The sequence below is a fragment of the Pseudoxanthomonas sp. GW835-FHT14C01 genome, assembly GCF_058793715.1.
On record NZ_JBXAGB010000003.1, the window covers coordinates 360270 to 468821 of the forward strand.

The window sequence follows — 108552 nt, forward strand, 5'->3', positions numbered from 1 at the left end:
AGCGGAAGTACTGATGACGGTTCGGATCCTTGTGTTTTCCAATCGTTTGGAGCCTCCATGTCTCCCGAGATCCATACCGGCGGCTGCCAATGCGGCGCCGTGCGTTTCCGCGTCACCGGTGAGCTGAGGGATGCCTCGATCTGCCACTGCCGCATGTGCCAGAAAGCGTTCGGCGCGTACTACGCGCCGCTGGTCTCCACGCGCGGCGCATTGCTCGAATGGACGCGTGGCGAGCCGAAGCGCTTCCAGTCGTCGAACGTGGTCCAGCGTGGCTTCTGCGCCGACTGCGGCACCCCGCTGACCTACGAGGCGCCGGATGGCGTGGCCGTGGCCGCCGGTGCGTTCGACGATCCGAGCGGTCTGGCGCCGTGGGTCCAGTACGGTATCGAAGGCAAACTGCCGTACGTGGACGCCCTGTCGGCGCTGCCGCAGCGGCGGACCGAAGAAGACGAGGCCGCTGCCGCCTTCCTGGCCGGCGTGGTGTCGTTCCAGCATCCGGACCACGACACGGCGGACTGGCCGCCGCGCTGAGCCGGTGGTCGGTGCGATAATGCCGGCCTTTCCAGGGCGGCCGTACAGCGCATGAGCAAGCAGAACCAGTGGATCGTCGGCGTCAATGCGGTGGCCTCGGCCATCGAGAACGATGCCGACAACGTGCGCGAGGTGCTGGTCGAAGGCGGAAGCAAGAACGCGCGGTTGACCGAGATCGAAGAGAACGCGCGCCGCAAGGGCATCGACGTGCGCCGCGTGACCGGCCAGGCGCTGGACGGCGTGGCGGGTTCGCTGCGCCACCAGGGCGTGGCCGCGCGCTACGCCGCCGCGAAGACCTGGGACGAGGACGAGCTGCAGGGCCTGGTCGAAGCCGCCGACGGCAAGGCATTGCTGCTGGTGCTGGACGGCGTGCAGGACCCGCACAACCTGGGCGCCTGCCTGCGTAGCGCGGCGGCGGCCGGTGTCACCGCGGTGATCATTCCCAAGGACAAGTCGGTCGGCGTCAACGCGACCGTGCGCAAGACCTCGGCCGGCGCCGCCGACCGCATTCCGGTCGTGCAGGTCACCAACCTGTCGCGCTGCCTGCGCGACCTGCAGCAACTCGGCGTGTGGATCTACGGACTGGCCGGCGAAGCGGACGCGTCGCTGTACTCCATCGACCTGCGCGGCAACGTCGCGCTGGCGTTGGGGGGCGAAGCCGACGGCCTGCGCCGCCTGACCCGCGAGCACTGCGACGGGCTGGTGAAGATCCCCATGCCCGGCGACATCGAAAGCCTCAACGTCTCGGTCGCAGCCGGCGTCACGCTGTTCGAGGCCGTCCGCCAGCGCCAGTAATCAGGGAATTCCGCATGAGCATGGAGCGCCGCACGATCCTCCGCCGCCTGGTCGCTTTGTCGCTGATGGCGTGTTCTTTCTCTGCCGCCGCACGCGACGACGTGCGCGTACGCGCGCGCGACCTCGGCGTCGCGCCGGGGATCTTCGCCCCCGGCACCCACAACGCGATCACCGATGTCGCTGGGGTGCGTGTCGGCCAGGTGACGCTGACGGAAGGCGACACCGTGCGCACCGGGGTCACCGCGATCCTGCCGCATCCCGGCAACGTCTACCGTTCGCGCGTGCCGGCGGCGGTGCATGTTGGCAACGGCTACGGCAAGTTCATCGGCAGCACCCAGGTCAATGAACTGGGCGAACTGGAAACCCCCATCCTGCTGACCTGCACGCTGTGCGTGTGGAAAGCCGCCGATGCGATGGCCGACTGGATGCTGGCGCAACCCGACATGCAGCAGGTGCGCTCGCTCAACGTCGTGGTCGGCGAAACCAACGATGGCGGCCTCAACGATATCCGCGCGCGTCCGGTCACGCCGGAGGCCGTGCGCCGCGCACTGGAGTCCGCGAAAGAGGGCGCCGTGCAGGAAGGCAGCGTCGGCGCCGGCACCGGCACGGTGGCGTTCGGCTGGAAGGGCGGCATCGGTACGTCGTCGCGCAAGCTGCCCGAATCGCTGGGCGGCTGGACCGTCGGGGTGCTGGTGCAGAGCAATTTCGGCGGGGTACTGCAGGTATCGGGCGCACCGGTCGGTCGTGAACTGGATCGCTACGCCTTCCAGAAAGCGGTCGCCCTGCAGGCCGATGACCGCCGCGGCCTCGCCGACGACCATGGCGATGGCTCGATCATCGTCATCATCGCCACCGATGCGCCGCTGGCCGACCGCAACCTGCGCCGCGTCGCCTCGCGCGCCATGATGGGTCTCGGTCGCACCGGCAGTTCCGCGTCCAACGGCAGCGGCGACTATATCCTGGCGTTCTCCACGGCGGACTCGGTACGCCGCGCGTTCGACGCACCGCGGCTGGACACATCGGAGCTGGCGAACGAGCAGATGAGCGCGGTGTTCCAGGCCAGCGTGGAAGCGGTCGAGGAAGCGATCTACAACTCGCTCTTCATGGCGACCACGGTGAGCGGCAACGGCGAGACCGTCGAGGCGATTCCGCTGGACCGCGTGCGCGCCATCCTGAAGCAGCACGGCATCGCACCGCCGAAGAAGTAATCCGCCCGGATCAGTGCGCGACGTTGCGGATGAAGCGCAGCGGCGTGTCGCCGTCGTTGCGGTAGGCGTAGTCGCGATCACTGGGAAACACGAAGTAGTCGCCGGCCGCGACGACGTGATCACCCCCCGGCAGCTCGACCACCAGGTTGCCTTCGATCACGAAGAACATCTCGTGCCAGCCGGCCGGATCGGCCGCCGAGGTGTAGCGGTCGCCGGGCATCAGCGTCCACGCCCACAGTTCGACATCGTGCGAGGCGGGTGCGGTGGCCAGCAGCACGCCCTGCGATCCCGGCGTGCGGCCGCTCCATGCCAGCGCGTCGATGCGGTCCAGGCCCGGTGCGCTCGGGGGTTTCACCAGGTCCGCGAACGTCACCTTCAGCGCTTCGGCGATGCGGTCCAGCGTGTTGAGGCTGACGTTGGCATCGCCGGACTCGATCCCGACCAGCATGCGGCGGGAGACGTCCGCCGCGACCGACAAGGCCTGCTGGCTGAGGCCTGCATCTGTCCGCAGGCGACGGATATTCTCGGCAACGTGTTCCAGCACACTCATGGGCAGGGGTTGCGCACTATATTGCGCATCCGGTAAGCTTCGGTCTGCGCAATATAGTGCGCAATCCGTTTCCCCTTCAAGCGCGGCGCGTCGGCGTCGCAGGTCGTGCCGTCATGTCGTCCCCGAATTCCCACGGTCCCCTCGCTTGGCAGCCGATCGCGCTGCTGCTGGTCGCCATGCTCTCCATCCAGGCCGGCGCCTCGATGGCGAAGAGCCTGTTCCCGGAGGTCGGTGCGACGGGCGCGACCGCGCTGCGGCTGGCCCTGGCGACGCTGATGCTGGTGATCGTGTTCCGGCCGTGGCGCGCGCGCGTGAACCGCGAGCAGTGGCCGCTGCTGATGTTCTACGGCGCCGCGCTGGGCCTGATGAACCTGCTTTTCTACAAGTCGCTGGAAACCGTGCCACTGGGCATCGCCGTCGCGCTCGAATTCACCGGGCCGCTGGCGGTGGCCCTGCTGGGGTCGCGCCATCTGCACGATGTGGTGTGGGTGGTGCTGGCGGTGGTCGGGCTGGTGCTGCTGGTGCCGGAGCAGGGCAGCCAGCCGCTTGACCTCGTTGGCGCGGCCTACGCACTCGGCGCGGGCGCGTGCTGGGCGATGTACATCGTGTTCGGCCAGAAGGCAGGCAATGCGCATGGGGCGCAGACCGTCGCCATCGGCAGTTGCGTCGCGGCGGCGGTCGCGGTGCCGTTCGGCGTCGCACATGCCGGCACCGCGCTGCTGGCGCCGGCGCTGTTGCCGGTCGCGTTGGCGGTGGCGCTGCTGTCCACCGCGATTCCCTACAGTCTGGAGATGGTCGCGCTGACGAAGATGCCGACCCGCACCTTCGGCATGCTGATGAGCCTGGAGCCGGCCATCGCCGCACTGTGCGGCCTGCTGTTCCTGCACGAGCGGCTGTCGCTGCTGCAGTGGCTGGCGATCGCCGCGATCATCGTCGCGTCCGCCGGTGCGGCGATGACATCGCGCCCGCTGGTGCAGACGGCCGCCAACGGCGAGGCCTAGGTCAGGCGAGCAAGGCCCGGTAGATCGCCAGGTCGTTGGCGGAGAAGCAGCAGAACGTAACGTCCGCCGGTACCACTGCTGCGGACAGCACCTCGCGAACCGTGTCGACGGCCACGCGCGCGGCGGCATCCGCGGGGTAGCCGAAGATGCCGGTGCTGATGCAGGGAAACGCAATGCTGCGCAGCCCGTGCTTTTCCGCCAGCGCCAGGCTGTTGCGATAGCAGGCAGCGAGCAACGCCGGCTCGCCTTGTTTCCCACCCTGCCAGACCGGGCCGACGGCATGGATCACATGGCGTGCCGGCAGGCGATAGCCCTGCGTGATCTTCGCTTCGCCGGTCCTACAGCCACCGAGGATCCGGCATTCGCGCACCAGCTCCGGACCCGCCGCGCGATGGATCGCGCCATCCACGCCACCGCCGCCGAGCAGCGAACTATTGGCCGCATTGACGATGGCGTCGATGTCGAGCGTGGTGATATCGGCCTGGATCGCCGTCAGTCGCATCGCAGGGTGCCGTTTGTGCGGTCAGCCCAGCGGCTTCGGCCACATGTTCGCGATCTTGCAGAACAGGCGCGCGGTCTGCTCGGCGTCGTAGACGGCCGAATGCGCGTCCTCGGCGTTCCACTCGAAACCGGCGGCCTGCACGGCGCGGGCGAGTACGGTCTGTCCGTAGGCGACGCCGGCCAGGGTCACCGTATCGAAGACGCTGAAGGGATGGAACGGATTGCGTTTGTGCGCCACGCGCGCGACCGCGGCGTTGAGGAAATTGAGGTCGAAGTGCGCGTTGTGGCCGACCAGGATGGCGCGCTGGCAGCCGTGCTTCTTCACCGCCGCGCGCACCGGCGCGAACACATGGTCCAGCGCGTCCTTCTCGTGCTTGGCGAAACGGAACGGATGGTCCAGGTCGATGCCGGTGACTTCCAGCGACTTCGGATCGATCTCGGTGCCGGGGGCGGGATGCAGGTGCACGCTCGATGTCGTGCCGCACACCAGCAGGCCGTTCTCGTCCAGGTCCAGCGGCACCGCCGCCAGTTCCAGCAGGGCGTGCCTGTTCCAGTCGAAGCCGCCGGTCTCCACGTCCACCACCACGGGCAGGTAGCCGCGGAAGCGCTGGGCCATGGGGGTGATGCGGGCGGATGCGGGGGCGTTTTCCATGCGGGAAAGGGTAGCAGAGGGCCGGGACGCTTCCTCGGCTGGAAACCCAACCGGCATCCCCTGTTTGTTGTAGGAGCGACGTGAGTCGCGACCGCCAACCGGCCGTGGCAGTGATAGCCGGGGCAGTCGCGATGCATCAGGTCCTGGGCTGCGGCGATGTCCTTGGTGCCGATGCGTCGCGGTCGCGACTCACGTCGCTCCTACCGGGATCACCGTCCGGGTAGGGTCCCCAGCACGGTGCCCTCATCGCGCATGCGGGCGAGCATCGTGGTGCCCTGCTCGATGAAGGCGGGTACGTCGTCCACGGCCGCCTCCGCGGCGAGCTGACGTAGCGCGTCCGCACCTGAGCGGCCACCTTCACCCAGCATTTCGACCAGCCGATAGACCAGCGCCGAGATAGCGGCGAACCGTACCTGATAGGCGGCGTCGCGACGCACCAGCAAGAGTGTCGGCTCGGTCGGAGGCATATCAGGTTGGAAGTCCGGGCCGATGCGATGCACGGGCCACTGGTAGGCCAGCGACCAGGCGAAGGGCGACAGCACGGGTTCGCCTGCCAGCAGGTCGCCGTCGGCGACATGCGCGGGCACGGCGTCGTCGGCGATCTGCAGGGCGAGCTCGACCCACTCGTAATAGGCCAGTTCGCGCAGCCACGGCGGGAGCGTGTCGTCGTCGCGTGCCTCCAGGTAGCGGATGAACTCGCGTGCGATCTCGGGAAACAACGGCGTGTGGCTGCGATGGGTGGCGTAGAACGCGCGCACGAGTCCGCGCCACGCCTCGTCGCCCAGCGTCCTGCGGATCACCGGGAAGTTGCCGGCCAGCAGTCCTTCGATGTTGTTGAAGAACAGGTCGCGGTAGACAGCAAGGCGACGGTCCTCGATGCCGGGCGGTGCGGGGTGGGCTTGCGGATCCCGCAAGTGGCGCGCCAGCGCGAACTGCTGGTCGTGCAGCGCGTCAGCCATGGGTCGCCAACGTGGTGTTCATGCGAGCCGCCTCCTGCAGAGTGCGGATGCGCTTCAGCTCGTCGGCCAGTTCGGCCAGCGGCGGAAAATTGAAATCGCGCTCCAGCAGGGTGGGGCGCACGCCATGTGTGTCATAGGCCAGCGCGAGCAGCGACCACACGTCGTCCTTCACCGGCGCGCCGTGCGTATCGATCTTCAGGTCGTCGGCTTCGTCGTAATGGCCGGCGATGTGGTAGGACGCGATCCGCGCCGACGGCATCCGCGCGAGGAAGTCGCGTGCGTCATAGCCATGGTTGACCGCATTGACGAACACGTTGTTGACGTCGAGCAGCAGGTCGCAGTCGGCTTCGTCGAGCACCGCCGTGACGAAGTCCGCCTCGGCCATCGCCTGGTACGGTGCGGCGTAGTAGGAGACGTTCTCCACCGCGATGCGCCGCCCCAGCGCATCCTGTGCCTGGCGGATGCGCGCGGCGACGTGGTGTACGGCTTCCTCGATGAACGGGATCGGCATCAGGTCGTACAGGTGGCCGTCGTCGCTGCAGTAACTCAGGTGTTCGCTGTACAGCGCGACATGGTGCTGGTCGAGGAAGCGCCGCGTGCGGGCGAGGAAGGTATCGTCCAGCGGCGCCGTGCCGCCCAGGGAGAGCGACAGTCCGTGGCAGGTCAACGGATGGCGCGAAGACAGGGCCTGCAGGGCTTCGCCGTAACGGCCGCCGACACCGATCCAGTTGTCAGGTGCGCATTCGAGGAAGTCGAAGCTGCCTGCCGGCGCATCCAGCAGTGCATCCAGCAGGGCGCGTCGCAGACCGAGGCCGGCGGTGTCGGGGGAAAGCGTGGTGCTCATGCGCACAGGATACGGATCCCGGCGCGATGCCGGGACCCGTCCGGACGGGCTTACTTGCTGCCGTCGGTCTTCTTGTCGCCGCCGCACTTGCCCTCGCCGCACTTGCCTTCACCGCACTTGCCCTCGGCGCCCTTGGTGCCGGCATGGGCCTTGTGCTCGGCCGCGTCGATGAAGCCGTCCTTGTTGGTGTCGATCTCGGCGAACTTGGCCGCCTTGTCCGGGTGCGCGGCGGCGAACTCGGCCTGCGACACCTTGCCGTCCTTGTCGGTGTCGGCCTTGGCCAGCCCGCACTTGCCTTCGCCGCATTTGCCTTCGGCGGTCTTGGCGGCGTCCTGCGCGGCCAGCAGGTAGCCCTGCGCAAGCGGCTCCATCGCGAAGGCGGACCCGGTCAGGGCGAGACCGCCGGCCAGGGCGATGGCGACAGCGGCGGGCTTGTTCGTCTTGGACATCGTCATGCTCTCCAATGAGGTGCGACGGGGTCGCACGGGAAGTGGCGACAGTGTAGACGCAGGACGTTAGCCGCCCGTATGCAGGGGGCGCCGAATGCATGGGCCCCGCGAAAAGCGGGGCCCATGGGGTGCTGCGGTGCGGAAGAAGAGCCGGGTCAGACCGCCGTGGTGCTGGTCTCGTCGCGCTTGTCGCGCGGCGGCAGCGGCTGTTCGCCATGCACCAGGAACCAGACGTTCTCGGCGATGTTGGTGGCGTGGTCGCCGATGCGCTCGAGGTTCTTCGCCATGAACAGCAGGTGCGTGCACGGCGTGATGTTGCGCGGGTCTTCCATCATGTAGGTCAGCAGCTCGCGGAACAGCGCGGTGTAATGCGCGTCCAGTTCGGCATCGCGCGCGCGGACCTGCACCGCCTGCTCGGCGTCGCTGGTCTGGTAAGCCGCGAGGGCATCGCGTACCTGGCGGGCCGCCAGCCTGCCGAGTGCGCGCAGGCCGGTGATCTGCGGCATCGGCGGCGCCAGGTTCAGCGCGATCGAGCGCTTGGCCACGTTGGCGGCATAGTCGCCGATGCGCTCGATGTCAGCCGGGATGCGCAGGCCGGCGAGGATCACGCGCAGGTCGCGCGCCATCGGGCCGCGCAGCGCCAGCTGCATCAGGTCGTGGCTGACCTGGTGCTCGATGGCGTCGATGGCCTCGTCGTTGGCGATGATGCGCTGGGCGGCCTTGTCGTCGCGGCGTTCCACCACGTCCAGCGCGGCCTCCAGCTGGGCAACGGCCGTCTCGCCCATGCGGACGATGTCGGCCACCACGCGGCGCTGTTCGTCGTCGTAGCTCTTCACGATGTGGTCGTTCGGTTGGGTGTTCATGGAGGCGTGTCCTTAGCCGAAGCGGCCGGTGATGTAGTCTTCGGTCTGCTGCTTGCCGGGGTTGGAGAAGATCGTCGACGTGGCGTCGTGCTCCACCAGCTCGCCCAGGTACATGAAGGCCGTGTAGTCCGACACGCGTGCCGCCTGCTGCATGTTGTGCGTGACGATGGCGATCGTGTACTGGTGTTTCAGTTCTTCGATCAGCTGCTCGATCTTGCTGGTCGAGATGGGGTCCAGCGCCGAGGTCGGCTCGTCCAGCAGGATCACGTCCGGACGCAGCGCCACCGCGCGCGCGATGCACAGGCGCTGCTGCTGGCCGCCGGACAGGCCCAGCGCGCTCTGCTTCAGCTTGTCCTTGGCCTCGTCCCACAGCGCCGCCTGGCGCAGCGCCTGTTCGACGCGCACGTCCATGTCGGCCTTGTTCAGGCGCTCATGGTGGCGGATACCGTAGGCGACGTTCTCGAAGATCGTCATCGGGAACGGCACCGGCTTCTGGAACACCATGCCGACCTTGCTGCGCAGGCGGTTCATCGGGTACTTGGCGTCGAGGATGTTCTCGCCGTCCAGCAGCACCTCGCCCTTGGCATGCAGTTTCGGGTACAGCGAATAGATGCGGTTGAAGACGCGCAGCAGCGTGGACTTGCCGCAGCCGGAGGGACCGATCAGCGCGGTGACGCGCTTCTCCGGAATCTCCAGATTGATGTTCTTCAGCGCGTGGAAATCGCCGTAGTAGAAGTCCAGGCCCTTGGCCGCCAGCTTCACGCTGGCGGGGGCGGACAGGTCGTCATGGCGCGGCGGCGTCACCACGGCAATGCGGGCGGCGTCATTCATGGGTCACCTTGTTTCGAAGAAGGATGGTTCGCGCGACCAGGCTGAGGATCAGCACCATGCCGGTGACGAGGAAGGCGCCGGCCCAGGCCAGCGAGTTCCACGAGTCGTACGGGCTCATCGCGTACTGGAAGATCACCATGGGCAGGTTGGCCATGGACTGGTTGAGGTCGGTACTCCAGAACTGGTTGTTGAAGGCGGTGAACAGCAGCGGCGCGGTTTCGCCGCTGATGCGCGCCAGCGCCAGCAGGATGCCGGTGACGATGCCCGGCAGCGCCGAACGCATCAGCACCTGGGTGGTGACCTTCCACTGCGGCACGCCCAGCGACAGGGCGGCTTCGCGCATCTGCTGCGGCACCAGCCGCAGCATCTCGTCGGTGGTGCGCACGATCACCGGCAGCGCGATGAACGCCAGCGCCACCGCGCCGGCCCACGCCGAGTAGTGCCCCATCTGCGCCACCATCACGGTGTAGATGAAGAGGCCCAGCACGATGGACGGCGCCGACAGCAGGATGTCGTTGACGAAGCGGACGGTCTCGCCCAGCCAGTGCTTGTTGGCGTACTCGGCCAGGTAGGTGCCGGCGGCGATGCCGATCGGCGTGCCCAGCACGATCGCCAGCAGGCTGATCACCACGCTGCCGAACAGCGCGTTCGCCAGGCCGCCCGGTTCGTTCGGCGGCGGGGTCATCTGGGTGAACAGGTCCAGGTTCAGGCTGCCCATGCCCTTGGTGATCGTGGTCCACAGGATCCACACCAGCCACATCAGGCCGAACAGGGCCGCGGCGATCGACAACGTCAGTGCGATGACGTTCTTCGCCTTGCGCCAGGAATAGAGCGACGCGGACATCAGTTGCCCTCCCGCTTGGCGAGCTGGCGCAGCATCAGGCGGGCGATCGCCAGCACGATGAAGGTCAGCACGAACAGGGTGAAGCCGAGCAGCAGCAGCGAGCCCTTGTGCAGCGGATCGGTGGCTTCGGCGAATTCGTTGGCGATGGTCGCGGCGATCGATGTGCCGGGTTCCAGCAGCGCCAGGCTGATCGCGTAGGCGTTGCCGATGACGAAGGTCACCGCCATCGTTTCGCCGAGCGCGCGGCCCAGGCCGAGGAACACGCCGCCGATCACCGCCGAGCGGGTGTACGGCAGCACGATGTCCCAGACCACTTCCCACTTGGTCGAGCCCAGCGCATAGGCCGATTCCTTCAGTCGGCCCGGCACGGTCAGGAAGACCTCGCGCATCACCGACGAGATGAAGGGGATCACCATGATCGCCAGCACCAGGCCGGCAGTCATCATGCCGATGCCCAGCGGCGGGCCCGACAGCAGCGCGCCGACCAGCGGCAGCTGGCCGAGGTGGTCGTTGATCCACGGGTAGACGTGTTCGCTCAGCTGCGGCGCCAGCACGAACAGGCCCCACATGCCGTAGATGATCGAAGGAATGCCGGCCAGCAGTTCGATGGCCATGCCGACCGGACCGCGCATCCAGGCCGGCGCGACTTCGGTCAGGAACACGGCGATGCCGAAGCTCACCGGCACCGCGATCAGCATGGCGATGCCGGCACTGACCAGCGTGCCGAAGATCGGCACCAGCGCGCCGAACTCGCGCGTGCCGACGTTCCAGTCGGTGCTGGTGAAGAAGCCCAGGCCGAACGTCTGCAGGGCCTCGCGACCGCCCCACAGCATGGACAGGGCGGCGGCGATCAGCGAAACGAGGACGAACAGGCCGGCGCCAGTGAGCGTCAGCCGGAACAGCGTGTCGGCGCGCGCGTCTTTCGCGGTGCGAACGTCCGTCAGGGAAGCGGGGAGGGCGGTGGCGTTCATGCGACCCGGGAAGTGGGAGAGGGGCGGTTGGCGCGTGAGGCGCTAGTGCACGGCGAAGCGGTTACCGCGTGATGACAGCGGGCCGCCCGACACGACGGCCCGCGGGTTCAAGCGATGATCAGAGCTTGATCTCGGTGCTCCAGTACTGCTCGATCTGGCCGACCAGTTCCGGTGGCAGCGGCACGTAGTCCAGCTCGTTCGCCTGCGCCTGGCCCTGCTCGTAGGCCCACTTGAAGAACTCCAGCGTGTGCTTGGCCTTCGCCGCGTCCTTGGGCTGCTTGTAGACCAGGATGAAGTTGGTGGCGGTGATCGGCCACGCCTGCCCGCCCGGCGCGTTGGTGATGACCAGATTGAAGTCCTTCGCGTTCGCCCAGTCGGCGCTGGCCGCGGCCGCCGCGAAGCTCTCCGGCGTCGGCTTCACGAACTGGCCGGCCGCGTTCTGCAGCGACGCGTACGACATGGCGTTCTGCTCGGCGTAGGCCAGTTCGACGTAGCCGATCGAGCCCTTCAGCTGGCGCACGTAGGCCGCGACGCCTTCGTTGCCCTTGCCGCCGACGCCGCCCGGCCAGTTGACCGAGGTGCCTTCGCCGACTTTCGCCTTCCAGTCCGCGCTGACCTTGGACAGGTAGTTGACGAAGTTGAAGGTCGTGCCCGAACCATCGGAGCGGTGCACGGTGTTGATCTTGCCGGTGGGCAGGGTGACGCCCGGGTTCAGCGCGACGATGGCCGGGTCGTTCCAGGCGGTGATCTTATGCAGGAAGATGTCGGCCAGCACGGTACCGCTCAGCTTCAGCTGGCCCGGCTGCAGGCCTTCCACGTTGATGACCGGCACCACGCCGCCGATGACCGACGGGAACTGGGCCAGGCCGGCCTGTGCCAGCTCTTCCGACGACAGCGGCTTGTCGGACGAACCGAAGTCGACGGTCGCCGCCTTGATCTGCGCGATGCCGCCACCGGAGCCGATGGACTGATAGTTGATCTTGGCGCCGGTCGCCTTGTTGTAGTCGGTGGACCAGCGGGCCATCAGCGGATAGATGAAGGACGCGCCTGCGCCGGTGAGTTCGGCCGAGATCTTCTGCGCGCCGGCAGTGGCCGGGGCGGCCGCGTCACCGCTCGTGGTGGCGGCCGGGGTGTCGGTCTTGCCGCCACAGGCCGCGACGAAGAAGGCGGTGGCCAGGGCCAGCGTGGCCAGGCGGGCGGTGCGGATGTGCATGGGCTCTCCAGACAGGTCGTGTGTGATCCACGCTATGAAATGATGTTTTTGTTACAGCGTGATGACATCGCCATCTCGCGCTGTCATGCGACGACTGCCGGGCCGGGCGCAAAAAAGTGCCTGTGTCAAGCCCTCAGTGAAAATCGCTGGGGGCTTGAAAGCTTATACAGGACACGGGTTTAGCTCTACTTCGGGCCGCTTTGCGTGGCTGCGACTTTGTGGGCTAGGAGCCACATAAGAGCGTCGCGGTAGAAAGCCGGAGCGTACTGCGTCGGGGGCGATTGCCAGCAGACGGCAGGCTTGCTCGGTCATCATAGCCCAATCGGTCGCAGCGCTCCAGAACGAAGAACGCGCAGCGTGGGCTGCGCGTTCGAGGGTGCGTCGGCAATGCGTCCGTGCATTGTCAGCTCGGCCTCGGCGGTGCGGGCCTGCTCGCGCCTCCCTTCCTGAATCCCCGGTCGCCGGCGATGAACGCCTCCAGCATGTGCGGGATCAGCGTCACGGCATCGACAGTCTCGCCATACGCCTGCGCGTGCAGCGCGGCGTAGCGGTCGAGGTCGGCTTTCAGGCTGGCCGGGCAAGCGAAGGTGAGCTTGATGCTCTCGGTCTTCGGCAGCGGCCCCAGCCGCAGCTTCTTGGTTGTGCTCATCGTGAAGTCCCCCGATTGAAGAACAGCGGTTGGTACGGCCGCAGCACCAGATCCCGATTGACGATGATGCGAACCGGCAGGCCCGGCCGCTCGGTCAAGGTGGGCTGGATGTTGAGGTTGCGCCGGGTCATCTCCTGGCCGACCTGATTGATGCTGTCCTGCGCGCTGTCGCGCCCGGCGATGATGATGCGATCGCCGTCCTGGCGGTTTTCCGGCGCAGCCAGCTCGGCGCCGACGCCCAGCAGCGTGGTCAGCACCGCACCGGCGAAGATGCGATCCCAATGCCAATCGACGCCATCCTCCAGGCCGGCGTAGCCGGCCGGGTCAGTGCCGGCCAGGTTGTCGAGCGTGAGCGATGACGTGTCGGGCAGGATGATCCGGTTCCAGACGACTTGAACGCGGCTCTGCCCGTAGCTGACCTGGCTGTTGTAGCGGCCGAGGATGCGCGAACCTTGCGGAATCAGCAGGAAACGCCCGGTGGCCGTGTCATAGACCGGCTCCGTCACTGTGGCGATCACGTCGCCGGGCAAGTCCGACTTGATGCCCGTGACCAGCGCCCCGGCGACCACCGTTCCGGCCATCACCTGATACGGCGATGCGGGCATTTGCAGGTTGCCGGAATTTCGGGTTTCCGTGGTTCCGGCTTGCTGGAACGCCTCTTTCTGGTCTTGCCTGTTCTGCACGGCCGTCGGGTCGGCGGGCTGGGCCGCCGTCGAAGCCGGCCCGGCCGCCATCGGGTCGAAGGCCGCATTGGCGGCGAAGCCCGGCGCGGCGGCCACCTGCGACTGCGCCACCGGCGCGGCTTGCTGGGTGCCGGTGCGGAAAAATACCGACGATGCAGCCGCTTCCTCGGCCTCCTTCAAGCGGGCCAGGCGTTCCGCCTCGGCCGGGTCGTGACCGGGTGTGGCATAGGCGGCCACGGCCGGCTGCTGCGAATTCACTATGGCCGGCCCAAGGTCGCCCGGCAGCGGCGGCCCCAGCTCGGGCACGTCGGGGGGCAAAGTCGGCGGCAGCTTGGAATAGTCGGCCGGAAGCTGGTCGAGTCCTTCGGAGCGTGAAACGCGATCCACGTTGTATAGCTCGGCCTGCTCGTTGGCTCCGCGTCGCTGCGGTTGCAGCGACCACATCAGCGCACCGAGCACGGCGACCGACAGGCCGCCGGCGAGGATGGCCAGCATGCGCCGGTTCAGCCGTGTGACCGGACGCGGCTGGGCGCGCAGCGCCACCGCTTCGGGTTCGACCTTGCCCGCCTGCGGCACGGCAACGTCGGGAGTGTCGTCCTGGCTCATGGTCAGTTCCTCCGCGTGCCATCCGTGCGCTCGATGCGCACCACGTCGCCACCGTCCCCGCCCAAGCGCAGTTCAGCCGCACCGAACAGTCGATCGACGATGTAGTACGGCGAGCGGAAGCGGTAGTTCACCAGTTGCCCGTCGCCTTGCGCGCCGATCACGAACAGCGGCGGCAGCTCGCCTTGGGCGATGCCCGGCGGGAACTGGATATAGACCTTCTCGCCGTCGTCGAAAGCGCGCAGAGGCTTCCACGGCGGATTGCTGCCGCTGATCGCGTAGCGGAAGCGGATGCGCTCAAGCGACAGGCCGGTATCGACCGGCGCGGTCGCCTGCGCGGCCTGCGCCTGGCGCTGCAAGGCAAGCATCCGATCTCTCGGGTAATCCCAGGAAACCGATGCCATCCAGGCGCGTTCGGTCGAAGTCAGTTCCAGCAGGTACGTCCGGCGGCTGGTGGTGATGACCAGGTTCGTCTTCAACCCGGAACGGATCGGCTTCACCAGCACATTGATGCGCAGTTCGTCGCCGCTGCCGCTGGACGTGTCGCCGACGATCCAGCGCACGGTATCGCCGGCGGCGACCGTCACCAGTTCTTCGCCGGGCTGGAGCGAAATCACGGTCACGCGCCCCGGCGCGGCATAGACCTGATACAGCGCGCCGTCGGTGTACGGCCAGACCTGAATCGCGTTGACGTAGCCCTCGCGCGTGGGCGCAATGCGCGCCTCGGCATTGGCCTTCGATACGCGCACGGTTTCGTCGGTCGGCTCCGGCGCCGGCGGCGCTTCGTCCACCTCGGGCAGCGGTTTCAACTGCGCCGGCATCGGCAGCACCGTTGGCACCTCTACCACTTCGACCGGCTTGGGCGGTTCAGGCAACGGCTGGGCCTGCACGGGTTCATCGAGCGAAATGGTCGGCGGCGGCTTGCCCTGAGTGGCGCAGCCCGCCAGGACAAGAAGCATCAACGGCAAAGCGTAAAAGCGGAAAGGCAGGTTCATGGCTTGGCTCCTTCGGAAGAATCCAGCTCGCGGCTCCACGACAGGCCGTTGACGTAGATGCCCAGCGGGTTGTGGCGCAGACGTTCCTCGGTGCGCGGGGTTTGCAGCACGATGGACACCACGGCCGTCCACCGCTCCAGCCCGGCGGCCGCGCCATTGACGTAGCGGCGCTCCGTCCAGCGCACGTTGAAAGACGTGTCGCTGGCGCGCACGACACTGGTGATCTGCACCGTCACCGACTCGCGGCCGATGCGTGCGAACGGGTCGTTGGTGCGGGCGTGGTCGTTGAGCACGGCCGCGCCCCTGTCTGTGGTGTAGTCGTAGGCGTCCAGCCAGTTCTGCCGCACCACGATGGGGTCGATGGACAGCGATCGAACCAGCGTGATGAAGCGCGCGATGTGGTGCGCCGTCTGCGCGTCGTTGGGCTGGTACGGCGTGGCCGCTTCGCCCACGGCGCGTACCTGGCCGGCGTTGTCCACTTCCACGACATAAGGCGTGACGATGGACTGCGCCGAACGCCAGACCAGGCCGCCAGCCATCAGCAGCGCCAGCACCAGGCAGCCGAAGGCCATCAGCCGCCAGTTCTTCGCCTGCACGCGGGCCGAGCCGATACGCTCGTCCCACACCTGCGCGGCGGATTGGTATGGGGTGGCAGGCTGCGGCGTATCGGCATAGCGCACCTGCGGTCGCTTGAATCGCATGGTCGTCTCTCCTTATGAATCGGAATCGCGCAGGCTCGGGCCTTGCCCTGATCCACCACCATCGCCACCGCGCAGCGTGTGAGCGGTGGTGGTCGCGGCGTGGGTCATCTGCTGGCGGCGGTGCAGGCGCTTGGCCCAGGCCGGTTGCTTCTGCCCGGCGGCGGCCGGGGCATCGCCTTCGGCTGCGCTCCCTTGGGTGGCGGCGCCGCTGGTCGCTGCCGCACCGCCGCCAGAAGCCGGTGCCACGCCGTCGGCGCGGAAAGCGGCGGCTGTCCGGTCTTTGAGCGAACGCGCCCCGGCGGCGGCCTTCTGGCCGGCGGCCTGCGCGCCGGTCTTGGCGACGTTGCCCAGGCCCGCCATCGCGCCTTTGGCCCCGCCACCGGCTGCGGCGGAACCGGCCTGGAACGCCGACCGGGCGCTACCGGCCGTCGAGGCAGCGGCACGCGCACCGCTGCCGGCCAACTTGGCGGCGGCCGGCGCCATACGCGCCCCGGCCATGACCGCACCGCCCACACCAGTCGCGGCGGCGCCAATGGCAACGCCCGTGCCAACAGCGCCGACAGCGGCACCGGCCATCGCGCCCGCGCCAAGCTGCGGCGCACCGGACACGAGGCCCGTGGCGATGCCTGGCCCGAAGATGCCCAGCGCCAGCAGCGCAAGCGAGGCGAGCATCACGACCAGGGCATGGTCGATGGACGGTTCATCCGGCACGGTCTGGAACTCGGCGAACAGGCCCGAACCGATGCCGACGATCACGGCCAGCACCAGTACCTTGACGCCAGACGACACCACGTTGCCGAGCACCTTTTCCGCGAGGAACGAGGTCTTGTTCCAGAGCGCGAACGGCACCAGCACGAAGCCGGCGAGCGTGGTCAGCTTGAACTCGATCAACGTGATGAAAAGCTGCACCGCCAGCACGAAGAAGCAGAGGATCACCACCAGCCAGGCGAGGAACATCACCACGATGGGGTCGAGGTTCACGAACACCTCGGGGAAGCCGGCCATGTCGCCGATCTGCTCCAGAATCGGCGCACCCGCGTCGATGCCGGTCTTCGCCAACCGCCCCGGTTGCAGGAAGTTCTCCATCGTGATGGCCGAGCCGGTGGCCGTCAGGCCCAGGCCGGCGAACGAGCGGAACACGATGCCGGCCAGCCAGTTGAAGTTACCGATGATGTAGGCGAAGGCGCCGACGTAGAGCACCTTGCGCAGCAGCTTGGCGATCACGTCCTCGCCTTGGCCGGTGGCGTGGCTCATCGCCCAATACAGCCCGGCGATGGTCATGTCGATGACGATGAGCGTGGCGGTCAGGAACGCCACTTCGCCTTGCAACAGCCCGAAGCCCGAGTCGATGTAGCGCGAGAACGTGTCGAGGAAGCGGTCGATGATGGTCACGTCGTTCATGGCGCGTCCTCGTATGCAGGCAAGGCCGGTGTTTCGCCGCCATCGGCGGGTTCATCGAAGCTCGGCGGAATGGGCGGCAGATCGGCCAGCGTCCGGTATTCGTCCGGCCCGGTCTGGCCGGCGAAGAAGCGCCGCCGGAACGCTTCGGCGGCAGCGCGGCAGGCTTCCTCGCCCACGGCCTGCCGGTCGGCCGCGCATTGCGCGCGCAGCGCCTTGAGCCGCGCGGGATCGGCGGCCAAGGCATCGGCCAGGTCTTCGGCCTGCTGCTGGCCGCACGCGGTCAGCAGCAGGGCCAGCAGCGAAGCCGACAGAGCGAGGACGCATCGCATGGCTGTCTCCCGTCAGTTGCCGTAGAAGTCCACGCGCTGCGGCGTGTATGGCGTGCCGGTGCCGAGGAAGCGCCGCCGCACTTCGCGGGCGCGCTCGGTGGCCGCCGCCTGCCGCGCCAGTTCCAGCGAGGCCGCACGGTCTTGCGTGATCTGGAGCTGCTGCGCCTGGATGGACTGCTTGGCCTGCAAGGCAAGGAGCTGGTTCGTCGCCTGCATGGCTTGCAGCGCGCCGGTGGCGGACTGGCTCTGGCTGACCAGATCGGCCAGCGCGCTTTCGTCTTGGGTCAGGTTCTGCGACACCTGGGCTTGCATCCGCATGGCGGTGTGCAGGCCGTTCAAGCTGTTCTGCCAGCGTTCGCGGGCGTCCTGCGCCATGCGGTCGCCGCTGACGGTGGCGGCGTACTGCTCGGGATACAGGCGCGCGAACTCCCGATCCATGCTCGTCACGTCGTAGGCCAGCCCCTGCGCCTCGGCGATCAGGCGTTCGGTGGTGGCGAGCGTCGAGCGCAGACGGTTGACGATGTTGAAGTCCAGACGCGCCAGGTTGCGCGCCTGGTTCATTAGCATCTGTGCTTCGTTCTGGAGCTGGTTGATTTGGTTGTTGATCTGCTCAAGCGTGCGAACGGCGGTCAGCGTGTTCTGCACGAAGTTCGATGGATCGAACACAGTGATGGCGGCCGCCGGCTGTGCGAGCATCAGCGAGACAGACAGCGCGGCAGCGAGCGAGGCGGACAGCAAACGGGGCTTGGTCTTCATGGTGGAACCTCCAGTGGTTGGGCGTTGAGGAACGAAGCGGCCGCCGGTGCGGACGGCAGCAGGTCGGCGGCCCAATCAAGGCCGCGATGGCGCAGCCACGCGCCGGCGAAGCCGGGTGCGCCGGCCTGCGTCAGCACGCGGTCGATGTCGCGTTGGTCTTGCGGTGTGGATGCGCCCGCGAACGCGAGCGCGGCCGGCCCCAGGTCGAGGTCGAACAGGCGATTGCCGAGGCGCGATTGGTAGTAGTAGTCGCGCTTGGGCTGCGCGGTGGCGACGATTTCGATTTGCCGGCTGTTGAGGCCGAAGCCCTCGTAGATCGTGCGAATCTGCGGCTCGGTGGCCTGCGGGTTAGGTAAGAAAATCCTGCTCGCGCAGCTTTCGATGATCGCGGGCGCGATGGTCGAATCCTTGATGTCGGCCAGCGACTGCGTGGCGAAGATGACGCTGACGTTCTTTTTCCTGAGCGTCTTGAGCCATTGGCGGATGCGGGCCGCAAAGGACGGCTCATCGAGGAACAGCCACGCCTCATCGAGAATCAGCAGCGTGGGTGCGCCATCGAAACGCTCGTCGAAGCGGGCGAACAGGTAGCGCAGCACCGCTTGCACGGCGGCAGGGCTGTGCATCAGTTCTTCCATCTCGAAGCCCTGCACGTCGCCGAATCCGAGGCGGTCGGCGTCCGCATCCAGCAGTTTTCCGTGCGCACCGCCCAGGACATAAGGCGCGAGTGCCTGGCGCAGCGCGTTCGATTGCAGTAGCACGGAAAGCCCGGTCATCGTGCGCTGTTCCTGCGGCGCACCGGCGAGGCTGCCGAGAGCCGACCAGATGGCCACCTTCTCGTCCGGGCCGACGGTCACGCCCTCATGCAGCAGGCGACCTTCCACCCATTCGGCGGCCCAGGAGCGGTAGCCCTCGTGGTCGATGCGGGCGAGCGGCTGGAACGCGATGCCGCCATCGGCGCCCAGGTCGTAGTGCTCGCCGCCCAGGCCGAGGATGGTGGCGCGCATGGAGCGGCCCATGTCGAAGGCGAAGATCCGCGAGCCGAAGTAGCGGCGGAACTGCAAGGCCAGCGTCGCCAGCAGTACCGATTTGCCCATGCCGGTGGGGCCAGCGACCAGCGTGTGTCCCACGTCGCCGATGTGCGTGACCAGCCGGAACGGCGTCGCGCCATCGGTGCGGGTGACTATCAGCGGTGGGCCGTCGAGGTGGTCGTTCTTCTCCGGCCCGGCCCACACCGCCGACAGCGGCATCATGTGCGCGAGGTTCAGCGTCGAGACGATGGGCTGGCGCACGTTGGCATACGCATTGCCCGGCACCGACGACAGCCACGCATCCACGGCATTGAGCGTTTCGGGGATGGTGACGAAGCCGCGCCCCTGAATCACGCGCTCCACCATGCGCAGCTTTTCGTCGGCCACGGCCGGGTCGGCATCGAGCACCGTCACCGTGGCCGTGAGGTAGCCGAAGGCGACTTGATCGCTGCCCAGCTCCTGCATGGCGGCGTCCGCGTCGGCCGCCTTGTTGCTGGCGTCGGTATCGACCAGCGGGCTTTCCTGCTGGAAGATCGTTTCGCGCAGCAGCGCGATGACGTTCTTCCGCTTCGCAAACCATTGGCGGCGCAGGCGGCCCAGCTCCTTTTCCGCTTCGGCTTTGTCGAGGCAGAGGAACCGCGTACTCCAGCGATAGGCAAAGCCCAGGCGGTTTAGGTCGTCCAGCAAGCCCGGCCAAGTGGAAGTCGGAAAGCCCCGCACCGACACCACGCGCAGGTGCTGGTCGCCCAGCATAGGCGCGAGGCCGCCGACCAGGGCGGAATCGGCCAGCAGCGCGTCGAGGTGGAAAGGCACCTCGGGCACGGCCAGCCGGTAGCGCCGCGTCGAAACCGTGGCGTGCAGATAGGTCAGCGTCGCGGCATCGTCCAGCCAGGCGATCTCCGGCATCACGCCATCGAGCAGGTCAAAGCCCCGATCCGTTTCCGCCACGAAAGCATCGAGCCGACCGCGCCAGTCCACGCCATCGCCCGGCGCGTGCTCGTAGAGCAGCTTGGCCGCACGGGCGCGGGATTCCTCGGGCGGCAGATAGGCCAGCGTCAGGTGATAGGCACTCTCGAAGTGGTTGCCCGATTCCTCGAAGGCGGCGCGGCGTTCCTCGTCCACCAGCCAGGACAGCGGTTCGGGAAAGTCGGAATGCGGATAGTCCGCCGCCGGCTGGCGCTCGGCTTCCACGAACAGCGCCCAGCCTGAACCCAGCCGGCGCAGCGCGTTGTTCAGCCGCGCCGTGGTGGCGATCAACTCGCCCTGCGTGGCGCTGTCGAGGTCGGGGCCACGGAAACGGGCTGTACGCTGAAAGCTGCCGTCCTTGTTCAAGACGACACCCGGCGCGATCAACCCGGCCCAGGGAAGCCAATCGGCCAGCAGCGCGGGCCGCTGGCGGTATTCGGCAAGGTTCAGCATGGCGGCATCCCCCTACACGTCCAGCAACGGCTTGTGCTTGATGTGCCGGGCGAAGACCTGCATGAACTGCGGATCGACACGCGCGCCCCACACGGCCAGCGAGTGGCCGACGATCCAGAGCACGACACCGGGAATCCAGAGTTGCAGGCCCAGCCCGACGGCGGCGGCCAGCGTACCGTTGGCAATCGCCACGGTGCGCGGTGCGCCGCCCATGAGGATCAGCTCGGTCAGCGAGCGATGTAGCGGCACCTCGAAGCCGGCCGCGAAGCTGTCCGGCCCGCTCATACGACCGCCCCGCCAGAGAAGCTGAAGAACGACAGGAAGAACGAGGACGCGGCGAACGCGATGCTCAAACCGAAGACGATCTGGATGAGTTTGCGAAAGCCCCCCGACGTGTCGCCGAAGGCCAGCGCGAGGCCGGTTGCGATGATGATGATGACCGCGACGATGCGTGCCACCGGCCCCTGGATCGACTCCAGAATGGATTGCAGCGGGCCTTCCCACGGCATCGAGGAACCGGCGGCCTGCGCCGTTCCGGCCAGGAACAGCAGCAGCGCGGCCAGCAGCAGCCCTTGCCCCGCAGGGCGGGCCAGGCTGCGCAGCCGCACGAGGCCGGACAGGTGGAGAAGCGGATTTACGGAAAAGCGGAAAGCGTAAGCGTGCATCTGCGTCATGGCAGTTCTCCAGGTTGGTCAAGGGACGGGGAAGGCGCAGCGGCATCGGCTGCGAGAGGCACCGGCATCAGCTCGGGAAACGGTGTTTCCAGCGCGTCCGCCAGGCGGTAGCCCACACCGTCAAATCCGACGACGCGGGCGATGCTTTCGACGCGGCGCTTGCGGCCGCGTCCGGCGATGTGGATGACGACGTTGACCGCCTCGGCGATCAGCGCACGCGGCGGGTTCACCGCGACTTCGAGAATCAACTGTTCGAGGCGCAGCAATGCGCCCAGCGCGGAACCGGAGTGGATGGTGGCAATGCCACCCGGATGGCCGGTGCCCCACACCTTCACCAAGTCCAGGGCTTCGCCGCCGCGCACCTCGCCGACGATCACGCGGTCGGGGCGCAGGCGCATCGTGGCGCGCACCAGTTCGGTCATGGACACGACGCCAGCACGGGTGCGCAGCGGCACATGGTCGCGGGCGGCACATTGCAGCTCTATCGTGTCTTCGAGCACCAGCACGCGGTCGCCAGTGGCGGCGATTTCCGCAAGCAAGGCATTGGCAAGTGTGGTCTTGCCGCTGCTCGTTGCCCCGGCGATCAGGATGTTCTGGCGCTCGCGCACCGCGCGGCGCAGGAACTCGGCCTGCCCGGTGGTCAGGATGCCGTCGGCCACATAACGATCCAGGCCGATGATGCTCACGGCACGCTTGCGCAGCGCGAAGGCCGAGCCAGGCGCAGCCGGCGGCAAGATGCCCTCGAACCGCTCGCCGGTTTCGGGCAGCTCGGCGGTCAGCAGCGGCCGCCCGCGATGCACCTCTGCGCCGACGTGCGCGGCCACCAGGCGAATGATGCGTTCGCCATCGTCTTCGGACAGTTCCACGCCCAGCGGCGTGCGGCCCGACGACAGCCGATCCACCCATAGGGTGCGGTCGGGGTTGAGCATGATTTCCACCACGTCCGGGTCGGCCAGCGCAGCGGCGATGACTGGCCCCATTGCCGTGCGCAGCATCTGGATACGGCGATCCAGCGAAGCCGCGGTGGATGAGCGTTCGGGCGGGGTGTGCGGAACGGAGCTCATAAGGCACGCTCCGCAGTTCGTTCGTGGGCTTCGGCCAGCGCAGTTGCGTCGTCCATCCGCACCGGGTCAGGATGCAGTTCCTCCACCACGTTGCGCACCAGGCTTCGGCCACGCAGCAGGTGGCGGCCAAGTTGCTCCACGAATTGCTCGAAACGCGCCTTGCCCTGGGCGCGGGCCGCATCCTGATGGGCTTCGGGAACCGGCGTGCTGACGGTCAGGAAGTAGCGAATGAACAGCGCCAGCGTTTCGATCTGGATGTTCTGGTCGCGCTCCATGCGCTCGGTCTGCCGCGACAGGCGATCGAGCCGCTTGGCGATGGCCGCCTCGCGCTGATCGGCTGCATCGGGCGATAGCCACGATGCGAGCGCCGCCGCGACGATGGATGACTTGGACACGCCTTTCTTGGCGGCCAGTTCTTCGAGGCGCTTGGCGTGCTCGGGCTGGATGAACAGATTGAGGCGGTACTGGCTCATAGGTCAATTCCGTCGTTGGGGTCGAGGGAAGCCAGCCGGGCCGTGCGCTGCATCGCTGGGTCGAGCTGGCCGGGGAGAGAAGCAAAACCGGGCAGCGTCAGGTCGTCGTCGTCATCGAGCAGCGCCAGGTCGTTGCCGGCGAGCTGCGGTTCGGGGCTGTATTCGGCGACTTCGGATAGCTCCGGCTGGCGGCGCGGGCCGCCGTCGTCGGCGGTGCAGCCCAAGCCTTCGGCGGCGGCACTGGTGGCCACTGCGGGGACAGAGGGGATCGCCAGGCCGCTCCAGTCGTCAGGCCGGGCCGGTGGCACATCGGCGTACTGCCCGGCCGCAAGCGCGGGCGGCGGCAATACGCGGCTCTTGAAATTGGCGTCGGCGTAGTAGCGCAGTTTCTTCGCCTTGATCGGCGCGACGCTGGACACCATCACCACGGCTTCGTCGGTCGGAAGCTGCATGACTTCGCCGGGCGTCAGCAGCGGGCGGGCCGTCTCCTGCCGCGACACCATGAGATGCCCCAGCCACGGCGCGAGCCGATGACCCGCGTAGTTGCGCTGCGCGCGCAGCTCGGTGGCGGTGCCGAGCGTTTCGGATACTCGTTTCGCGGTTCGTTCGTCGTTGGTTGAGAACGTCACTCGGACGTGGCAGTTGTCCAGAATCGAATGGTTCTGGCCGTAGGCTTTGTCGATCTGGTTGAGCGACTGCGCGATGAGGAAGCTGCGGATGCCGTAGCCGGCCATGAAGGCAAGCGCCGTCTCGAAGAAATCGAGCCGACCCAAGGCCGGAAACTCATCGAGCATCAGCAGCAACTTGTGGCGGCGCTTGATGCCGTCAGAACCGTCGAGCGATTCGGTGAGCCGTCGCCCGATCTGGTTGAGGATCAGGCGAATGAGCGGTTTGGTGCGGGAAATGTCCGAGGGCGGCACTACCAGATACAGCGAGACGGGATGCTCGGATGCGATCAGGTCGGCGATGCGCCAGTCGCAGCGCGAGGTGACTTCGGCCACCGTGGGGTCGCGGTACAGACCGAGGAACGACATGGCGGTGCTCAACACGCCCGAACGCTCGTTGTCCGACTTGTTGAGCACTTCGCGGGCAGCGGACGCGACAACCGGGTGCGGTGCATCGGCCAGGTGCTTCGTCGTCATCATCCGGTGCAAGGTCAGCTCGAACGGGCTGGCCGGGTCGGAGAGGAAGTTGGCAACGCCGCGCAGCGTCTTGTCCTTGCCCGCATAGAGCACATGCAGGATGGCTCCGACCAGCAGCGCGTGGCTGGTCTTCTCCCAGTGGTTGCGCTTCTCCAGCGCCCCTTCGGGGTCAACGAGAATGTCCGCGATGTTCTGCACGTCGCGCACTTCATGCGCGCCGCGCCGTACTTCCAGCAGCGGGTTGTAGGCTGCCGACTTTGCATCGGTCGGGTTGAACAGCAGGCAATGTGAGAAACACGAGCGCCAGCCGGCGGTGATCTGCCAGTTCTCGCCTTTAATGTCGTGAATGACGGCGGATGCGGGCCACGAAAGCAGCGTGGGCACCACCAGGCCGACGCCTTTGCCCGAGCGCGTGGGCGCGAAGGTCAGGACGTGTTCCGGGCCTTCGTGGCGCAGGTACTCGTTGCGGTACTTGCCCAGGAACACGCCAGCCGGTTGCGTCAGCCCGGCCTTGCGAACGTCATCCGCTTCGGCCCAGCGTGCCGAGCCGTATGTGGTGACAAGGCGCGATTGCCGGGAGCGCCACACCGACATGGCGATGGCGACCACCACCGCCACCAAGCCGCTACCGCCCGCGATGGCCCCGCCAATATCGAAGACATGCGGCGCGTAGGCATCGAAGAAAAACCACCACTCGAACAGCCGCCAGGGGTGATAGACCGGCGTGCCGAAGAAATCAAACCAGGGCGAGCCAAGGCGTAGTTGATAGCCCAGGGCGGCTGCTGTCCATTGCGTTGCACTCCATACGCCGGCGATCACGATGCCGAAGACGGCGGCGATCTGCCCGAACAGCACGCCCTGAGCTTGCATGACTGACCTCCGATTCCTGCGCTATTCCTCGTTCAAGAGCGGCACAAGGACGTGCCGCATAGCGTGAGAATCGGTGCCGGGTCAGTGCCGGTCAAAGACCGTTATCGGAAGCAAGATGATGCAAAAAGCATCGTTTCAGGCTGCAAAGAAACCAGTAAAAACACCGCAGGCGCGAGCGTGCTGCGGCGTGTTGGCAAAGAAGACAGGATTTTTGCGAAAGACTGCGATCAGAACTTCGGTGGCGTTTCCAATGGCGTGTAGGGTGTCTTGCCGTCGCCATAGAACCGCTTGCGCGTGGCTTCGGCTACCCGGTTGCACAACATGTCGCCAAGCGTCGCGCGGTCGGTTTTGCATTGCTGGCGTAGTTCCTTCAACCGTGCCGGGTCGGCAGCCAGTTCCTCCACGGTCGGTACGTTGGCCTGCTTGGGTGTCTCCGACGGGCCGCAGGCCGTTAGCACGGCGACCACAAGCATAGGTGTTATTCGCTTCATAGCTCGAATTCCTCCTGTGATTCGGACTGAGGTGGCGGCACGGGCCTCCCACCTTCGGGCAAGTCGATCACCTGCACCCGTTCGATGAATCGGGACAACACTTCCGAACGCTCGTCTTCGCGTCGCAACAAGTAGGTTGTCAGCATTGGCGAGCGGCCCGCCAAGGGCCGGGCCACAACGCCAGGTTCCCGGTTGGACACGATATGCGGAGCACCAGCCAGCCCCAGGGCGAAGCCGGCCGATACGACCACCATCATCAAGTCGAATGAGGCAACACGTTCGACGATCAGAGGCTCCCGGTCAGAGCGGCGCAGCACACGTTCAACCTGTCGCGCGTAGCCCTCACATGCTTGCGGGTCGCAGAGAACCAGCGGAAAGTGCAGCACTTCGTCCAGCGGGATGCGTCGGTGCTTGAGCAAATGATGGCGTGCTGGCACCGCCACCATCAGCGGGTCATTCCACACGGCTTCGGCGGCGATACCTTCGCCTACTTCATCCGATTGCGCGAAGCCCACGTCGTACAAGTCGTCTTGCAGCCCCTTGATTTGCTGCGACAAGGGCACCTGAAACAGCCGGATATCGACTTCTGGTTCCTCCTGCCGGCAAAGTGCGAGCAAGGTCGGTAGGCGCGGCGGCGTGATGCCATCGGACAGGGCAATACGCAACTGGCCGTGGAAGCCATTGGCCGCAGCCTTCACGCTGTCGCGGGCCTGCTGCAAGGCAGCGAACACGCGCGGAACATGCTCCAAAAACAGCTTGCCCGCCCGCGTCAGGCGCGTGCTTCGGCTGGTTCGGACAAACAACTGTTCACCCAAGTCTTCCTCCAACTCCTTGATAGTGCGCGACAGCGGTGACTGCTCGATATGCAGTCTCTCAGCCGCGCGGGCGAAGTGGAGTTCTTCAGCGACTGCAATGAAGTAACGCAGATGTCGTAATTGCATGGCCGCTCACGATTTCTTCGATTCTGCATCGCTGCATTTCGGCAGCGCAGCGGGTTTTTCCATCAAGACGAAAACCAAGACAGCGAGCAGCGCCCCGGATAACGGTGCCAGCCAATAGATCCAGTGGTTTTCCCAGTGATGGCTGAACAGCGCAGGCCCAAAACTTCGCGCCGGATTCATGCCTGCGCCTGTGATGTGTCCACCGACCAGTGCCCCCAAGAACACCACCGAACCAATGATCAGTGCACTGGTAGTTCGCAGCACGGTCAAAACCAGGAAAAAAGTCAGAATTGTCTCCACCATGAAACCGTTCGCCAGGCTGACGCCGGTGCCGATTCGGGTGGTGCCCGCTTCGATCCGTTGCCAGAAGAGGGCGAACAAAGTGGCCGACGCCAGACAGGCGCCAATGATTTGCGCGATGTGTAATAGAGCAGGCATCTATACGAACACCTGCCAGTAGCGCAGAGCGAAAGTGTCACCACGGGGTTAAGGTGGGCACTGCTTGACGTCGAAATACCGCCAATGATGCAGGTCACGCTGACCCCAAATGCAAGCGCAACGCCGAGATAACTGACCGCGTCACCTTGCTTGCTCAGTATCGCTGCGCCCGCCCCGATAAAAATCAGCGCGAAAACCCCAATCAATTCGGACAGAAAATATTTCCACTGTGTAGGAAGCATACGAACTCCTCCGTGGACTACCCGTTCTTGTTCAATGCAGCGCCCCTTTTACGCAGCATTCCTATCCTCTTTCGCTTGAAAACGCCGAGATCAGGAAGGCATGATCGGCCGTCCTGATCTCACTTCGTGTTGCACGCAAAATGGGGGCTCCTAGCATCCGCACCCAGCGGGGCCGCAAACGCCCACATCGGCCAGCGTCGGCACTGACTCAATCTGCGGCGTACCACACTGGAAAAGGCCATAGTGTCGGCGGCCGTCGCCAATCACATCGAACAAGATCCGATAACGACTCTTGCTGATCATGTCGGCCGTATTGCGACATACCGGTACCGCCCGACCGGTATCGAAAGCATGGCCGTTGTCCAGCACGAATCGGTCGGGGGCTTCCGGCAGGTTGCCTTTGTAGATGGCAACCTGCCCGTAATCCTCGCAACGGTCTTCCAAATCCATCTTGAACAGGCGCAAGGTGATCGAGTACAACTTGGCGCCCCCGAGCTTTGCTTCGATGGCGGGATTGGCGATGGTCTTCAGGCTCTTGGCGGTAACTCGCACATCAAGGAAGCCGGCAGCCTGTGCCAAACGCACGAAGTCCTCGAAATACAGCGCATCACCGATGCACTCGCCGACGATAAGCGGATCGTCTTTCAACCCAGGGGCTAGCCTGCGGTCCGAGAAGATATCGGCGAAGTAGATTTCGCCGCCAGGCTTGAGCAGTTTGGCCATACCTGCCAGCACATCGGCCTTGGTCATCGACAGGTTGATCACGCAGTTGGAAACGATGACATCTATGCTCTCCGGCGGCAGGTCGAGCTGATCCAGGGCTTCGATATTGCCTTGCAGGAAGCGGACGTTGCTTTCGGTGTGGCCGAAGACCTTGCGGTGGTGCTCCACATAGCTCTGCGCGAAAGCGATCTGTTCGGCTGTGGCGTCCACACCGATGACCTTGCCTCGCTCGCCCACCAGGCTAGACAGCACGAAGCAGTCGCGTCCGCCGCCGCAGCCCAGGTCCATCACGGTTGCGCCCTCCAGCAGCGGGGGGAAGGGCGCACCACAACCGTAGAAGCGCATCTGCACATCGTCGTGTATTTGCGTCAGGATAGCTTTGATGGCGTCTGATGGCGGCTCGTCCGCTGTGCAGACATTGGTCGCCAAATCTTGCTTATCCGTCAAGGTGTCCCCGTAGTAGTGCTGAACTTCCTCGATCCGCCGTTCCAGGGTTGGAGCTTGATTGTTCATGGACTGTCTTCCTTTGAGTTGAAGGGTTTAAGGTCAGTGGGCAGCCATGCGGCCCAACAAGTCGATGCCGACAGGCTCCTGCGCCTGCAACGGAATCATGGCGAAGCGATGGGCATGCTGGCCGCGCGCGTCGGCAATCAGCGGCAGTTCGCGGTTGGCGCGCGTCACCAGGAATGGCGATGCCGGACGGGCGGCAGCCAAGCTGTTGTTGATCACCCTAGCCCAAGGCTCAATCTACGCGCGGAGCATGTCGTGTTGCAGGCTCACCGTTTCCAGCACCGGCGTGGTTTCCACCTTGATAGGTCGATTGGGCTACCGGGCGGCAGGTGGCTGCTGAGTGGCATCATCGTCCTTGACCTCCTCAATGCGCACCGCGCAACATGCGGATTTCTTGGCGACGGGCATTGGGGTCATTTCCGTCTTGGGCACTTCTTCGATGCGCACCGCGCAGCAAGCCGAGTCCTCCTGCTTACCAAACAAACGCGCTATAAAGCCCTTTTTCTCTGACATGGTCTTTCTCCTTCAAATAAACAACAGATTGGCGACGTAACCCACGCTGATGGCGACCGTGAAGATCGTCAGCACGAACACTGCCACCAGTCGGGGCCGGAAGATCGTGTTGAGCAGCGTGACTTCGGGAATGCTGGCACCTGCGCCAGCGATGATCAGCGCCGCTACCGCGCCGATGCTCATGCCTTGGGACTGCAAGGCCATACCAATCGGAATCAGGGTTTCAGCGCGGATGTATAGCGGCACACCGATAGCAGCGGCCACGGGAATTGCGAACGGGTTGTCGGCACCTGCCATAGTGGCGATCCACTCGCCGGGTACCACGCCATAAATTAGCGCGCCAATGCCCGCGCCGATCAGCAGGTAGGGCAAGGAAGTCTTGAACAAAGCAAAGGCCGCGCTGCCAGCTCGGCGCAGGCGCGATTTGAAGTCGGTCGGCCCTGCAATTTCGCTCTCGCCCACCACACGCACCTTCTTTACGTCGCGCTCCAGGCCAAAGAGCTGCCAGACCGCGCCCACTGCCACCGCCAGCACAAAGGACGCGGCGCCATAGAAGACGGTGAACTTCCAGCCGAACAACGTGACCAGTAAGCCCAGGATCACCGGATTGAGGATGGGCGAGGAAACTAGAAAGGACATGGTGGCGCCAAATGGCGCACCGGCGTTGAGCAAGCCGACCGTGACCGGAATGGTCGAGCAGGAGCAAAACGGCGTGACTGCCCCCAGCCCGGCACCGACGATGTTGCCACGCAGGCCTCGCCCGGTCAGCAGGCGTTGCACCGTGCTGGCTGGTACATACTCCTGCATCATCGCCACCATGAAACTGACGACGAAGAACAGCGCGATGAGCTCGGCGCTGATCATGGCGAAGAACTGCAGGGTTTCGGTGAGTGTGTTCAGGTTCATTATATATTCCTGATCAATGCATAGATGGTCAATGTTTATATTCAAAAAAAACCGTCATTGCTGACGGGTGATGTGCGCAGCCACCTCCATCCAAGCATCTACCGCTACCGTGAAGGCTTCGCGGCCCTTGTCGGTCAACGTGTAGACCTTGCGTCCACGGCCCGCAACCGTTTCGGTATGCGCGGTGACATAGCCGCCCTGCTCGAACTCGAGCAACACCGGGTAGATAGTGCCTTCGGTGGGGGCGCAACAACCTTGGGTCGAGCACTCCACTTCACGTGCGATCTCATAGCCGTGCATGGGCCGCTTTTGCAGCACGCTCAGAATGAAGAACTTGGACAGGCTCATCTTGATGATGCCGCTCCAATACAACCGGTCGGTATAGTCCACCGGTGTGCGCTCTACGGTCTTGAGGGAAGTCGTCGATTTATCCATGAACCCAATTATATACCTTGTCCATCAAGGTATCAAGCGGCAACCGAAAAATCCCCTCCTGGGGCGGTGCCTGGCCGGATAGAGGGCGCTCGCATGAGTCTGCGACCACAAGTGAAGCATCACGAGCCACGGCACACATGACAAATTCAGTCTTTAGCCGACAGACGGGCCGCGCTGGCGGCCGAATTCCCAGGAGGCATGCCCGCCGCGGACCGTGGCGGCCAGGGATTGGCCCAGCCGCTGTTCGATGACGGGCTTCCAAGGCACGAGCGTGAAACCCAAGCCGTCGTCCAGCATGGCGAAGCGCCCGCTGGCGAGCATGATGGAGCGCCGATAGATGCCGGCCACGCGCTGCCCGTCGGCCACCGGGCGATGCTCCAGGCCGGTTTCCGCCGCTATGTCCTTGGCGGCCTGCGCCAGCTCCCGATTACGCAGCGTGCCCAGCAGGTTTCGGGCGAGGATGACGCGTTGGCTGCGTCGTTGGGCCAGCCCCTGTTCTTCGAGGAAGTCGGCACGCTGCTGCATGGCCTGCTTGGCGTCGCCGCCAAAGCCCAGGTCGCCCAGCCCACGACCGCTGCTGATCAACTGCTGGTCGAGCCAGGTGGCCCCGATCACGCGGGCCTGCCGCTCGATGGGCAGGTGAGATTTCAGCTCCACCGCCACGCCGCCCAGGCGCTGTGCGTCGTACTGGCGGCCACGCTCGGTCAGGTCGTCCGGCACCTTCCATAGCCCTTCGGCGACGCGCTCCACGATACCGGCTCGGCGCAGGGCTTCCAGCCGCCGGACATGCGACGCGACAACTTCCTGCGGGTCGCGCCCATCCTTGGCACGGCCCTGTTCGATTACCAGGTGGTGATTGGCGCGGTACAGGCCATCGCTCGCCAGCGCGGCGATGTTCTTGTCGGCCGCCCGCACCTCGGCGGAACCACGCACTTCCACCACCGCACCGGCGGGATAGTTCGCCAGCTCGTCGCGGGCGTTCAAGGCGACGTAGTGGGCCTTGCCGTCCACACCGTCGATGACCAGATAGCCGCGGTCGTGCAGCTCGTCGGCCAGCCCCTTGGCGGCGACGCGACCGATGACAGTACGGCCATCCTCGCCCGGCTCGAACACCGCCAGCTCGCGCGGTCGCCCGCTCATGGCACGCTGCATGGTACGGATGATGTCGCCACGCTCGCCCAGGGCACGCAAGGTCTTCTCCGCGTCCGCATGGACAGCCCAGATGCCGGGCTGCGCTTCTTCAGCCAGGCCCAGGCGCTGCAAGCGTTGCAGACGGCCGATCAGCAGCAGGCGCTGGCGTTGCAGCCGGGGTTCGTTGAAACGTTCGATCTGCACCCAGCCATCCTCGCCAGCCTCGCGCTGCAACGTGCGGTCAAGGCTCGTCCACCGCTCCTGTTCCACCTCGCGCTGCAAGGTCTGCTGGATCTCCAGTTCGGTGCGCGGCCCGAGCCATTCCGTCGCCAGCCCTGCGGCGCGATGGCGGAAGCCGTGGGCGATGTAGTCGCCCGCGATGATGAGGTCTTTGCCCGTGTCGTCGCGTCCGCGCACGATCAGGTGAGTGTGCGGGTTATCGGTGTTCCAGTGATCGACCGCCACCCAATCCAGCCGCGTGCCCAGGTCGGCTTCCATGCGGTTCACCAGATGCTGTGTGTAGGTGCGCAAGTCGTCCAGTTCGGCCCCGTCCTCCGGGGAGACGATGAAGCGGAAATGGTGCCGATCGTCGGCGGCCCGCTCCTTGAAGGCGTCGAGGTCGGCCTCGTCGGTCTGCGGCCCGTAGGCCCGGCCCGGTTCGCCATCGCGGCCGGCGCCGTCGCGCTCGATGTAGCGCAGATGCTTGGCGAGCGACTGCGGGCTGGCATTGCGTTGATTGACCAGCAGGGTCTTGATCGTCACGCGCCGAGACATGGGCGTCAGCTTCGCCCCGGCGAAACGCGCCGCCGTATGGCCGCGTCCCAGGCGCGAGCCGGGCCGCTGGCCTGCGCGCTGGCCCTGGCCGCCGGACGCGGCGGAATGGCGCATCGAGGACTTGCCGCCGCTGGCCTTGCCAGCCTGCTTGAGCACCTTGGAAACGAAGCTATGGCCCTGGCCCTTACCCCGATTCTTCGGGGCGCTGGGGCGCACGCGGAAATCGTCGTCGCGGCGGTCGGTCATAGCCGCTCTACCTGCAAGCTCTGGCGTGTCCCGTCGTGCGAAGCACGCGGACATGCCTGCATTGGCGCGACCTTCGCGCCCCACGCGGCACGGCGGCGGAGCCGCTGCGTGCCGCGCCACCCCCATGTGCAGACAGGCTCTCGACGCGGCCTGGTGCCGCGTCCTTTTGTCTTGCCTTCCGCCTTTGCCCCTCGCTGTCGCTCCGGGCGTCGGCGGCCCGGCGGCGCTGCGCTGCTTGCAGCCAGCCCGCCGGCGAACGCGCCAATGGCCGCAGGCCGGGCGCGTTCGAGGCAAGACACCTGCACGCTGGACGGCTGCGCCGGATGTTGCGCGAGGCGCGGCGCGAATGCGCCCGCGCTGCACGCGCGACGACACGGCGGCAGCCACTGGAACGACATGCTCGATGGCACGACGAGAGGCACGGCAACGTGCAGCGAATCGACGGCCATCATGGGCGTGTCTCCAGCCAGACCGGGTGCGTGACGCCGATCACGGCGGATGCGCTGACCGGGCCGAAATAGCGGCTGTCGAACGATGCCGGATTGGTCACGCTCAACAGGAACAGCTCGCCCGGTTCGAGGCGGCGGCAAAGCTGCAAGGATGGCAGCGGCCGGCCCAGCCGGTCGGCAGGCAGCGAGGCGGCCGCAGGCACGCCGTCGATGCGTACCTGCCCGGCGACCATGCAAACGTGTTGCGGCGCGACCGCGCCCACACGTTTGAGCAGCGGAACGCGGGTCGGCAGGTAGCCGCGCTGCGCAGCCAGCATGGCGGCCCTGTCGGGCAGCGGCACCAGCACGATGCTGTCCACGGACAACGGACGTGGCAGCGAGGCGGTGCGCGGGTCGAACGGTTCGATGCGATACCAGCCGACCGCCACGCTGTCGGACGGGTTGTAGGTCAGACGCGGCAGCGGCGACACGAAAGCCGCCCAGGCCAGCGCAGCGAGGCCGACGGCAGCGAAGCCCGCCAGCACGATGCGAACGCGCAGGCGCGAGCGAGGATGCGGCGCGGCTTCGTGCGTGCATGTGGTGTTGGATTGGGTCGTCATGGCAGCGCCTTTCCGGCCAGCCAGGCGGCGTGCCGCTCGGCGGTGTATTCGGGCAGCGCCAGGCGGGCCGCCAGACGGTTGCCCAGCGTGCGCCAGTACGCGGGCGACACGTCGATGGCGGCGATGCCTTGCCCTTCGATGCCGTCGATGCGTTCCAGCACGGCAGGCACCGCGTTTTCGCCTTCGGCGTGCAGCAGCAGGCGTGCGCCCGGCCGCACGCCGGGGATGCGCTGCATGTCGTCCAGCGGCGTGGCGGCTTGCATCACCATGAGTTGCCAGCGGATCGTGCCGTAGTCGTTTGCTTCCCAGCGCACGCGGCAGAACATTGCACGCGGCAGGAACACCGCGCAGCGCCGCCAGCGGTCGAGCCGCAGCGTGCGCGCCGGCTCGCCGAAGCGCAGGTAGAGCTTGAAGCGCGGTTCGATGTAGGCGAGCGATACGCGAGTCAGCGGCACGCTGCCAGCTTGGTCGGCGAGCGTCGAAAGCGAAGGCGGCGGCGCAGCAGCCGGTGCAGCCGTCGCCGCATGAGCGGCAGGCAAGGCGGATCCGTTCATGGCAGGTTCTCCGGGCGCTTGTCGGGAAACTCCCGCTCCAGCAGGCCGCGCAGCAGTTCGGCCACGGTCACGCCCTGGCCGAAGGCGGCGATCTTGATGCGCGCGCGCAGCGCAGGCGTCACGTCGAGCGTCAGGCGTGCGGTGTAGAGGTCGCCTTTGTTGAGTGCATCGGCATCGCCCTGGCGAATCCACGCCTCGGCGTGCGGATTCGCGGGCGGACGTGCGCCGATGCCGACGCGCTTGCTGCGCGGGCTGCTCATGTCGGCCACCGCAGCAGTTCATCGGTGAGCACGGCAATCTCGCGTGCGGCGGCGCTGTCGGGCGCGGTTTCGCGGGCGAGCCGGCCAGCGGCCACGCTGTCGGCGAAGACGATGCGCTGGCGCACTTCGCTGTGCAGCGCCGGCAGCGGCTGTTCGGCCAGCGATTGCCGTGCTTCCCTGCCGATGATGGTGGTACTGACGCGCCGATTGATGACGAAGGCCGCGCGCAGCGCAGGCCGGAACACCTGTGCCTCGCGGATCAGCGCCACCATCTCGGCGCTGGCCCAAAGGTCATACGGGCTGGGCTGCACGGGAATCAGCACGCGCTCGGCCGCCAGCAGCGCGGAACGCGCCAGGGCGGCGATGCGCGGCGGGCCGTCGATGATGATGTGATCGGCGCGGCGGGCCAGCTCCGGCGCTTCCTGATGCAGCGTTTCGCGGGCGAGGCCCACGGCGCTGAACAGCCGTGGCAAGCCCTGCTGGCTTCTGCGCTGCGTCCAGTCCAGCGAAGAACCCTGCGGGTCGGCGTCCAGCAGGATGACGTGCAGCCCGCGCATCGCCAGCTCGCCCGCGATGTGGGTAGCGAGTGTGGTCTTGCCGACGCCGCCTTTCTGGTTGAGAAACGCGAAGATCATGGCGCGGCCCTCCCTGCTGGAAAGCCGGCCTGGCCGTGCCGTTTCGTGGTTGTCCACCGAAACGACGCGTTTCTACTAAAAGTTAGAGATTTATAGTTAGGTAAGTTAGAGGGGTCGCAAACCCGCGCCGTTACTGGCTTTGCGGCGTTTTCGTACTCCTGATAGCACGATAGGCGTACTCCCGATAGCACGATACCCGGCACTCCTGATAGCACGAGGCCGTCCACAGCTTTTCCCGCAGTTATCCCCGTGCCGTGAACGGCACGGGCCGGAAGGTCAGCAGTTCCAGCTTCTCGTCCGGCATCGACTCGATGCCCAGGACGTAGCCGGGCAGCGACTGCCGCGCGACCAGCACGCGCAGGTCGTAGGCGAAGTCCGAGAAGCGCGCCGCGCTGCCGGACTTGCGGTGCAGATGCCGGAAGTCGAATTGCCAGCCGTGTTCCTGCCGCCCGCCGTGCTTGCGCACCAGGCGATACAGCCAGCGTTCGATGCCACCTTTCAAGCGGAAATAGGCCGGGTCGATGGTCAACACCAGGGCGGCATCGAGCACGCCGGCATAGAACCAGTCCGGCAGGATCAGCTCGATGCCCAGCGGCGTGCCGCTGGCGTCGGCCAGCTCGCGCCATTCGTTCACCCACGAAAAGCGGTGCAAGCGCCTCCCGGTGGTTTCGCGGATGGAAGTCGCCACGCTGGTCGATTGCAGCCGGTCGAGCGCGGCTTTCAGGCGCTGGTAGTCGTTCAAGGACGTGCCGCGCCCGATGAAGCGCAGGATTTCGTAGGGCGTGGCGTGTATCCAGCGCGACGGGCGAATGCCTGCGTCGCGCGCCTCCACGATCTGCGAGGCCGCCCAAATCAACACGTCGGCATCCCATATCGTGGCGATGCCGTGCTCGGCCGTGCCTTCCACGCGGATGGTGATGTTCCCGCTGCGGAAGTCGATCGGCGCCGTGCGCCGCGACTTCGCCAGCGAGAAGAACGGAAAGGCCATCAAGTCCTGGCTGTCGCGCGGCGCCATGCCGTCGCCCGGCAGCGCGCGGAACAGGTCGAGCTGTTCCCGCTGCTGCGATCGCTGCCCCGACGGCAGCGATGGGCTGGACATGACGATGGCCACCGGCGAGCCGACGATCAGCGGCCATCACGGTAGTCGCCCGCGTGACGCTCGGCATATTCCGGGTCGGACGTGGCCTCGTAGCTGCGCTGGTCGGCCCAGGCATCGAGGTCGGCCACCGCGTACATGACGCGGCGGCCGAACTTGCGGAACTTCGGGCCGCCGCCGATCACGCGCTGTTTCTCCAGCGTGCGCGGCGACAGACGCAGGTATTCGGCGGCTTCGTCGTTGGTCAGGTAGCGTTGGGGCTGCACGGGCGCAGCGACAGCAGCGGCGGCAGGCCGCAAGGGAGCGGGTCGCATGGGATGTACCTCCATCAAGCCCGGCCACACCACGCGGCCGGATAGAGGCACTTTCAAGAAAGCAAGGCTTCCTGCTCAGGGACGTTTTGCAGGGGATGCAGCGCGTCCCTGTGCAACGGGCGGAAGCTGTGCCAGGCGGCGATAGCCGCCGCGCATCAGCGCATCGCCCCGGTGCACCAGTCGCCGCACGCGGGCGCGCAAGGCGCTATCGGCGTACCAGTCGGCGGCGACAGCATCGACGCCGAACAGCCCTTCGGCCACGTCGCGCAGGGACGCGCCCGCGAGGGTGCCGTCGAGCGCCTGGAGCGTGTTCAACTCCAGCAGCGCAGCGGGTGCCGGCCGCGACCGTGCCGTTCCCGCTGGCGCTGCATCGCCAGCGGCGGCCAGCTTGTCCAGTTCGGCCGCCAGCGCCTGATAGCGTCCGCAGGATGCGGCGCAGGCGCGAATGGCATAGGCGTAAGCCATGCCGTCGGCCAGGCCGGGAGCGATCACCAGCCGCAGGCAGCAGCCCAGCCAGCGTGTCAGCAGCACCAGGCGCTTGCCGTCGTGGATCAGGTGCTTCTGGCCGGGAAGGCACCAGAACGCGAAAGCCACCGCGTCGGGCGGCGGGTCGGCGTCCGGGTAGAGCTGCACTACCGCATCGTGATCGGGGAACCAGGCCGGGTGCGCGTCGCGCGCATCCAGGGCGGGATCTTCCAGCAGGCGCAGTCCCCAGCGCGCGGCGGCCTCTGGCCGGCGGCGGCGGCGCAGCCAGTCGCGGCGGTAGTCGGGGTGGCGACGCAGGTATTCCCACGCCAGCGCGGGGCCGTCGAGGTGCAGCATGTAGAGATACGCGGCGGTCGGATACCAGTGTTCGGCGCTCGGGTCAGCCATGACGCAGCCTCCTGTCATTCAGCAGGAACGTCGCCACGGATTCCGCTGTGCGGGAGCTATCGAGTCGCCATCAAGTCGTCATCGAAATCGGGGTACTCTGTAACTGCGGTGTCAAGACCGATTGGCTCCAGGGCATTGCGGAAATCGTCTGAATGCGACGGTTGCGCGCCACAAAAATGGTGCGCAGCATGGAGCACCGTGCAGCAGCCCGCGCCATAGATCATGACTGTTTGCATCAGAAGCGCACCGCTTCGGTGCAAGAGTGCGGATTCAGACCAATCAGGTCTTGGGTAAGACTGAAATAGTCAGAATGCGCCGTCGTTGGCTGGGACTGCTCAGTCGGTGATCGAACCGTTTTCCTCGGCCAGCCGCAGGTACTCCGACAGCCGCCGCACGGGCTGGAAGTAGCGATCGCGCATCACAGGTTGCTTGTGCGGCCCGACGATGGACGCCAGATCGGACAGCTTCACATGGCCCAGGCCGGGCATGCCTATTCCCAGGTCGATCAGCCCCCATGCCGTATCGCCATCGGCCGGGTCGAGCGCGGCCAGCAGCCAGGTGGCGTGCGCGTCGGGGGTGAACAGTCGCACCGCCGGCATTGGGTCGATGCTTCGGCCAGCGGCGCGTGCCGCGCCGACGGCGAGCAGTTGCGCCCGCTGTTCAGCGGTGACGAGCGGCTGGGTCATGGCCCGAATCCCCACGCATCCGAGGATGCACGGATACGATTTTCCACCGAAGCGCGGAACCGCCGAAGCGGATGCGTGCTTTGGCGGGAAAGCACGAAGGCGCAAGCCATCGAATCCGTACATGCACGGAAACGCGGAAGCGGAATTGCGCAGGCCAGGAAAGACACAGATGCGGTTCCCAGATTCTGTCGGAATCCGCCCATGCGGATTTCTGCAAAGGCACGAATACGGAAATCAACGACACCAAATGCGCACTATAGTTTGTAGCCCTATAGTGCGCAATCGGCTGTCATCTTGGTTTTCTAAGGAAAACCATAGGTGGCGGCGAAAGACTCATTGGCGACAGCAATACGGACGGTCAGGAAAGCGCGCGGCTTGAGCCAGGAAGCGTTCTCCGACGTGTCCAGCCGTACCTACCTGAGTTTGCTGGAGCGCGACCTGAAGAGCCCGACCATGCACAAGCTGACCGAGCTGTGCGAGGTCATGGACGTGCATCCGCTCACGTTGCTGACGCTGGCCTATGCCGGCGACAGCACGCGCAGGGCCGATCAGCTTCTGGCGCAGGTGCGCCAGGAGCTGGAGGCGGTGTTGAAGGAACGCGACACGCCGTAGGCGCGTGCGTGACGTGCTGCGCCAGCAGCACGGCGCCCCGCCGCAATGGACGGGGCGCGGTGGGCGGCCGTCAGGCTGCCTTGGGCTTGCTGCGCGACCAGATCAGGTCGTGCGTGCCGTCCTCGTTCTCGATCAGGCGGGCATAGACCGTCGCCGGGAACGAAGGGTCGTCGATGCTCACGGACAGGTACTCGCGCCCGGCCTCACTGGTCTTCTTCCACGCCGCGCCGATCTCGTGGCCGGCCGCCTGAAGGTGGAAGTCGGGGGCGTTCTCGCTGTCGCCCTTGTCGTTGGGAACCAGCTTGACCTTGACGTTCAGGGTCAGGGTGCGGAGCTGGCCGGTGAAGCCGTCTTTCTCTGCGGTGAAGGTGCCGATGTTAGCCATGATGTTTCTCCTTTCGGGTTGAACAAGGTCGCGCCAGTGCGTCCTTGTTGTGATCCGGCCGGCGGGGGATGGGCTGGCCGCACCGCGCAGCGGTCGCAACACCGTGGAGAACCTGGAAGCGAAAAGAATTTGCCGCGCGAGGAAGCCGCGCAGCGGCGGGGAAATTGTTTTCGCTGGAAGGTTGCGGCCATGAAGCCCAAGGCGTAGCCGTTCCCTCGCCAGGATTCACGACAAGCCAAGGACGCACGGGCCGCCCGCCCCCGAAAGGAGACATGGCCGACTCGGCATCCCCGCGTGACGGCTGCACCGGCTTGCGCCCTGACGCGAACCAGGTCAAAGCCCCGACGACAAGGCCAGAGCGCCCCTGCCGCAGCGCGCGACCACATGCTTGAGGCGTGGTGTGGATGCTCCATAGCGAGGCCGGGTGGCGTGTCGGTGAATCGCCCTTCGTGACGTACAGGCGCGAATCGCCAGCGTCGGGGACGGCACGCTATCGCACAACCTGCCGCAGCAAGCCGGGGCGTAGCCCTACAAGCCCCGCCCATTGCGGCGGGGCGCCATCGAAACCTTGCCCGCGCCAGCGGGCACCGATGGACGTGTCGCGTGCAAGGCACTTGCACGTCCGCCCCGTTGCCGCCTGGACGAAGGCGGCAACGGGGCGATTTTGACTTCGACGTTGGAACCGGGCGCGGCCACCGACGCCCCGGATTTTTGACCACCGGCCCCAAGGCGGAACGGCTTGGGGCCGGTGCTGCTCGTTATTCCTTGGTTTCGACAATCCACCACGCGGCACGCGGCAAGGTGTGGCCGGTAATGGGATGTAGGTCGGTCAGGTCGGCGCGGGCCGTCCAGCCACGCGGCGGACGGTAGCCGCGCACGTCGCCATCGCCGTGCCAGCGGCGGGCGCGTACCGTACCGGGGGCATAGATCGCCGCCATGCGCGGGCGGTCCGTGGTGTTGCGGCTCATGATAGGAATCCTTGGCGTGAAGCGCCCCGGCCGGAACCGGGGCGCTATCTGCGGTGCAGGATCACGCGGCCAGTGCCTCGGCCTGCGGCAGCTCATCCGCCACGGCGGCGACTTCCTCCGGCGCTTCGGCGCCCGCATCCACTGCCACGGCCTGCGCGTCCTGTTGCGGGCTTTCGGTGCGGAAGATGGCGGGCATCCAGCCCGTACCATCGGCCAGCCGTTCCGCTTCGCTGGCAATGTCGGCCTTCTTCAACTTCGCCAGCCGTGCAGCGTGCGACGGTGCGAACTCGCCCACGGCTTCCAGAATCGCGGCCTTCGGCACATGCTGGAAATACCCGTCTGCGGTGGGCTGCCACCATGCGGCCATGTCCAGCCCCACAGCCTGCGCCAGTTCCGCGCCCGGCTGGTGCGCAGTGGCGCGAGGCGTCACCACGTCCACGGTCGCCGCTACGCATACCGCCAGCAGCCGCACCAGTTCGCCTTGCTCCATCGCCAGCAGCGCGACGAACAGTTCGGCGCTGTCCTGCGGCAGCGCTTCGCCCGCGACCTGCTGCAACTCGCGCTGGGCGACGGCGGCGGGCGACTCGGGCCAGTCGGGGGCCATGCCTTCCAGCCGGTCTTGCACTTTCAGGCTCACGCCCAGCGGCAAGTCGTGGCCGTAGTGGTTGTCCTGCAAGACGCTCTGCACCATGCCATGCACCAGCGCGGCCAGCGCGACTTGCGGATGCCGGGCGACTTCGATTTGCAGCGCGGCGGTGCGGTGCGCGCTCAACCGCTGCGCCAGCCGGTCGGACAGGCTCGCGGCCTTGGGCTGCTCGGTGTCCTCGCCTTCGTCGTCGTTCCCGGCCTCGCCTTCCGCGCTGCCGAAACCCTGCCGCAAGCGTTCCAGCGTGCGCAGCGCCTTGGCTTCTGCCTCGCGCAGCAGCCCGCGATGAATCACGGCTTCGCCGCTGCGGTCGAGGGTGACGATGGCGCCGGCCACGGCGCGCACATCCGGGGCGTAGCCCTGCAAGGCTTCCTCCACGGCTTGCAGTTCCCCGGCAACCTGTTCGCGGCGCGGTTCCAGCGCTTCGGTCTTGTCCTCGTCCTCGGCGTCGTAGGCTTCTTCCAGTTCGGTGTCGATCTTGTCGAGGCGGGTTTGCAGCGAGGCGATGCGGCGGGCTTCGCGGGCGCTCGGTTCGCGGCGCTGGCGCGGTGCGTTCTGGAACGCCTGCCGCTCGGCGTAGCTCATGTGCGGCACGGCTTCGACCCACGCCCAACCCTCGGCGCGCACGTCCCCAGCCAGCGCATCCAGCTTGCCGCGCACCAGCGTTTCCAGCAGCGTGGCGTCGGTCAGGTAGGTTCCGGCATCGCCTTCCGCGAACAGGTCGCGGCGGATGCCGCCGCCCGCCGCCGTGTAGGCGTCCAGCCCGGCGAAGCGCACCAGCGGATGCGTGGCGTCGATTTCGCGTTCGGTCAGGCGTTCGCGCAGCGCGGACGCGCCACGCTGCCATTCTGGCGCACCGTAGAACGCGCTTTCCTGCGCGGCGTGGTCGTCGGTGATGGTCAGGGCCATCAACTGTTCCAGGGTGACGGCTCCGGCGCGGTAGTCGGCCAGCAGGCGCGGCGAGACGTTGGCGAGTTTGAGACGGCGCTGCACCACCAGCGGGGTCACGCCGAAGTCGGCGGCAATGTCTTCGATGGGGCGGCCTTCCTTGACCAGTGCGGCGAACGCCTCGAACTGGTCGGCCGGGTGCATCTGCTCGCGCAGCAGGTTTTCCGCGAGGCTGACGGTACGGGCCGAAGCATCGGGCACCAGCAGGCACGCCACTTCGTAGTCGGCAGGGATGCGCTTCTTCTTCGCCAGCAGCTTCAACGCGGTCAGTCGGCGGTCGCCGGCCACCACTTCGTACTGCTCGCCATCGGCGGCGAGGATGACGACGAGATTTTGCAGCAGGCCGATGCGGGCGATGCTCGCGGCCAGTTCGGGAATGGACAGGCGCGGGGTCTTGCGTGCGTTGCGCTTGGAGCGGCGCGGCAGCAACTGCGAGAGTGGAACCAAAATCAGGTTCTTGCTCGGGTCGGCCACTTCCAGCGGCGCGGCAGTTTCGATGGCGCGGGTTTCGGTTTGGGTAACGGCGTTCATGGTGATAACTCCTTGCGGTTAGGGATGCAGCAGCGAGAGAAGCGGCAAGGGCTGCTGCCTGCCCCTGCCGCGTGGGGGTTCAGGCTTTCAACTGGCGCATGCCATCGGCCAGCAGCCAAAGCGCACGGTTGAGGCGGATGTTCTGGTCGATGCCCTGTACCGGGCGGGTTTGCTGGCGGCGTCCGTTGGCGCTGCGCCCGCGCAGGCCGCCTTGGGTCAGGTTCTCTTGCGTGCGGTTGAACACGCTCCACAAGTCCGGGCGGCGGTCATCAAAGCGGCGCGGCATCAGGATTTGCGATTCCGTGATGGGCGCGGGCTTGTCGGGGTCGTCGTACTTGAGGGCCAGCGCGGCGCGGGCGAACACTTCGGATTCGCCATCGTTCAAGGTGATGGCGCGCATGGAATCGCGGGATTCCTGCACGCGGTCGAAGCCGCGCAAGACTTCGTAAGCGCCTTCGATGACGGAACCGGCCACGTCGCCTTTGTGGGGCACGCGCACGTCCGCCACCGTGTCGCCGCAGACAAGGCCATTGCTGCACACGAACCGGAACATTCCGGCCAGCATCTGATAGCTGCTCGTGCCGTCATGCGAGTTCAGCAGCACGATTTCGTTAGCCTCCGCGCCGTTGATCTGGCTGGCGTGGCGCAGGCGCAGCATGTGTTTGGTGTAGTCGCGGCGGTCGTCGTGGCGCACGCGGGTTTGCGCTGCCATGAAGGGTTCAAACCCTTCCTTGCGTAGTTCCGCCAGCACGGCGGCGGTGGGGATATAGGCGTACCGTTCGGAACGGCTTTCGTGCGGCGCGTCCGCGAAGATGGACGGGGCCACACGGCGGATTTGGTCATCGGACAGCGGGTAATCGCTGCGCAGCGACGGGGAACGGGAAGCGAATCGGGATGCGAGTTGCATTGCATTTCTCCTGACGAAAAGGGTTTGCTGTTCAAACCGCACACCGGATTCCTAGATTCGGAGCCCAGCCTTTCGGCTGTTCGGTGCGGTCGGCACGAGGAACCCGGTTGGCCCTGTTGCCACCGTCTTTCCTGAGTTCATCGCCCGCGGCCAAAGGAGCGCGCGGACGGGGGCCGTCAAGGAGACAAGCGCAGGGTTGGTGCGGCCCGCAGGCGCAGCCGAGGACACGGCCCTGCGCGCCTTGACGGCACACGGGAGCGGGCTACGGTCGCGGGTAAGGTGATGAAGTCAGGGGAGACGGCTGGACAAGGCAACGGCCATCCCTTTGTGCTGACCGCACGCAAGCGAAGCGCGCAGGCCCGAAGCTGGAAGCCGGGCCGGAGGCGTCAGGGATGTGGAAGGCTGGCGAATGCCAGTCCCGTCAGGGATGAGCGAATAGCGAACCTGGAGCAGCGCGGTCCGCGAAGCGGAGACGCAGGCGCACACTTTCAGCTATCATTTGTAAGGAAATTTACAAGAAAGTATTTCAAGCCAGCGATTAATTACGACTTCAGTTAAATAACTATCGCAATCCTCAATTCGAGATTTGCTTCATCGAAGCACCAACGACAAATGGAGATAAGTCATGGCGAATAAATGCTTTCTGAGCTTTCACTATAAACAGGATAGTTGGCGCGTGTCGCAAGTTCGGCAAATCGGAGCTATCGAAAAACAGCCTCTACTGGATTCGAACAAATGGGAAGAAATCAAGAAAGCAGGCGATGATGCCATCAAAAAATGGATCGCCGACAACATGAAAGGCAAAGAATGCCTTGTCGTACTTGTGGGCGAGAAGACTGCCAGCCGCCGCTGGGTCAAACACGAGATAAAGAAAGCCTGGAAGGACGGGCTGGGTGTACTCGCCATCCATGTCCACAATCTGAAAGACTCAGACGGAAATCAGTCGTCGAAAGGATCTAATCCGTTTACAGGCCTCACCGTTGATGGAGAAGCTGTCACGGGTAAAGTCTACGATCCGCCATACACCACCAGCACCAATGTGTATGACTACATCAAGTCGAATATTGAAACTTGGGTCAGCGACGCTATAAAGGCACGATGAACCGGCAATATCTGAATTGCATCCTGCGAGGTGTCGTTTGCTGTGGAGGATGCGGGTCACCTACATCCAAATTTGCCTGGGTTTAGTGTAATAGATGGAGTCAAAATGCCACGCAGAACATTCTTTTCTTTTCACTATGAGCCTGATGTATGGCGCGCCTGGAATGTCCGCAACAGTTGGGTTGTGAAGGAATCCGATGAGGAAAGCCGGGGCTTCTTTGACAGCAGCGTGTTTGAGGCATCGAAAAAAGAGAGTGACGATGCACTAAAGACTTTTCTCCTCAAGGGGTTGGAGAATACTTCGGTAACTTGTGTCCTTGCTGGAACCCATACATGGTCACGGCGATGGGTGCGCTACGAAATTGCTCGCAGTGTTATCAAGGGAAACGGCTTGCTAACCGTTTTCATTCACGGTGTCCAGAATAAAGACAAAGCGACATCTACAAAGGGTGCTGATCCATTGGCGCAGATGGGACTTTATAGAACCGATCGCGGCATATATCTCGCCGAGTGGAAGGACGGAAAGTGGGTGGCCTACGCAGATTACACGCTTGCGATTCCTGAGGGTGATCTGTGGTTCACAGCACCAAAAACGAATAGCGTAGTCCAACTGTCAAATCACTGCCTGAGTTACGATTTCATAGGCCAGGATGGCAGGAAAAATATTGGCGGATGGATTGAAACTGCTGCGGGAATGGCTGGCCGATGAGCGAGAACTCAAGCATGAGATCACCCTACCAGCTTATCCTGCTGGGTGCGGTCCATGGGCATGACACTCGCCTCCGCCGTAGCGTTGATCTGGCGCTTCAGGGGCTCGGGATTCCGAGCAACGCAATTACGTTTCTCAGCGATGCCAACGCCTCTAACCGCAGCTTAAAATCGCCGGTGATGGCAGTATTTTTCGGCTCGTCGGAAAGCACTGCCGATACCGCACTTGTGACGGAGTTGATTGATGACTCGATCGTTATCGCTCCGGTCGTTTCGGATTTGTCCCAGGTTCATGCAGAAATTCCGCCGCAGCTCAGACATGTCAATGCTATTGTATTGGGCACCAACGATGAAGGCATCACCCGCCTCGTTACGCTAGTCCTTGAGACATTTAGGCTGTTGCGACGTGAGCGACGACTTTTCATCAGTTACAAACGAACAGGGTCTCAGCCGCTGGCCGATCGGTTGTACGATGCGCTCGATGCTCGTGGCTTTGACGTTTTCATCGACGTGAGGTCAGTGCCTCCAGCCGCAGATTTCCAATCACAACTCTGGCACAGGATGTCGGATTCCGATGTCGTGGTGCTGATCGACACACCTGGCTTCAGAGAAGGTCGTTGGACGGCTGAAGAATTGGCGCGCGCAAACGCGACCAATGTGCAAATCTTGCACCTACTATGGCCGGGGCAAAAGGAAGACCCTGCATCGTCCTTCAGCCACTTCATGAAGCTTAGGCGTCGGGACTTCTTTGGATTTATTCCAATGCGGGGGCGTTGGGCCACGAAGGGATTGGTGACGAGAATTTGCGACGAGGTCGAACGGCTACGCGCACCAGCAATTGCCGCCCGCCACCGATATTTGGTCGATAACTTTTGCGACGCCGCCCGCGACGAGGGACTTGATCCAAGTGTTCAGATTGAAGGCTGGATTTCTCTCAAAACCGAGTCCAATCGAACGCTGGCGATCGTACCGGCAGTGGGAATACCAACCGCTGATCGCATCAACGAAGTGTTCGAAGCCATTACCAACCCCACTGTTGAGACGAGAGAAATATGGGTGATTTACGACAATAGAGGTGTACTGAGAACGTGGCTCTCTCACCTAGATTGGCTTGACTCGTATTTGCCGATCCGGGCCGTGCAAATGTCGAAGGCGCCACAACTTCTGAAGGAGCTCACCGCATGATAGATATATTTCTATCTGCCAGCGTGCCTTTGCCTGATCGCAATCGGGTATTTTTCGACACCGCCGATGTTCTTGCTATACGGGAAGCAATCAAGGCTTTGGTTGAAGTAGTGTTGCCGATTGGACGAATCACGTGCGGCGGCCATCCGGCGATAACGCCGCTATTGGCTCTCTTTTCCCGCGAGGCAAACCTTGACCGCAACAGGGTGGCGATTTACCAAAGTAAGCTTTTTGAGGGTCGATTGCCTCCTGAGCTAGCGGAGTTCGTCGACGTGCATATGGTGCCAGCGGTTGATGGCAACAGAGAAGCCAGTTTGACGGCCATGAGGCAAGCAATGATCGAAAGCCGCCGTTTCAGCGCAGCGGTGTTCGTCGGCGGCATGGAGGGGATCTATGAGGAGCATAAATTGTTCGTCGAACACCATCCCAAAGCTACAGTGCTCCCGCTTTCAACAACAGGGGCCGCCGCCAAAATAATTTATCAACAGGGAGAATATGATCCAATTTTTTCACGCGACCGAACCTATTCCAGCTTATTTCGTCGAAAGCTTCTGCCTGTGGATTAGCCGGGAAATTTTGCAGTAACTGCGTTCAGTAAGCTTGATGGAGCGAATAAAAAAATGGGGCCGCCTGTGCAGCCCCCTCGGTTCACAATAGCCCTCGCTCTGCAAATGAAGTTGTTTCCTGCCCGGCCACAACGACGTGATCCAGTGTGCGCACCTCCACCAGCGTCAGAGCCTCTTTCAGTCGCTGCATCAGTGAAAACCTGGCGAGTTGGATAGAAGGGGCGGTATCCGCTCGCTAAAATGCTGGAGCAATTCGTCAGAACAGCGATCCAGTCTTCATTGGATGTCCATACAGTTCAGAGATTTGCCCTTGAAACTGCGTCTGTCCGCCATAGCTCGGATGCCTCACGCAGATAACAGGCACGCTATCCGTGATTCGATGAGCGGCTGCGGCAGCATCGTTGCCGATGGCGACGATGCGCGAGGGACGAAGCAGAACGATGAGCTGTTGTAGTAGCTCTTCGCCGGCTCGCCTTTCACGGGCGTTGTGTTGCCGGTTGGTGAACGGATCCCCTGATTCATGAGGGTGAAGTGGGAAAACATTCCAGAGAAAGATGCGAGCATCAATGTGCTCTAGCATTCCCCATATAACCGCAGCGGTTCGCTCGGCTACGGCATTGCCGACTGTGGGCCGTTCTGGAGCCAGATCGACATTCCAACGTTTGGCATGTTGGCTCATGTGAACATCGTCAGTCAGGGCCAACCCAGTTCGGCGGCCTCCGCGATACCCCAAATCTCGACCGATCCAAATCGCATCTACAGGCTCCTCTGAAGCGCGACGCAATAATGCGGAAAGTGCGGCGGCGCGGCGGCGGGGCGCGTCTCGACGATCATGAACTTCACAGCGATCAGAATAAGGATTGAAGCAGTCCTCAAATTGCAGCGAGGAAACTGATTCAACAAAGGGGTGGATTTTCATTCTTAAGACTCAAGCGGCATATATTGTAGGGTGCGTTCTTTTCGGTTGCCGATGATCCAGCCGCCTTGATTTTTCTTGATTTGACGGAATACGGAATATCCGTCCATGATGGCTTTTTCCCAAAGCTTTAGCGGGCACTTCTCAACCTCATAGCCACTCACAAACTCTTCAATGGTTTTGAGAATCCCAAGGGAAACCTTTTCTTGATTCTCAAAATAGTTTAATTCCTTGGCTCTAGAGAAAATCCATGCCGTAAGCCCTTCCTCAACGACGATTGCCCGGCCGCTGTCTTGCTCTTCATCATATTTGGACTGGCTCTTTCGCTTGTGCTTGATCAATGCCCGTATTACAGGTGACCAATGCAAGATGGCTGCATATGCAAAATGGAAAACATCATGAAATCGGTAGCCATCTCGGTCAGCGATGTTGTCGGTCAGGGGATCACCTATGAATACGCCATTCCATTGGAGATAGCTTTTGCCGCTACCGCGTTGATTGACTCGGATCTTGAACTCTCTAGGGAGCTGCTCTTCTATTCCAAACTCGCTATCGAAATCAAGGCCAATCAGGTCAACCGCCTGTGGCTCCAAGAATGCACCCCTAGCTTTCCGGAGGTTCCCCCGCGCTACGTCCGAGAACGCCAACTCTGCGGCATGGATTGCATCGAGATAGGCTCGCGCGAAGGTGACCACGTCATTGCGCGCAGGCCCACTTCCCAGCAGAGCTGCGGCCGCCTGCCCCAAGCGTACCAAGGTAATGTCCAACGACGCAGGGGCCGCCACAGGCATGGCGATGTAAGCGAATGCACCTTCGGCTATGTCGCTTGCTGCCCCTATGTTCTTGAAGTTCCCGTGATTCGCCGCCTCGGCAAAGATATCTTCAAGTGGAGCTTGCATGCGCCGGCAGATCGCAGCCAAATACCAAAGCGTATCACCGAATTCTTCTTCCGCCGCCCTTCTGAAACCAGGGTACGCAGATTTTTCCCGGACATGTTTTTTGACAGTAGACATTATTCCACCGACTTCCCCATAAAGCCCTTGAAGGACAGGATTGAAATCGGTTGGACTGAGTACATCCGTAGCTGCAATTTCCGAAGCGTAGTCCGAAAGCAGCAGAGAACCTTCCTTGTGCATCGGTTACCTCCGAAGCGTCAGCCATTCGAATGGAGCGCCCTGATATCCATTCAGCCCAAAGCTACGAACCCATTGCTCTAGGTTCGCAATCAGTTTTGGATCGTCAAAAGTAGTTAGACCTATTCCTGTTTTGCATAGAGACCGGCCTTGCTGGTCTTTTAGCTCTTCCGGGAACTCCGGCCCCTCTCCTCCGAAGTACACGAAGTCATTGCTGATGAGAACCCTGTTTACACCCGTGTCGCGAGTGACGTGATCAGGATTAAGTGAACCATCGGGGCGAGAGTGAAAGGAATCTCGTTGCTGCCAGACGGCCGCTGGTGCGGCTCTGAAGTAGATATTGTCCCCGCAACTTTGCTTCCGACTACCGTTGCGATAGGGCTTTTTAGATTCAAACCGTGGATCTGCCCCATATTCATCAAATGTCATCGTTTCGGTGACTTGCATCGCATAAACCAGATACCCGCCTCGCCGAACACTTCGATCATTGCTGCCACTGCCTACCACCCAATCACCGATGTCAGCGCCCTTGCGGATATTTGGCTTGCAGGTTGCAAGCGTGCAGTATTCGTAAAAGGGATTGGGTGCGAAACCACTGTCGTACCGCACCACGTAGGAGTGGACACGTGCCATCAGCAGGGATGCCTTTTCAGAGGAACCGGATCACAGGCGCCACCGTCGGGTTTTTCCCATGTATCTTTTCCGTTGATCGCATCAATGATTGAGTCACCATTCCAGCCGACCAAGGCATCGGCGTATTCTTTCAGTGCCTCAGGAATGTCGCATTCCTTCTCACCATGCTCCCAGATGCCAACAATACGTTTGCCTTGCTTGGCTGCATATTCGATTTCCCAGGTCACCCAGTCGCTATCTTTCGTCTGGGGTGAGACGTAGCAAATAAATACGCCCGCCCAGTTTATCGCTGGGGCCAGAATCTGCGTCTTGATGTAATGCTCATCCGTGGCGTTGTTGAACTTTCCTGTATGGATGGAGGAGTCCCTTACATCCATCCCTTTCGGAGCCAGCAGATCTTTGAGCTTTTGGAGCCCATGATCGTCCTTATGGACATGGCTGATAAACACGTTCCTTTTCTCTGCCATCTGTCACCTCCATCGACGTTTTGATAGCGTAAAAGATCGTAACTGAAATTAGGTGGTTATGGCAGAAAACGCAGATCAATCAAAGGATCGCCCGGAGCCCCTTGTCGGCGATGATGTTGAGCAGCTTCAGCGCCGGGCCAGCGGGTCGGGTTTCACCTTGCTCCCACTTGCGCACGGTCGAGGCCGAGGTGTGCAGGTGATGCGCGAACACCGGCTGGCTGAATTTCAGCGTCTCCCGTAGGCGCCTAATGTCCTCGGCGCCAAACTCCCGCACTGGCGGCGGGCAGATCGCGTCGAACTCGCGCATCGTCACCTTGCTGATCGCACCCACTTCATGAAGCGTGGCCAGGTCGTCACGCAGGGATTCAATGATCTTGCTCACAATGCACCTCCAATAACACGCCCGACTGCAACGCCTTCGATAACGTTTCCCCGGACAGTTGCAAGAACGCTTTGCCGGCGAATTGCAGCGCCTTCTTCTCGTCCTGCGTGATGTTCGCCTTGTCGTTCTTCGGGAACCCATGCAGGAACACGTAGCGGCTGCCGATCCTGGCCGATACCAGTGTGCGGTAGCCGCCGCTTTTACCACCACCGGGGCGGGCCACCCGCTTCTTGTAGAGGGAGCCGCCCAAGTCCGCGTCGATCAGACCGCTTTCCATCTCCTGAACCGCCTTGCACAACGCGGCATCGGACAGCTTCTCGCCCGACTGCCAGCGTGCAAAGTCCTTGCGCTTGAGGATGACCGTCATTTCGACCTCCAAACTATACCCGAAACGGGCATACTTTTCCAGTCTCCGGTGTAGCACCTAGATAGAAGGGATGGCCCGCCCGATTGTCGTGACGCCGGCACGACAATCGGAGCCGACTGGACGGGATGCCGGCCACCGATCCGCGGGCATCCTTGACCGAAATCAGCAGCGCATAGGCCGACCACGGCAGCGTGAAGACCTTGGCCAGCTCGGCGAGGCCGAATTTCCCAGACACTGTCTCGGAAATTGCGGAACGGGGATAGTCGGCCGCCAAGGCAGCGGGGGGCGCCACCGAAAGCGTCCTCTTGCTCATGCCGTGGCCTCCGCAGGGCGCCGCGCGCCCGTGATGGCCTGCCGCCGACTCGCCACCAGTTCGGCAGCATCCCGCACCGGCTTGTCCTCGGTGTGGACGTAGTGCATGAACATCGCCACGGTCTTGTGGCCCGTCAGCTTCATGCCTACCTTGGTCGGCACTCCCGAATTGGCAATGTCGGTCGTGGAGCGGTGGCGGATGCCGTGCGTGCCGACGTGTGGGACGCCGGCTGCCTTGAGCACCCGGCACCATCCGCCATAGTGCTCGCCAAAGGTCAGGTGCTTGGTCGGGTCGTTGGGCGAAGGCAGGACGTAGGGGCAACCTTCTCGGCGCGGTGCCGTCGAGAACAGTCGATAGGCTTCCGCGCTCATGGGCTTGGAGAGGCCGCCGGTCTTGCTGTCGGGCCAGACCACGCGCCGGTTCTCCAGATCGACCCAATCCCATTCAAGCATGCAGATTTCGGAGCGGCGGCCGGCGAACTCGAATTGCAGGCGAATCGCCAGCGGGATGACGTAGTTCTCCAGTCCTTCCGCCTCCAGCTTCTCCAACTGGCGGAAGATCAGCGCCAGTTCGTCGTCCACGATGAGCCGGGTTTCCTCGCCGGGCGGGTACATCGGGACGTGGCGGCACGGGTTCGTGCCGTCCGGGCGGTAGCCCCACACTTCGGCCAGGTTGAACATCTTGCGCAGCACGCCGAAGGCGTTGTTCGCCTCGGCGGGCTTGTAGGCCAGTTTCTCCATCAGCCCGGCAATGTCGGGCCGCTTCACGTCCTGCACCTTCTTGCGGCCGATCAGCGGGACGATGCAGCGGTCGATGACGGCCTGATAGCCGCGCTGCGTGCTCGGCTTGTTGCGCTTCTTGGAGTAGTCCTCCATGAACTTCTTGCACAGCGCTTCGACCGTGGGCGCCTTGCGCGCCTCGGCCTTGGCGCCGCCGGGGTCGCCGCCTCGGCGAACCTCGGCCAGCCAGTCCTGCGCCATGACGCGGGCCTGCTCCACGGTCAGTTCCCCGAACAGGCCCAGCGAGGGCTTGCGGGGCTGCCCGGAGTTCGTGCGGTACTGGAGCATGAACACCCGACGGCCCTTCGGGGTAATCTTGCAGAGGAAACCCGGCACCACGGTATCCCGTAGTTCGATGTCCTTGGCCTGGGGTTGCGCCGACTCTACGGCGGTCTTGGTGAGCTTGATCTTCGCCATGATGACTCCTTGGAACGACCCGAATTCCAAGAGCCAGATAGGAGCGGCGCGAGGGAAAACCGGGTCAAGTTTCAGAAAGCACCGGCATATGATGGACGCGCGTAAGTCCTTGATAAACCTGCTTCATCGAGCTACGGCGCAGTCCAGCGAAGTACCGGGCTGGAGTCATCGTCAAACAAAAAAAAGGCGGGCCCGAAGGCCCGCCGGTGATGGAGCGCGGGGAGGAACGCTCCATCGGGGCCGGCACGGGGAGAGACCGGGCCGGCGGGACGATCAGTACTTCAGGTTGGCTTTCCAGTAGGTCTCGATCTGCTGGACCAGCGCCGGCGGCAGCGGCACGTAGTCCAGCGACTTGGCCTGGGCGTCGCCGTTGGCGTAGACCCAGCGGAAGAAGTCGCGTGCGTCCTTGTTACCCTTCTTCGGCGCCTTGTACATCAGGATGAAGTTGGTCGCGGTGATCGGCCAGGAGTTGGCGCCCGGGGCGTTGGTCATGACCAGGTAGAAGTCCTTCGACTTGGCCCACTCGGCGCTGGCGGCCGCGGCCGCGAAGCTCTCTTCGCTCGGCTGCACGAACTGGCCGGCGGCATTCTTCAGGCTGGCATAGGCCATCTTGTTCTGCAGCGCATAGGACAGTTCGACGTAGCCGATGCCGCCCTTGATCTGCTTCACGTACGCGGCGACGCCTTCGTTGCCCTTGCCGCCGACGCCGGTCGGCCACTGCACGGTGGTGCCTTCGCCGACCTTGGTCTTCCACTCCGGGCTGACCTTGGACAGGTAATTGACGAAGTTGAAGGTGGTGCCCGAACCGTCCGAGCGACGCACGACAGTGATGCGCTGCGCCGGCAGGGTCACGCCTGGATTCAGGGCGGCAATGGCCGGGTCGTTCCAGGTCTTGATGGTGCCCAGGAAGATGTTGGCCAGGGTCGGGCCGTCCAGCTTCAGCTGGCCCGGCTTCAGGCCGGCCACGTTCAGCACCGGCACCACGCCGCCGATCACCGACGGAAACTGCGCCAGACCGTACTTGGCCAGTTCTTCCGGCTTCAACGGCGCATCGGACGAACCGAAGTCCACCGTGCCGGCCTTGATCTGCGCGATACCGCCGCCCGAACCGATCGACTGGTAGTTGACGCGGTTGTTGCTGGCCTTGGCGTAGTCGGCGGACCACTTGGTCATCACCGGGTACACGAACGACGCGCCGGCGCCGGTCACGTCGGCGGCGAACGCCTGCGCCGAGAAGGCCGAGGCGAGCGCGAGCAGCGCGACGCGGGATTTGATCGAGTTGAGCACGGAAATCTCCTGGGAGAAGGCAGGGTGGATGGACGGGGCATGCCCGTTGGGTGGCCATTCCACGACGTTTGTGTGACAGCCCCGTGTCGGCATTGCGACAGTCGCGTGACGGTGGCGACGCGTTGCCGGTCGCTACCGCGGAGTGCCGGGCGTACGGCCTCCGTGGAAGCGGTGACAGGATCGCCGCCGCCGGTCCGGTCGGGCGTCTTTCAACACATATATAGGTGTCGTCATCCGGGAAATGCGGGCGCAGGCAGGGCATGAAGGCGCGCTGTCACATCACAGTCATGAAACTCACATGTGACTGCAAGATTTCACTCCCATGCTTTAGCGCATCTTTGACGGGCGCTTAATGATTTCCGAAGGTGATCTCGGAAGCGAAGCAGGGCGCCCACGAAGCCTGCGCCCTTACTTCCCATTCCACTCGGAGAGTCACCATGCGTTATTCCCTCCTGGCCGCCGCGCTTGCCGTCGCCATGGGCAGCACCAGCTTCTCGGCGTCCGCCGCCGACTCCCGCGATCAGACGATCGCCGAACTGAAGGCGCAGTTGGAGGCGCTGTCGGCCAAGGTGGCCGAGCTGGAAGAGCGCACCGACGCGCAGTCCGACGTGAACCTGGACACGGCCTCGCAACTGGACAAGCTCACCACCGGTTCGCCGAAAATCGATACCAAGGGCGGTGTCAAGGTGACCTCGGCCGACGGCAAGTTCGAAGCCAGCATCGGTGGCCGCATCCAGTTCGACGCGTATGCGTTCGACCGCGACCTGGCCAGCACCACCGGCACCACCGAATTCCGCCGCGCGCGCCTGACCCTGTCGGGCAAGGCCTACGGCTGGGACTACAAGATGGAGAACGACTTCGGCGCCGGTGGCGGCCTGGACGGCTTCCGCGACGTCTACATCGCCAAGTCCGCGCTCGGCGGCAAGTTCACCATCGGCCACTTCAAGCCGTACCGCGCGATGGAGGAACTGACCAGTTCCAACGAACTGCTGACCATGGAGCGTCCGTTCGCCTCTGCCACCGGCCTGTTCTCCGGGCGCCAGTTCCAGCAGGGCGTGGGTTACCTGCGCGCCGGCGAGAACTACACCGCGGGCCTGAGCGTGTTCAACCTGCGTGGCGCGTCCGGCACGCGCAACGAAGGCATGGGCGCCGCCGGCCGCGTGACGTTCGCGCCGATCAACACCGACAACAGCACGCTGCACTTCGGCGCGTGGTACAGCTTCGAAGACAACAACCTGGGCTCGGCCGACCTGGTCGCCACCTCCAACTACGCCGGCCGTCGCGGTCCGTCGCAGGTCATCGCCACCACCACCGGCGCCAGCCGCAACACCGTCGACGTGATGGCGGTGGAAGCCGCGGGCTCGTTCGGCCCGGCCTTCTTCCAGGCCGAATACGCCGACGCGACCTTCGGTCAGCCGCTGGGTCGCGACCAGGACGTCAAGACGTACTACGTGCAGGGCAGCTTCATGCTCAACGGCGGCCACAAGCCGTACAAGGGCGCCACCGGCGTGTTCGGTTCGCCGAAGGTCGCCGACAAGGGTCTGTGGGAGCTGACCGGCCGTTACGACTACGTCGAGAACGAAACGCTGAACCGCGAGGTCACCAGCTGGATCCTCGGCATGAACTACTACGTCAATCCGAACCTGCGCTTCATGTTCAACTACACCAAGGGCGACAACGAAGTCACCGGCGACGAGACCGCCCAGTACGCGCTGCGTACGCAGTTCGCCTGGTAAGCGCCGCGCGCGGCCGCGTGCCGCTCCGCGTGGACACAAGGCCCGGGATCGTCTCCCGGGCCTTGTCGTTTCCGGAACCCGGGTCCCGACGACCATGACGATTGGCAGGGGTCCGTCGCGCGCCACGCAGAGACACTGAAAGGCGGCCTCGGGACTTGTCCCGGTGGCGCAGGGACGGGGATCCTTTCGGAATCAGGGGGCGTGGTGAAGTATTCGGCGTTCGTGGCAGGTGTTGCGTTGTGGGTGGGAATGTCGATGACGGGGCCGGCGCGGGCCGCCGAACCGGTCGACCTGGACATGGTGGCGAAGATCCGCAGCGAGGCGTTCCACCGCTCGCAGGCGGCCGCCAATCTGAAGGAGCTGACCGAAACCATCGGCCCGCGCCTGACCAATTCGCCCAACTACGCGCAGGCCAGCGCCTGGGCGCGCGGCAAGCTGTCCGGCTGGGGCCTGTCCAATGTCCACGACGAGGTCTACGACCCGGCCTTCGGGCGCGGCTGGGCTTTCCGTGCGTCGCGCGTGGAAATGCTGTCGCCGCGCCAGCAGCCGGTGCATGCGTTGCCGAAGGCCTGGACCCGCGGCACCGATGGTCCGGTCGAGGGCGAGGTGGTACTGGCGTCGTTCAAGACGCTGGAAGACATCGAAAAGCAGCGCGGCAAACTGCGCGGGCGCATCGTGCTGGTGGACGAGGCGCGTGCCAACAAGCCCTCCGAGAACACCGACTTCCGCCGCTACAGCGAGGCGGAGCTGGGCGAACTGCAGACGTTTCCCATGCCGGAGGACGCCGCGCCCGACGCGCAGCAGAAGCGCCTGGACGAGTACCGCAAGCGGACCGAATTGAACAAGGCGTTGAATACCTTCCTCGCCGAGGAAGGCGTGCTGGCCACGCTGTCGATCAGTTCGTGGGACAACGGCATCATCCGCGCGACCGGTGGCGGTGCCCGCAAGGCCGGCGAACCGGTCGGCGTGACCGAGCTGGTGCTGCCGGCCGAGCACTACAACCCGCTCGTTCGCGCCGTGCAGGGCAAACAGCCGGTGCGACTGCGCATCGACGTGGACTCCGCCTTCACCAGCGAACAGGACCTGCCGGCGACCAACACCTTCGCCGAGATCCCGGGCAGTGGCAAGGCGGACGAACTGGTCGTCATCGGTGCGCATCTCGATTCTTGGCATACCGGCACCGGCGCCAGCGACAACGGTGCCGGCGTGGTCGTGATGATGGAGGCCATGCGCATCCTCAAGACCCTCGGCGCCAAGCCGCGGCGCACGATCCGGCTGGCGCTGTGGGGCGGGGAGGAGCAGGGCCTGCACGGCTCGGCGGGGTACGTGGCGAAGCACCTGGCGGACTATCCCGCGCCCACCGATCCCGAACAGAAGGCGCTGCCGCGCGCCTACCAGCGCGGCACCGGCCCGCTGCAGCGCCAGCGCGGCTACGATCGGTTCTCGACCTATTTCAACTTCGACAACGGCACCGGCCGCATCCGCGGCATCTATGCGCAGGAGAACCACGCCGCCGTGCCCATCTTCAAGGCGTGGCTGGAGCCGTTCAACGACATCGGCGCCACCATCGTCACCACCCGCAACACCGGCAGCACCGACCATATCTCCTTCGACCGCGTCGGCCTGCCGGGCTTCCAGTTCGTGCAGGATCCGGCGGATTACTTCACCCACGTCCACCACACGCACCTGGACACCTACGACCACGTGGTGCCGGAAGACCTGAAGCAGGCAGCGGCGATCATCGCCTCGTTCGCCTGGCACGCGGCGACGCGCGAGGAACGGCTTCCCCGCAAGCCCTTCATCGAGCGCGACGCGCAGTAATCAGGCAGGTCGCCGTCGGATCAGGCGGCGGTCTTGTCCTTGAACCGGCAGAGATCGCGGATCACGCACTGCGGGCAATCCGGCTTGCGCGCTTTGCATACGTAACGCCCATGCAAGATGAGCCAGTGGTGCGCGTCCTGCTTGAACTCCGCCGGCACCACCTTCAGCAGCCTGTCCTCCACCGCGCGCACGTCCTTGCCCGGCGCCAGGCCGGTGCGGTTGGCGACGCGGAAGATATGCGTGTCCACCGCGATCGTGGGCTCGCCGAACGCGGTGTTCAGCACCACGTTCGCGGTCTTGCGGCCCACGCCCGGCAGCGCTTCGAGGGCTTCACGCGAGCGCGGTACTTCGCCGCCATGCTCCTCGATCAGGATGCGGCACGTGGCGATGACGTTCTTCGCCTTCGCGTTGAACAGGCCGATGGTCGAGATGTATTTCTTCAGCCCGTCCTCGCCCAGGGCCAGGATGGCGGCGGGCGTATTCGCCACCGGGAACAACCGACGCGTCGCCTTGTTGACGCCGACATCGGTCGCCTGTGCCGACAGCGTCACCGCGACCAGCAGCTCGAATGGCGTGCTGTATTCCAGCTCGGTCGTCGGCTTCGGATTGAGTTCGCGCAGCCGCGAGAACAGTTCGACAACCTCGGCGGGGGTCAGCGTGGCGCTGCGCCGGGGAGCAGGCGTCATCGTTTCATCCTCTCGGCCGCCTTGGCCTTGGCGCGCGCAAGGATCGCGGCAGCGCCGGTCGGCAGTGCAGGGCGGGGCGTTTCGTTTGCGCTCGCGTTCGGGACCGTCGCCTTCACGCGGCGCGCTTCGCGTTCGGCGGCGCGTCCTGCCAAGCGCGTCTCGCGTTGCCGGTAACGCTGGCGCGCGCTCCACGCGACCCGCAGACGATGCTGGGTTTGCATGATGGCGACGGCGTCGTTTCCCGCGCACGGACACGGCTGGAACGCCATCAGTCCTGCCTCGATCGCGGCATCGAGATCATCCGTCGCGATCAGGGGCGCCAGCGCATGCGCCTGTCGACAGTCGGGGCAGGGCGGAGAAGGCATGCGACGCGGTGCCGCTCAGCGACCGGTGAAGGCGGGTTTGCGGCGCTCGACGAACGCGCGCGTGCCTTCGCGCATGTCGTCGGTCGCGAACATCAGGCCGAACTGCGCACTCTCGTACTGCAGGCCTTCCTCGATGCCACATTCCCCGCCGATGTTGATCACGTCGAGCGTCGCGCGCAGCGCGAGCGGCGCCGATGCAGCCAGTTGCGCCGCGACCTTCAGCGTTTCGGCTTCCAGCTCCGCCGCCGGCACCACGCGGGTGACGATGCCCAGCTGCAGCGCACGCTCGGCCGTGACCGGCGCGCCCAGCAGGCAAAGCTCCAGCGTGGCGGAACGTCCGGCCAGGCGCAGCAGGCGCTGGCTGCCACCGAAGCCCGGGATCAGCCCCAGGTTGATCTCGGGCTGGCCGACCTTCGCGCTGTCCGCCGCGATGCGGAGGTGGCAGCCCATCGCCAGTTCCAGCCCGCCACCGAGCGCGAAGCCGTTGACCATCGCGATCACCGGCTTCGGCAGCGTTTCGATGGTGCGCATCAGCTTCTGGCCGCGCAGCGAGAAGTCGCGTCCCTCGGTGGCACGCAGGCCCGCCATTTCGGCAATGTCGGCGCCCGCCACGAACGCCTTCGGACCGGCACCGGTGAGCACGACGACCCGAACAGTCGCGTCGGCCGCAGCGTCGTCGAAGGCCGCCTGCAAGGCGTCCAGCGTGGCGGCATTGAGGGCGTTCAATTTGTCGGGGCGGTTGACGGTCAGGCGACGGATCCCGGCGTCGTCAGCGACAAGGACAAGAGGTTCGGACATGGCGTTTTCGAGGGGGTTTTGTAAATTTTGAGTGAAATTGGAACTCTTCGGGCAAGGTCCGGTCAGACCCGCCTGTCGTCAGTGGCGGTTAAGCGCCCCGGCGGCTATCCTAGCGCGTCCATTCCAGACGGTATGCCGCCGTCGCCCTATCTTCGGAGAGTGTGTTGATGAAGTTGCGTTCGATTGCGGTCGCTGTTGCGGCATTCGCCATGGCCGGTAGCGCCCTGGCCCAGGACGTCTCGTCCGAGAAAGGCAAGCTGAGCTACTACTTTGGTTACGACTACGGCAACAACCTTGCCGAGCTGACCGCGCGTGGCGAGCAGTTGGACATCAACTCCGTGGTGAAGGGCCTGCAGGACGCCTACGCCAAGAAGCAGCCGGCCTTGACCGCTGACCAGCTGAAGCCGGCACTGGAAGCCTTCCAGAAGCGCGAGCAGACCCGCGCCCAGCAGGCCAAGGCCGAGTACGACAAGGTCGCCGGCGAGAACAAGACCAAGAGCGACCAGTTCATCGCCCAGTACAAGGGTCAGGCGGGCGTGAAGACGCTGGCGAGCGGCGTTCCTTACAAGGTGCTGGAGAACGGTACCGGTGCGAAGCCGACCCAGGCGAGCACGGTCGAACTGCTGGTGTCCGGTCCGTACCCGTTCGGCCAGCGCCCGGCGGAAGCCCGTCCGCCGCAGCCGATGAAGGACCTGAAGATCAGCGCCGTCGAGATGCCGGCGATGCGCGAAGCGCTACTGCAGATGCCGGCCGGCGCCAAGTGGGAAGTCGCGCTGCCGCCGGACAAGGCCTACGGCGCCGATCCGCGCACGGGTTTCCCGCCGAACGTGGCCGTCGTGTTCGAGATCAAGCTGGTCAGCGTCAAGTGACGCAATGACGCGTCTGCGCCCTGCGCAGATGCCTTTTCCATTGCGTCATCCCCGCAAAGCGGGGATCCGGCGGCGATGCTTCCCTTCCGACAGGGCAGCCGTTCCGCAGGCTCAGCAACCGCTATACCCTCTGCGCCGGCCTCGTGCCGGCGCAGTGCTTTTCGGCGCAGGGCGGCGCATTTCCGCTACCCTCCGCAGGTGCCCGAAGAAATGAATACCGCATTCCGCGCCGTGCTCAGTCCATGCATCGGCGTCTGCACACTGGACCACGATGGGCTATGCGAAGGATGCCTACGCACCACATCGGAGATCGCACGCTGGTCGCAGATGAACGATGACGAACGCCTGCGACTGATGGAGCACGTGCTGCCCGCGCGCGAACGCGGGCGCTTGCCGCTGGAGCCCCGCCTGCGCGAAGGCGGCGCGTTGCGCCGTGCCCTGCATCCGTTGGGCACCGTGCCGGGCGAAGCGGGCTGGAACCATGACGATCTGGTCGATCTGCTGCCGCCCGGACCGCTGGCCGAAGCGGCCGTGCTGGCCGGTCTTGTTCCGCGCGCGGAGGGTACGCAGGTACTACTGACGCGCCGCACCGACGGATTGCGTCATCACGGCGGGCAGGTGAGTTTCCCCGGTGGGCGCGTCGAGCCCACGGATGTCGACGCGGTAGCGGCCGCGTTGCGCGAAAGCCACGAGGAAATCGCGCTGCCGGCGTCGCAGGTCACCCCGCTGGGCTTCCTCGACCCCTTTACCACGATCAGTGGATTCCGCGTGGTGCCGGTGGTGGCGCTGGTCGATCCTGCCTTCGTGCCGGTGCCCGAGCCGAACGAAGTCGCCGACGTGTTCGAGGTGCCGCTCGATTACCTGTTGTCACCGGACAACCTTCGCCGTGTCGAAGTCGACTACCGCGGACGCCGGCGCGTGGTGCTGGAGTACGCATGGCCGGGACAGCGCATCTGGGGCGCGACGGCCGCCATTTTGTTCAATCTTCGCCAACGGCTGGAGCAACTGGCATGAGCTGGACGACCCTCGTCTACGCCACGGCGTTGTCCGCCGCTCTGGGCGATCCCGACCTGCGGCTGGTCGATGCTCGCTTCGTGATGCTCAATGCGGCGCCGGACGCCGGTCGTCAGGCCTACGCCGAGTCGCATCTTCCGGGCGCTGTCTACGCGGACCTCAATCTCGACCTGTCGGACCTCTCGAAGGTCGGCGAAGGCCGACATCCGTTGCCGGACAGCGATGCGTTCGCGCGCAAGCTGGGCGAGTGGGGCATCGGGCCGTCGCACCAGGCCGTGGTCTATGACGCCGGCGATGGCAGCATGGCGGCCGCGCGCCTGTGGTGGTTGTTGAAGCTGATGGGGCATGTCCGCGTAGCCGTGCTCGACGGTGGCCTGGCCGCGTGGCGAGCGGAGGGTGGGCGGGAAACCGCCGAGGTCTCCCTGCCAGTGCCGGTTGCTGCCTATCCGTCGCACTTCGATGCAGGCCAGCTGGTCGATGCGCCAGGCATCGTTGCGCGGCTGGACGCGGACAGCGGCTGGCTGATCGATGCACGCGCCGCCGAGCGTTTCCGCGGCGATGTCGAGCCCATTGATCGGGTCGCCGGACATATTCCAGGCGCACTCAATCTTCCGTTCGGGCAGAACCTGCGCGATGGCCGCTTCAAGCCGTCCGACGAGCTGCGCGCCGAGTTGTCGATGCTGCTGCGCAACCGCTCGCCCGCGGACACCGTGCTGATGTGCGGCTCCGGCGTGACCGCCTGCCATCTGCTGCTCGCCTTCGAACATGCCGGTCTGCACGGTGCGCGCATTTATCCCGGTTCGTGGAGCGGCTGGATCAGTGACCCGTCGCACCCGGTCGCGCGCGGCGACTGACGAAGCCGCCGTCTACTTTTTCAGCTTGTCCACCAGTGCCTGCAGTGCGGTCTGTGTGTCGGGCGCATGCCAGGCATCCACGAAGCGTTCCAGCTGGATCAGCGCCGGATCCAGCGCGTCGACCAGGTCACGACGGGCAAGGGTGCGCGTCTGCAGCATCGGGTGGTGCGGCAGGCGCAGCAACTGCTGCAGCCACGCGACTGAGCGCGCGGTAACGTCTTCCTGGTCGACGAGCTCATCGACCAGGCCGATCTCCAGCGCGCGTTCGGCCGGCACCATTTCGCCCGCCACCAGCAGGCGCTCGGCGCGATAGGGGCCGACGACGCGGCGCATCAGGCGCTGGATGCCTTCAGGCACCACCAGGCCCACCTGGGTTTCGTTGAGGCCGAGCGCGAACGGGCGCGACGGGTCCGGGCTGCGCGCCATCACGCGGTAGTCGCAGCAGAGCGCCAGCACGCAGCCGCCCGCCGGCGCATGGCCGGTGATCGCGGCGACCACGGGGACGCGCGATTCGGCCAGCGTGCGCGCGGCGCCGAAGAACGCCTGCCAGGCATCGAGCAGCGCGTGGCGGTTGTCCCCCAGGGAGAGCAGGTAGGGCACATCCATGCCGGCGGAGAAGATCTTCGCGCTGCCGGCCAGCACGATGCCGTGCGCGCCATGGTCGAGGGCGGCGTTGAGGGCATCGATCAGTGCCCGGCACAGTTCGGTGTTCAGTGCATTGACCGGCGGCCGCGCCAGCCGGATCTCGCGGATGTCGCCGTGGTCGGTGGTTTCGATGAGGCCCGTCATTCATCCGCTCCCTGAAGTCAGGCCGGTATCATAGGCGCATGAACCATCGCACCGGAATGATCTGTCTCGCGGCCCTGTTGATGTCGTGCTTGGGCACTGTCCATGCGGCCGAATGCCTGCCGGTCGCCAAGGCGGCCTGGGTGCGCATGCCGCCGGTCGCGATGCCGATGATGGCGGGCTTCGCCCGCATCGAGAATCCGTGCAAGGCGCCGGTCAGCATTGTCGGTGCGGAAAGCCTCGCCTTCGACGATGTGTCGCTGCACGAGACGCGCGAAGAGGGAGGCGTCAGCCGCATGCGCGCTGTGGCTGCGTTGCCCATCGCGCCCGGTACGGCTGTCGAGCTGAAGCCGGGCGGGCTTCATCTCATGCTGCATGGTCCCTACCAGCCGCTGACCGCAGGCGAGAAGCCGGTGATCACGCTGAAGCTGGCCGATGGTCGTTCGTTGCCGGTCGTTTTCGAGGTGCGCAAGAGCGCACCTTGAGCCTGGCGGCATTTTTGTAGGAGCGACGTAAGTCGCGACCGTAGACCCGCGCAAGCACGGAATTACTCAACGGCAGTACCAGTACGGGCAGAGTAGGGAATCCCTCTTCATCAGGGTGCTTTCCCTGCATTCCCGCTGACTCGGTATTCTTCCGGTCGCGACTCGCGTCGCTCCTGCAGAATAAAAGCGCCGCTACTCCGACACCGCGCGGATCGCCGTCGGCAATGGCGCACTGTGGCCGGTCTGCGTGTCCATCCAGACGACCACCACGTTGCCATCGGAGTACAGAACGCTATCGTCCTTGGCCGACACGATGCGGTGGCCGATGGTCACGCTGCTGGTGCCCAGGCGGTCGACGTAGAGCTCCACCACGACATCGTTCGGCCACGTCAGCGGACGCTTGTAGTTGATGTTGTTGGCGGCGACGACCGGCGCGATGCGGTCGGTCATCGATACGTCCGGCACGGTCAGCATCCAGCGCACGCGGGCCTCCTCCAGGTACGAGATGTACTTGGCGTTGTTCACGTGGCCCATGCTGTCCATGTCGCGCCAGCGCACGCTGATCGGGATCTTCGCCAGCAGCTTGCGGCCGGTGTCGGGGGTGTCGCTCATCGTGCGGCCTTCTTGCTCGTGGTCTTGGAGGTCTTCTTGGTCGCCTTGGTGGCGGACTTGCGCGGCGGCAGTACGTCGGGCTTGGCGACCGCGGCCGGCTTGGTCGGCTTCGGCACTTTCGCCGCCGGCAGCAGCTTGGCGAGGAAACGGCCGGTATGCGAATCCGGGTGCGCGGCGACGTCTTCGGGCGTGCCCGTCGCGAGGATCCGGCCGCCGCGATGGCCGCCTTCCGGTCCCAGGTCCACGACCCAGTCCGCCGTCTTGATGACGTCCAGGTTGTGCTCGATCACGACGATGGTATTGCCCTCGTCGCGCAGCTTGTGCAGCACGGCCAGCAGGTGCTCGATGTCGTGGAAGTGCAGGCCGGTGGTGGGCTCGTCGAGGATGTACAGCGTGCGTCCGGTGTCGCGGCGCGACAGTTCCTTCGACAGCTTGACGCGCTGCGCTTCGCCGCCGGACAGCGTGGTCGCGCTCTGGCCCAGCTTGATGTAGCTCAGGCCCACGTCCATCAGCGTTTCCAGCTTGCGCGAGATCGACGGCACCGGCTCGAACAGGGTCAACGCATCCTCGACCGTCATTTCCAGCACGTCGTTGATGTTGTAGCCCTTGTAGAGGATCTCCAGCGTCTCGCGGTTGTAGCGCTTGCCGTGGCAGACATCGCAGGGCACGTACACGTCCGGCAGGAAGTGCATCTCCACCTTGATCATGCCGTCGCCCTGGCAGGCCTCGCAGCGGCCGCCGCGCACGTTGAAGCTGAAGCGGCCCGGCGAATAGCCGCGCGCGCGCGCCTCCGGCACCTGCGCGTACAGTTCGCGCAGCGGCGTGAACAGGCCCGTGTACGTCGCCGGGTTGGAGCGCGGCGTGCGGCCGATCGGCGACTGGTCGATGTCGACGACCTTGTCGAACAGATCGAGGCCGGTCACTTCGCGGTACGGCGCTGGCTTGTGCGAGGCGCCGTTGATCTCGTTGGCGGCCAGCGAGTACAGCGTGTCGTTGATCAGCGTCGACTTGCCCGATCCCGATACGCCGGTGATGCAGGTGAAGAGGCCGGATGGAATATCCAAGTCGACGTCCTTAAGGTTGTTGCCCGTGGCGCCGCGCAGGTGCAGCGTCATCTTCGGGTTGGCCTTGTGGCGCGCCTTCGGCACTTCGATCTGGCGCTTGCCGGACAGGTACTGGCCGGTCAGCGAACGTGGCGCCTCCAGCAGGTCCTGCAGCGTGCCCTGGCCGACGATTTCGCCGCCGTGCACGCCGGCACCCGGTCCGATGTCGAGCACGTAGTCCGCGAGGCGGATCGCGTCCTCGTCGTGCTCGACCACGATCACCGTGTTGCCGAGATCGCGCAGGCGCGTCAGCGTGCCGAGCAGGCGCTCGTTGTCGCGCTGGTGCAGGCCGATGCTCGGTTCGTCGAGCACGTACATCACGCCGACCAGGCCGGCACCGATCTGCGACGCCAGGCGGATGCGCTGCGCTTCACCGCCGGACAGCGTGTCGGCCTTGCGCTCCAGCGTCAGGTAATCCAGGCCGACATCGACCAGGAAGCCGAGGCGCTCGGCGATTTCCTTGACGATCTTCGCGGCGATCTCGCCACGCCAGCCCGGCAGGTCGAGGCTGCGGAAGAACGCCAGTGCTTCGTCCACCGGCAGCACCACCAGCGACGGTAGCGGACGGTCGGCGACAAACACGTTGCGTGCGGACTTGTTGAGGCGCGCGCCCTGGCAGTCGGGGCACGGACGGTCGCTGATGTACTTGGCCAGTTCCTCGCGCACCGCCGGCGATTCGGTCTCGCGGTAACGGCGCTCCAGGTTCGGCACGATGCCTTCGAAGCGGTGCTTGCGCTGCGTGCGCCCACCCGACTCGGTGAGGTAGGTGAAGGTGATGACGTCCTCGCCGCTGCCGTACAGCACGGCCTGCTGCACCTTCTCCGGCAGCGATTGCCAGGGCGCATCGGTGTCGAACTGGTAGTGCTTGGCGAGCGACGCGATCAGCTGGAAGTAGTACGCATTGCGGCGATCCCAGCCGCGCACGGCGCCGGCGGCCAGCGACAGCTCCGGATGCACGACCACGCGCGCCGGGTCGAAGAACTGCGCCACACCCAGGCCATCGCAGGTGGGGCAGGCGCCGACCGGCGAATTGAACGAGAACAGGCGCGGTTCCAGTTCCGGCAGCGAGTAGTCGCAGACCGGGCAGGAATACTTCGACGAGAACAGCAGCGGCGCGGCATCCGGCTGGTCCAGTGACATCACCTGGGCCATGCCGTCGCCCAGCTTCAAGGCGGTCTCGAAGCTTTCGGCGAGGCGTTGCTTGAGATCCTCGCGCGGACGGAAGCGGTCGATCACCGCCTCGATGGTGTGCTTCTGGCGCAGCGCCAGCGCGGGCACCGCGTCGATCTCGTACAGCTCGCCATCGACGCGCACGCGCACGAAGCCTTGCGCACGCAGCTGGTCGAACACTTGCGCGTGCTCGCCCTTGCGCTCGCGGATTACCGGCGCGAGCAGCATGTAGCGCTGCTCGCCATCCAGCGCCAGCACTTGGTCGACCATCTGGCTGACCGTCTGCGCTTCCAGCGGGTAGCCGTGGTCCGGACAGCGCGGCAGGCCGACCCGGGCGTACAGCAGGCGCAGGTAGTCGTAGATCTCGGTGATGGTGCCGACGGTGGAGCGCGGGTTGTGGCTGGTCGATTTCTGTTCGATCGAGATCGCCGGCGACAGGCCTTCGATGTGATCGACATCCGGCTTCTCCATCACCGACAGGAATTGCCGCGCGTATGCCGACAGCGACTCCACGTAGCGGCGCTGGCCTTCGGCGTAGATGGTGTCGAACGCCAGCGAGGACTTGCCGGAGCCGGACAGGCCGGTGATCACGATCAGCTTGTCGCGCGGCAGGTCGAGATCGATGTTCTTGAGGTTGTGGGTACGGGCTCCGCGGATGCGGATGAAGTCCATGGCCATCGGGTGGGGGATCCGGAAAGCGAACAAGGAAGCGTAGCGATCTGCCTAGGTGGGGGCAAATAGCGCCATTGCCAGCGAAACAGCAGGAGCGGGTGTGCGGGCAGTCAGCCACGATGGCGTGGCCATCGGTCCTGCGTCCTGTCGGGCGACGGGTTGTCGCCCCGGTAGCGAAAGGCGGATATGTCGCGACAGGGATCGATTCAAGTCATTGATTTTCAATGGTCCGTCGCGGCGGGTGGCGCCGCCGACGGGCACCATCCGGGCCAGTCTGCGCTTCCATGCGGACAGATCCTGTCCGTAATGGGGGCCGACGGGCCGGACGCGGAAGCACGCCCAGGGGCAGGGTTGACCCTAACTCCATGAATCCACTAGAATTCCGCTTCTGTTCGCCCTCGATGGCGGGCAGGCTCCAGAAAATAACTACAGAAACCAAGGAATCCACATGTACGCAGTCGTAGTCACGGGCGGTAAGCAGTACCGCGTGATGAAGGGCGAGACGCTCCGCGTCGAGAAGCTCGAGGCCGAAGCCGGCAACGAGATCACCTTCGACAACATCCTGATGCTGGGCGATGGCGAGACCATCAGCCTGGGCGACGCCCTGAAGGGCGCCAGCGTCACCGCGAAGGTCGTCGGCCATGGCCGCGCCGACAAGGTGCGCATCATCAAGTTCCGCCGCCGCAAGCACCACATGAAGCGCCAGGGTCACCGGCAGCACTACACCGAAATCGAAATCACCGGCATCACCAAGTAAGGAGAAGCAGTCATGGCACACAAAAAAGGCGTAGGTTCCTCGCGCAACGGCCGCGACTCCAATCCGAAGATGCTGGGCGTCAAGGTCTTTGGTGGTCAGGCGATCGATGCGGGCAACATCATCATCCGCCAGCGCGGCACCCAGTTCCACCCGGGTCCGGGCGTCGGCCTGGGTCGCGACCACACGCTGTTCGCGCTGGTCGACGGCAAGGTCGAGTTCTCGATCAAGGGCGCCAAGAAGCGCCGCACCGTGAGCGTGGTGACGGAAGCCTGAGGCTTTCGCACACGCCGAGCGAAGGGCCCCGCCGCGTGCGGGGCTTTTCGTTTGCGGGGTCTGTCCCTCGACCCTGCGACCGTTCCACCTTTCCTCATCACTCCAGTCCAATCCCATGAAACTCGTAGACGAAGCAGAAATCCTGGTCGGCGCCGGCAACGGCGGCAACGGTTGCGTGGGGTTCCGTCGCGAGAAGTTCATCCCGCTGGGTGGGCCGGACGGCGGTGACGGCGGCAATGGCGGCAGCGTCTGGCTGCAGGCCGACGAGAACCTCAATACGCTGGTGGACTTCCGCCATCAGACCCAGTTCCGCGCCCAGCGAGGCGAGAACGGGATGGGCCGGCAGATGTACGGCAAGGCGGGCGAAGACCTGACCATCACGGTGCCGGTCGGCACGGTGGTGACCAATGTCAGCACCGACGAAGTGATCGGCGACCTCACGCAGCACGGCGACCGCCTGCTGGTGGCCAAGGGCGGCAAGGGCGGCCTGGGCAACATGCACTTCAAGAGCTCGATCACCCGTGCGCCGCGCAAGGCGACGCCGGGCGAAGAGGGCGAGGAGCGCCTGCTCAAGCTGGAGTTGAAGCTGTTGGCGGACGTCGGCCTGCTCGGCTTTCCCAACGCCGGCAAGAGCACCTTCATCCGCGCCGTCTCGGCGGCCACGCCGAAGGTCGCGGACTATCCGTTCACCACGCTGTATCCGAACCTGGGCGTGGTCAGCGTGGAGGCGCACCGCAGCTTCGTGATCGCGGACATCCCGGGCCTGATCGAAGGTGCCGCGGACGGCGCTGGCCTGGGTGCGACGTTCCTGCGCCACCTGCAGCGCACCCGCATCCTGCTGCACCTGGTGGACATGGCGCCGATGGAAGGCGGCGTGGAGGATGTCGATCCGGTCGAGCAGGTGCGCGCCATCGAGCGTGAACTGGAGAAGCACGATCCGGAACTGCTGGCGAAGCCCCGCTGGCTGGTGCTCAACAAGGCAGACCTGATGTTCGAGGACGAGGCCAGGGAGCGCGCGGAACAGATCATCGCCAGCCTGGGTTGGACCCAGCCGTGGTTCCAGGTGTCCGCCATTTCGCGCGAAGGCACCTGGCCGATTATGAAGGACGTCATGGCCTTCTTCGATCGCCAGAAGGAAGACGCCGAAGAGGCCGCACGCGAAGGCTGACAAGGAAAACCCGCCGGAAGGCGGGTTTTTTCTTCGTGGCGAAATGCGGCGAGAACGCCGAAGTTGGCGCCGGGGCTGTCCGCAGGCAAAAAGAAACCCGCCTTTCGGCGGGTTCCAGTGTCTTCGCGTTGCGTACCGCCGTGAATCAGGCCGCTTGCAGGGCCTTGATGCGGGCGTTCAGGCGGCTCTTGTGGCGGGCAGCCTTGTTCTTGTGGATCAGGCCGCGCGAGCTCAGGCGGTCGAGGATCGGCTGGGCCGACACGAACGCGGCCTGGGCGCCGGCGGCGTCATTGGCGTCGAGCGCCTTCAGGACTTTCTTGACAGCGGTGCGCAGCATCGAACGCTGACCGGCGTTGCGCGCATTGCGCACGACGGTCTGCTTGGCGCGCTTCTTGGCGGACTTGATATTGGCCACGGTGGGATTCCTGGTGAATACCTGAGAGAATTCAGGGGGTGAACGGAAGACGGGTAAATTGAGCCGGAAATTATGGGGCATTCAATAGGTTGCGTCAACCTGGGTCCGTCCCGGGCAAAGGGGTGGCGATGAGCGGCAGGTTGCTGCGGTCCGCCGCGGTATTCAGCTCCATGACCTTCCTGTCCCGGCTGTCCGGACTGGTCCGGGACCAGGTCTACGCCCACGTCTTCGGCGCCGGCGGCATGATGGACGCCTTCTTCGTGGCGTTCCGTATCCCCAACTTCATGCGCCGGCTGTCGGCCGAAGGGTCGTTCTCGATGGCCTTCGTCCCGGTGCTGGCCGAGTACAAGGCCACCCGCACTGCCGAGGAGGTCAAGGCCCTGGTCGACCGCGTGGCCGGTACGCTGGCGGCGGCACTGCTGGTGCTGACGGCCATCGTCATCCTGCTGGCGCGGCCGATCGCCGAGCTGATCGCGCCGAATTTCGACGACGCGCAGATGGCGATGCTGACCGACCTGCTGCGCGTCACCTTCCCCTACGCGTTGTTCATTTCGCTGGCGTCGCTGGTCGGCGCGGTCCTCAACAGCTACCAGCGCTTCGCCATTCCGGCGCTGTCGCCGATCCTGCTGAACGTGGCGATGATCTCGGCCGCGTTCGCGGCGCAAACCTGGTTCAGCAGCTCGGTCATGGTGCTGGGGTGGGGCGTGTTCATCGCCGGCGTGCTGCAACTGGTGTTCCAGCTGCCGTCGCTGTACCGACTGGGTCTGCTGCCCCGGCCGAAGCTGGATGCCGCCCACGCCGGCGTGCGCAAGATCATGACCCTGATGGTGCCGACGCTGTTCGGTTCCTCGGTGGCGCAGTTCAACCTGCTGCTGAACACCTGGGTGGCCGCCTTGCTGGTCAGCGGCAGTGTCAGCTGGCTGTACTACAGCGATCGCCTGCTGGAATTCCCGCTGGGCATGTTCGGCGTCGCCATCGGCACGGTGATCCTGCCGCACCTGTCCAGCCGGCACGCCGAGACCGATCCCCAGGGCTATTCGAAGGGCCTGGATTGGGGTTTCCGGCTCTGCCTGCTGATCGGCCTGCCGGCCTGCGCCGGCCTGATCCTGTGCGCGCAGCCGCTGTTGTCGACGCTGTTCCAATACGGCCGGTTCGGGGCTACCGACGTGCAAATGGCCAGCTGGAGCCTGATGGCGCAGTCGATCGCCATTCCCGCCTTCCTGCTGGTGAAGGTGCTGGCCCCCGCATTCTATTCGCGCCAGGACACCCGCACGCCGGTCAAGGCCGCCGTGGTGGCGGTGCTGACCAATGCGCTGTGCACGGTGCTGTTCTTCGCGGCGATGCTCTACGGTACCGAGCCCGGTCGGCAGGCACTGCAGGCCACGGGCGGCGATCTGAAGGCGGCGCTCGGCCAGGTGCAGGGCGCCCACGCGCTGCTGGCGCTGGCCATCGCGATCGCCGGCTGGGTCAACGCCGTGCAACTGGCCTGGCTGCTGCGCCGGGCTGGCGTCTATCGGCGCCAGCCGGGCTGGGCCCGGTTCCTGCGCCAGATCGTCCTGGCCACGGTGGCGATGACGCTGGTGGTGGTGGCGTTCCGTTTCGTCTGGGTCGACTGGACCCCGTGGGCCTGGTGGGAGCGCGGCTGGCGGCTGGCGGTGATGGTCGGTGCGGGTGGTGCGCTGTATGCCGGGCTGCTCTACCTGCAGGGCATCCGGCCGCGTGACCTGCGTGGGCATTGAGGACGGGCGGGGCCGGCTATACTTCAAGGTCTTGCAACATCCGGGATCCGCCGCCTGGCGCATCCTTCCCGACAGGAATCCATGAGCAGGCTGTTCCGTGACGTCGATGGCGGGCCTCTGTGCCCGCACGGTAGCGTGGTCTGCATCGGCGCCTTCGATGGCCTGCACCTGGGCCACCGTGCGCTGGTGCGGCATGCCGTCGCGCGTGCGCGCGCGCTGGGCGTACCGGCCGTGGTGGTGACGTTCGAGTCCCTGCCGCGCGAGTTCTTCGCCAAGGACAGTCCGCCGCCGCGCCTGACCCTGGCGCGGGCGAAGGTGGAAGGCCTGCTCGACCTGGGTGCCGACCGCGTCGGCCTGCTGCGCTTCGACGCCAAGCTTTCCGCGATGTCCGCCGAGGACTTCGCCCGCGTGCTGCTGTCCGGACGCCTGGGCGCCCGCGAGGTCTGGATCGGCCCCGAGTTCCGCTTCGGCCACCGCCGTGGCGGCGACCTTGCTTTGCTGCAGGCGATAGGGGGCGAGCTCGGTTTCACCGCCGGCGAGATCGACCCCGTGCACGCCCAGGGCGAACGCGTCTCCAGCACCCGCATCCGCGAAGCGCTGAAAGCCGGCGATTTCGCTACCGTCGAGCGCTTGCTTGGCCGCCCGTACGCGATTGGCGGGCGCGTCGTCCGCGGCAAGCAGCTCGGCCGCACGCTGGGCTTCCCTACCGCCAACCTGCGCTTCCCGAAGACGCCTGCGCTGTCCGGCATCTACGCCACCTGGGTGCACGGCGTCGGCGACCGGCCCTGGCCTTCCGTGTCCAGCTTCGGCACCCGGCCCACGGTCGATGGCGTGGAACCGTTGCTGGAAGCCCACCTGTTCGACTTCGCCGGCGACCTCTACGGGCGCCATCTCGACATCGAATTCGTCGCCAAGCTGCGCGACGAACTGAAATTCCCCGATCTGCCCAGCCTCACCGAGCAGATGCACCGCGATGCGGACGACGCGCGGGCAATCCTTTCCGAACATCAACGACGAGCGACGGCGTGAGCCAGGACTACAAAGCCACCCTCCATCTGCCTGCCACGGATTTCCCGATGCGCGGCGACCTGCCCAAGCGCGAGCCGGACACGCTGGCCCGCTGGGAAAGCCAGGGCCTGTACACGCAACTGCGCGACAACGCCAAGGGGCGTCCGCTGTTCGTGCTGCACGACGGCCCGCCGTACGCCAATGGCGCGATCCATCTGGGCCATGCGGTCAACAAGATCCTCAAGGACATCATCGTCAAGTCGCGCTACCTGGCCGGCTTCGATGCGCCGTACGTCCCCGGCTGGGACTGCCACGGCCTGCCGATCGAGATCGCCATCGAGAAGAAGTTCGGCAAGGTCGGCGTGAAGCTGGACGCGGTCGAGTTCCGTCAGAAGTGCCGCGAGTACGCCGAGTCGCAGATCGACATCCAGCGCAAGGACTTCAAGCGCCTGGGCGTGATCGGCGACTGGGACAACCCGTACAAGACGCTCGACTTCCGTTTCGAAGCCAACGAGATCCGCGCGCTGGCGAAGATCGTCGCCAACGGCCACCTGACGCGCGGCGTGAAGCCGGTGCACTGGTGCTTCGACTGCGGCTCGGCGTTGGCGGAAGCCGAGATCGAATACGCCGACAAGGTGTCGCCGGCGGTGGACGTGGCCTACGCCGCGCGCGACGCGCACGCGCTGGCGAAGGCGTTCGGCTTCGACGTGCCGGCCGATGTCGAGGTCGCGCTGCCGATCTGGACCACCACGCCGTGGACGCTGCCCGCGTCGCTGGCCATCTCGGTCGGTGCGGATCTCGAGTACGCCCTGGTCGAAGGTCCGGCGCACGACGGCAAGCGCCGCTGGCTGGTGCTGGCCGATGCGCTGGCTGCGCGCGCGCTGCAGCGCTACGGCGTCACCGATCTGGTGATGCATGCGCGGGTGAAGGGCAGTGCGTTGGAAGGCCTGCTTTTCGCGCATCCGTTCTACGACACACGCGACATCCCGGTGCTGCTCGGCGATCACGTGTCAGCCGAAGACGGTACCGGCGCCGTGCACACCGCGCCCGGCCACGGCCAGGAGGACTATGCCGTCAGCAAGCAGTACGGCCTGCTCGACACGTACACCGCCGCGCAGATCAATCCGGTCGACGGCCGCGGCGTGTACCTGCCGTCCACGCCGGCCGCGCATGGCGTCGAACTCGCCGGCCTGCATATCTGGAAGGCCAACGACACGATCATCGACGTGCTGAAGCAGAGCGGCGCGCTGCTCGCCTTCAGCAAGCTCGAACACAGCTATCCGCACTGCTGGCGGCACAAGACGCCGATCGCGTTCCGCGCCACGCCGCAGTGGTTCATCTCGATGGAGCAGGCCAACCTGCGCGCCGATGCGCTGGAGGCCATCAAGCACGTCGGCTGGTTCCCGCAGTGGGGCGAAGCCCGCATCGCCGGCATGGTCGATGGCCGTCCGGACTGGACCATCTCGCGCCAGCGCACCTGGGGCGTGCCGATCGCGCTGTTCGTGCATCGCGAAACCGGCGAACCGCATCCGCGCAGCGTCGAGTTGATGCGCGCGGTCGCCGATCGCGTGGAGCAGGGCGGCGTCGACGTCTGGTACACGCTGGACGCGGCGGAACTGCTGGGCGACGAAGCGAAGGACTACGACAAGATCACCGACATCCTCGATGTCTGGTTCGATTCCGGCGTGACGCACGAGGGCGTACTGCTGGAGCGCGGCTTCGGCAAGCCGGCCGACCTCTATCTGGAAGGCTCGGACCAGCACCGCGGCTGGTTCCAGTCCTCGCTGCTGACCGGCGTGGCGATCGACAAGGCGGCGCCTTACAAGCAGTGCCTCACCCATGGCTTCACCGTGGACGAGCACGGCCGCAAGATGTCCAAGTCGCTGGGCAACGGCATCGAGCCCCAGGACATCATGAAGACCCTGGGCGCGGACATCCTGCGCCTGTGGATCGCCAGCGCCGACTACAGCAACGAGATGTCGCTGTCGCAGGAGATCCTGAAGCGCAACGCCGATGCCTACCGTCGCCTGCGCAACACCGCGCGCTTCCTGCTCAGCAACCTCAACGGCTTCGATCCCGCGCGCGACCTGCTGGCGCCGGCCGACATGGTCGCGCTGGACCGCTGGATCGTGCACCGCGCGTACGAGGTGCAGGAGAAGATCAAGGCCGCCTACGACCGCTACGACTTCGCCGAGATCGTGCAGACGCTGCTGAACTTCTGCAGCGTCGACCTGGGCTCGCTGTACCTGGACGTCACCAAGGACCGCCTGTACACGATGCGCGAGGATTCGCGCGGTCGCCGCAGCGCGCAGAGCGCGATGTTCCATATCGCCGAGGCCTTCGTGCGCTGGATCGCGCCGGTGCTCAGCTTCACCGCCGACGAGATGTGGGGCTACCTGCCGGGCGAGCGCACGGGCAACGTGCTGTTCGCCACGTGGTACGACGGCCTGGCACCGTTGCCGGAGGGCGCGGCCTTGAACGCGGCCGACTTCGACCAGCTGCTGGCCCTGCGCGAGCAGGTCGCGAAGGTGCTGGAGCCGATGCGCGCCAACGGCCTGATCGGCGCCGCGCTGGAGGCGGAGATCACGGTGTCGGTGAATGCGCTGACCGCCGCCAAGTGGCAGCCGCTGGCCGAGGAACTGCGCTTCTTCTTCATCAGCGGCGACGTCACCGTCAGCGAAGTCAGTGCTGACGAGATCTTCGTGCTGGCCACGCCGACCACCAAGAGCAAGTGCGTGCGCTGCTGGCACTACCGCGCCGATGTCGGCCAGCATGCCGCGCATCCGGAGCTGTGCGGCCGCTGCGTCGACAACATCGATGGCGCGGGCGAACACCGGGTGTGGTTCTGATCTCTCCCTGTAGGAGGGCTTCAGCCCCGACCGCCCCCGCCATCGGAGCATCGGGGCTGAAGCCCCTCCTACAGGCTTCTTCCAACAGGAACACGATGAGCAAACATCCCAAACCCAATGCCTTGATCTGGTTGCTGCTGTCGGTCATCGTCATCGCGCTGGACCAGTGGTCGAAGGCATGGGTGCTGGCGGCGCTGCCGGAGTACACCGCCATCCCGGTGATCGAGGGCTTCTGGAACTGGTACCGCACCTACAACACCGGCGCGGCGTTCAGCTTCCTGGCCAACGCCGGCGGCTGGCAGCGGTGGTTCTTCACTGTGCTGGCCGTGGGCATCAGCGGCCTGCTGGGCTTCTGGCTGTCGCGTACCGCGCGTAGCGACTGGCGCCAGGCGCTCCCGTACGCACTGGTCATCGGCGGCGCGCTGGGCAACGTCATCGACCGCCAGATCCACGGCCACGTGATCGACTTCATCCAGTGGCACTGGCGCGACTACTACTGGCCGGCGTTCAACATCGCGGATTGCGCGGTGGTGGGCGGGGCCATCGGCATTGCGCTGTTCGGGTTGTTCGACGGGAAGAAGAAGGGCGGTTGAGCGGACCCGCTCGGCGCGGGTCGCGAGGCGGGTTCGGGTCCGCTTTGTTTATGCGTCGCCGGGCAGTGGACCGGCGCCTGTGCTCGGGCCGTCATCCCGGCGAAAGCCGGGACCCAGCGCCTTCCACCGTGAAACCTGCTGTCCGCGCGTACGTCACTGGGTCCCGGCTTTCGCCGGGATGACGGTGGGAGCGGCTGGCGGCCGATTCATCCCTATGCTGTCCCACCTCCAGTAAAATCGGCCCCATGGACGTCCTCCTCGCCAATCCCCGTGGTTTCTGTGCCGGCGTCGACCGCGCGATCGAGATCGTCAAGCGCGCCATCGAAACGCTGGGTGCGCCGATCTACGTGCGGCACGAAGTGGTGCACAACCGCTTCGTGGTCGACGACCTGAAGCAGCGCGGCGCGGTGTTCGTCGAGGAGCTGGACGAGGTGCCGGACGGTGCCACCGTCATCTTCAGCGCGCACGGCGTGTCCAAGGCCGTGCGCAACGAAGCCGACTGCCGCGGCCTGAAGGTCTTCGACGCCACCTGCCCGTTGGTGACCAAGGTCCATTTCGAAGTGGCCCGCCACTGCCGCGCCGGTCGCGACGTGGTGCTGATCGGCCATGCCGGGCATCCGGAAGTGGAAGGCACGATGGGACAGTGGAGCCGCGAAGGCGGCACCGGGAACATCTACCTGGTGGAGGACATCGACGGCGTGGCTCTGCTGGATGTCAGCCAGCCGGAAAACCTGTTCTACACCACCCAGACCACGCTGTCCGTCGACGACACGGTGGGCATCATCCAGGCGCTGCAGCAGCGCTTCCCGGCCATCCAGGGGCCGAAGAATGACGACATCTGTTACGCCACGCAGAACCGCCAGGACGCCGTGCGCGACCTCGCGAAGCAATGCGACCTGGTGCTGGTGGTCGGCTCGCCAAACAGCTCCAATTCCAACCGCCTGCGCGAGCTGGCCGAGCGCGACGGCGTGGAGTCGTACCTGATCGATGGCGCCCACGAGATCGACCCGCGCTGGATCGACGGCAAGCAACGTATCGGCGTCACCGCCGGCGCTTCAGCCCCGGACGTGCTGATCGACGGCGTCATCCAGCGCCTGCGCGACCTCGGTGCCGCTGGCGTCGGCGAACTGGATGGCGAGCCCGAGAACATGGTGTTCGCCCTGCCGAAGGAACTGCGGCTGCAACTGGTGAGCTGAGCGCCTGTCGATCGTTCCTGAACAATGGCCCCGCGATGCGGGGCTTTTCATTTTTGCGCCGTCTCATCCCGCGCGACGGTCCCCGGTCACGCTGCCATCCACAGACCCGGGGGATCACCGATGACGCCCATGCACTGGATGGCTTTCAGGATGTACCTGCCGACGCTGGCATGCCTGCTGCTGGCGTTTGTGTCCACGCTGCTAACCAGTGCGGAACCGGCCGCGTTCGCGCAGCCGCTCGGCGACGCGTTGCGCTTGGCGCCCTACGTGCTGTTGGGGCTGTCCGTGCTGCTCGGCGTCATCGCCAGCGTGCGCCTGTTGCGCTGGGGCACCGGCGACGCGCTGATCTGTGGCTGCGGTGGCCTGTTGGGCGGGGAACGGCCAGGACGCTTCGGCACCTACCGGACGTGCGCGGCCTGCGGGCGGCGTCACGGAGTAGCCAGGTAGTCGCCCGCGCGCGGCGGACGGGTTGTGCAAGGTTGTCGTGTTCCTGTCCGCCATGATGGATTGACGGGCTCGTGGCCGGATGCATCCATCCGCTGCGCGGTAGGGTGGGCGAGGCATTTTGCTTCGCTGTCGCACCGCCGAGCTTCGCGCGCGCACCTCGGTAGTGCGGCGCCAAGGCGAAAAGTCTTGGGATCAGAGCGGAAAGCCTCGGCCGCAAGGCAAACAGCGTTGTCGTCACCGCTGAAAGCCTCGATGTCGAGGCAAAAAGCTGTGTCGTCTCACCTCAATGGTTCACGGTCGAGGCTTTTTGCCTTGGCGGCAACCCGAAACGCCTTGCGAGCGAAGCAAAAAGCCTCGTCATCTCACCTCAATGCCGTGCGCGCGCACCTTTCTGGTTCGATTTCTCGCAGTAGCGTCGTGCTGGCGACTGTCACTTGTGCGGACGCAACCGGGGTAGTCCAGTGGCGGTGACGAACAGTGCCGGCACGGTCATTGAGCGGAACGATTACGAGCCCTACGGCAGCATCATCGGGAAGCCTAACTACCAGGGTTTCGGCTTCACTGGGCATCTGCAGGATAGCGAGACCGGCCTGACGTACATGCAGCAGCGGTACTACGATCCGACGGTGGGGCGATTCCTGTCGGTGGATCCGGTGGCAGCGCTAAGCAGCCCGGTGGGGATGTTCAATCGCTACAAGTACGCGGCGAACAATCCGTATCGGTTTGTTGATCCTGATGGCAGGCAGGAGAAGGCGGAGCAGCAGCGTGAGCGAACTGACTTCCGCTCAATGAGTAGTCATCCCGGCGCTGGAGGCATGGCAATTAGCGGATTGCCCAGAGAAGGCAGGAGCCAGAGAAGTGAAGGCGGCGGAGCTGCGCAGGCGTCACCAAAGGGAAGTGCTGCGCCTGGCCCCGCAATTAGCTCTACCGTCGATGTGCCAAGCCAGGACAAGTATGCGCTGGAAGTACTCTTGGGTGAGCCAGTGGACGACGTGCAAGTTATTGAGAATTCGCCATTCGCTAAATTGCATGGTGCAATTGCCACTACGCGAGAAGATGCCATTTATTTAGCAATCAGTGGGGAGAGATTTCTCAAGGATCCGCAGCTGATGTTGGAGGAGTATTATCACGTCATAAAGCAATGGAACACTGGAGATGTTACTGTCGCTAAGTACGTCATTGAGAATGCTACAAACGGTGATGGCTACAGGGGAAATAGATACGAAGTTGAAGCCAAGGGATTCGCTGAGAAGAATTGGCGAGAATTCCAGTATATGCGAGGTAAATGAGGTGGCCAGAAGCTTTCGACGCGTTACGTTGTTTGTGTGCCTTATTGCAAACTTCGGAGCATGCGCACAGACCATGTCGGATTCTGCGTTCAGGGCCGCAGGCTCAGTTCTTGATCAGAACGGCGAACCAGTTGAGGGTTGTGAGTTGGGTGTTCTTTTCGAGGGGGACTCGCAACTCAGTTATGTCCAGAAGATTGATAGCGATTTCACGAACACTTTCACTGTGGAGCCAGGCACCCATCGTTTGAACTTGATCGTTCGATGCGATGGTCAAGTTGTTCGCAGGACGGAGATGATCGAGATCAACGGCATCGCGCAGTATGAGTCGCCGATTGTCTTGGGCGTCATCAGAGTAGTGAAAGAGCCATGAAGGTATGAGTTGAGTAACTACTTGAAGATCTGCCCCTTTAAGGCATGAAAAGGGCGAGCTTGCTCTCCTTACGTTCTGGAGGATGGCTTCGGCGCCCCACCCCCGGCTTCCCAACGGCTTATCGCCCCATCCCCAACACCCCCGCATTGACCCGCCCCCACCCCAACCCCTAAAATTCGCGGCTCCGCCGGAATAGCTCAGTTGGTAGAGCGGCGCATTCGTAATGCGTAGGTCGTAGGTTCGATTCCTATTTCCGGCACCAGTCGTGACAAAGCCCCGCTTCGGCGGGGCTTTGTTTTTTCCGGGTCTCGCCCGCGGAGACGGCGGGCCGATACAGTAGCTGCTCGCCTTCACGACAGGTTCTCCGTGGCCAAGACCTCCGCCAAGTCCCGCACCGCCTACGTCTGCACCGAATGCGGGGCCGAGCACAGCAAATGGCAGGGCCAGTGCGCCGACTGCGGCGCCTGGAACTCCCTCAGCGAGATCGTCCTGGAACCCGCCGCCGGCGCCCCCACCGCCGCGCGCCGTTCCGGCTGGGCCGGCAAGGCCGAAGCGCCGAAGATCACCGCCCTGAAGGACGTCCGCCACAGCGAAGAGGCGCGCGTGACCACCGGCATTGGCGAGTTCGACCGTGTGCTGGGCGGCGGCCTGGTGGAAGGCGCCGTGGTGCTGGTGGGCGGCGACCCCGGCATCGGCAAGTCGACCCTCCTGCTGCAGGCGCTGGCCCGCATGTCGGCCAGCCTGCCGGCGCTGTACGTGACCGGTGAAGAATCCCTGGCCCAGGTCGCCGGCCGCGCCGTGCGCCTGGACCTGCCGCTGGACAACCTGCAGGCGCTGGCCGAGACCGGTATCGAGAGCATCCTTCAGCACGCTTCCATCGCGCGCCCGAAGCTGATCGTCGCCGACTCCGTACAGACCCTGTGGACCGAATCCCTGACCGCCGCACCCGGCTCCGTCAGCCAGGTGCGCGAGAGCGCCGCCCGGCTGGTGCGCTACGCCAAGGAGACCGGCACCGCCGTGTTCCTGGTCGGCCACGTGACCAAGGAAGGCGGCATCGCCGGTCCCCGCGTGCTGGAGCACATGGTCGACGCCGTGCTGTATTTCGAAGGCGAGAGCGGCAGCCGTTTCCGCGTGCTGCGCGCCTTCAAGAACCGCTTCGGTGCGGTCAACGAACTGGGCGTGTTCGCGATGGGCGAAAAGGGCCTGAAGGAAGTGCCCAACCCCTCGGCGATCTTCCTGTCCGGCAGCGCCCAGCAACCCGGCAGCTGCGTGATGGTGACCCGCGAGGGCACGCGGCCGCTGCTGGTGGAAGTGCAGGCGCTGGTCGACAGCTCACCGCTGTCCAACCCGCGCCGCGTAGCGGTGGGTCTGGAGCAGAACCGGTTGGCGATGCTGCTGGCCGTGCTGCACCGGCACGGCGGCGTGGTGGTGGGCGACCAGGACGTGTTCGTCAACGTGGTCGGCGGCATCCGCGTGCAGGAAACCGCGGCCGACCTGCCGGTACTGCTGGCCGTGCTGTCCTCGCTGCGCGACCGCCCGCTGGCCGAGAAGACCGTGGCCTTCGGCGAAGTGGGCCTGTCCGGCGAGATCCGCCCCGTGCCCAACGGCGAGGAGCGCCTGCGCGAAGCGGCGACGCACGGCTTCAAGCGCGCCATCGTGCCCAAGGGCAATGCGCCGAAGTCGGGCACGTTCAAGGGGCTGGAGGTGGTGGCGGTGGAGCGGCTGTCGCAGGCGCTGGAAGCGGCGGCGGAGTAGGGGGCGCGCCTTCTGTAGGAGCGACGTAAGTCGCGACCGCAAGATCGACTCGCCTTGAACGTTGTCGCGCGCGCCCGCCGTGCGGTCGCGACTTGCGTTGCTCCTACAGGAAGCGGACGGCGAGCCTTCTCAGAGGCGCACGCCCAACCAGATGACGGCTTCGGTCGAGACGCGCACGATGGGAGTCAGGATCGACGGCCAGAAGGCGCCGGTCGGCATCGCATCGCGCCCATGGTCATGGTGTTCCTGTTCTTCCGCCACGATGCGCGAGACTGCGTCGAACGCCTCCGGATCGGTGTCGCGCAGCTGCCGCTGTTGCTCCTGTAGGTGCTCGAGCACCACGCTCTCGACCGCACAGGTGGTGGCGGCGATGGTGGAGGGTCCAAGCAGGCCAGTCAACAGCCCCAGCATCCAGCCGCCGGCGCCACAGAGCACATGGCTATGGCAGCGACGCACGTTTTGTGCCTGCAGATGGCGCCAGAACAGGGCGCGATGCCCGATCTCGTGGTCGAGAAAATGTCGCAGCAACGGCGTCATCTGTGGCGCGGTCCAACGTGACACCAGGATCTGCGCGCGGTAGATGTTGACGGCACCGTGTTCGCCGGCGTGGTCGACCTTCAGGATCCGGTCGCCCAGGCGCGTGCTCAACCGCGCCTCAGCACCATTTCGTAGACGAACTTGCTGCCGAAGAACGCCAGCAGCAACAGCACCATTGCGGCGAGCGTCCAGCGGACGGCTTTCACACCGCGCCAGCCATAACGCCAGCGGCCAACCAGCAGCGCGCCGAACGCCAGCCACGACAGCACGCTCAGCACGGTCTTGTGGCTGAGTTTCTGGGCGAGGAAGTTCTCGACGAACAGCACGCCCGTGAGCAGCGTGGCGGTCAGCAGGATGAAGCCGACCGTGATCGTGCGGAACAGCAGGTCTTCCAGTTCCGTCAGCGGCGGCAGCGCGCGCAGCCACAGGTGGAACTCGCGGCGGCGCAGCGCGCGCTCCTGCGCCCACAGCATCACCGCCAGCAGCGCGGCGATCGCCAGTGCGGCGTAGGCCAGCAGCGCCAGCCAAGCGTGCAATTGCAGTCGCCAGTCCAGCCCGTTCGACGCCCGGTGGCCATAGAAGTGGTAGGTCGCCAGCAGCACGGCGGCCAGCGGGAAGGCGATCACGCCGAGCGCGGCCATGCGGCCCTGGATCGCCACCAGCAGCGTCATCAGCGCCATGCCCAGCGAGACCAGCGACAGCGCGGCGAAGAAGTGCATGTCCGGCCCGCCGGGCGTGCGCCACGCTACCAGCAGGTGGTAGCTGCCGTGCAGGATCACCGCGCCGAGCGCCGGCCAGACCCACGGCCGCGGGGCGTCGCCGGTGTCGCGGGCGACGGAGCGGACCAGCAGGCCCGCGGCCAGCAGGTAAAGCGCGACGGCGATGAGAATGACTGTCATCGGAGGAGTGTCGCACAGCGGACCGTGCCGGCGCAGGGGCTGGCGAGGCCCGCCCGTGGGCGGGAACGGGGGCAGCGGGTTGGGCCGCTATAATCGCCGTCCGTTTTCCCTGGTCCTGCCCGCCCCATGTTCGAATCCCTGACCCAGCGACTCTCCGGCACCATCGAGCGCCTGCGCGGCCGCGGCCGCCTGAGCGAGGAGAACATCCGCGAGGCCACCCGCGAAGTGCGCATCGCCCTGCTGGAAGCCGACGTGGCCCTGCCGGTGGTGCAGGCGCTGATCGAGCGCATCAAGGTGCGCGCCGTCGGCCAGGAAGTGCTGAAGTCGCTGACTCCCGGCCAGGCGCTGATCAAGGTGGTGCGTGACGAGCTGACCGCGGTGATGGGCTCGCAGGCCAGCGACCTGAACCTCAACGTGCCCGCGCCGGCCGTCATCCTGATGGCCGGCCTGCAGGGCGCCGGCAAGACCACCACCGTCGGCAAGCTGGCCAAGCACCTGCGGGAGAAGCGCAAGAAGAAGGTCATGGTGGTCAGCGCCGACGTGTACCGTCCGGCCGCGATCGAACAGCTGAAGACGCTGGCGCAGCAGGTGGACGTGCTGTTCTTCCCGTCCGATGCGGGGCAGAAGCCCGAAGCTATCGTCCGCGCCGCCATCGACGACGCCAAGAAATCCTTCGTCGACGTGCTGCTGGTCGACACCGCCGGCCGCCTGGCGATCGACGAGGCCATGATGGCCGAGATCAAGGCGCTGCACGCGGCGGTCAAGCCGGTCGAGACGCTGTTCGTGGTCGACGCGATGACCGGCCAGGACGCGGCCAACACCGCCAAGGCCTTCAGCGAAGCCCTGCCGCTGACCGGCGTGGTGCTGACCAAGACCGACGGCGATGCCCGCGGTGGCGCCGCGCTGTCGGTGCGCTACATCACCGGCAAGCCGATCAAGTTCATCGGCGTGGGCGAGAAGCCGGACGGGCTGGACGTGTTCCATCCCGAGCGCGTGGCCAACCGCATCCTCGACATGGGCGACGTGCTGTCGCTGGTCGAGCAGGTCGAGCAGAACGTCGACCGCGAGAAGGCCGAGAAGCTGGCCGCGAAGGTCATCAAGGGCAAGAAGTTCGACCTCAACGACATGCGCGACCAGCTGGAGCAGATGCAGAACATGGGCGGCATCGGCGGCCTGATGGACAAGCTGCCGGGCATGGGCCAGATCCCCGAGCACGTGAAGCAGCAGGTGCAGCAGGGCAAGGAAGTGCCGCGCATGATCGCCATCATCAATTCGATGACGAAGAAGGAGCGCCGCAATCCGGCGCTGCTCAACGGCTCGCGCCGCGCCCGGATCGCCAAGGGCGCGGGGCTGACGCCGGCCGACGTCAACAAGCTGATGAAGCAGTACCAGCAGATGGAAAAGATGATGGGCAAGCTGGCCGGCGGCGGCATGAAGGGCCTGATGCGCAACATGAAGGGCATGATGGGCGGCCGCGGCGGGATGCCGTTCCGCTGAGCCTCTGCTTTCTGCAGGAGCGACGTCAGTCGCGACCGTACATCCACAGCTTTCATGGTGTTTTCTTTGCCGTGGTCGCGACTCACGTCGCTCCTACAAGGGAACCAGGAGTCGCCCGCATGACCTCGGCCTTCCTCAACGGCAAGCCCGCCACCGCGGACGACCTGCGCGCACTGGCGCTGGCCAACTACGGTCACTTCACCTCGATGCAGGTGCGCGATGGCGCCGTGCAGGGGCGCGCACTGCACGTGCAGCGCCTGGAAGAGGCCACGCTCGCGTTGTTCGGCACACCGCTGGACGGCGACGGTGCATTGAAGCGGGCCGCAGCCGCTATGCGCGACGCTGGACTGCGCGATGCCTCGGTGCGCATCACCGTGTTCTCCACGCAGTTCGACTACCGCGATCCCGCACGCCGCGTCGCGCCCGACGTGCTGGTCTCGCTGTCGCCCGCGTCCCCGCAGGACAAGCCCGCGTTGCGGGTGAAGTCGTATCCGTTCGTGCGCCCGCTGCCGCAGTACAAGCACGTGGGCACGTTCCCGTTGTTCCACTACCGCCGGCAGGCGCTGGCCGACGGCTACGACGACGCGCTGTTCGTCGACCCGGCCGGACAGGTGCTCGAGGGTTCGATCTGGAACCTGGGACTGTGGGACGGCCGGGCCGTCGTCTGGCCCGAGGGTCCGGCGCTGCGGGGTACGGCGGAGCGGCTGCTCCAGGGCGCGCTGGAGGCGGCCGGCCTTCCGCAGCGCTGCGTGCTGGTCGATCAGGCCGATCTGGCAGGGTTCCGGGCCGGATTTGCCTGCAATGCCAGTGGCTTGCAACCGGTCGTGGCTGTGGATGCGGTCGCATGGGGGGCTGATACCGCCCTGATGACCCGGCTGAAAGCGGCGCTGGACGCCGTCTCGTGGGAGCCGCTGGCCTGAGCCCGTGCGGTATCGGAGCCGGGGTGGGTTTTCCTGAGCGATTCAATGGCTTAGAATAGCTGGCTTACCTCGCCATTCTGGCGACTGGGCAACACTGGAAAACACCATGGTCAAGATCCGTCTCACCCGCGGCGGCGCCAAGAAGCGCCCCTTCTACCACATCATCGTCACCGACTCGCGCAGCGCGCGTGACGGTCGCAACATCGAGCGCGTGGGTTACTACAACCCGGTTGCCGCCGGTGCCGAGAAGCGCGTCGAACTCGACGTGGCCCGCGTCGACCATTGGGTCGGCAACGGCGCCCAGCTGACCGAGAAGGTCCGCAACCTGTACAAGGAAGTCAAGTCCGCTCCGGCGGCCTGATGGCCTCGGCCGCGCGTACCGCGCGGCCTACCGTACGCATGAACACCGAGCGCCCACCGACCTCGCAGAAAATGATTCTGCTGGGAAGGCTCCTGGGCGCTTTTGGTGTGCGCGGCCAGATCAAGATCGAATCCTGGACCGAACCGCGCGACGCCATCTTCCGCTACCAGCCATGGACGCTGCGCGACGCGGCCGGCATCGAGCGCGAGCTGAGTGGTGCGCGAGGCAAGGCCTCGGGCAAGCATTTGGTGGCGACGCTGCCCGGCGTGGAAGACCGCGACCAGGTGGAGGCGATGCACGGACAGGAAATCCTCGTTCCGCGCGCCGCGCTCCCGCCGCCGAGCGCGGGCGAGTTCTACTGGGTCGATCTGGAAGGCCTGCGGGTCATCAATGCCGATGGCACCGACTACGGCACCGTTTCGCACCTGTTCTCCACCGGCGCCAACGACGTGCTGGTGGCGCGGGGGGATCGCGAGCGGCTGATTCCCTTCGTCGAACCCGATTACGTCCGCGCGGTGGATTTCGAAGCCGGCGTGGTCACCGTCGACTGGGACCCCGAGTTCTGACGCCTCGCAGGTCGCCGCGGTCGCGGTTACCCTGCCTCCCCACCGAGTGAGTTGCAGCCGATCGCCATGCGCATCGACGTCATGACCCTGTTCCCCGAGTTCATCGCCCAGGCCGCGGCCGTGGGCGTGGTCGGGCGTGCACAGGAGCGCGGGCTGCTGTCGCTGCATGGCTGGAATCCCCGTGATTACGCCAGCGGCGGCTACCGCCGCGTGGACGACCGCCCGTCCGGTGGCGGCCCGGGCATGGTGATGATGATCGAGCCGCTGCAGGCCTGCCTGTCGGCGGTGCGCGCCGCGGACGCCGCGCCGGCGCCGTTGATCTACCTGAGCCCGCAAGGCGCACCGTTCACCCAGAAGAAGGCGCGCGAACTGGCATCCCTGCCGCGCATGATCCTGCTGTGCGGGCGCTACGAAGGCGTGGACGAGCGCTTCCTCGAGGCCGAAGTGGACGAGGAGATTTCCATCGGCGACTACGTGCTGTCCGGCGGCGAGCTGGCCGCGGCCGTGCTCATCGATGCGGTCGGCCGCCTGCAGGACGGCGCGCTGAACGATGCCGATTCGGCGGTGCAGGACAGCTTCGAAGGCGATGGTCTGCTGGATTGCCCGCATTTCACCCATCCGTCCTCCCACCCGCTGGGCGACGTGCCGTCGGTTCTCCGCTCCGGCGACCACGCCGCCATCGCCCGCTGGCGGCGGCAGCAGGCGCTGGGTCGGACCTGGCTGCGTCGGCCGGATCTGCTGGACGAGGCCGGCCTGTCCAAGGCCGACAAGGCCCTGCTGGCGGCCTTTCGCGCGGCTCTCGCGGGCGAAGACGGGGCAGGGTAGCCAGCCCCGTGGGAAATCCGGTAGAATGCGCGACCCTTGGGCGGTTCTCGCCCGGGATCCCATAAGAATATCGTGCAGCGCAATCCGGCGACTGCATCAGTTTCCGCTGTCGCAAGACACGATCACGCATACAAGCATTGGTGCCAACATGAGCAAGCTCCTCCAGGAATTCGAAGCCTCCCAGATCACGCGCGAGCTGCCCGCGTTCGGCCCCGGTGACACCGTGGTCGTCAACGTGAAGGTCAAGGAAGGCAACCGCGAGCGCGTGCAGGCGTACGAAGGCGTCGTCATCGCCAAGAAGAACGCCGGCCTGAACTCCGCCTTCACCGTCCGCAAGATCTCGCACGGCTATGGCGTCGAGCGCGTCTTCCAGACCCACAGCGCCTCCATCGACTCGGTCGAAGTGAAGCGCCGCGGCAAGGTCCGCGCCGGCAAGCTGTACTACCTGCGCGAACTGGAAGGCAAGGCTGCCCGCATCAAGGAAGATCTGGCCGCGAACGCCGCCGCCAAGGTCGCCCGCCAGGCCGCCGCTGCCGCTGCTGCTGCCGAGTAATTCCGGCCAGGCGTGTCGCAGGAACGGCCACCTTCGGGTGGCCGTTTGCGTTTCCGCCGGGCGCGTTCCGGTGCAGACTGGCGCGAACGGCCTCGGAGCGCGCCATACACACCTCGCGCGTCCGGTCACCGAGTATGCTGCTGATCGCAGGCTGCCCGAGCGATACGGCAGCGGCCGACGATCCCGACGTCACGGTGCCCTTCGCCTAAGGTGTCGACGAGCCCGCACTGCCTGCCGCATCGCAGCCGATGCCGAAGGACGCCATGCCCATCCCGCGACGGGCAGCGCGCGACATCCCCGTGTCAAAAGCCTGCCCGCGCGCTTGCGGACACCAGAGCGAACTGCCGTTTCCCGTCATCCCCTGCCTTGAAGCTACCGTACGCCGTGTTCCAATGACCGAATCCGCCGATGCTTCCGTCCGCCTCGACCTGTGGTTGTGGGCGGCCCGTTTCTTCAGGACCCGCAGCCTGGCCAAGCAGGCCATCGAGACCGGCAAGGTCGACGTGGCCGGGCAGCGCGCCAAGTCCTCGCGCGCCGTACGGACAGGCGACACGCTGGTGGTGACGCGGGGCGACGACGTGTTCGAGATCGAAGTCCGCGCGCTCAGCGACAAGCGCGGTTCGGCGGCCGTGGCGCAGGCCTTGTATGCCGAGTCCGAGGCGTCGCGCGCGCGGCGTGCCACGGCATTGGCGGCGCGACAGGCGGAGCGTGCGGGCTACCAGGCGCCGCCGTCGCGTCCGGACAAGCGTGCACGCCGGCTGATACGCGCGCTCGGCGACATCGACGCCCTGTAGTGCTGCCGCGCAAAAAAAGAAGGGCGCCGTCGGCGCCCTTCTCGATTCCTGCTTCGATCTACGCGAGCGTCTCAGCGCCCGCCGCCGAACATGCCGCTGCCGATCTTGAGGATGTCGCCCAGGCCCAGTTGGCCATCGCCGTCCTGATCCAGCACAGCGCCGAGCAGTCCACCGCCCAGTCCGCCCTGCTGCTGAACCTGGCGCTGTTCCTGGCCCAGCACCTCGGCCAGGCCGAGCGGGTTGTTCTGCGCACTGCCCTGGCTCATGCGCTGGGCGAGGAAGGCGAGCACGATGGGTGCCAGGATCTTCAGCAACTGGCCCGCGCGTTCGCCACCCAGACCCGTGGCCTGGCCCAGGCCGAGTTCGGCGCGGTTCTGCTGGCCGCCGAAGACGTGGCCGAGGATGCCGGCGCCATTGGCCTGCGGGGACGCGGCACCGCCGAGCACGGCACCCAGCACGCTGCCGATATCCAGGCCGTTGTGGTTACGCTGAAGGGCACCGAACAGGGCTTCCGCCCCCTGCGGCTGCGAGGCGTTGCGACCCAGCGCACCGAGCAGCAGCGGCAGCGCGGCGCCGACGGCGCTCGATGCCTGCATCTGTCCGATGCCCAGTTGCTGCGACACCTGCTGCAGCGGCGCGCCCTGCAGTTGGGCAAAGAGATCTTCGGCGAGGGAAGCGTTGCTCATGATGCGTTCGTCCTCCTGGACGCGTTGGGAAGCGGCGGCTCATGCTAGCGCCAATCCGCGCGATCTCCGACTCACAGTAACGCCTGCCGACCGGCGGATACGACGGCGCCGCATGCCCACGGGGACATGCGGCGCCGGGGGGGGCAGAGCGCTCAGCGCAGGTCGAAGCGGTCCAGCTCCATCACCTTGGTCCAGGCGGCGACGAAATCATCGACGAACTTCGTCTGGCCGTCGCTGCTGGCATAGACCTCGGCCAGGGCACGCAGCACGGAGTTGGAGCCGAATACGAGGTCGACGCGCGTCCCTGTCCATTTCCCTTCGCCGCCCTTGCGGTCGCGGCCTTCGTAGCCATTGGCGCCGGTCGCCTTCCATTCGGTACCCATGTCGAGCAGGTTGACGAAGAAGTCGTTGCTCAGCGTGCCCGGCCTGTCGGTGAACACGCCGTGCCTGCCACCGTCCGCGTTCGCTCCCAGGACGCGCAGGCCGCCGACCAGCACCGTCATTTCGGGCGCCGTGAGCGTCAGCAACTGCGCGCGATCCACCAGCAGGTGTTCCGCCGGCACCGCCGAACGGCCCTTGAGGTAATTACGGAAGCCGTCGGCGAACGGCTCCAGGACCGCGAAGGATTCGACGTCCGTCTGGTCGGCGCGTGCATCGGTGCGGCCGGGATGGAAAGGCACGGTGACGGCATGGCCGCCGGCCTTCGCCGCCTGCTCGATGCCGACACCACCCGCCAGCACGATCAGGTCGGCGAGCGAGACCTTCCTGCCACCAGAGGCGTCCAGGTTGAACTCCATCTGGATGCGCTCCAGCGCCTTCAGCACCTTTGCCAGTTGTTCGGGCCGGTTGACCGCCCAGTCCTTCTGCGGCGCCAGGCGGATGCGGGCGCCATTGGCCCCGCCGCGCTTGTCGCCACCCCGGAATGTCGAGGCCGATGCCCACGCGGTGGACACCAGCTCTGCGACCGAGAGGCCGGAGGCGGCGATTTTCTGCTTCAGCGTGTCGATATCGCCGGCGTCGATCGCCGCGTAGTCCGCCTTCGGCAGCGGGTCCTGCCAGATCAATTCCTCCTTCGGTACTTCCGGGCCCAGGTAGCGTGCGCGCGGGCCCATGTCGCGGTGGGTCAGCTTGAACCAGGCACGCGCGAAAGCTTCCGCGAAGGCCTGCGGATTTTCCAGGAAACGCTTGGAGATCGGGCCATAGACCGGATCGAAGCGCAGCGACAGATCGGTGGTCAGCATCTTCGGGCGCTGCTTCTTCGTCGCGTCGTGCGCGAACGGCACATCCTCCGGCGCATCCTTGGCGACCCACTGGTGCGCGCCGGCGGGCGACTTCTCCAGTTCCCACTCGAAGCCGAACAGGTTCTCGAAGAACTTGTTGCTCCACAGCGTCGGCGTCTGCGTCCACGTCACTTCGATACCCGAGGTGATGGTGTCGCCGCCTCGGCCGCTGCCGAACTTGTTGCGCCAGCCGAAGCCCTGGGCTTCCAGTTCGTCGGCTTCCGGCTCGGCGCCGACGTTGTCGGCGGGGCCGGCGCCATGCGTCTTGCCGAAGGTGTGGCCGCCGGCGATCAGGGCAACGGTTTCCTCGTCGTCCATCGCCATGCGCGCGAAGGTGTCGCGGATGTCCTTCGCTGCCAGCAACGGATCGGGATTGCCGTCCGGGCCTTCCGGGTTCACGTAGATCAGTCCCATCTGCACGGCAGCCAGCGGGTTCTCGAGGCGGCGCGAATGCACGTCGCCATCGGCATCGTCGTCGGAGACCAGCACGCCCTCGTCGGCGGGCTTCTCCACGCCGGGCGAACCGTGCGCGTAGCGGATGTCGCCGCCCAGCCAGGTCGTTTCGCGGCCCCAGTACACGTCTTGGTCGGGTTCCCACACATCCTCGCGACCGCCGCCGAAACCGAACGTGCGGAAGCCCATCGTCTCCAGCGCCACATTGCCGGTGAGGATCATCAGGTCGGCCCAGGAGATCGCCTGGCCATACTTCTGCTTGATCGGCCACAGCAGGCGGCGCGCCTTGTCCAGGCTGACGTTGTCCGGCCAGCTGTTGAGCGGTGCGAAGCGCTGCTGTCCGCGTCCGCCGCCACCGCGGCCATCCTGGATGCGGTAGGTGCCGGCGCTGTGCCACGCCATGCGGATGAAGAGACCACCGTAATGTCCGAAGTCGGCTGGCCACCAGTCCTGCGAATCGGTCATCAGGTCGCGCAGGTCCTTCTTCAGTGCGTGATAGTCCAGCGTGTTGAAGGCCTCGGCGTAGTCGAAATCGCCCGCCAACGGGTTGGAACGCGACGAGTGCTGGTTCAGCAGGTCCACACGCAACTGGTTGGGCCACCAGTCGCGGTTGCCGGTACCGCCGCCGGCAGTCTGGTGGAACGGGCACTTCGATTCGGTGGTCATGGATTTCCTTCCTTTGGCCGTCGGGTGTGTGGGTGGGAATGTCGTGGAACGGATGCAGTGCAGGACGACGCGGTACGCACGACGTCAGTCGCACGCACCCGAAGAGGAGAAGGGGGGAGGAGGCCAGGTGACCGGCGGGAGGCTCGCTTGCATGGCTGACGTCCTTGGAGGGCGTTGGCGGATGGCGACCAGACTAGGCAGTGCGCACGATCAATGAAAATCGTTTGTGACGAAGAGTTCGATAGTGTCGTTCAATGGTGCGTTGCGCCATCCGAAGCCTCCGCGCTGCGGGCATCACGATACTCCGCGCGCGTTACGCCGATGTTGTAGATGCGTGCGCAGGGCAACGCTGCGGCAGTTGGCCGCAGGGTCCTCCGTTCGACGCTGCGCGCCGTCGCGCGCTGGTCAGAGCAGCGCCTTCAGCCGATAGAGTGCTTCGAGCGCCTGCTTGGGTGTCAGTTCGTCGGGATCGATCGCCGCCAGCGCTTCCTGAGCGGCCGAGGGGGCGGCGGCGAACAGGCCGAACTGCTGCGGGGCATCGAGCGCCTGCGGGGCCATGTCGGACGCGTGAGTTTCGCGGCCGCGCTGTTCCAGCTCCGCCAGCCGGCGGCGCGCCTGCTGGAGGGTGGTCTTCGGCAGTCCGGCCAATGCCGCGACCTGCAGGCCGAAGCTGCGGTCGGCCGCGCCGTCCTTCACCGCATGCATGAAGACCAGCGTATCGCCATGTTCGACGGCATCCAGATGCACGTTGGCGATGCCGCTGGCCGGCTCGTTCGCCAGTGCGGTCAGTTCGAAGTAGTGCGTGGCGAACAGCGTATAGCAGCGGTTGCTGGCGGCCAGATGGCGCGCCACTGCGTCGGCCAGGGCCAGGCCGTCGTAGGTGGACGTGCCGCGACCGATCTCGTCCATCAGCACCAGCGATTGTGCGGTTGCGTGATGCAGGATGTAGCTGGTCTCGGCCATTTCGACCATGAAGGTGGACTGCCCGCGCGCGAGGTCGTCGCCCGCGCCGATGCGGGTCAGGATGCGGTCGATCGGGCCGATCACCGCGCGCGAAGCGGGCACGAAGCTGCCGATGTGCGCGAGCAGCACGATCAGCGCGTTCTGCCGCATGTAGGTCGACTTGCCGCCCATGTTCGGGCCGGTGATGACCAGCATGCGACGGCCATCGTTCAGCCGCAGATCGTTCGGTTCGAACGGCTCCTTGCGCACCGCTTCGACCACCGGGTGGCGCCCCCGTTCGATGCACAACCCCGGCGCGTCGCCGAGTTCGGGTTGCGCCCAGTCCAGTTCCTGTGCGCGTTCGGCGAAGGAGGCCAGCACGTCGAGTTCGCTCAGAGCGCCTGCGCAGCGCTTCAGTGGTTCCAGGCGCGCATTGAGCGTGTCCAGCAGCGCGTCGTACAGCAGCTTCTCGCGCGACAGTGAGCGCTCTCGCGCCGACAGCACCTTGTCTTCGAACTGCTTCAGCTCTTCGGTGATGTAGCGCTCGGCGCCGGTCAGCGTTTGCCGGCGGGTGTAGTGCACGGGTGCCTTGTCGGCCTGGCCCTTGCTGATCTCGATGTAGTAGCCGTGCACTCGGTTGTAGCCCACCTTGAGCGTGGGAATGCCGCTGCTCGCGCGTTCGCGCGCTTCCAGGTCGACGAGGAACTGGTCGGCGTTCGTGCTCAGCCGGCGCAGTTCGTCGAGTTCGGCGTCGTAGCCGTCGGCAAGCACGCCCCCGTCGGTGAGTTTGAGGGGAGGCTGCGGCGCGACGGCCGCCAGCAGCAGCGCCGTCGTATCGTCGTGCTCGCCCAGTTCGGCCGCCAGCGCCCGCAGGCGCGGCGAGTCGAGCGGCTGCAGGTGGCCGCGGACATCCGGCAGCAGCGCCAGGCCATCGCGCAGCGTGGACAGGTCGCGCGGCCGCGCCGAACGCAGCGCCACGCGGGTGAGGATGCGTTCGAGGTCGCCCAGCGCACGGAAGCCGGTGCGCAGATCGCGATCCGTACCATGGCCGATCAGTGTGGCGATGGCGTGGTGGCGTTCGCCCAGCACCGCGCGGTCGCGCAGCGGACGGTGCAGCCAGCGGCGCAGCAGGCGCCCCCCCATCGGGGTGACGGTGGTGTCCAGCACGCCGAGCAGCGTGTGCTTGGTGTCGCCGTCCACCCGCGTGTCCAGCTCAAGATGGCGGCGCGTCGCGGCATTCATGGCAATGGCGTCGCCGGCCGATTCCAGCGCGATGGCCGTCAGGTGCGGCAGGCGCTGCTTCTGGGTTTCTTCCACATAGCCGAGCAGCGCACCGGCGGCGCCCGTGGCCAGCGCCTTGTCGTCGATGCCGAAGCCGGTCAGGTCGTGCAGGCCGAAGAAGGCCAGCAGCTGCCGACGCCCGCTGTCGGGATCGAACAGCCAGGGCGCTCGCCGGCGGATGCCGGTGCGCTGCTGCAGGAAGACCGGCAGGCCTTCCTCATCGGGGATCAGCAGTTCGGCCGGTTCCAGCCGCGCGAGTTCGGCTTCCAGCGCATCGTCGCCATCCACCTCGTTGACCATGAAGCGGCCGCCGGCGAGATCGGCCCACGCCAGGCCATAGCCCGAGCGTCCTCGGCAGACCGTCATCAGCAGCGTGTCGCGGCGTTCGTTGAGCAGGGCTTCGTCGGTCACCGTGCCCGGCGTGACCACGCGGACCACCTTGCGTTCCACCAGACCCTTGGCCAGGGCGGGGTCGCCGATCTGCTCGCAGATCGCGACCGATTCGCCCAGTGCCACCAGCCGGGCGAGATAGCCTTCGCACGCATGCACCGGCACACCCGCCATCGGGATGGGCGCGCCACCGGAACTGCCGCGCTGGGTCAGGGTGATGTCGAGCAGCCTTGCCGCCTTGCGCGCGTCGTCGTAGAACAGCTCGTAGAAATCCCCCATCCGGAAGAACACCAGCAGGTCCGGATACTCCGCCTTGGCGGCGAAGAACTGCTTCATGAGCGGAGTGTGCTCAACTGAACCCGTTGATTTTTTTGATTGTTCTTTTTTATCAGACATTTAGCGCGTATTTCAGTCTAGCGTAAGTGGAGGTCAGTGAGCGTAAGTGGAAGGGTGTGGAGACCATATTAGTAGCCAAAGGTAGCCAAACCCCTGCATCCGTCGATTCGTGCCAAAATTTGGCTACCCGCGACAGGGTCGCGATCGATGACGTTGAACAGGGAAAGGTGGCCGCCGTGGCGTTCCGACTGAAGCTCAACCCAGAACAGCTGCGACAGCTTCGCAGCACCCAGCGCCCGAAGCTAGACAAAGCAGGGGCCATCGTCACCGGAGCCAAGGGGTTTGCAGTCCTCGAACCCAACCCCGAGGGCAAGCAGTGGAGGTTCCTCGACGCCTCGCCGGGTGCCCCAACGGGGTTCGGCGTCTTCGTAGGGAAACTCAAGTCCACCTACGAAGTTCAACGCAAGATCGGCGGCAAGGTCATGCGGATCAGCATCGGGGACACGAGCGAGTTGTCGTTGAAGGACGCCCACGACCTGGCGGGCGTCAAAGTCGCCGGAGCGAAGAAGGAGGGCAAGCACCCGAAGGTGCTGGCGGAGAAGGAACTGTCGATCCAGGCCACCAAGGCGCTGACGGTGAACCAGGCCATCCAGCTGTATCACGACATGCTGGCCCGGCGAACCCGGCCGGCCACCGAGGGCACCCTCAAGACCCTGACCAACTCGATAGCGCGCCTGGCTCGTCCGGAGGTGGGGATCGGCAACATCCCGATCATGGACCTCGACGAGGAGCAGGTGACCAACGCGTTTCAAGCCACCCGGGTGTCCGCGGCTCTTAATTCCAATCGGTTGCCCCAGCCCGTGAAGGACTTCATGGAGCTGAAAGGGCGGGTGGATCTCACCGACGTGGAACTGGCCAAGCTGGGTGTGACCAGCGAGGCGATGCGCACGCGCATCCGTGCCGCGGGCGTGTCCGCGGCCGAGCAGACGTTCGCCACCGCGTTCCGCGCCGTCAACTACGTGGTGGACAAGGAAGCGCGCGCGGCGAAGAAGGCCCAGCGCAAGGCGGTGCTGTTCGGCAACGACTTCGGGGTGTTGTGGGAGGAAGGCAAGATGCGCGACGCCGCAGGCCTCCACGACTATTACGAGAAGGCGAGGGTGCGGAACCCACTGGGCAGCGAGGACAACACCCTGGGCAACGCCATCGAATACCTTTGGAGTCGACGGCAGGCCCAGCGGGGTCAGAACGAAAGCGGGGTCTACTACCTGCTCACGACCCTGTTCCTTGGGGCCCGGCGCAACGAGACCGCCAAGTTGGCGTGGTTTGATCGGTTGAGCGAAGCCGAGCGGTCCACGAAGTCCTGGGTATGGCTGGACGAAATGGATCCCAAGGCATGGCGAGCTGGAGTGCCTTCGGTCAACCCCGTGACCAAGAAGAAAGGTCCTCAAGTGTTCTTCGCCAGAACGAAGAACCGGCGTGACCATTCCATGCCCCTGGGGCCGATTTCGGTCCAACTCATCAAGCGTCGATTCGATACGCGCTTGCCCGAAGATGACCCACGGGCGCGGTGGGTCTACCCGGCGCGCAGCAAGCGGGCGGCGGAAGGGCACTACAAGGACAGCAAGGCGATCATGAAGGGGCTGGGCGAGAAGCTGTCGGTGGAGTTCGGGCCCACCCCCCACGACCTGCGCCGCACCCTGGGCCGTTACGCCACGCGCGTAGGAATTTCCGATCGCATCATCAGCCGGCTGTTCAATCACCTGCCGCCGAAGAAGGAAGACGAGGACGAGGGCGCCAAGTCCTCGGTGCGCTACCAGGAGCCCGAGTGGTTTGAGTTGCAAGACGCGTTGCAGAAGGTGGAGCACCTGATGGCGTCGAGCGCACCGACCTTCTACAACATGCTCAAACCCGCTGACTGGCCCCTCCTGCCGACCCGTCAGGAACCCGCTTCTTCCGAGGAGTAGCCCGCCGTCGATACACTGGGACCATGGACGGCTCCTTTCCCCTCCAACGCGACCCCGATCTGGCCTCACCGGCGCCCGACGCCCAGAAGTGGCGCCAGGAGATCGCCGACGCCAAGGCCGGTGTGCGTGCCAAGGTCAGCACCAAAGCGGCAGCGCTCTACATCGGTGTTCACTACACGACCCTGCGCGACTGGGTGCGCGAAGGCAGGGGGCCCCAACCGATTCAGAACCCTGGGAAGCCCGGCACGACGGCGCAGAACCAGCATCTGGGGTTCACCCTGGAATCGCTGGACACCTTCCTGGCCACCCGAAGCGGCGAGCCCATCACCCGCGGCAAGCGCACAGACACCGGCGACGTGCTCAAAGAAGCCGAGCGCATCGAAGCACTGATCGCCCTGAGGGAAGCCGAGGATCGGCTGGCCAAGTCCAAGGCCCGCGCGCGGCGCCTGGGCATCGTCTGCTTCCAGTCCCTCTCCGACGCGTTGGAAATCCAGCCGTGGGCCACGGTCAACGGACGCCTCATGGGGCACGCGTGGGCCGTGGACGACGCCACATTCAACGCGGCGGACGAGGAAAAGTGGGAAGGCTCGCTCGAAGAAGCCCTGGCCCAACCCTGGACCAGCACCCAAAGCCGACAGCCCTACCAGGACGCGTTCCTGGGCGTTCTCACCTCCACACGGCACGCCATCGAGGCGGCACGGTCGCGCCAGCGCGCCAGCGACCTGGAAGAGCGGTTGAGCGGTGACGTAATAGACGTTGAGGCGGTGCGACCCTTTGGGAAAGGGAGCGGTCGGCTTTGAGCCCGCGCGAAAATGGACTCATGGGCGGACGGCCTGGCCGTCCCCCGAAAGCGCCGGCCCCCCTTGCGTTGACCGCCACCGAGGAAGAAGAGCTGGCCAAGGCGAAAGCGGGCGGGCGCGAATGGGTCGGCCCGGGCGTGGCGGCCTACATGCTGGGCATCTCCAAGGACGCGTTGAAGAAGCGTCGCCAGCGCAACGAAGGGTTGATTCCCGAGCACCGACCAGCGAAAAGCAATCGCCAAGGGGCGCAATACCGGTGGTCATCGGTGGTGCGTTGCGCCGGAGCCGAACGCATTCAATCGGACGTTCTGGCGCAGCGCCTCGACGACGTCGTTGCGGCATTGAAGAAACGAGGCCTCGAAGGCCTGGAACAGGACCTTCCTTGGGCCTACAACCACGCCGATCGCCTGGTGGGGTTTGCGTCGCTTCATCCCCACCTGCCCGCGCGTGCGCTCACGGTGCTTGAAGCCCTGGATGCCCCGTGGGTGAGCAGCGAGGCGCGCCAGCCGTTTCACGACTGGGCCATGGACGTGCTCCAGTCCGCCGCCGAGAGCGTTGCGAAAGCCACAGATTGATCCTTGCTCCCGTCTTTTTATCGGGAAACGCTCGGATGAGGCATATCAATGCATGCTGGCCGTTATCGGGACATTTGTCCCGATAAAGCGGCCTTTTCGCGCGGAAATCCTACAGCGCTGCGCCCGCAAGCTCGCTTCCGTTCCGATCGGGAACGACAGGCGAGATCGACATGCAGTCCAACGTTCTTCAATTCAAACCGGCTACCCGCACCAAGCGCCTCTTGGCTCCGAAGGCCACCCGGCTTACCACCGCTTGCTACAAGGCCTGCGAAAAAGACCACTCGACCGTCGATTGGTATACGCCCCCGGCAATCGTCAAAGCGCTGGGTGGCCAGGAGGGGTTTGACCTCGACCCTTGCACACCGGAAGACCCCTCCCGTCTGCCGGCACGGACTGCTCGCCGGATGATCACGCCCAGCCAGGATGGCCTGGCGATGGTGTGGTGGCCGCAGGCCTTCGTGTGGATGAACCCGCCCTACGGCAAGGGGATGGACAAGTGGATGGCCAAGTTGACCAACCATCCCGGTGGTGGCATCGCGCTGGTGCCGGCCCACATGGACCCGGGTTGGATGCACGACTTCGTGCTCAACCATCCCAAAACCACCGCCATCCTCCTCACCCGCGGGCGCCTGAAGTTCATGCGTCCGGACGGAACCACTGGAACTGCCGCGCCGACCGGGTCGGTGTTCGTGACCTACGGCCAGCGGGCGGCCCGCAACCTCAAGCAAGCGCAGGCAAGCGGTGTGTTGCGTGGGAAGTTCTTTGCCATCCAGCGGGTGACGAAGGTGGTCAACGCCAACCAAGGGAGTGCCAACGATGAGTAATCAGACCGACGGCGCTCTGCGCGTCCTGCAGTGGCTTGGGAACATGGAGACTCGCGTCAACAACCTCTCGCATTCCAAGGGTGGGCGTCAGGTGCCCGGAAATCTTCCGATGCGCACGTGTCCGAGGGATTACGCCAAGGAGTGGGAACAGAAGGTCGCCCACCGCAAGGGAGCTGCGAACAAGCGCTTGGTGAAGGCCATCCGAGCCATTCCCGCCAGCAACAACCGCGAGCGAATGACTTTGTTTGTGAATTACGCGCTGAAAGTGGCTGTCCATCGGCAGCTTGAAAAGTTCCAAGCCAAATTGGGATTGTCCGTGATGCCGTGGGTAGACATGGATCTGTTGGGACCCGTGAAGGAAGGGCAGGCCGATTGGCACGGACAGGTGACCGATGCCTACGTGGATGCCATGCAGCATGCAGCGCCCTTTGAGTGCCTGCTGGGAGAGCTGTTCAACGTCGTGGTGGGGGCGGGCCAAAAATCGGATTGTCAGCACTTCACGCCCTGGGACATGGCCAGTGCAATTCCGCGACTTCTCCCCGAGGGTAGGACGTTGACGGGCGACGCCAGTGTGGCGCCGGTCACGGTGATGGATCCCGCGTGTGGTTCTGGAACGCTGCTGTTGGCTCAGATCCAAGGCCATCTTCGGAATGGCCATAACCGCCCTGACGCACTGAAGAGCCTTGTGGTCATGGCCAATGATCGGGACCCGCTTTGCGCCGCAATGACGGCCCTCCAGTTGCTGATGAATCAGCTGGTGTGGGAACGGCCAATTGGCCTTGTCAACGTCGAGTGCAAGGACACGATCACGGAATGCCTGGAACCGAAACCGGTGTTTGGCACGGTGATCGCCCATTGGACGACTGAGTCGACCACCTTCAAGGAGAATCCCCATGACGCATAAGGAAATGTCCCCTGGTCTGGCCAGCGGTCTGGTCAAAGCGATCCGTGGAATTCCCACGCGACCGAACCGTCCGTGGAATGCCCGCGAGGCCATGGAGCTGTTCGTCCAGCACACCCTGGTAAGTCTTATCCACGCGGGCAACATGATGGCGATCGACAAGTTGGGGGCATGCTTCCACGGCCCCACACTTGGCTTTGCCACGTTGAAGGAACATAGCCCTCCCGTTGAGCCGTTGGCTCATGCCATCAAGGTCTACATGGACCTGGTGGGCGAGTGCCGCCCGTTCGAAGACGTGCTGGTTTGGGTGCATGCCGAGTTGTTGGCCACCAAAGGCGGGGAAGGCATTGGACAGTTCTTTACGCCAACGGACTTGGTGGAACTGACCGCTGGTATCGCTCAGGATCACTTCATTCGTCACCCGACCAATCCTCTCTGCTTCAGGATTCACGAACCTGCATGCGGTGCCGGTGGGTTGCTGTTGGGCGCTGTTCGCTCGCGAATGGAAGGCTTTCCCAGCGACACGATCGAGGTGAGCGCCGTGGACCTGGATCCGTTCTGCGTGGCGATGACGGCCTTGCAGCTGCAGGCAGCCCAAGTGCTGCATGGCGCCCCGCTCAAGCGCGTCGAAATTTGGGTGGGAAACACCTTGGCTGGCCCACTGAAGCTGGGTTACGTCACCAACCGGTGGCAGGGAACGGTTGAGGAGTTGTTGAAGTTGGGGGCAGACCAAAAGGTGGAGGTGACGGCATAGGCTGCTGCTGGTCTTCCCCTTAGCCAGCAGCAGGCGTTAGCCAGCAGGATAGCCAGCAGTGCAAAGCGATTGATTCGTCAGCGCTTTGCAGCGCTAAGGAGGGCGGTGCTGGCCTGCTGGCCGAAACTTCCCACTCCTTCATGCAGTGGAATTTATTCCTAACAATCCCAGCGGTTTCTCAGCATTTGAAATCGATTCAATTTTGACCCAGCAGACCAGCAAGGGGGTTTTTCTAGGATGCAAAGTTTCTTGAATCAATGTCTTGCAGCTGCTGGTCTTCCTGCTGGTCTTCGATCTCTGCTGGCTAACGGAAAGCCAGCAGCACGAGGAAAGCCAGCACTCGCGTTGTTAGGAATATTTGCGTGAAAGGGCCGCAGAATTTGCATTTAGTCAAAAGATGGGGCTTGCGGAAGTTTCGAGGCGTGGTTGATTGGAAGTGTCCCCCAGATGGGACACGCCACCACTTTTCATCCTCGGAGTTGTCACCGTGAACACCGTTCCTCAGCCCTCAACCCCAGCGACCTACAGCATTCGCGCCAGCGTGAAGAAGCACGTTCGGATCAAGCGTCCGCTGGCAGAGCGCCTTCGTCTCGCCGCAGCTGAAAAAGAGATGACGGAAAGCGAATTCATCCGCCGTGTGCTGGAGAACGCGCTTCCCCGCGCTGCTTGATTGTCACCACCCCCATAACAGCAAACCCCCACCGGCCAGGGTGAGGGTTTGGAAGGAAACCACAACAATGTCTACAAATACATTGTCCCCGATTGGGGATGCTGTCAACCCATCTGCCGACGTTTCATCGAATGTCGTGCCATTCGACGCTTCCCGATTCTTGGGAGCGGAAGCCACGCACCGCAAAGTCAGTGTCGAGGCTGAAGAACTCCACCAACTGCAGCGTCACTCGGTCAACCGCGAAGGCGAACGCAAGCCACCATCGCTGCCCATCCTGTTTGCCCGACGAACGGTGGAGTGCATCGATCGGTTGTGGGCGTGCCAAGCGACCAGCAGCACCGGTGAGATCGTTCACCACTGGAACGGGCTCTACTGGCAGGCGATCAGCGAGGCCGAAGGCGTGGGTGTGGCGTCCGACTGGATCGACCGCAACGCCGACTTCGCAGGCAGCCCCAAGTTGGCAAAAGACTGCTGGGACATGGCAGCCCTTCGGCTGCGCCAGAAGAACCGCATGCCTGCCCAGGCCAAGCGGGCCATCGTGCCGGTGGCTGACGGCTACGTGGAGATCCTCAAGGATGGTTTTCACGTGCTCGCCCCCGATCCCGCTCTGGGCATGACCCATGCCGTTCGTGTGGCTTGCGGGGGCAAGGTGGGGAATGCTTACAAGCCAAAGTCGCTCCCGGCTGATTCCCGATTCGCGCGGTTCTTGAGCCAGGCCCACGACGATCCGCGCGTCATCGCTCTGCTGCAAGAGCAGTGCGGCATGACCCTGCTGCCCGGGGTCTACAGCCAAGCCGCGTGGTGGCACGGCGTCGCTGGCAGCGGCAAGTCCACGCTGGCGGAAATCGTGGAAGCCATTCACCGCCAGGTGGCCCGCTGCAACTTGGAGACCCTGGGCGACCGCTTCAGCCTCGAACCCCTGATTGGAGCCAGCCTCATCCTGGTGGACGAGGTGGAGTGCGAAAAGTGGGCCGAGGGACGGTTCAAGACGATGGTCTCGGGCAATGGCATCGGGATCGACCGCAAGAACCAGAAGCAGCTGGCGAGCTACCACTCCACCGCCAAGTGGATCATCACCTCGAACTCCGCGCCCTACATCCGTGACAAGAGCAACGGCGTCTGGCGCCGCCTGACGGTCGTCCATTGGAAGAAGGCCGTGCCGCAGCATCAGCACGACCCCGATCTGGTCAAGAAGATCCTGGCCGAGGAAGGGCAACTGGTCTTGGACTGGATGCTGGAAGGCGCCCGCCGCATCGTGGCCCGGGGCCGCGCTCTGACGGAGAACGACGCCGACATGCCCGAAGCCGTGCGCGCCGCCAAGCTGGCCGCCCGCCAGAGCAGCGACCAGGTCATGGCGTGGGCGCAGACCGAACGCGTGGTGCGCGTGGAAACTGACGAGTGCACGATCCCGATGCGCGAGGTCTACGAGAACTACAAGAACTGGGGTTACCGCCAGGGCCTGACCGAGATCGACCTGCTCACCGGCCGGCAGTTCTGGCGCGGGATGAAGGAACTGGGCCTGGACGACGGCGCCCGGTCCAATCGCCGCGTCAACGGCAAGCAGGAGGAGTGCGTGCGGTTGCGCATCAATGGCGCGGTGCTGCAGGCCCCGGTCACGAAGCCCTCGGCCTCCGTCACGGTCATGCCGGTGACGGGCATTGTTCGCCCCACCTTGGGGCCCTGGGGAACCGACCTCCATCTCAACGACCAGAAGCGCCGCGAGCACCAGAAGGGATTGGAGAAGAAGTGGCTGGCGATGAACGACATCCAGCAGGGCAAGGAGCTGGCCGAGCTCTATGGGCAAGCGCTGGCAGAAGACGCGGCGCGGGAGAAGGAGCGCAAGTTGGACGAGCACTTCCGGCAGTTCATTTCCCACGCGAGCGACCGTCCGCTTCTCGAAGCCCCGGCATCTGGGGAAACGTCATGACGTCCCCAAGTGATCTCCAAGCACGCTTTGCTGAAGCCGCCCTGGCCGGCAACCTCGCCGAATGCCAGCTGCTCCACGCCATGGGGGCCGGCGTGAACCATGCTGACAAGGACCGGTTCACCCCGCTGCACGAAGCCGCACAAGGCGGGCATCCAGAGGTGTGCGAGTGGTTGATCGGGCAGGGGGCGCAGGTGGACGCCGTCGACAAGACTAACAACACCCCGCTTCACGAAGCCGCTCGGTTCAACCAACCTTTGGTGGTGAAGTCCCTGCTAAAGGCCGGAGCAGGTCTCGAACAGCTCGGATACGAAGGACGAACCCCGCTGTATCAAGCCGCGCTTTACGGGTCCAAGGATGCGTTGGAAGCGCTCATTGCCGAGGGGGCGGACGTCCACGCCCGCATCTGCCACACGAAGTGGGACACCGTGACCCGGAAGATCATCTACGACGCCCAGGTCGTGCGGGAAACGACGTTCACCAACGGCACCGCTCTGCACGCCGCCGCGCAAGCCGGTGCCAACTGTTCATCGCCCAACCGGCCCGACCACTCGGGTTGCGCAGAATCATTGCTGGCCGCTGGGGCGGACATCGGCGCGAAAGAGCGGGTGAGGGCGACGTTGAAGAACGTGCTGCCCACTGGGGATGAGATTGAATCCTCCTTTTCACTGCTGCCGCTCAACGCGGCCACCACCCTGGACATGGCCAAGCTCCTCGTGGCCCACGGGTCGCCTCTGGAAGGCAGCCCATCCCCTTTTGCCGGTGCCGTGGGTGTTGTGAAGGGACAGCAGGGCTTGGACATTGCGGCGTTCCTGTTGAATCAGGGCTATCTGCCCAACGATCACGATCTGAAAGTCATGGAGATGGTGGGGATGGAGCAAGGTGCACTCGACCACCGGGCTCATGAGATGCGCGCCACCGAGCGGCATCTTCACCTGCAAGAGCGGTTGAACAAGGCCCCATCCGCGGCTCTCCATGCGAGCTGCCCGTCCACGACTTCCATGGTGATCGGGGGTGTGGTCTGGAAAGCGCATGATGATGTCCAGGTGCAGCCGGCGGCTGCCCAGGACGTGCCGCGCCAACGGCTACGGTTGTAGAGGCCTTGCGTGCCACCCCTTGCGCGTTTCCAACGACGCGGTAGAACAAAGGGAGGGGCGGTTCACCTGTTTAGGTCGAATTGCCCGCCACCCTCTGCCATTTCCGATGGAGGGTGCGTTCGGACACAACAGAGGGAGGGGCCATGGATTTTGAAACGGCGAAAAGTCTTACAGATGCAGTTGAGAAGAATGACATGGCGAAAGTGTCTTTGTTGCTGGACGCCGGGGCGGTTCCAAGTCCGATTGCGATGACTCTTGCAGCGAAGCACGCGGACCCTGGCATCCTCTCCCAGTTGTTGGCTGCAGGTGGGGATCCCAATGGAGGTGATAATGTGACGAGACCCCTTCATGCCGCCGCTTTCCGTGGTCATCTGGCGGCCTTGAATTGTTTACTGGAAGCTGGCGCCGACCCTAACCAGGAGAGCGAGGGGACGTTCCCCCTTCACTGGGCTTGTATGACAGGGAGAACGGATTCAGTAAGACTGCTGCTCAAAGCCGGTGCTGATCCCAATGCCAAATGCGTTGCCAACCATTCCAGCAAGAGTTGGCCTTCCCCTGCCTACTATGCAGGGGACGCCCCCATCGATCTCATCTATGCAAATTCATCGGTTGGCACGTTGGAGGTCTTACTGAAAGCCGGTGTCGACCCGAACCATAAGTCGGACGCGTCTGGTCTCAGTATCCTGCATCACGCTGTTATGGTCAGCGAGGACGCCTTCATTGCCAAGCTGTTGGAGGCAGGAGCTGATCCAAACCAAGCCAGCCTCAACGGTGATAGGCCGTTGCACGGTGCTGCGGTGATGGGTAGGGCGGATGTGTTGTTAACTTTGATGGCAGCCGGAGCTGATCCGAACAGGGGAGGTGTGGATGGAGCAACCGCACTCCATCGGGCGGCCTTCGTGGGCGATGAGGTCATCGTGGCCAAGCTGTTAGACGCAGGGCTCCATCCTGACGTAGTCGACAACAATGGCAATACGCCCTTGCACTATGCCGCGCGGAGGGCCCACACCGAAGTGGTTGAAGCATTACTGACCGCAGGCGCTAATCCCAACCACGCCAGTCAGAAAGGCAGAACCGCTCTTCATGCGGTGTGTTCATACCATGCAGATAAAGTCGATCCGACGAATCTGAGCGATACAGCGAGGATGCTTTTGGAGGCAGGCGCGGACCCCAACGCGCGCGACAACCGGGGCGAAACTCCGCTGTTCAAGGCAGCCGCAGCTGCAGATGAGTATGGGGAGGCCGTAGGGATGAGTATTGACTTGATAGAAAACCTCGTTAAGAAGGGCGCTGACATCCTGGCTAAGGATGGCAACGGGAAGACCGCCTCATTCCGTGCTTTCCATCAAGAAGTCCACACATTCCTGATGACCGCCGAGGCCAATGCTCGCCAACAATGGTTAGAAGCCAGGCTTCCAACGGTCAACGAATGGGCACCTCCTAAGCGCCAAGGAAACGACGGCCCCTGCATGGTCATCGGTGACAAGATTTGGAATCCCAAGGAGGAGGCCCAAGCGCAATCTCACGCAGCCGTCCAGGAAGCCCCCCGCCAACGGATGCGTCTATGAGATCGCGTGACAGGTCTGAAATGTCTCTTCACGAGGCCTCACGCTTGAACAGCGCGGACTTGGTTCTTGCCCTGTTGGAGGCTGGTGCCGGCATTGAAAGGGCGGATGATGAAGGCCGAACTCCGCTATGCGTCGCCGCCCTCTATGGGGCCAAAGAGGCCTTGAGGGCCTTGATCGGCGCGGGCGCCGATGTGAATGCTCGCATCGAACATTCCACATTTGTAGGTGCGCAGAGGCAGCAAACGGGGCTGCTGAGGCAAGTCGCCGGAACGACTGCGCTGCACCTGTCCGCGGAAGCGGGAAGGCGATATGTAACTCCAAACGGTTCCGACCACCTTGGATGCGCACAACTGCTGTTAGCGTCTGGAAGTGATGTTGGTGCGGAAGAATTGACTAAGGAGACTCGGGTCATCGCAGGAGTCAGATGTGACGAGCCTCATCCGGTCAGCAGCTTTGTCCCACTGAATTATGCGGGCACGTTGGAGATGGCCAAGTTGTTTGTTGCCCATCGATCCCCAAGGAACACAAGCGATTCACCCATCGTCAGTGCGGTGCGCATGCTGGAGGGTAGTCGAGGGTTAGACATCGCAGCCTTTCTGCTCACGGAGGGGTATGAACTGACCGAAGGCGCGTGCGCCGTGATGAGATGGGTAGGCATTCCACCTGGCATGCTGATTAATCGAGCCTATGAATTGCGCGCGGGTGAGCGACACAAGCGCTTGGAAAGGCAGTTGCGCCAAGCATCTCCTGGCTCAAGGATGCGTTTGTGACCGGGGCTTGCCAAATCCCGACGCCGTCGCATGCTGAAGCCATGGACCATTCCGACGCCCTCCACGAAACCGCCCTCGATCGCCAAGACGCCCTGGCGGCGTCCCCCCGTTTCGTGGTCCTGAAGACCCCCGCCGGCATCCGCTTCCAACTCCAGGACGACGACGGGGACCCCGACTCCCGGCTGGTCATCGATCAGGTGATGGCGCTGCTGGAGAGCGCGTTGGAGCAAGGCCGAGCCGTCACCCTCCACCCGTAATCCGCCCACCACCATCCCGCACCGCCGACAGGGTGCATTTCCTTCCCAGGAGATCCCTGTCGTGTCCGATTCCACCTCTGAAAGTTTCCTCCAGCGCCACTCCCGCGACGTCGCCGAACGCCTGATCCGTCAGATGGAAGAGGGCACCGGGCCCTTCGTCCAGCCGTGGGACGCGCGCATGGACCTGGGGCTGCCGATGAACCCCACCACCGGCAGGAGCTACCGGGGCGGCAACATGCTCCACCTGTGGGCCCTGCAGACCGCGTGGGACGTGAAGGACAACCGGTGGATGACCTACAAGCAGGCCACCGCCGTTGGCGCCCAGGTCCGCAAAGGCGAGAAAGCATCGGTCATCGAATATTGGGACTGGTCACCGGTGGAGGAGGCGAAGAAGAGCGGCGATCCCGAGCTCATCGCCAAGGCCCACCCCAAGGTGTTCTTCCCCCGGGTGTTCAACGCCTACCAGATCGACGGCTTGCCCGCCCTGGTCTTACCGGAGCAGCGGCCGGAACCGGAGATCCACCAGGCGTGCGAGAAGGTCATCCGGGAGAGTGGGGCCAAGATCCACCACGACGGGGGCAACCAGGCGTTCTACCGCCCGATGACCGACAGCATCCACCTGCCCGAGCGCAACACCTTCCACTCGGCCAGCGGCTACTACGCCACCGCGCTGCACGAACTCGGTCATTGGACCGGCTTCCCCTCCCGCTTGAATCGCCCGATGAAGGGCGGCTTCGGCTCCGTGGACTACGCGAAGGAAGAACTGGTGGCCGAAGTGTCGTCCATGCTGATGGGCGAACGCTTGGGCATAGGCCACGACCCCACCCAGCACGCGGCCTACATCCAGCACTGGATTCAGATCCTCCGCAACGACCCCCGCGAACTCTTCCGAGCCGCTGCAGCGGCCGAACGGGTGGTGGAGTTCCTGAGGGTCCCCGAGCTCGTCCACGAACCACTGCCGAAGGTGGAGCAGGAAAGGCAGCCGGTGGCGGCCAACCAGCAGGAGCTTGAAAAACCTAACGTCGAAAAGGCTCGCACCAAGGGGCGTTCGAAGACCAAGCAGCGGGAACACGTGATGGTGGCCTGATCCCCTTGCGGGTTCACCAATTCGAGTTATGCATAGGGATACCTACTCACGAAATGGAGGTGTCCTTTGAAGCCCATCGTTCTCGCCATCGCACTGGCCGCCCTTGTCCCCTCGGCCTTTGCCGCCGACAACACTTCCTCGCACCGCTATGGCACCTCCGAAGCCCTGTCCGTCCCGAAGGTGGCTTGCGGTAACGGTGGGTGCTTGAGTAGCGATCCATACGCCTGGTTGGGCGAAGTGCGATTGGGCGAGATGCGATCGGGCGAAGTCCTGATGGTTCGCGCAATCCAGCTCAAGAGCGACAAGAAAGTCAACGCCGGTTCGGCCATCGGCGCCGCGGTGGGTTACGGCGCGGCCCGCAAGGTGGACGGGGACTACCGCAGCGCCGCCCGGGTAGCTGCTGGGATCATCGGTGGGGTCGCCGGCACGGCCATCCAGAATGGATTTTCTGGCCGGCGCGCCATCGAAATCTACGTGCGCGACCTGAGCGACAAACGCCAGCGAATCATTGCGATCGTCCAAGACGCCGACTCGGACGTGCGCCAGGGGGATCAGGTGTTCCTGGTGGGGAAGGGCAGCAAGACCCGAGTGGTGCCGATCCCGCGGTCAACCATGACTTCGGTTACCGGCGGGGAAGGGCTATCTAAGGTGGCTTGTGGGTGGGGTGGGTGCTCGAACAGCGAAGCAGAAGATGGTCCGTGGAACGGAACGACGCGAAGCAGCCTCGGTCAAGAGTCCTGCGGCCTGATGTGCCCAGATGGCTACGAGCTCGCCCAAGGATGCTCCTGCGCCAAGGCAGGGCGATGATGAGCAGCTTTACGTTGATTCTGCTCGTAGTGATGGCCATACCGGTCTTCTTCATTGTGCCAATCATGGTGGGACGCGGCTTGGCACAAACCATCACTTACGCTTACCTGGTCTTCTCGAGCGATGCGCCTTCCTCGCTCAAGCCATCGTATGGAAAAGGACTCATGACGTTATCGTGGAGGATGGCGGTTGATATCCTGCGCCTTCTGTTCGTCTTGTTCGTCGTTTCATACTTCGCCTTTCAGGCGATTGCAGTGGGAACTACTTACGCTTTCATCGCGGTCACTTTCGCGGCATTGATGTTTTCCACGCTCTTGATGATGGCCTTCAGCGCCGCCATTAGTGAGCCCCTCCGCAGCGTTGTCCGATGATGAATAGAACACCCTCCCACGGCCTCTCCAGCCCCGGACCGGTCCACGTGCGCGACCCTGCGGATCTCCTCTTCCTGCCCGACGGGAAACGCGACCTGCTGCTCCAGGCCCTCTACACGGAATCGCTGGTCAACCGCCGGGACGTGGACGCCATCGACCGCCTGCTGGACGCCCACCGATTGGCCTACGGCGAACCCGAGCAGGTGGCCTACGCCATGCTCAGGGACAAGCAGCACGATCGACCACTGCCGCTGTTGAGCGGCGACGTGATGGTGGATGCGGGCTTGCAGCGCTACCTGGAGGAACACCGCGCCTGGAATCCGGTCACCCAACGGGAGCGCGCCTTGTCCTCGCAGACCCTGGGGATGAGCGCATGAGCCTGTCTGCTTATCACGTGGCGCGGGAGGACATGCGAGCATTGCGACGCCAAACGTTGGCAAAGGTATTCCGTCACGGGATGACGGCCATTGAGGCATCGCACGCGCTCGCCATGGAACTGGGCTACAGCTTCACGGACACCACCATTCATTCCGATCTGAAGGCGCTCGGGCTCAAGCCCGAATCGGGCACCGAACGGATAAGGACGATGACCAAGGCTCGCCGAAAGGAGGTCAAGAAGGGCGTGCTCGCGCGGGAGTCGGTCCAGTCCCTGGCCGAGCGATTGAGGGTCCCTGTTCACACCATCAAAGCCGATTGCCACGTCCTGGTCGAGGCCAGCGAGCTCCCCGCCGACATGCTTGCGCGGAGTCGAATCCAGCGTCGCCTTGCCGCGATGACGGCGGACATGGCTCGTCTGGGTCCTGAAGCACGAGCTGCCTATGAGGCATTGTGGGAGGCGGTGGCTTACGATGCCGAAGGGTTGCCTGGGAGTTCCCCATGAACCTCATTCGTAGCGCCGCGTCCTGGTGGAACGCACGCCGAAGCCCTTCGCTTCAAAGGACATTCGACGAGCAGCAGCGCAACCTTGATAAGGAGCGTTGGCGGAAGAATCGTCTGGCTCGGGGCGCTGAGAATGCACCGGGCTGGTTCAATCGCGGTGGCATTGTGCAGGAGGTGCTTTATTTTCTGCTTATTCTCACCGTCATTGGGCTGCGCTATTTCGTCTTCTTCATGGCGGCCCTACTGGTCCTCACTCTATTTTTCGGTCGCTGAAGCCAGCCGTTCACTTCAAGCATCCACCGGGCAGTGGCCTCTTGACTGGGAGTCTTGGCTCCGCTTGCCCCTCCCGCAAGGGCAGGCCTCCTCCACGGTGTTCCGGCCCTTCGCTGTGCGCCTGGCGGTGCTCGCTCCCGGGTGCGGGA

General features: G+C 65.0%; 119 protein-coding genes, 1 tRNA gene and 1 pseudogene (1 of these 121 cut by a window edge). 54 read left to right on the top strand and 67 right to left on the bottom strand.

What is annotated here, in order from left to right:
• The 4 genes in view from rnr to AC1Q5B_RS15000 are tightly spaced (at most 51 nt apart) and all read left to right on the top strand, a layout consistent with a single transcriptional unit that may run on beyond the window.
• A protein-coding gene (rnr, locus tag AC1Q5B_RS14985; RefSeq protein ID WP_492632382.1) for a ribonuclease R crosses the window boundary here: on the top strand, window positions 1–14 show its 3' end. Its footprint begins 2437 nt before the window's first position; 14 of the gene's 2451 nt are visible here — the last part of the coding sequence; its start codon lies off the left edge, out of view; it ends in the stop codon at window positions 12–14.
• Between the two features lie 43 nt (window positions 15–57).
• Window positions 58–531 carry a GFA family protein gene (locus AC1Q5B_RS14990; protein ID WP_492632383.1) on the top strand — a complete coding sequence of 158 codons (474 nt, stop codon included), beginning with the start codon at window positions 58–60 and terminating at the stop codon, window positions 529–531.
• 51 nt (window positions 532–582) lie between these two features.
• Complete coding sequence (gene rlmB, locus AC1Q5B_RS14995; protein ID WP_492632384.1) at window positions 583–1326, top strand: 23S rRNA (guanosine(2251)-2'-O)-methyltransferase RlmB; 744 nt, start codon at window positions 583–585, stop codon at window positions 1324–1326.
• A 14-nt stretch (window positions 1327–1340) separates the two neighbouring features.
• Complete coding sequence (locus AC1Q5B_RS15000; protein WP_492632385.1) at window positions 1341–2534, top strand: DmpA family aminopeptidase; 1194 nt, start codon at window positions 1341–1343, stop codon at window positions 2532–2534.
• A gap of 10 nt (window positions 2535–2544) precedes the next feature.
• Here AC1Q5B_RS15000 and AC1Q5B_RS15005 read toward each other — a convergent pair whose 3' ends face one another.
• Window positions 2545–3084, bottom strand: a complete 540-nt coding sequence (locus tag AC1Q5B_RS15005) for a helix-turn-helix domain-containing protein (protein ID WP_492632386.1) — start codon at window positions 3082–3084, stop codon at window positions 2545–2547.
• 113 nt (window positions 3085–3197) lie between these two features.
• Here AC1Q5B_RS15005 and rhtA point away from each other — a divergent pair, with 113 nt between their 5' ends.
• Window positions 3198–4085, top strand: a complete 888-nt coding sequence (gene rhtA / locus AC1Q5B_RS15010; protein WP_492632387.1) for a threonine/homoserine exporter RhtA — start codon at window positions 3198–3200, stop codon at window positions 4083–4085.
• Window position 4086: 1 nt separating this feature from the next.
• On the opposite strand, the gene AC1Q5B_RS15015 is transcribed toward rhtA, so the two are convergent.
• From AC1Q5B_RS15015 to AC1Q5B_RS15210, 40 genes and pseudogenes are all read right to left on the bottom strand, one after another.
• The gene (locus AC1Q5B_RS15015; RefSeq protein ID WP_492632388.1) at window positions 4087–4587 is read right to left on the bottom strand and encodes an O-acetyl-ADP-ribose deacetylase; all 501 of its coding nucleotides are present in this window, start codon (window positions 4585–4587) and stop codon (window positions 4087–4089) included.
• Between the two features lie 21 nt (window positions 4588–4608).
• Window positions 4609–5238 (bottom strand): ribonuclease T, encoded by a 630-nt coding sequence (gene rnt, locus AC1Q5B_RS15020; protein WP_492632389.1) that lies wholly within the window; start codon window positions 5236–5238, stop codon window positions 4609–4611.
• Window positions 5239–5447: 209 nt separating this feature from the next.
• A complete protein-coding gene (locus AC1Q5B_RS15025; RefSeq protein ID WP_492632390.1) occupies window positions 5448–6197 on the bottom strand; it encodes an HvfC family RiPP maturation protein in 750 nt (249 codons plus the stop codon).
• Window positions 6190–7041 carry an HvfB family MNIO-type RiPP peptide maturase gene (locus AC1Q5B_RS15030; RefSeq protein WP_492632391.1) on the bottom strand — a complete coding sequence of 284 codons (852 nt, stop codon included), beginning with the start codon at window positions 7039–7041 and terminating at the stop codon, window positions 6190–6192. The genes AC1Q5B_RS15025 and AC1Q5B_RS15030 overlap by 8 nt, the downstream gene beginning before the upstream one ends.
• 50 nt (window positions 7042–7091) lie before the next feature.
• Complete coding sequence (locus tag AC1Q5B_RS15035) at window positions 7092–7490, bottom strand: HvfA family oxazolone/thioamide-modified RiPP metallophore (protein ID WP_492632392.1); 399 nt, start codon at window positions 7488–7490, stop codon at window positions 7092–7094.
• Between the two features lie 155 nt (window positions 7491–7645).
• Complete coding sequence (gene phoU, locus AC1Q5B_RS15040) at window positions 7646–8353, bottom strand: phosphate signaling complex protein PhoU (RefSeq protein ID WP_492632393.1); 708 nt, start codon at window positions 8351–8353, stop codon at window positions 7646–7648.
• Between the two features lie 12 nt (window positions 8354–8365).
• A complete protein-coding gene (pstB, locus tag AC1Q5B_RS15045; RefSeq protein WP_492632394.1) occupies window positions 8366–9184 on the bottom strand; it encodes a phosphate ABC transporter ATP-binding protein PstB in 819 nt (272 codons plus the stop codon).
• Window positions 9177–10028: a phosphate ABC transporter permease PstA gene (pstA, locus tag AC1Q5B_RS15050; protein ID WP_492632395.1), complete on the bottom strand. Its 852-nt coding sequence runs from the start codon at window positions 10026–10028 to the stop codon at window positions 9177–9179. The genes pstB and pstA overlap by 8 nt, the downstream gene beginning before the upstream one ends.
• Window positions 10028–10999: a phosphate ABC transporter permease subunit PstC gene (gene pstC / locus AC1Q5B_RS15055; protein ID WP_492632396.1), complete on the bottom strand. Its 972-nt coding sequence runs from the start codon at window positions 10997–10999 to the stop codon at window positions 10028–10030. The genes pstA and pstC overlap by 1 nt, the downstream gene beginning before the upstream one ends.
• Before the next feature lie 118 nt (window positions 11000–11117).
• Window positions 11118–12212 carry a phosphate ABC transporter substrate-binding protein PstS gene (pstS, locus tag AC1Q5B_RS15060; protein WP_492632397.1) on the bottom strand — a complete coding sequence of 365 codons (1095 nt, stop codon included), beginning with the start codon at window positions 12210–12212 and terminating at the stop codon, window positions 11118–11120.
• 403 nt (window positions 12213–12615) lie between these two features.
• Window positions 12616–12861 (bottom strand): DUF2274 domain-containing protein, encoded by a 246-nt coding sequence (locus tag AC1Q5B_RS15065; protein ID WP_105029023.1) that lies wholly within the window; start codon window positions 12859–12861, stop codon window positions 12616–12618.
• Window positions 12858–14150: a TraB/TrbI/VirB10 family type IV secretion system protein gene (locus AC1Q5B_RS15070; RefSeq protein ID WP_313215880.1), complete on the bottom strand. Its 1293-nt coding sequence runs from the start codon at window positions 14148–14150 to the stop codon at window positions 12858–12860. The genes AC1Q5B_RS15065 and AC1Q5B_RS15070 overlap by 4 nt, the downstream gene beginning before the upstream one ends.
• A 2-nt stretch (window positions 14151–14152) precedes the next feature.
• Complete coding sequence (gene trbG, locus AC1Q5B_RS15075) at window positions 14153–15142, bottom strand: P-type conjugative transfer protein TrbG (RefSeq protein ID WP_313215882.1); 990 nt, start codon at window positions 15140–15142, stop codon at window positions 14153–14155.
• Window positions 15139–15843, bottom strand: coding sequence for a conjugal transfer protein TrbF (gene trbF / locus AC1Q5B_RS15080; RefSeq protein ID WP_105029022.1), 705 nt, complete (start codon window positions 15841–15843; stop codon window positions 15139–15141). Before trbF ends, trbG begins: the two co-directional genes overlap by 4 nt.
• A 12-nt stretch (window positions 15844–15855) precedes the next feature.
• The gene (gene trbL, locus AC1Q5B_RS15085; protein WP_313215885.1) at window positions 15856–17244 is read right to left on the bottom strand and encodes a P-type conjugative transfer protein TrbL; all 1389 of its coding nucleotides are present in this window, start codon (window positions 17242–17244) and stop codon (window positions 15856–15858) included.
• A complete protein-coding gene (locus tag AC1Q5B_RS15090; protein ID WP_313215887.1) occupies window positions 17241–17573 on the bottom strand; it encodes a hypothetical protein in 333 nt (110 codons plus the stop codon). Before AC1Q5B_RS15090 ends, trbL begins: the two co-directional genes overlap by 4 nt.
• Window positions 17574–17585: 12 nt before the next feature.
• Window positions 17586–18329 carry a P-type conjugative transfer protein TrbJ gene (gene trbJ, locus AC1Q5B_RS15095; protein WP_218368316.1) on the bottom strand — a complete coding sequence of 248 codons (744 nt, stop codon included), beginning with the start codon at window positions 18327–18329 and terminating at the stop codon, window positions 17586–17588.
• Window positions 18326–20776: a conjugal transfer protein TrbE gene (gene trbE, locus AC1Q5B_RS15100; RefSeq protein WP_313215892.1), complete on the bottom strand. Its 2451-nt coding sequence runs from the start codon at window positions 20774–20776 to the stop codon at window positions 18326–18328. Before trbE ends, trbJ begins: the two co-directional genes overlap by 4 nt.
• A 12-nt stretch (window positions 20777–20788) precedes the next feature.
• The gene (locus tag AC1Q5B_RS15105; RefSeq protein WP_105029020.1) at window positions 20789–21061 is read right to left on the bottom strand and encodes a VirB3 family type IV secretion system protein; all 273 of its coding nucleotides are present in this window, start codon (window positions 21059–21061) and stop codon (window positions 20789–20791) included.
• On the bottom strand, window positions 21058–21450 hold the full coding sequence (locus AC1Q5B_RS15110; protein ID WP_108497794.1) for a TrbC/VirB2 family type IV secretion system protein: 393 nt from the start codon (window positions 21448–21450) through the stop codon (window positions 21058–21060). The genes AC1Q5B_RS15105 and AC1Q5B_RS15110 overlap by 4 nt, the downstream gene beginning before the upstream one ends.
• Window positions 21447–22445, bottom strand: coding sequence for a P-type conjugative transfer ATPase TrbB (gene trbB / locus AC1Q5B_RS15115; protein WP_425541380.1), 999 nt, complete (start codon window positions 22443–22445; stop codon window positions 21447–21449). The genes AC1Q5B_RS15110 and trbB overlap by 4 nt, the downstream gene beginning before the upstream one ends.
• 65 nt (window positions 22446–22510) lie before the next feature.
• Window positions 22511–22987, bottom strand: coding sequence for a ribbon-helix-helix protein, CopG family (locus AC1Q5B_RS15120; RefSeq protein ID WP_108497796.1), 477 nt, complete (start codon window positions 22985–22987; stop codon window positions 22511–22513).
• A complete protein-coding gene (locus AC1Q5B_RS15125) occupies window positions 22984–24999 on the bottom strand; it encodes a conjugal transfer protein TraG (protein ID WP_108497797.1) in 2016 nt (671 codons plus the stop codon). The genes AC1Q5B_RS15120 and AC1Q5B_RS15125 overlap by 4 nt, the downstream gene beginning before the upstream one ends.
• Window positions 25000–25226: 227 nt before the next feature.
• Window positions 25227–25472, bottom strand: a complete 246-nt coding sequence (locus tag AC1Q5B_RS15130; RefSeq protein WP_425600519.1) for an EexN family lipoprotein — start codon at window positions 25470–25472, stop codon at window positions 25227–25229.
• 14 nt (window positions 25473–25486) lie between these two features.
• Window positions 25487–26431, bottom strand: coding sequence for a LysR family transcriptional regulator (locus AC1Q5B_RS15135; RefSeq protein WP_044314813.1), 945 nt, complete (start codon window positions 26429–26431; stop codon window positions 25487–25489).
• A 6-nt stretch (window positions 26432–26437) separates the two neighbouring features.
• A pseudogene (locus AC1Q5B_RS15140) lies at window positions 26438–27111 on the bottom strand (MIP/aquaporin family protein).
• 150 nt (window positions 27112–27261) lie between these two features.
• On the bottom strand, window positions 27262–28347 hold the full coding sequence (locus AC1Q5B_RS15145) for a methyltransferase domain-containing protein (RefSeq protein ID WP_044314812.1): 1086 nt from the start codon (window positions 28345–28347) through the stop codon (window positions 27262–27264).
• Window positions 28348–28380: 33 nt separating this feature from the next.
• Entirely contained in the window at window positions 28381–28548 is a 168-nt protein-coding gene (locus AC1Q5B_RS15150) for a hypothetical protein (protein WP_492632398.1), read from the bottom strand.
• Window positions 28549–28659: 111 nt separating this feature from the next.
• Entirely contained in the window at window positions 28660–28857 is a 198-nt protein-coding gene (locus tag AC1Q5B_RS15155) for a hypothetical protein (protein WP_044314810.1), read from the bottom strand.
• 12 nt (window positions 28858–28869) lie between these two features.
• Window positions 28870–29763: a permease gene (locus AC1Q5B_RS15160; RefSeq protein ID WP_033946864.1), complete on the bottom strand. Its 894-nt coding sequence runs from the start codon at window positions 29761–29763 to the stop codon at window positions 28870–28872.
• Window positions 29764–29817: 54 nt separating this feature from the next.
• Window positions 29818–30198: a PadR family transcriptional regulator gene (locus AC1Q5B_RS15165; RefSeq protein ID WP_044314809.1), complete on the bottom strand. Its 381-nt coding sequence runs from the start codon at window positions 30196–30198 to the stop codon at window positions 29818–29820.
• 153 nt (window positions 30199–30351) lie between these two features.
• A complete protein-coding gene (locus tag AC1Q5B_RS15170; RefSeq protein WP_492632399.1) occupies window positions 30352–32349 on the bottom strand; it encodes a relaxase/mobilization nuclease domain-containing protein in 1998 nt (665 codons plus the stop codon).
• Between the two features lie 448 nt (window positions 32350–32797).
• The gene (locus tag AC1Q5B_RS15175; RefSeq protein WP_492632400.1) at window positions 32798–33397 is read right to left on the bottom strand and encodes a S26 family signal peptidase; all 600 of its coding nucleotides are present in this window, start codon (window positions 33395–33397) and stop codon (window positions 32798–32800) included.
• Entirely contained in the window at window positions 33394–33951 is a 558-nt protein-coding gene (locus AC1Q5B_RS15180; RefSeq protein WP_015476696.1) for a DUF2840 domain-containing protein, read from the bottom strand. The genes AC1Q5B_RS15175 and AC1Q5B_RS15180 overlap by 4 nt, the downstream gene beginning before the upstream one ends.
• Window positions 33948–34211, bottom strand: coding sequence for a hypothetical protein (locus AC1Q5B_RS15185; protein WP_023094609.1), 264 nt, complete (start codon window positions 34209–34211; stop codon window positions 33948–33950). Before AC1Q5B_RS15185 ends, AC1Q5B_RS15180 begins: the two co-directional genes overlap by 4 nt.
• Entirely contained in the window at window positions 34208–34846 is a 639-nt protein-coding gene (gene parA / locus AC1Q5B_RS15190; RefSeq protein ID WP_015476698.1) for a ParA family partition ATPase, read from the bottom strand. The genes AC1Q5B_RS15185 and parA overlap by 4 nt, the downstream gene beginning before the upstream one ends.
• A gap of 241 nt (window positions 34847–35087) precedes the next feature.
• Window positions 35088–35957: a replication initiator protein A gene (locus AC1Q5B_RS15195; protein ID WP_028240159.1), complete on the bottom strand. Its 870-nt coding sequence runs from the start codon at window positions 35955–35957 to the stop codon at window positions 35088–35090.
• Between the two features lie 14 nt (window positions 35958–35971).
• Window positions 35972–36256 carry a helix-turn-helix transcriptional regulator gene (locus AC1Q5B_RS15200; protein ID WP_026069907.1) on the bottom strand — a complete coding sequence of 95 codons (285 nt, stop codon included), beginning with the start codon at window positions 36254–36256 and terminating at the stop codon, window positions 35972–35974.
• A 75-nt stretch (window positions 36257–36331) separates the two neighbouring features.
• The gene (locus tag AC1Q5B_RS15205; protein ID WP_028240160.1) at window positions 36332–37129 is read right to left on the bottom strand and encodes a DUF2285 domain-containing protein; all 798 of its coding nucleotides are present in this window, start codon (window positions 37127–37129) and stop codon (window positions 36332–36334) included.
• A gap of 335 nt (window positions 37130–37464) precedes the next feature.
• The gene (locus tag AC1Q5B_RS15210) at window positions 37465–37815 is read right to left on the bottom strand and encodes a DUF2958 domain-containing protein (RefSeq protein ID WP_015476702.1); all 351 of its coding nucleotides are present in this window, start codon (window positions 37813–37815) and stop codon (window positions 37465–37467) included.
• A 318-nt stretch (window positions 37816–38133) separates the two neighbouring features.
• On the opposite strand from AC1Q5B_RS15210, the gene AC1Q5B_RS15215 reads away from it, so the two are divergent.
• Window positions 38134–38427 (top strand): helix-turn-helix domain-containing protein, encoded by a 294-nt coding sequence (locus AC1Q5B_RS15215; RefSeq protein WP_015476703.1) that lies wholly within the window; start codon window positions 38134–38136, stop codon window positions 38425–38427.
• Between the two features lie 70 nt (window positions 38428–38497).
• On the opposite strand, the gene AC1Q5B_RS15220 is transcribed toward AC1Q5B_RS15215, so the two are convergent.
• From AC1Q5B_RS15220 to AC1Q5B_RS15235, 4 genes are all read right to left on the bottom strand, one after another.
• Window positions 38498–38812 carry a DUF736 domain-containing protein gene (locus tag AC1Q5B_RS15220; protein WP_014646114.1) on the bottom strand — a complete coding sequence of 105 codons (315 nt, stop codon included), beginning with the start codon at window positions 38810–38812 and terminating at the stop codon, window positions 38498–38500.
• 758 nt (window positions 38813–39570) lie between these two features.
• Window positions 39571–39780: a hypothetical protein gene (locus AC1Q5B_RS15225; protein WP_028240162.1), complete on the bottom strand. Its 210-nt coding sequence runs from the start codon at window positions 39778–39780 to the stop codon at window positions 39571–39573.
• Window positions 39781–39841: 61 nt separating this feature from the next.
• Window positions 39842–41905, bottom strand: coding sequence for a ParB/RepB/Spo0J family partition protein (locus AC1Q5B_RS15230; protein ID WP_028240163.1), 2064 nt, complete (start codon window positions 41903–41905; stop codon window positions 39842–39844).
• Window positions 41906–41984: 79 nt separating this feature from the next.
• Window positions 41985–42812 carry a DUF932 domain-containing protein gene (locus tag AC1Q5B_RS15235; protein WP_028240164.1) on the bottom strand — a complete coding sequence of 276 codons (828 nt, stop codon included), beginning with the start codon at window positions 42810–42812 and terminating at the stop codon, window positions 41985–41987.
• 625 nt (window positions 42813–43437) lie between these two features.
• Between AC1Q5B_RS15235 and AC1Q5B_RS15240 the strand changes: the two genes are divergently transcribed.
• The 4 genes from AC1Q5B_RS15240 (at window position 43438) to thcA (ending at window position 46372) form a co-directional block, all read left to right on the top strand.
• Window positions 43438–43914, top strand: coding sequence for a TIR domain-containing protein (locus AC1Q5B_RS15240; RefSeq protein ID WP_033041353.1), 477 nt, complete (start codon window positions 43438–43440; stop codon window positions 43912–43914).
• A 105-nt stretch (window positions 43915–44019) separates the two neighbouring features.
• The gene (locus AC1Q5B_RS15245; protein ID WP_492632401.1) at window positions 44020–44622 is read left to right on the top strand and encodes a TIR domain-containing protein; all 603 of its coding nucleotides are present in this window, start codon (window positions 44020–44022) and stop codon (window positions 44620–44622) included.
• Window positions 44619–45806 (top strand): Thoeris type III anti-phage system protein ThcB4, encoded by a 1188-nt coding sequence (gene thcB4, locus AC1Q5B_RS15250; protein WP_033041350.1) that lies wholly within the window; start codon window positions 44619–44621, stop codon window positions 45804–45806. The genes AC1Q5B_RS15245 and thcB4 overlap by 4 nt, the downstream gene beginning before the upstream one ends.
• Window positions 45803–46372 carry a Thoeris type III anti-phage system protein ThcA gene (gene thcA, locus AC1Q5B_RS15255; protein WP_033041349.1) on the top strand — a complete coding sequence of 190 codons (570 nt, stop codon included), beginning with the start codon at window positions 45803–45805 and terminating at the stop codon, window positions 46370–46372. The genes thcB4 and thcA overlap by 4 nt, the downstream gene beginning before the upstream one ends.
• Before the next feature lie 82 nt (window positions 46373–46454).
• On the opposite strand, the gene AC1Q5B_RS15260 is transcribed toward thcA, so the two are convergent.
• The 10 genes from AC1Q5B_RS15260 to pstS (AC1Q5B_RS15305) form a co-directional block, all read right to left on the bottom strand.
• Window positions 46455–46562, bottom strand: coding sequence for a JAB domain-containing protein (locus tag AC1Q5B_RS15260; protein ID WP_199770497.1), 108 nt, complete (start codon window positions 46560–46562; stop codon window positions 46455–46457).
• A gap of 66 nt (window positions 46563–46628) precedes the next feature.
• Window positions 46629–47291, bottom strand: coding sequence for a uracil-DNA glycosylase (locus AC1Q5B_RS15265; RefSeq protein WP_071534888.1), 663 nt, complete (start codon window positions 47289–47291; stop codon window positions 46629–46631).
• A gap of 2 nt (window positions 47292–47293) precedes the next feature.
• On the bottom strand, window positions 47294–48424 hold the full coding sequence (locus AC1Q5B_RS15270) for a nucleoside triphosphate pyrophosphohydrolase family protein (RefSeq protein WP_028240166.1): 1131 nt from the start codon (window positions 48422–48424) through the stop codon (window positions 47294–47296).
• A 3-nt stretch (window positions 48425–48427) separates the two neighbouring features.
• Window positions 48428–49054: an Nmad2 family putative nucleotide modification protein gene (locus AC1Q5B_RS15275; RefSeq protein WP_033045760.1), complete on the bottom strand. Its 627-nt coding sequence runs from the start codon at window positions 49052–49054 to the stop codon at window positions 48428–48430.
• Window positions 49054–49521: a TIR domain-containing protein gene (locus AC1Q5B_RS15280; protein WP_028240167.1), complete on the bottom strand. Its 468-nt coding sequence runs from the start codon at window positions 49519–49521 to the stop codon at window positions 49054–49056. Before AC1Q5B_RS15280 ends, AC1Q5B_RS15275 begins: the two co-directional genes overlap by 1 nt.
• A 79-nt stretch (window positions 49522–49600) precedes the next feature.
• Entirely contained in the window at window positions 49601–49903 is a 303-nt protein-coding gene (locus tag AC1Q5B_RS15285; RefSeq protein ID WP_028240168.1) for a helix-turn-helix domain-containing protein, read from the bottom strand.
• Window positions 49887–50270: a type II toxin-antitoxin system RelE/ParE family toxin gene (locus AC1Q5B_RS15290; protein ID WP_028240169.1), complete on the bottom strand. Its 384-nt coding sequence runs from the start codon at window positions 50268–50270 to the stop codon at window positions 49887–49889. The genes AC1Q5B_RS15285 and AC1Q5B_RS15290 overlap by 17 nt, the downstream gene beginning before the upstream one ends.
• Window positions 50271–50283: 13 nt before the next feature.
• Window positions 50284–50583 (bottom strand): hypothetical protein, encoded by a 300-nt coding sequence (locus AC1Q5B_RS15295; protein ID WP_033045758.1) that lies wholly within the window; start codon window positions 50581–50583, stop codon window positions 50284–50286.
• Entirely contained in the window at window positions 50580–51779 is a 1200-nt protein-coding gene (locus AC1Q5B_RS15300; protein ID WP_028240170.1) for a tyrosine-type recombinase/integrase, read from the bottom strand. The genes AC1Q5B_RS15295 and AC1Q5B_RS15300 overlap by 4 nt, the downstream gene beginning before the upstream one ends.
• 273 nt (window positions 51780–52052) lie before the next feature.
• Entirely contained in the window at window positions 52053–53054 is a 1002-nt protein-coding gene (pstS, locus tag AC1Q5B_RS15305; RefSeq protein ID WP_492632807.1) for a phosphate ABC transporter substrate-binding protein PstS, read from the bottom strand.
• A 449-nt stretch (window positions 53055–53503) separates the two neighbouring features.
• Here pstS (AC1Q5B_RS15305) and AC1Q5B_RS15310 point away from each other — a divergent pair, with 449 nt between their 5' ends.
• Together AC1Q5B_RS15310 and AC1Q5B_RS15315 are read left to right on the top strand one after the other, a co-directional pair.
• Complete coding sequence (locus AC1Q5B_RS15310; RefSeq protein ID WP_492632402.1) at window positions 53504–54802, top strand: OprO/OprP family phosphate-selective porin; 1299 nt, start codon at window positions 53504–53506, stop codon at window positions 54800–54802.
• Window positions 54803–55051: 249 nt separating this feature from the next.
• Complete coding sequence (locus AC1Q5B_RS15315; RefSeq protein WP_492632808.1) at window positions 55052–56623, top strand: M28 family metallopeptidase; 1572 nt, start codon at window positions 55052–55054, stop codon at window positions 56621–56623.
• Between the two features lie 20 nt (window positions 56624–56643).
• Here the strand turns inward: AC1Q5B_RS15315 and nth are convergent, their stop codons facing one another.
• The 3 genes from nth to AC1Q5B_RS15330 are packed head-to-tail and all read right to left on the bottom strand — an operon-like array spanning window position 56644 to window position 58472.
• Window positions 56644–57309: an endonuclease III gene (gene nth, locus AC1Q5B_RS15320; protein WP_492632403.1), complete on the bottom strand. Its 666-nt coding sequence runs from the start codon at window positions 57307–57309 to the stop codon at window positions 56644–56646.
• Window positions 57306–57674: a hypothetical protein gene (locus AC1Q5B_RS15325; RefSeq protein WP_492632404.1), complete on the bottom strand. Its 369-nt coding sequence runs from the start codon at window positions 57672–57674 to the stop codon at window positions 57306–57308. Before AC1Q5B_RS15325 ends, nth begins: the two co-directional genes overlap by 4 nt.
• Before the next feature lie 15 nt (window positions 57675–57689).
• The gene (locus AC1Q5B_RS15330) at window positions 57690–58472 is read right to left on the bottom strand and encodes an enoyl-CoA hydratase/isomerase family protein (protein ID WP_492632405.1); all 783 of its coding nucleotides are present in this window, start codon (window positions 58470–58472) and stop codon (window positions 57690–57692) included.
• A gap of 167 nt (window positions 58473–58639) precedes the next feature.
• Between AC1Q5B_RS15330 and AC1Q5B_RS15335 the strand changes: the two genes are divergently transcribed.
• From AC1Q5B_RS15335 to AC1Q5B_RS15345, 3 genes are all read left to right on the top strand, one after another.
• Entirely contained in the window at window positions 58640–59341 is a 702-nt protein-coding gene (locus AC1Q5B_RS15335; protein ID WP_492632406.1) for an FKBP-type peptidyl-prolyl cis-trans isomerase, read from the top strand.
• 210 nt (window positions 59342–59551) lie between these two features.
• Window positions 59552–60355, top strand: a complete 804-nt coding sequence (locus AC1Q5B_RS15340) for a CoA pyrophosphatase (protein ID WP_492632407.1) — start codon at window positions 59552–59554, stop codon at window positions 60353–60355.
• Window positions 60352–61209 carry a sulfurtransferase gene (locus AC1Q5B_RS15345; RefSeq protein WP_492632408.1) on the top strand — a complete coding sequence of 286 codons (858 nt, stop codon included), beginning with the start codon at window positions 60352–60354 and terminating at the stop codon, window positions 61207–61209. Before AC1Q5B_RS15340 ends, AC1Q5B_RS15345 begins: the two co-directional genes overlap by 4 nt.
• 12 nt (window positions 61210–61221) lie before the next feature.
• On the opposite strand, the gene AC1Q5B_RS15350 is transcribed toward AC1Q5B_RS15345, so the two are convergent.
• A complete protein-coding gene (locus tag AC1Q5B_RS15350) occupies window positions 61222–61998 on the bottom strand; it encodes an enoyl-CoA hydratase/isomerase family protein (RefSeq protein WP_492632409.1) in 777 nt (258 codons plus the stop codon).
• 38 nt (window positions 61999–62036) lie between these two features.
• Between AC1Q5B_RS15350 and AC1Q5B_RS15355 the strand changes: the two genes are divergently transcribed.
• Window positions 62037–62480: a copper chaperone PCu(A)C gene (locus tag AC1Q5B_RS15355; protein ID WP_492632410.1), complete on the top strand. Its 444-nt coding sequence runs from the start codon at window positions 62037–62039 to the stop codon at window positions 62478–62480.
• A 192-nt stretch (window positions 62481–62672) separates the two neighbouring features.
• Here AC1Q5B_RS15355 and AC1Q5B_RS15360 read toward each other — a convergent pair whose 3' ends face one another.
• Both AC1Q5B_RS15360 and uvrA read right to left on the bottom strand, forming a co-directional pair.
• The gene (locus AC1Q5B_RS15360; RefSeq protein WP_492632411.1) at window positions 62673–63092 is read right to left on the bottom strand and encodes an acyl-CoA thioesterase; all 420 of its coding nucleotides are present in this window, start codon (window positions 63090–63092) and stop codon (window positions 62673–62675) included.
• Window positions 63089–66043: an excinuclease ABC subunit UvrA gene (gene uvrA, locus AC1Q5B_RS15365; protein WP_492632412.1), complete on the bottom strand. Its 2955-nt coding sequence runs from the start codon at window positions 66041–66043 to the stop codon at window positions 63089–63091. Before uvrA ends, AC1Q5B_RS15360 begins: the two co-directional genes overlap by 4 nt.
• A gap of 442 nt (window positions 66044–66485) precedes the next feature.
• Here uvrA and rplU point away from each other — a divergent pair, with 442 nt between their 5' ends.
• The 3 genes from rplU to cgtA all read left to right on the top strand — a co-directional run bounded on the left by rplU (window position 66486) and on the right by cgtA (window position 68235).
• The gene (rplU, locus tag AC1Q5B_RS15370; RefSeq protein ID WP_062355039.1) at window positions 66486–66794 is read left to right on the top strand and encodes a 50S ribosomal protein L21; all 309 of its coding nucleotides are present in this window, start codon (window positions 66486–66488) and stop codon (window positions 66792–66794) included.
• Between the two features lie 12 nt (window positions 66795–66806).
• The gene (gene rpmA, locus AC1Q5B_RS15375) at window positions 66807–67067 is read left to right on the top strand and encodes a 50S ribosomal protein L27 (RefSeq protein ID WP_142123858.1); all 261 of its coding nucleotides are present in this window, start codon (window positions 66807–66809) and stop codon (window positions 67065–67067) included.
• 115 nt (window positions 67068–67182) lie between these two features.
• A complete protein-coding gene (gene cgtA / locus AC1Q5B_RS15380; RefSeq protein WP_492632413.1) occupies window positions 67183–68235 on the top strand; it encodes an Obg family GTPase CgtA in 1053 nt (350 codons plus the stop codon).
• Window positions 68236–68380: 145 nt separating this feature from the next.
• Here the strand turns inward: cgtA and rpsT are convergent, their stop codons facing one another.
• Entirely contained in the window at window positions 68381–68650 is a 270-nt protein-coding gene (rpsT, locus tag AC1Q5B_RS15385; RefSeq protein WP_062355047.1) for a 30S ribosomal protein S20, read from the bottom strand.
• 128 nt (window positions 68651–68778) lie between these two features.
• On the opposite strand from rpsT, the gene murJ reads away from it, so the two are divergent.
• From murJ to radA, 10 genes are all read left to right on the top strand, one after another.
• The gene (gene murJ, locus AC1Q5B_RS15390; RefSeq protein WP_492632414.1) at window positions 68779–70389 is read left to right on the top strand and encodes a murein biosynthesis integral membrane protein MurJ; all 1611 of its coding nucleotides are present in this window, start codon (window positions 68779–68781) and stop codon (window positions 70387–70389) included.
• 81 nt (window positions 70390–70470) lie between these two features.
• On the top strand, window positions 70471–71418 hold the full coding sequence (locus AC1Q5B_RS15395; RefSeq protein WP_492632415.1) for a bifunctional riboflavin kinase/FAD synthetase: 948 nt from the start codon (window positions 70471–70473) through the stop codon (window positions 71416–71418).
• Window positions 71415–74246 (top strand): isoleucine--tRNA ligase, encoded by a 2832-nt coding sequence (ileS, locus tag AC1Q5B_RS15400; RefSeq protein WP_492632416.1) that lies wholly within the window; start codon window positions 71415–71417, stop codon window positions 74244–74246. Before AC1Q5B_RS15395 ends, ileS begins: the two co-directional genes overlap by 4 nt.
• A 95-nt stretch (window positions 74247–74341) precedes the next feature.
• The gene (gene lspA, locus AC1Q5B_RS15405; protein WP_492632417.1) at window positions 74342–74839 is read left to right on the top strand and encodes a signal peptidase II; all 498 of its coding nucleotides are present in this window, start codon (window positions 74342–74344) and stop codon (window positions 74837–74839) included.
• Window positions 74840–75084: 245 nt separating this feature from the next.
• Window positions 75085–76035: a 4-hydroxy-3-methylbut-2-enyl diphosphate reductase gene (gene ispH, locus AC1Q5B_RS15410; protein WP_492632418.1), complete on the top strand. Its 951-nt coding sequence runs from the start codon at window positions 75085–75087 to the stop codon at window positions 76033–76035.
• 120 nt (window positions 76036–76155) lie between these two features.
• Window positions 76156–76482 carry a hypothetical protein gene (locus AC1Q5B_RS15415; RefSeq protein WP_492632419.1) on the top strand — a complete coding sequence of 109 codons (327 nt, stop codon included), beginning with the start codon at window positions 76156–76158 and terminating at the stop codon, window positions 76480–76482.
• A gap of 434 nt (window positions 76483–76916) precedes the next feature.
• Window positions 76917–77771: an RHS repeat-associated core domain-containing protein gene (locus tag AC1Q5B_RS15420; RefSeq protein WP_492632420.1), complete on the top strand. Its 855-nt coding sequence runs from the start codon at window positions 76917–76919 to the stop codon at window positions 77769–77771.
• Between the two features lie 73 nt (window positions 77772–77844).
• A complete protein-coding gene (locus AC1Q5B_RS15425) occupies window positions 77845–78141 on the top strand; it encodes a hypothetical protein (RefSeq protein ID WP_492632421.1) in 297 nt (98 codons plus the stop codon).
• A 186-nt stretch (window positions 78142–78327) separates the two neighbouring features.
• Window positions 78328–78403, top strand: a tRNA-Thr gene (locus tag AC1Q5B_RS15430).
• Between the two features lie 104 nt (window positions 78404–78507).
• Window positions 78508–79896, top strand: coding sequence for a DNA repair protein RadA (gene radA, locus AC1Q5B_RS15435; RefSeq protein ID WP_492632422.1), 1389 nt, complete (start codon window positions 78508–78510; stop codon window positions 79894–79896).
• Between the two features lie 129 nt (window positions 79897–80025).
• On the opposite strand, the gene AC1Q5B_RS15440 is transcribed toward radA, so the two are convergent.
• Both AC1Q5B_RS15440 and AC1Q5B_RS15445 read right to left on the bottom strand, forming a co-directional pair.
• Window positions 80026–80544: a demethoxyubiquinone hydroxylase family protein gene (locus tag AC1Q5B_RS15440; protein ID WP_492632423.1), complete on the bottom strand. Its 519-nt coding sequence runs from the start codon at window positions 80542–80544 to the stop codon at window positions 80026–80028.
• A complete protein-coding gene (locus AC1Q5B_RS15445; protein ID WP_492632424.1) occupies window positions 80541–81332 on the bottom strand; it encodes a cytochrome C assembly family protein in 792 nt (263 codons plus the stop codon). Before AC1Q5B_RS15445 ends, AC1Q5B_RS15440 begins: the two co-directional genes overlap by 4 nt.
• Before the next feature lie 126 nt (window positions 81333–81458).
• On the opposite strand from AC1Q5B_RS15445, the gene ffh reads away from it, so the two are divergent.
• From ffh to AC1Q5B_RS15480, 7 genes are all read left to right on the top strand, one after another.
• Window positions 81459–82829 carry a signal recognition particle protein gene (gene ffh, locus AC1Q5B_RS15450; protein ID WP_192311597.1) on the top strand — a complete coding sequence of 457 codons (1371 nt, stop codon included), beginning with the start codon at window positions 81459–81461 and terminating at the stop codon, window positions 82827–82829.
• 119 nt (window positions 82830–82948) lie between these two features.
• Window positions 82949–83749, top strand: coding sequence for an aminotransferase class IV family protein (locus tag AC1Q5B_RS15455; protein WP_492632425.1), 801 nt, complete (start codon window positions 82949–82951; stop codon window positions 83747–83749).
• A 106-nt stretch (window positions 83750–83855) separates the two neighbouring features.
• Window positions 83856–84110 carry a 30S ribosomal protein S16 gene (gene rpsP / locus AC1Q5B_RS15460; protein WP_492632426.1) on the top strand — a complete coding sequence of 85 codons (255 nt, stop codon included), beginning with the start codon at window positions 83856–83858 and terminating at the stop codon, window positions 84108–84110.
• Between the two features lie 38 nt (window positions 84111–84148).
• Window positions 84149–84676 (top strand): ribosome maturation factor RimM, encoded by a 528-nt coding sequence (gene rimM, locus AC1Q5B_RS15465; RefSeq protein ID WP_492632427.1) that lies wholly within the window; start codon window positions 84149–84151, stop codon window positions 84674–84676.
• A 66-nt stretch (window positions 84677–84742) separates the two neighbouring features.
• Entirely contained in the window at window positions 84743–85501 is a 759-nt protein-coding gene (gene trmD / locus AC1Q5B_RS15470; RefSeq protein WP_492632428.1) for a tRNA (guanosine(37)-N1)-methyltransferase TrmD, read from the top strand.
• 148 nt (window positions 85502–85649) lie between these two features.
• Entirely contained in the window at window positions 85650–86054 is a 405-nt protein-coding gene (rplS, locus tag AC1Q5B_RS15475) for a 50S ribosomal protein L19 (protein WP_241045774.1), read from the top strand.
• 392 nt (window positions 86055–86446) lie between these two features.
• Window positions 86447–86848: an RNA-binding S4 domain-containing protein gene (locus AC1Q5B_RS15480; protein WP_492632429.1), complete on the top strand. Its 402-nt coding sequence runs from the start codon at window positions 86447–86449 to the stop codon at window positions 86846–86848.
• Between the two features lie 71 nt (window positions 86849–86919).
• On the opposite strand, the gene AC1Q5B_RS15485 is transcribed toward AC1Q5B_RS15480, so the two are convergent.
• The 3 genes from AC1Q5B_RS15485 to mutS form a co-directional block, all read right to left on the bottom strand.
• Entirely contained in the window at window positions 86920–87534 is a 615-nt protein-coding gene (locus AC1Q5B_RS15485) for a DUF937 domain-containing protein (protein ID WP_492632430.1), read from the bottom strand.
• Window positions 87535–87686: 152 nt separating this feature from the next.
• Complete coding sequence (gene katG / locus AC1Q5B_RS15490; protein WP_492632431.1) at window positions 87687–89933, bottom strand: catalase/peroxidase HPI; 2247 nt, start codon at window positions 89931–89933, stop codon at window positions 87687–87689.
• A gap of 405 nt (window positions 89934–90338) precedes the next feature.
• Complete coding sequence (gene mutS / locus AC1Q5B_RS15495) at window positions 90339–92942, bottom strand: DNA mismatch repair protein MutS (RefSeq protein ID WP_492632432.1); 2604 nt, start codon at window positions 92940–92942, stop codon at window positions 90339–90341.
• A 176-nt stretch (window positions 92943–93118) separates the two neighbouring features.
• Between mutS and AC1Q5B_RS15500 the strand changes: the two genes are divergently transcribed.
• From AC1Q5B_RS15500 to AC1Q5B_RS15585, 18 genes are all read left to right on the top strand, one after another.
• A complete protein-coding gene (locus AC1Q5B_RS15500) occupies window positions 93119–94846 on the top strand; it encodes a tyrosine-type recombinase/integrase (protein WP_492632433.1) in 1728 nt (575 codons plus the stop codon).
• Window positions 94847–94869: 23 nt separating this feature from the next.
• Window positions 94870–95646, top strand: coding sequence for a MerR family transcriptional regulator (locus AC1Q5B_RS15505; protein ID WP_478438277.1), 777 nt, complete (start codon window positions 94870–94872; stop codon window positions 95644–95646).
• 68 nt (window positions 95647–95714) lie between these two features.
• Window positions 95715–96221, top strand: coding sequence for a hypothetical protein (locus AC1Q5B_RS15510; RefSeq protein ID WP_492632434.1), 507 nt, complete (start codon window positions 95715–95717; stop codon window positions 96219–96221).
• Window positions 96222–96391: 170 nt separating this feature from the next.
• Complete coding sequence (locus AC1Q5B_RS15515) at window positions 96392–97045, top strand: DNA N-6-adenine-methyltransferase (RefSeq protein WP_492632435.1); 654 nt, start codon at window positions 96392–96394, stop codon at window positions 97043–97045.
• Window positions 97038–97949: an N-6 DNA methylase gene (locus AC1Q5B_RS15520; protein ID WP_313222363.1), complete on the top strand. Its 912-nt coding sequence runs from the start codon at window positions 97038–97040 to the stop codon at window positions 97947–97949. Before AC1Q5B_RS15515 ends, AC1Q5B_RS15520 begins: the two co-directional genes overlap by 8 nt.
• Window positions 97939–98700, top strand: a complete 762-nt coding sequence (locus tag AC1Q5B_RS15525) for an N-6 DNA methylase (protein ID WP_478438281.1) — start codon at window positions 97939–97941, stop codon at window positions 98698–98700. The genes AC1Q5B_RS15520 and AC1Q5B_RS15525 overlap by 11 nt, the downstream gene beginning before the upstream one ends.
• Window positions 98701–99187: 487 nt before the next feature.
• Complete coding sequence (locus AC1Q5B_RS15530) at window positions 99188–99370, top strand: hypothetical protein (RefSeq protein ID WP_313222361.1); 183 nt, start codon at window positions 99188–99190, stop codon at window positions 99368–99370.
• A 136-nt stretch (window positions 99371–99506) separates the two neighbouring features.
• Complete coding sequence (locus tag AC1Q5B_RS15535; RefSeq protein ID WP_492632436.1) at window positions 99507–101297, top strand: DNA primase family protein; 1791 nt, start codon at window positions 99507–99509, stop codon at window positions 101295–101297.
• Window positions 101294–102391, top strand: coding sequence for an ankyrin repeat domain-containing protein (locus tag AC1Q5B_RS15540; protein WP_492632437.1), 1098 nt, complete (start codon window positions 101294–101296; stop codon window positions 102389–102391). The genes AC1Q5B_RS15535 and AC1Q5B_RS15540 overlap by 4 nt, the downstream gene beginning before the upstream one ends.
• Before the next feature lie 143 nt (window positions 102392–102534).
• Entirely contained in the window at window positions 102535–103959 is a 1425-nt protein-coding gene (locus AC1Q5B_RS15545; protein WP_492632438.1) for an ankyrin repeat domain-containing protein, read from the top strand.
• 20 nt (window positions 103960–103979) lie between these two features.
• The gene (locus tag AC1Q5B_RS15550; RefSeq protein WP_492632809.1) at window positions 103980–104729 is read left to right on the top strand and encodes an ankyrin repeat domain-containing protein; all 750 of its coding nucleotides are present in this window, start codon (window positions 103980–103982) and stop codon (window positions 104727–104729) included.
• Between the two features lie 41 nt (window positions 104730–104770).
• Window positions 104771–104986 carry a hypothetical protein gene (locus AC1Q5B_RS15555; RefSeq protein WP_492632439.1) on the top strand — a complete coding sequence of 72 codons (216 nt, stop codon included), beginning with the start codon at window positions 104771–104773 and terminating at the stop codon, window positions 104984–104986.
• Between the two features lie 61 nt (window positions 104987–105047).
• Window positions 105048–106073, top strand: a complete 1026-nt coding sequence (locus AC1Q5B_RS15560) for an ArdC family protein (protein WP_492632440.1) — start codon at window positions 105048–105050, stop codon at window positions 106071–106073.
• A 66-nt stretch (window positions 106074–106139) separates the two neighbouring features.
• Window positions 106140–106880, top strand: coding sequence for an outer membrane lipoprotein (locus tag AC1Q5B_RS15565; protein ID WP_492632441.1), 741 nt, complete (start codon window positions 106140–106142; stop codon window positions 106878–106880).
• A complete protein-coding gene (locus tag AC1Q5B_RS15570; protein ID WP_492632442.1) occupies window positions 106853–107251 on the top strand; it encodes a hypothetical protein in 399 nt (132 codons plus the stop codon). The genes AC1Q5B_RS15565 and AC1Q5B_RS15570 overlap by 28 nt, the downstream gene beginning before the upstream one ends.
• 47 nt (window positions 107252–107298) lie before the next feature.
• A complete protein-coding gene (locus AC1Q5B_RS15575) occupies window positions 107299–107628 on the top strand; it encodes a hypothetical protein (RefSeq protein WP_492632443.1) in 330 nt (109 codons plus the stop codon).
• Complete coding sequence (locus AC1Q5B_RS15580; RefSeq protein WP_492632444.1) at window positions 107625–108131, top strand: hypothetical protein; 507 nt, start codon at window positions 107625–107627, stop codon at window positions 108129–108131. The genes AC1Q5B_RS15575 and AC1Q5B_RS15580 overlap by 4 nt, the downstream gene beginning before the upstream one ends.
• Window positions 108128–108403: a hypothetical protein gene (locus AC1Q5B_RS15585; protein ID WP_481527138.1), complete on the top strand. Its 276-nt coding sequence runs from the start codon at window positions 108128–108130 to the stop codon at window positions 108401–108403. The genes AC1Q5B_RS15580 and AC1Q5B_RS15585 overlap by 4 nt, the downstream gene beginning before the upstream one ends.
• The last annotated feature ends 149 nt before the right edge of the window (window positions 108404–108552 follow it).

Bases quoted from the DNA above. Each gene is read 5' to 3' on its own strand.
- trbL (WP_313215885.1), bottom strand. From the start codon at position 17,244: ATGAACGACGTGACCATCATCGACCGCTTCCTCGACACGTTCTCGCGC.
- AC1Q5B_RS15540 (WP_492632437.1), top strand. From the start codon at position 101,294: ATGACGTCCCCAAGTGATCTCCAAGCACGCTTTGCTGAAGCCGCCCTG.
- trbG (WP_313215882.1), bottom strand. From the start codon at position 15,142: ATGAACCTGCCTTTCCGCTTTTACGCTTTGCCGTTGATGCTTCTTGTC.
- AC1Q5B_RS15425 (WP_492632421.1), top strand. From the start codon at position 77,845: ATGTCGGATTCTGCGTTCAGGGCCGCAGGCTCAGTTCTTGATCAGAAC.
- AC1Q5B_RS15185 (WP_023094609.1), bottom strand. From the start codon at position 34,211: ATGAGCAGCCCGCGCAGCAAGCGCGTCGGCATCGGCGCACGTCCGCCC.
- AC1Q5B_RS15360 (WP_492632411.1), bottom strand. From the start codon at position 63,092: ATGAGCGACACCCCCGACACCGGCCGCAAGCTGCTGGCGAAGATCCCG.
- AC1Q5B_RS15555 (WP_492632439.1), top strand. From the start codon at position 104,771: ATGGACCATTCCGACGCCCTCCACGAAACCGCCCTCGATCGCCAAGAC.
- AC1Q5B_RS15480 (WP_492632429.1), top strand. From the start codon at position 86,447: ATGACCGAATCCGCCGATGCTTCCGTCCGCCTCGACCTGTGGTTGTGG.
- trbF (WP_105029022.1), bottom strand. From the start codon at position 15,843: ATGCGATTCAAGCGACCGCAGGTGCGCTATGCCGATACGCCGCAGCCT.
- AC1Q5B_RS15580 (WP_492632444.1), top strand. From the start codon at position 107,625: ATGAGCCTGTCTGCTTATCACGTGGCGCGGGAGGACATGCGAGCATTG.
- AC1Q5B_RS15300 (WP_028240170.1), bottom strand. From the start codon at position 51,779: ATGGCGAAGATCAAGCTCACCAAGACCGCCGTAGAGTCGGCGCAACCC.
- AC1Q5B_RS15145 (WP_044314812.1), bottom strand. From the start codon at position 28,347: ATGAACAATCAAGCTCCAACCCTGGAACGGCGGATCGAGGAAGTTCAG.
- pstS (WP_492632397.1), bottom strand. From the start codon at position 12,212: ATGCACATCCGCACCGCCCGCCTGGCCACGCTGGCCCTGGCCACCGCC.
- AC1Q5B_RS15155 (WP_044314810.1), bottom strand. From the start codon at position 28,857: ATGTCAGAGAAAAAGGGCTTTATAGCGCGTTTGTTTGGTAAGCAGGAG.
- AC1Q5B_RS15035 (WP_492632392.1), bottom strand. From the start codon at position 7,490: ATGTCCAAGACGAACAAGCCCGCCGCTGTCGCCATCGCCCTGGCCGGC.
- rhtA (WP_492632387.1), top strand. From the start codon at position 3,198: ATGTCGTCCCCGAATTCCCACGGTCCCCTCGCTTGGCAGCCGATCGCG.
- AC1Q5B_RS15030 (WP_492632391.1), bottom strand. From the start codon at position 7,041: ATGAGCACCACGCTTTCCCCCGACACCGCCGGCCTCGGTCTGCGACGC.
- AC1Q5B_RS15240 (WP_033041353.1), top strand. From the start codon at position 43,438: ATGGCGAATAAATGCTTTCTGAGCTTTCACTATAAACAGGATAGTTGG.
- nth (WP_492632403.1), bottom strand. From the start codon at position 57,309: ATGACGCCTGCTCCCCGGCGCAGCGCCACGCTGACCCCCGCCGAGGTT.
- AC1Q5B_RS15330 (WP_492632405.1), bottom strand. From the start codon at position 58,472: ATGTCCGAACCTCTTGTCCTTGTCGCTGACGACGCCGGGATCCGTCGC.
- AC1Q5B_RS15355 (WP_492632410.1), top strand. From the start codon at position 62,037: ATGAACCATCGCACCGGAATGATCTGTCTCGCGGCCCTGTTGATGTCG.
- AC1Q5B_RS15415 (WP_492632419.1), top strand. From the start codon at position 76,156: ATGACGCCCATGCACTGGATGGCTTTCAGGATGTACCTGCCGACGCTG.
- rpsP (WP_492632426.1), top strand. From the start codon at position 83,856: ATGGTCAAGATCCGTCTCACCCGCGGCGGCGCCAAGAAGCGCCCCTTC.
- AC1Q5B_RS15245 (WP_492632401.1), top strand. From the start codon at position 44,020: ATGCCACGCAGAACATTCTTTTCTTTTCACTATGAGCCTGATGTATGG.
- rimM (WP_492632427.1), top strand. From the start codon at position 84,149: ATGAACACCGAGCGCCCACCGACCTCGCAGAAAATGATTCTGCTGGGA.
- rplU (WP_062355039.1), top strand. From the start codon at position 66,486: ATGTACGCAGTCGTAGTCACGGGCGGTAAGCAGTACCGCGTGATGAAG.
- AC1Q5B_RS15015 (WP_492632388.1), bottom strand. From the start codon at position 4,587: ATGCGACTGACGGCGATCCAGGCCGATATCACCACGCTCGACATCGAC.
- parA (WP_015476698.1), bottom strand. From the start codon at position 34,846: ATGATCTTCGCGTTTCTCAACCAGAAAGGCGGCGTCGGCAAGACCACA.
- AC1Q5B_RS15340 (WP_492632407.1), top strand. From the start codon at position 59,552: ATGAATACCGCATTCCGCGCCGTGCTCAGTCCATGCATCGGCGTCTGC.
- trbJ (WP_218368316.1), bottom strand. From the start codon at position 18,329: ATGAAGACCAAGCCCCGTTTGCTGTCCGCCTCGCTCGCTGCCGCGCTG.
- AC1Q5B_RS15200 (WP_026069907.1), bottom strand. From the start codon at position 36,256: ATGCGACCCGCTCCCTTGCGGCCTGCCGCCGCTGCTGTCGCTGCGCCC.
- rpmA (WP_142123858.1), top strand. From the start codon at position 66,807: ATGGCACACAAAAAAGGCGTAGGTTCCTCGCGCAACGGCCGCGACTCC.
- AC1Q5B_RS15265 (WP_071534888.1), bottom strand. From the start codon at position 47,291: ATGAAAATCCACCCCTTTGTTGAATCAGTTTCCTCGCTGCAATTTGAG.
- AC1Q5B_RS15520 (WP_313222363.1), top strand. From the start codon at position 97,038: ATGAGTAATCAGACCGACGGCGCTCTGCGCGTCCTGCAGTGGCTTGGG.
- AC1Q5B_RS15275 (WP_033045760.1), bottom strand. From the start codon at position 49,054: ATGGCACGTGTCCACTCCTACGTGGTGCGGTACGACAGTGGTTTCGCA.
- AC1Q5B_RS15345 (WP_492632408.1), top strand. From the start codon at position 60,352: ATGAGCTGGACGACCCTCGTCTACGCCACGGCGTTGTCCGCCGCTCTG.
- AC1Q5B_RS15210 (WP_015476702.1), bottom strand. From the start codon at position 37,815: ATGACCCAGCCGCTCGTCACCGCTGAACAGCGGGCGCAACTGCTCGCC.
- AC1Q5B_RS15225 (WP_028240162.1), bottom strand. From the start codon at position 39,780: ATGAGCCGCAACACCACGGACCGCCCGCGCATGGCGGCGATCTATGCC.
- trbB (WP_425541380.1), bottom strand. From the start codon at position 22,445: ATGCTGCGCACGGCAATGGGGCCAGTCATCGCCGCTGCGCTGGCCGAC.
- AC1Q5B_RS15090 (WP_313215887.1), bottom strand. From the start codon at position 17,573: ATGCGATGCGTCCTCGCTCTGTCGGCTTCGCTGCTGGCCCTGCTGCTG.
- AC1Q5B_RS15445 (WP_492632424.1), bottom strand. From the start codon at position 81,332: ATGACAGTCATTCTCATCGCCGTCGCGCTTTACCTGCTGGCCGCGGGC.
- AC1Q5B_RS15335 (WP_492632406.1), top strand. From the start codon at position 58,640: ATGAAGTTGCGTTCGATTGCGGTCGCTGTTGCGGCATTCGCCATGGCC.
- AC1Q5B_RS15175 (WP_492632400.1), bottom strand. From the start codon at position 33,397: ATGACGACCCAATCCAACACCACATGCACGCACGAAGCCGCGCCGCAT.
- AC1Q5B_RS15350 (WP_492632409.1), bottom strand. From the start codon at position 61,998: ATGACGGGCCTCATCGAAACCACCGACCACGGCGACATCCGCGAGATC.
- AC1Q5B_RS15230 (WP_028240163.1), bottom strand. From the start codon at position 41,905: ATGAACGCCGTTACCCAAACCGAAACCCGCGCCATCGAAACTGCCGCG.
- cgtA (WP_492632413.1), top strand. From the start codon at position 67,183: ATGAAACTCGTAGACGAAGCAGAAATCCTGGTCGGCGCCGGCAACGGC.
- AC1Q5B_RS15315 (WP_492632808.1), top strand. From the start codon at position 55,052: ATGTCGATGACGGGGCCGGCGCGGGCCGCCGAACCGGTCGACCTGGAC.
- AC1Q5B_RS15130 (WP_425600519.1), bottom strand. From the start codon at position 25,472: ATGCTTGTGGTCGCCGTGCTAACGGCCTGCGGCCCGTCGGAGACACCC.
- AC1Q5B_RS15290 (WP_028240169.1), bottom strand. From the start codon at position 50,270: ATGACGGTCATCCTCAAGCGCAAGGACTTTGCACGCTGGCAGTCGGGC.
- thcA (WP_033041349.1), top strand. From the start codon at position 45,803: ATGATAGATATATTTCTATCTGCCAGCGTGCCTTTGCCTGATCGCAAT.
- AC1Q5B_RS15485 (WP_492632430.1), bottom strand. From the start codon at position 87,534: ATGAGCAACGCTTCCCTCGCCGAAGATCTCTTTGCCCAACTGCAGGGC.
- AC1Q5B_RS15310 (WP_492632402.1), top strand. From the start codon at position 53,504: ATGCGTTATTCCCTCCTGGCCGCCGCGCTTGCCGTCGCCATGGGCAGC.
- AC1Q5B_RS15545 (WP_492632438.1), top strand. From the start codon at position 102,535: ATGGATTTTGAAACGGCGAAAAGTCTTACAGATGCAGTTGAGAAGAAT.
- AC1Q5B_RS15110 (WP_108497794.1), bottom strand. From the start codon at position 21,450: ATGACGCAGATGCACGCTTACGCTTTCCGCTTTTCCGTAAATCCGCTT.
- AC1Q5B_RS15070 (WP_313215880.1), bottom strand. From the start codon at position 14,150: ATGAGCCAGGACGACACTCCCGACGTTGCCGTGCCGCAGGCGGGCAAG.
- rplS (WP_241045774.1), top strand. From the start codon at position 85,650: ATGAGCAAGCTCCTCCAGGAATTCGAAGCCTCCCAGATCACGCGCGAG.
- AC1Q5B_RS15025 (WP_492632390.1), bottom strand. From the start codon at position 6,197: ATGGCTGACGCGCTGCACGACCAGCAGTTCGCGCTGGCGCGCCACTTG.
- AC1Q5B_RS15160 (WP_033946864.1), bottom strand. From the start codon at position 29,763: ATGAACCTGAACACACTCACCGAAACCCTGCAGTTCTTCGCCATGATC.
- AC1Q5B_RS15505 (WP_478438277.1), top strand. From the start codon at position 94,870: ATGGACGGCTCCTTTCCCCTCCAACGCGACCCCGATCTGGCCTCACCG.
- trmD (WP_492632428.1), top strand. From the start codon at position 84,743: ATGCGCATCGACGTCATGACCCTGTTCCCCGAGTTCATCGCCCAGGCC.
- AC1Q5B_RS15065 (WP_105029023.1), bottom strand. From the start codon at position 12,861: ATGAGCACAACCAAGAAGCTGCGGCTGGGGCCGCTGCCGAAGACCGAG.
- AC1Q5B_RS15325 (WP_492632404.1), bottom strand. From the start codon at position 57,674: ATGCCTTCTCCGCCCTGCCCCGACTGTCGACAGGCGCATGCGCTGGCG.
- AC1Q5B_RS15165 (WP_044314809.1), bottom strand. From the start codon at position 30,198: ATGGATAAATCGACGACTTCCCTCAAGACCGTAGAGCGCACACCGGTG.
- pstA (WP_492632395.1), bottom strand. From the start codon at position 10,028: ATGTCCGCGTCGCTCTATTCCTGGCGCAAGGCGAAGAACGTCATCGCA.
- AC1Q5B_RS15280 (WP_028240167.1), bottom strand. From the start codon at position 49,521: ATGGCAGAGAAAAGGAACGTGTTTATCAGCCATGTCCATAAGGACGAT.
- AC1Q5B_RS15235 (WP_028240164.1), bottom strand. From the start codon at position 42,812: ATGCAACTCGCATCCCGATTCGCTTCCCGTTCCCCGTCGCTGCGCAGC.
- AC1Q5B_RS15260 (WP_199770497.1), bottom strand. From the start codon at position 46,562: ATGCAGCGACTGAAAGAGGCTCTGACGCTGGTGGAGGTGCGCACACTG.
- ispH (WP_492632418.1), top strand. From the start codon at position 75,085: ATGGACGTCCTCCTCGCCAATCCCCGTGGTTTCTGTGCCGGCGTCGAC.
- AC1Q5B_RS15120 (WP_108497796.1), bottom strand. From the start codon at position 22,987: ATGAGCCAGTACCGCCTCAATCTGTTCATCCAGCCCGAGCACGCCAAG.
- AC1Q5B_RS15000 (WP_492632385.1), top strand. From the start codon at position 1,341: ATGAGCATGGAGCGCCGCACGATCCTCCGCCGCCTGGTCGCTTTGTCG.
- lspA (WP_492632417.1), top strand. From the start codon at position 74,342: ATGAGCAAACATCCCAAACCCAATGCCTTGATCTGGTTGCTGCTGTCG.
- AC1Q5B_RS15135 (WP_044314813.1), bottom strand. From the start codon at position 26,431: ATGCAATTACGACATCTGCGTTACTTCATTGCAGTCGCTGAAGAACTC.
- AC1Q5B_RS15395 (WP_492632415.1), top strand. From the start codon at position 70,471: ATGAGCAGGCTGTTCCGTGACGTCGATGGCGGGCCTCTGTGCCCGCAC.
- rnt (WP_492632389.1), bottom strand. From the start codon at position 5,238: ATGGAAAACGCCCCCGCATCCGCCCGCATCACCCCCATGGCCCAGCGC.
- thcB4 (WP_033041350.1), top strand. From the start codon at position 44,619: ATGAGCGAGAACTCAAGCATGAGATCACCCTACCAGCTTATCCTGCTG.
- pstC (WP_492632396.1), bottom strand. From the start codon at position 10,999: ATGAACGCCACCGCCCTCCCCGCTTCCCTGACGGACGTTCGCACCGCG.
- AC1Q5B_RS15180 (WP_015476696.1), bottom strand. From the start codon at position 33,951: ATGAACGGATCCGCCTTGCCTGCCGCTCATGCGGCGACGGCTGCACCG.
- phoU (WP_492632393.1), bottom strand. From the start codon at position 8,353: ATGAACACCCAACCGAACGACCACATCGTGAAGAGCTACGACGACGAA.
- AC1Q5B_RS15570 (WP_492632442.1), top strand. From the start codon at position 106,853: ATGCTCCTGCGCCAAGGCAGGGCGATGATGAGCAGCTTTACGTTGATT.
- AC1Q5B_RS15220 (WP_014646114.1), bottom strand. From the start codon at position 38,812: ATGGCTAACATCGGCACCTTCACCGCAGAGAAAGACGGCTTCACCGGC.
- murJ (WP_492632414.1), top strand. From the start codon at position 68,779: ATGAGCGGCAGGTTGCTGCGGTCCGCCGCGGTATTCAGCTCCATGACC.
- trbE (WP_313215892.1), bottom strand. From the start codon at position 20,776: ATGCTGAACCTTGCCGAATACCGCCAGCGGCCCGCGCTGCTGGCCGAT.
- AC1Q5B_RS15295 (WP_033045758.1), bottom strand. From the start codon at position 50,583: ATGAGCAAGAGGACGCTTTCGGTGGCGCCCCCCGCTGCCTTGGCGGCC.
- AC1Q5B_RS15585 (WP_481527138.1), top strand. From the start codon at position 108,128: ATGAACCTCATTCGTAGCGCCGCGTCCTGGTGGAACGCACGCCGAAGC.
- pstB (WP_492632394.1), bottom strand. From the start codon at position 9,184: ATGAATGACGCCGCCCGCATTGCCGTGGTGACGCCGCCGCGCCATGAC.
- AC1Q5B_RS15170 (WP_492632399.1), bottom strand. From the start codon at position 32,349: ATGACCGACCGCCGCGACGACGATTTCCGCGTGCGCCCCAGCGCCCCG.
- katG (WP_492632431.1), bottom strand. From the start codon at position 89,933: ATGACCACCGAATCGAAGTGCCCGTTCCACCAGACTGCCGGCGGCGGT.
- AC1Q5B_RS15525 (WP_478438281.1), top strand. From the start codon at position 97,939: ATGACGCATAAGGAAATGTCCCCTGGTCTGGCCAGCGGTCTGGTCAAA.
- AC1Q5B_RS15205 (WP_028240160.1), bottom strand. From the start codon at position 37,129: ATGGCTGACCCGAGCGCCGAACACTGGTATCCGACCGCCGCGTATCTC.
- ffh (WP_192311597.1), top strand. From the start codon at position 81,459: ATGTTCGAATCCCTGACCCAGCGACTCTCCGGCACCATCGAGCGCCTG.
- rlmB (WP_492632384.1), top strand. From the start codon at position 583: ATGAGCAAGCAGAACCAGTGGATCGTCGGCGTCAATGCGGTGGCCTCG.
- AC1Q5B_RS15270 (WP_028240166.1), bottom strand. From the start codon at position 48,424: ATGCACAAGGAAGGTTCTCTGCTGCTTTCGGACTACGCTTCGGAAATT.
- mutS (WP_492632432.1), bottom strand. From the start codon at position 92,942: ATGTCTGATAAAAAAGAACAATCAAAAAAATCAACGGGTTCAGTTGAG.
- uvrA (WP_492632412.1), bottom strand. From the start codon at position 66,043: ATGGCCATGGACTTCATCCGCATCCGCGGAGCCCGTACCCACAACCTC.
- AC1Q5B_RS14990 (WP_492632383.1), top strand. From the start codon at position 58: ATGTCTCCCGAGATCCATACCGGCGGCTGCCAATGCGGCGCCGTGCGT.
- AC1Q5B_RS15550 (WP_492632809.1), top strand. From the start codon at position 103,980: ATGTCTCTTCACGAGGCCTCACGCTTGAACAGCGCGGACTTGGTTCTT.
- AC1Q5B_RS15515 (WP_492632435.1), top strand. From the start codon at position 96,392: ATGCAGTCCAACGTTCTTCAATTCAAACCGGCTACCCGCACCAAGCGC.
- AC1Q5B_RS15005 (WP_492632386.1), bottom strand. From the start codon at position 3,084: ATGAGTGTGCTGGAACACGTTGCCGAGAATATCCGTCGCCTGCGGACA.
- AC1Q5B_RS15105 (WP_105029020.1), bottom strand. From the start codon at position 21,061: ATGAGCGGGCCGGACAGCTTCGCGGCCGGCTTCGAGGTGCCGCTACAT.
- AC1Q5B_RS15125 (WP_108497797.1), bottom strand. From the start codon at position 24,999: ATGCAAGCTCAGGGCGTGCTGTTCGGGCAGATCGCCGCCGTCTTCGGC.
- AC1Q5B_RS15455 (WP_492632425.1), top strand. From the start codon at position 82,949: ATGACCTCGGCCTTCCTCAACGGCAAGCCCGCCACCGCGGACGACCTG.